The sequence below is a fragment of the Variovorax sp. OK605 genome (assembly GCF_900115445.1).
GTDB lineage: Bacteria > Pseudomonadota > Gammaproteobacteria > Burkholderiales > Burkholderiaceae_C > Variovorax.
Window position 1 is genome coordinate 80,476 of the sequence record NZ_FOWL01000003.1, and the last position, 111,694, is coordinate 192,169.

At 68.6% G+C, this 111,694-nt stretch carries 100 protein-coding genes and 1 pseudogene (2 of these 101 running past the window's edge); 39 read left to right on the top strand and 62 right to left on the bottom strand.

All coding sequences use genetic code 11. The features are described 5' to 3' along the window. From msrP to BM013_RS08650, 4 genes are all read right to left on the bottom strand, one after another. A protein-coding gene (gene msrP, locus BM013_RS08635; protein WP_256220476.1) for a protein-methionine-sulfoxide reductase catalytic subunit MsrP crosses the window boundary here: on the bottom strand, window positions 1-15 show its beginning. Its footprint begins 1,005 nt before the window's first position; the window shows 15 of its 1,020 coding nt (coding positions 1-15); its start codon is at window positions 13-15; its stop codon lies off the left edge, out of view. A gap of 116 nt (window positions 16-131) precedes the next feature. Beyond that, window positions 132-1,448, bottom strand: coding sequence for a c-type cytochrome biogenesis protein CcsB (gene ccsB, locus BM013_RS08640; RefSeq protein WP_093125455.1), 1,317 nt, complete (start codon window positions 1,446-1,448; stop codon window positions 132-134). Window positions 1,449-1,459: 11 nt separating this feature from the next. Further along, complete coding sequence (locus tag BM013_RS08645; RefSeq protein ID WP_093125457.1) at window positions 1,460-3,640, bottom strand: cytochrome c biogenesis protein ResB; 2,181 nt, start codon at window positions 3,638-3,640, stop codon at window positions 1,460-1,462. 131 nt (window positions 3,641-3,771) lie between these two features. Further along, entirely contained in the window at window positions 3,772-4,452 is a 681-nt protein-coding gene (locus tag BM013_RS08650) for a c-type cytochrome (RefSeq protein WP_093125460.1), read from the bottom strand. A 79-nt stretch (window positions 4,453-4,531) separates the two neighbouring features. On the opposite strand from BM013_RS08650, the gene yihA reads away from it, so the two are divergent. Next, entirely contained in the window at window positions 4,532-5,302 is a 771-nt protein-coding gene (gene yihA / locus BM013_RS08655; RefSeq protein ID WP_093125462.1) for a ribosome biogenesis GTP-binding protein YihA/YsxC, read from the top strand. An 85-nt stretch (window positions 5,303-5,387) separates the two neighbouring features. Continuing rightward, complete coding sequence (locus tag BM013_RS08660; protein ID WP_093125464.1) at window positions 5,388-6,302, top strand: alpha/beta fold hydrolase; 915 nt, start codon at window positions 5,388-5,390, stop codon at window positions 6,300-6,302. 39 nt (window positions 6,303-6,341) lie between these two features. Here BM013_RS08660 and BM013_RS08665 read toward each other — a convergent pair whose 3' ends face one another. After that, window positions 6,342-7,226 carry an LpxL/LpxP family acyltransferase gene (locus tag BM013_RS08665; RefSeq protein ID WP_093125466.1) on the bottom strand — a complete coding sequence of 295 codons (885 nt, stop codon included), beginning with the start codon at window positions 7,224-7,226 and terminating at the stop codon, window positions 6,342-6,344. After that, complete coding sequence (locus BM013_RS08670; protein ID WP_093125468.1) at window positions 7,223-8,113, bottom strand: lysophospholipid acyltransferase family protein; 891 nt, start codon at window positions 8,111-8,113, stop codon at window positions 7,223-7,225. The genes BM013_RS08665 and BM013_RS08670 overlap by 4 nt, the downstream gene beginning before the upstream one ends. 220 nt (window positions 8,114-8,333) lie before the next feature. Here BM013_RS08670 and metK point away from each other — a divergent pair, with 220 nt between their 5' ends. Next, complete coding sequence (gene metK / locus BM013_RS08675) at window positions 8,334-9,515, top strand: methionine adenosyltransferase (RefSeq protein ID WP_093125470.1); 1,182 nt, start codon at window positions 8,334-8,336, stop codon at window positions 9,513-9,515. Between the two features lie 3 nt (window positions 9,516-9,518). Here the strand turns inward: metK and BM013_RS08680 are convergent, their stop codons facing one another. Continuing rightward, window positions 9,519-10,949 (bottom strand): sensor histidine kinase, encoded by a 1,431-nt coding sequence (locus tag BM013_RS08680; protein WP_093125472.1) that lies wholly within the window; start codon window positions 10,947-10,949, stop codon window positions 9,519-9,521. A gap of 10 nt (window positions 10,950-10,959) precedes the next feature. Beyond that, a complete protein-coding gene (locus tag BM013_RS08685; RefSeq protein ID WP_093125475.1) occupies window positions 10,960-11,634 on the bottom strand; it encodes a response regulator transcription factor in 675 nt (224 codons plus the stop codon). A 161-nt stretch (window positions 11,635-11,795) separates the two neighbouring features. On the opposite strand from BM013_RS08685, the gene BM013_RS08690 reads away from it, so the two are divergent. Genes BM013_RS08690 through BM013_RS08700 form a run of 3 tightly spaced genes read left to right on the top strand, consistent with a single transcriptional unit; the run spans window position 11,796 to window position 14,574 of the window. Continuing rightward, entirely contained in the window at window positions 11,796-12,833 is a 1,038-nt protein-coding gene (locus BM013_RS08690; RefSeq protein ID WP_093125478.1) for an ABC transporter substrate-binding protein, read from the top strand. A 2-nt stretch (window positions 12,834-12,835) separates the two neighbouring features. Next, window positions 12,836-13,648 (top strand): ABC transporter ATP-binding protein, encoded by an 813-nt coding sequence (locus BM013_RS08695; protein ID WP_093125480.1) that lies wholly within the window; start codon window positions 12,836-12,838, stop codon window positions 13,646-13,648. A 50-nt stretch (window positions 13,649-13,698) separates the two neighbouring features. Continuing rightward, the gene (locus BM013_RS08700; RefSeq protein WP_093125483.1) at window positions 13,699-14,574 is read left to right on the top strand and encodes an ABC transporter permease; all 876 of its coding nucleotides are present in this window, start codon (window positions 13,699-13,701) and stop codon (window positions 14,572-14,574) included. A gap of 75 nt (window positions 14,575-14,649) precedes the next feature. On the opposite strand, the gene BM013_RS08705 is transcribed toward BM013_RS08700, so the two are convergent. From BM013_RS08705 to BM013_RS08720, 4 genes are all read right to left on the bottom strand, one after another. After that, window positions 14,650-16,824 (bottom strand): TonB-dependent receptor, encoded by a 2,175-nt coding sequence (locus BM013_RS08705; protein ID WP_093125487.1) that lies wholly within the window; start codon window positions 16,822-16,824, stop codon window positions 14,650-14,652. A gap of 62 nt (window positions 16,825-16,886) precedes the next feature. Beyond that, on the bottom strand, window positions 16,887-17,075 hold the full coding sequence (locus tag BM013_RS08710; protein ID WP_093125489.1) for a hypothetical protein: 189 nt from the start codon (window positions 17,073-17,075) through the stop codon (window positions 16,887-16,889). After that, entirely contained in the window at window positions 17,072-18,268 is a 1,197-nt protein-coding gene (locus BM013_RS08715; protein ID WP_093125492.1) for a PepSY-associated TM helix domain-containing protein, read from the bottom strand. Before BM013_RS08715 ends, BM013_RS08710 begins: the two co-directional genes overlap by 4 nt. A 33-nt stretch (window positions 18,269-18,301) precedes the next feature. Further along, on the bottom strand, window positions 18,302-20,422 hold the full coding sequence (locus BM013_RS08720; protein ID WP_093125495.1) for a TonB-dependent siderophore receptor: 2,121 nt from the start codon (window positions 20,420-20,422) through the stop codon (window positions 18,302-18,304). A gap of 173 nt (window positions 20,423-20,595) precedes the next feature. On the opposite strand from BM013_RS08720, the gene BM013_RS08725 reads away from it, so the two are divergent. After that, complete coding sequence (locus BM013_RS08725) at window positions 20,596-22,197, top strand: phospholipase D family protein (RefSeq protein ID WP_093125497.1); 1,602 nt, start codon at window positions 20,596-20,598, stop codon at window positions 22,195-22,197. Between the two features lie 19 nt (window positions 22,198-22,216). Here BM013_RS08725 and BM013_RS08730 read toward each other — a convergent pair whose 3' ends face one another. Next, window positions 22,217-22,993 carry a sulfite exporter TauE/SafE family protein gene (locus BM013_RS08730; RefSeq protein ID WP_093125500.1) on the bottom strand — a complete coding sequence of 259 codons (777 nt, stop codon included), beginning with the start codon at window positions 22,991-22,993 and terminating at the stop codon, window positions 22,217-22,219. Continuing rightward, a complete protein-coding gene (gene pyrB / locus BM013_RS08735) occupies window positions 22,987-23,940 on the bottom strand; it encodes an aspartate carbamoyltransferase (protein WP_177225443.1) in 954 nt (317 codons plus the stop codon). Before pyrB ends, BM013_RS08730 begins: the two co-directional genes overlap by 7 nt. 169 nt (window positions 23,941-24,109) lie before the next feature. Here pyrB and BM013_RS08740 point away from each other — a divergent pair, with 169 nt between their 5' ends. Next, window positions 24,110-25,102, top strand: coding sequence for a LysR family transcriptional regulator (locus BM013_RS08740; protein WP_177225444.1), 993 nt, complete (start codon window positions 24,110-24,112; stop codon window positions 25,100-25,102). Here BM013_RS08740 and BM013_RS08745 read toward each other — a convergent pair. Together BM013_RS08745 and BM013_RS08750 are read right to left on the bottom strand one after the other, a co-directional pair. Further along, window positions 25,080-26,339 (bottom strand): Zn-dependent hydrolase, encoded by a 1,260-nt coding sequence (locus tag BM013_RS08745; protein WP_093125508.1) that lies wholly within the window; start codon window positions 26,337-26,339, stop codon window positions 25,080-25,082. The genes BM013_RS08740 and BM013_RS08745 overlap by 23 nt on opposite strands. Then, entirely contained in the window at window positions 26,230-26,880 is a 651-nt protein-coding gene (locus tag BM013_RS08750; RefSeq protein ID WP_143098248.1) for a Rossmann-fold NAD(P)-binding domain-containing protein, read from the bottom strand. The genes BM013_RS08745 and BM013_RS08750 overlap by 110 nt, the downstream gene beginning before the upstream one ends. A gap of 314 nt (window positions 26,881-27,194) precedes the next feature. On the opposite strand from BM013_RS08750, the gene groES reads away from it, so the two are divergent. Both groES and groL read left to right on the top strand, forming a co-directional pair. Beyond that, window positions 27,195-27,485, top strand: a complete 291-nt coding sequence (gene groES / locus BM013_RS08755) for a co-chaperone GroES (RefSeq protein ID WP_093125512.1) — start codon at window positions 27,195-27,197, stop codon at window positions 27,483-27,485. Window positions 27,486-27,539: 54 nt separating this feature from the next. Then, entirely contained in the window at window positions 27,540-29,192 is a 1,653-nt protein-coding gene (gene groL / locus BM013_RS08760; RefSeq protein WP_093125515.1) for a chaperonin GroEL, read from the top strand. 170 nt (window positions 29,193-29,362) lie between these two features. Here groL and BM013_RS08765 read toward each other — a convergent pair whose 3' ends face one another. The 12 genes from BM013_RS08765 to BM013_RS08820 all read right to left on the bottom strand — a co-directional run bounded on the left by BM013_RS08765 (window position 29,363) and on the right by BM013_RS08820 (window position 41,638). Further along, a complete protein-coding gene (locus BM013_RS08765) occupies window positions 29,363-29,719 on the bottom strand; it encodes a hypothetical protein (protein ID WP_093125517.1) in 357 nt (118 codons plus the stop codon). Between the two features lie 131 nt (window positions 29,720-29,850). Next, on the bottom strand, window positions 29,851-31,317 hold the full coding sequence (gene xylB, locus BM013_RS08770) for a xylulokinase (protein WP_093125519.1): 1,467 nt from the start codon (window positions 31,315-31,317) through the stop codon (window positions 29,851-29,853). 19 nt (window positions 31,318-31,336) lie between these two features. Then, complete coding sequence (locus tag BM013_RS08775) at window positions 31,337-32,293, bottom strand: AraC family transcriptional regulator (RefSeq protein ID WP_093125522.1); 957 nt, start codon at window positions 32,291-32,293, stop codon at window positions 31,337-31,339. Window positions 32,294-32,319: 26 nt separating this feature from the next. Continuing rightward, window positions 32,320-33,288: a carbohydrate kinase family protein gene (locus BM013_RS08780; RefSeq protein ID WP_093125524.1), complete on the bottom strand. Its 969-nt coding sequence runs from the start codon at window positions 33,286-33,288 to the stop codon at window positions 32,320-32,322. 17 nt (window positions 33,289-33,305) lie between these two features. Next, window positions 33,306-33,977, bottom strand: a complete 672-nt coding sequence (locus BM013_RS08785) for a transaldolase family protein (protein WP_093125526.1) — start codon at window positions 33,975-33,977, stop codon at window positions 33,306-33,308. Window positions 33,978-34,004: 27 nt separating this feature from the next. After that, window positions 34,005-34,793, bottom strand: a complete 789-nt coding sequence (locus tag BM013_RS08790) for an L-iditol 2-dehydrogenase (protein WP_093125528.1) — start codon at window positions 34,791-34,793, stop codon at window positions 34,005-34,007. Beyond that, window positions 34,790-36,178 (bottom strand): D-arabinitol 4-dehydrogenase, encoded by a 1,389-nt coding sequence (gene dalD / locus BM013_RS08795; protein WP_093126734.1) that lies wholly within the window; start codon window positions 36,176-36,178, stop codon window positions 34,790-34,792. Before dalD ends, BM013_RS08790 begins: the two co-directional genes overlap by 4 nt. A 73-nt stretch (window positions 36,179-36,251) precedes the next feature. Continuing rightward, window positions 36,252-37,298: an ABC transporter ATP-binding protein gene (locus BM013_RS08800; RefSeq protein ID WP_093125531.1), complete on the bottom strand. Its 1,047-nt coding sequence runs from the start codon at window positions 37,296-37,298 to the stop codon at window positions 36,252-36,254. A gap of 17 nt (window positions 37,299-37,315) precedes the next feature. Continuing rightward, window positions 37,316-38,152 carry a carbohydrate ABC transporter permease gene (locus BM013_RS08805; protein WP_093125533.1) on the bottom strand — a complete coding sequence of 279 codons (837 nt, stop codon included), beginning with the start codon at window positions 38,150-38,152 and terminating at the stop codon, window positions 37,316-37,318. Window positions 38,153-38,165: 13 nt separating this feature from the next. After that, the gene (locus tag BM013_RS08810; RefSeq protein ID WP_093125536.1) at window positions 38,166-39,023 is read right to left on the bottom strand and encodes a carbohydrate ABC transporter permease; all 858 of its coding nucleotides are present in this window, start codon (window positions 39,021-39,023) and stop codon (window positions 38,166-38,168) included. A 158-nt stretch (window positions 39,024-39,181) separates the two neighbouring features. Beyond that, entirely contained in the window at window positions 39,182-40,492 is a 1,311-nt protein-coding gene (locus BM013_RS08815) for an ABC transporter substrate-binding protein (protein WP_093125539.1), read from the bottom strand. A 213-nt stretch (window positions 40,493-40,705) separates the two neighbouring features. After that, window positions 40,706-41,638 carry a LysR family transcriptional regulator gene (locus BM013_RS08820; RefSeq protein WP_177206321.1) on the bottom strand — a complete coding sequence of 311 codons (933 nt, stop codon included), beginning with the start codon at window positions 41,636-41,638 and terminating at the stop codon, window positions 40,706-40,708. A gap of 105 nt (window positions 41,639-41,743) precedes the next feature. Between BM013_RS08820 and BM013_RS08825 the strand changes: the two genes are divergently transcribed. Continuing rightward, window positions 41,744-42,718, top strand: coding sequence for a Bug family tripartite tricarboxylate transporter substrate binding protein (locus tag BM013_RS08825; RefSeq protein ID WP_093125542.1), 975 nt, complete (start codon window positions 41,744-41,746; stop codon window positions 42,716-42,718). 43 nt (window positions 42,719-42,761) lie between these two features. Further along, window positions 42,762-43,853 (top strand): 4-hydroxythreonine-4-phosphate dehydrogenase PdxA, encoded by a 1,092-nt coding sequence (locus BM013_RS08830; RefSeq protein ID WP_093125545.1) that lies wholly within the window; start codon window positions 42,762-42,764, stop codon window positions 43,851-43,853. Here BM013_RS08830 and pgi read toward each other — a convergent pair. Beyond that, entirely contained in the window at window positions 43,837-45,396 is a 1,560-nt protein-coding gene (gene pgi / locus BM013_RS08835; RefSeq protein WP_093125547.1) for a glucose-6-phosphate isomerase, read from the bottom strand. The genes BM013_RS08830 and pgi overlap by 17 nt on opposite strands. Window positions 45,397-45,398: 2 nt before the next feature. Further along, window positions 45,399-46,355, bottom strand: a complete 957-nt coding sequence (gene tal, locus BM013_RS08840) for a transaldolase (RefSeq protein ID WP_093125550.1) — start codon at window positions 46,353-46,355, stop codon at window positions 45,399-45,401. A gap of 283 nt (window positions 46,356-46,638) precedes the next feature. Here tal and BM013_RS08845 point away from each other — a divergent pair, with 283 nt between their 5' ends. Continuing rightward, the gene (locus tag BM013_RS08845; protein WP_093125552.1) at window positions 46,639-47,307 is read left to right on the top strand and encodes a lipocalin family protein; all 669 of its coding nucleotides are present in this window, start codon (window positions 46,639-46,641) and stop codon (window positions 47,305-47,307) included. Here BM013_RS08845 and BM013_RS08850 read toward each other — a convergent pair. The 4 genes from BM013_RS08850 to BM013_RS08865 are packed head-to-tail and all read right to left on the bottom strand — an operon-like array spanning window position 47,253 to window position 52,276. Continuing rightward, entirely contained in the window at window positions 47,253-47,915 is a 663-nt protein-coding gene (locus BM013_RS08850; RefSeq protein ID WP_093125555.1) for an HAD family hydrolase, read from the bottom strand. The two genes, BM013_RS08845 and BM013_RS08850, sit on opposite strands and share 55 nt — an antisense overlap. Window positions 47,916-47,927: 12 nt before the next feature. Further along, on the bottom strand, window positions 47,928-48,995 hold the full coding sequence (locus BM013_RS08855) for an ABC transporter ATP-binding protein (protein WP_093125558.1): 1,068 nt from the start codon (window positions 48,993-48,995) through the stop codon (window positions 47,928-47,930). Beyond that, entirely contained in the window at window positions 48,992-51,262 is a 2,271-nt protein-coding gene (locus tag BM013_RS08860) for an ABC transporter permease (RefSeq protein WP_093125560.1), read from the bottom strand. The genes BM013_RS08855 and BM013_RS08860 overlap by 4 nt, the downstream gene beginning before the upstream one ends. After that, on the bottom strand, window positions 51,263-52,276 hold the full coding sequence (locus BM013_RS08865) for an ABC transporter substrate-binding protein (protein ID WP_093125562.1): 1,014 nt from the start codon (window positions 52,274-52,276) through the stop codon (window positions 51,263-51,265). It lies immediately after the preceding gene. 159 nt (window positions 52,277-52,435) lie between these two features. On the opposite strand from BM013_RS08865, the gene zwf reads away from it, so the two are divergent. After that, entirely contained in the window at window positions 52,436-53,908 is a 1,473-nt protein-coding gene (gene zwf / locus BM013_RS08870; RefSeq protein ID WP_093125564.1) for a glucose-6-phosphate dehydrogenase, read from the top strand. Window positions 53,909-53,939: 31 nt separating this feature from the next. Here zwf and ygiD read toward each other — a convergent pair whose 3' ends face one another. The 10 genes from ygiD to BM013_RS08920 form a co-directional block, all read right to left on the bottom strand. Further along, window positions 53,940-54,854, bottom strand: coding sequence for a 4,5-DOPA-extradiol-dioxygenase (ygiD, locus tag BM013_RS08875; protein ID WP_256221431.1), 915 nt, complete (start codon window positions 54,852-54,854; stop codon window positions 53,940-53,942). A 71-nt stretch (window positions 54,855-54,925) separates the two neighbouring features. Beyond that, window positions 54,926-56,431 carry a monocarboxylate uptake permease MctP gene (mctP, locus tag BM013_RS08880; protein ID WP_093126741.1) on the bottom strand — a complete coding sequence of 502 codons (1,506 nt, stop codon included), beginning with the start codon at window positions 56,429-56,431 and terminating at the stop codon, window positions 54,926-54,928. After that, window positions 56,431-56,610, bottom strand: coding sequence for a DUF3311 domain-containing protein (locus tag BM013_RS08885; RefSeq protein WP_093075954.1), 180 nt, complete (start codon window positions 56,608-56,610; stop codon window positions 56,431-56,433). Before BM013_RS08885 ends, mctP begins: the two co-directional genes overlap by 1 nt. 94 nt (window positions 56,611-56,704) lie before the next feature. Further along, window positions 56,705-57,709 (bottom strand): ABC transporter ATP-binding protein, encoded by a 1,005-nt coding sequence (locus tag BM013_RS08890; protein WP_093125567.1) that lies wholly within the window; start codon window positions 57,707-57,709, stop codon window positions 56,705-56,707. After that, complete coding sequence (locus tag BM013_RS08895) at window positions 57,706-58,776, bottom strand: ABC transporter ATP-binding protein (RefSeq protein WP_093125569.1); 1,071 nt, start codon at window positions 58,774-58,776, stop codon at window positions 57,706-57,708. Before BM013_RS08895 ends, BM013_RS08890 begins: the two co-directional genes overlap by 4 nt. Before the next feature lie 22 nt (window positions 58,777-58,798). Continuing rightward, window positions 58,799-59,710: an ABC transporter permease gene (locus tag BM013_RS08900; RefSeq protein ID WP_093125572.1), complete on the bottom strand. Its 912-nt coding sequence runs from the start codon at window positions 59,708-59,710 to the stop codon at window positions 58,799-58,801. A 72-nt stretch (window positions 59,711-59,782) separates the two neighbouring features. Further along, a complete protein-coding gene (locus BM013_RS08905; protein WP_093125574.1) occupies window positions 59,783-61,369 on the bottom strand; it encodes an ABC transporter substrate-binding protein in 1,587 nt (528 codons plus the stop codon). A gap of 31 nt (window positions 61,370-61,400) precedes the next feature. Next, a complete protein-coding gene (locus BM013_RS08910) occupies window positions 61,401-62,672 on the bottom strand; it encodes a M20 aminoacylase family protein (protein WP_093125577.1) in 1,272 nt (423 codons plus the stop codon). Window position 62,673: 1 nt separating this feature from the next. Next, window positions 62,674-63,654, bottom strand: a complete 981-nt coding sequence (locus tag BM013_RS08915; protein WP_093125579.1) for an ABC transporter permease — start codon at window positions 63,652-63,654, stop codon at window positions 62,674-62,676. Window positions 63,655-63,849: 195 nt separating this feature from the next. Then, a complete protein-coding gene (locus tag BM013_RS08920; protein ID WP_093125582.1) occupies window positions 63,850-65,112 on the bottom strand; it encodes a porin in 1,263 nt (420 codons plus the stop codon). Window positions 65,113-65,393: 281 nt separating this feature from the next. Here BM013_RS08920 and coq7 point away from each other — a divergent pair, with 281 nt between their 5' ends. Continuing rightward, window positions 65,394-66,023 (top strand): 2-polyprenyl-3-methyl-6-methoxy-1,4-benzoquinone monooxygenase, encoded by a 630-nt coding sequence (gene coq7 / locus BM013_RS08925; protein WP_093125584.1) that lies wholly within the window; start codon window positions 65,394-65,396, stop codon window positions 66,021-66,023. 17 nt (window positions 66,024-66,040) lie between these two features. Here the strand turns inward: coq7 and BM013_RS08930 are convergent, their stop codons facing one another. After that, on the bottom strand, window positions 66,041-66,490 hold the full coding sequence (locus tag BM013_RS08930) for an OsmC family protein (RefSeq protein ID WP_093125587.1): 450 nt from the start codon (window positions 66,488-66,490) through the stop codon (window positions 66,041-66,043). 291 nt (window positions 66,491-66,781) lie between these two features. Between BM013_RS08930 and ilvA the strand changes: the two genes are divergently transcribed. Beyond that, entirely contained in the window at window positions 66,782-68,416 is a 1,635-nt protein-coding gene (gene ilvA / locus BM013_RS08935) for a threonine ammonia-lyase, biosynthetic (RefSeq protein WP_093125589.1), read from the top strand. Window positions 68,417-68,462: 46 nt separating this feature from the next. Here ilvA and BM013_RS08940 read toward each other — a convergent pair whose 3' ends face one another. Continuing rightward, window positions 68,463-69,098 carry a type II secretion system protein N gene (locus BM013_RS08940; protein ID WP_093125592.1) on the bottom strand — a complete coding sequence of 212 codons (636 nt, stop codon included), beginning with the start codon at window positions 69,096-69,098 and terminating at the stop codon, window positions 68,463-68,465. Between the two features lie 49 nt (window positions 69,099-69,147). On the opposite strand from BM013_RS08940, the gene gspG reads away from it, so the two are divergent. From gspG to BM013_RS09005, 13 genes are all read left to right on the top strand, one after another. Then, window positions 69,148-69,588, top strand: coding sequence for a type II secretion system major pseudopilin GspG (gspG, locus tag BM013_RS08945; protein WP_093125594.1), 441 nt, complete (start codon window positions 69,148-69,150; stop codon window positions 69,586-69,588). Next, on the top strand, window positions 69,563-70,069 hold the full coding sequence (locus BM013_RS08950; protein ID WP_093125596.1) for a prepilin-type N-terminal cleavage/methylation domain-containing protein: 507 nt from the start codon (window positions 69,563-69,565) through the stop codon (window positions 70,067-70,069). The genes gspG and BM013_RS08950 overlap by 26 nt, the downstream gene beginning before the upstream one ends. Next, window positions 70,066-70,452 carry a type II secretion system minor pseudopilin GspI gene (gspI, locus tag BM013_RS08955; protein WP_093125599.1) on the top strand — a complete coding sequence of 129 codons (387 nt, stop codon included), beginning with the start codon at window positions 70,066-70,068 and terminating at the stop codon, window positions 70,450-70,452. The genes BM013_RS08950 and gspI overlap by 4 nt, the downstream gene beginning before the upstream one ends. Continuing rightward, window positions 70,452-71,159 carry a PulJ/GspJ family protein gene (locus BM013_RS08960; RefSeq protein WP_093125601.1) on the top strand — a complete coding sequence of 236 codons (708 nt, stop codon included), beginning with the start codon at window positions 70,452-70,454 and terminating at the stop codon, window positions 71,157-71,159. Before gspI ends, BM013_RS08960 begins: the two co-directional genes overlap by 1 nt. Beyond that, the gene (gspK, locus tag BM013_RS08965) at window positions 71,156-72,151 is read left to right on the top strand and encodes a type II secretion system minor pseudopilin GspK (protein ID WP_093125604.1); all 996 of its coding nucleotides are present in this window, start codon (window positions 71,156-71,158) and stop codon (window positions 72,149-72,151) included. Before BM013_RS08960 ends, gspK begins: the two co-directional genes overlap by 4 nt. Before the next feature lie 128 nt (window positions 72,152-72,279). Next, window positions 72,280-73,497 (top strand): type II secretion system protein GspL, encoded by a 1,218-nt coding sequence (gene gspL / locus BM013_RS08970; protein ID WP_093125607.1) that lies wholly within the window; start codon window positions 72,280-72,282, stop codon window positions 73,495-73,497. Continuing rightward, window positions 73,494-74,066, top strand: a complete 573-nt coding sequence (gene gspM / locus BM013_RS08975; RefSeq protein WP_093125610.1) for a type II secretion system protein GspM — start codon at window positions 73,494-73,496, stop codon at window positions 74,064-74,066. The genes gspL and gspM overlap by 4 nt, the downstream gene beginning before the upstream one ends. Before the next feature lie 24 nt (window positions 74,067-74,090). Beyond that, entirely contained in the window at window positions 74,091-74,891 is an 801-nt protein-coding gene (gspN, locus tag BM013_RS08980) for a type II secretion system protein N (protein ID WP_093125612.1), read from the top strand. 5 nt (window positions 74,892-74,896) lie between these two features. Next, a complete protein-coding gene (gspD, locus tag BM013_RS08985) occupies window positions 74,897-77,197 on the top strand; it encodes a type II secretion system secretin GspD (protein WP_093125615.1) in 2,301 nt (766 codons plus the stop codon). 16 nt (window positions 77,198-77,213) lie between these two features. Then, the gene (locus tag BM013_RS08990) at window positions 77,214-78,605 is read left to right on the top strand and encodes a GspE/PulE family protein (protein WP_093126743.1); all 1,392 of its coding nucleotides are present in this window, start codon (window positions 77,214-77,216) and stop codon (window positions 78,603-78,605) included. 21 nt (window positions 78,606-78,626) lie between these two features. After that, window positions 78,627-79,865, top strand: coding sequence for a type II secretion system inner membrane protein GspF (gspF, locus tag BM013_RS08995; RefSeq protein WP_093125617.1), 1,239 nt, complete (start codon window positions 78,627-78,629; stop codon window positions 79,863-79,865). 28 nt (window positions 79,866-79,893) lie between these two features. Beyond that, window positions 79,894-80,793 (top strand): 5'-nucleotidase, encoded by a 900-nt coding sequence (locus tag BM013_RS09000; protein WP_093125620.1) that lies wholly within the window; start codon window positions 79,894-79,896, stop codon window positions 80,791-80,793. A gap of 59 nt (window positions 80,794-80,852) precedes the next feature. Next, complete coding sequence (locus BM013_RS09005) at window positions 80,853-82,244, top strand: 8-oxoguanine deaminase (protein WP_093125622.1); 1,392 nt, start codon at window positions 80,853-80,855, stop codon at window positions 82,242-82,244. 30 nt (window positions 82,245-82,274) lie between these two features. Here the strand turns inward: BM013_RS09005 and BM013_RS09010 are convergent, their stop codons facing one another. From BM013_RS09010 to BM013_RS09020, 3 genes are read right to left on the bottom strand one after another with little or no spacing between them, the layout of a single operon-like run. Continuing rightward, window positions 82,275-83,558: a c-type cytochrome gene (locus BM013_RS09010; RefSeq protein WP_093125625.1), complete on the bottom strand. Its 1,284-nt coding sequence runs from the start codon at window positions 83,556-83,558 to the stop codon at window positions 82,275-82,277. A gap of 13 nt (window positions 83,559-83,571) precedes the next feature. Beyond that, window positions 83,572-84,318: a c-type cytochrome gene (locus BM013_RS09015; RefSeq protein ID WP_093125627.1), complete on the bottom strand. Its 747-nt coding sequence runs from the start codon at window positions 84,316-84,318 to the stop codon at window positions 83,572-83,574. Continuing rightward, window positions 84,315-84,503 (bottom strand): DUF2970 domain-containing protein, encoded by a 189-nt coding sequence (locus tag BM013_RS09020; RefSeq protein WP_093125630.1) that lies wholly within the window; start codon window positions 84,501-84,503, stop codon window positions 84,315-84,317. Before BM013_RS09020 ends, BM013_RS09015 begins: the two co-directional genes overlap by 4 nt. Before the next feature lie 122 nt (window positions 84,504-84,625). On the opposite strand from BM013_RS09020, the gene BM013_RS09025 reads away from it, so the two are divergent. Beyond that, window positions 84,626-86,044 carry an aminotransferase-like domain-containing protein gene (locus BM013_RS09025; protein ID WP_093126746.1) on the top strand — a complete coding sequence of 473 codons (1,419 nt, stop codon included), beginning with the start codon at window positions 84,626-84,628 and terminating at the stop codon, window positions 86,042-86,044. Here the strand turns inward: BM013_RS09025 and BM013_RS09030 are convergent. The 6 genes from BM013_RS09030 to BM013_RS09050 all read right to left on the bottom strand — a co-directional run bounded on the left by BM013_RS09030 (window position 85,992) and on the right by BM013_RS09050 (window position 92,579). Beyond that, window positions 85,992-87,254 carry an MFS transporter gene (locus BM013_RS09030; RefSeq protein ID WP_093125632.1) on the bottom strand — a complete coding sequence of 421 codons (1,263 nt, stop codon included), beginning with the start codon at window positions 87,252-87,254 and terminating at the stop codon, window positions 85,992-85,994. The two genes, BM013_RS09025 and BM013_RS09030, sit on opposite strands and share 53 nt — an antisense overlap. A gap of 99 nt (window positions 87,255-87,353) precedes the next feature. After that, window positions 87,354-87,479 (bottom strand): hypothetical protein, encoded by a 126-nt coding sequence (locus BM013_RS41735; RefSeq protein WP_256221434.1) that lies wholly within the window; start codon window positions 87,477-87,479, stop codon window positions 87,354-87,356. A gap of 96 nt (window positions 87,480-87,575) precedes the next feature. After that, window positions 87,576-88,718 carry a TIGR03364 family FAD-dependent oxidoreductase gene (locus BM013_RS09035; RefSeq protein WP_093125635.1) on the bottom strand — a complete coding sequence of 381 codons (1,143 nt, stop codon included), beginning with the start codon at window positions 88,716-88,718 and terminating at the stop codon, window positions 87,576-87,578. Continuing rightward, window positions 88,719-90,434 carry a putative 2-aminoethylphosphonate ABC transporter permease subunit gene (locus BM013_RS09040; RefSeq protein ID WP_093125637.1) on the bottom strand — a complete coding sequence of 572 codons (1,716 nt, stop codon included), beginning with the start codon at window positions 90,432-90,434 and terminating at the stop codon, window positions 88,719-88,721. It abuts the gene before it with no gap. Window positions 90,435-90,436: 2 nt separating this feature from the next. Then, window positions 90,437-91,516, bottom strand: coding sequence for an ABC transporter ATP-binding protein (locus BM013_RS09045; RefSeq protein ID WP_093125640.1), 1,080 nt, complete (start codon window positions 91,514-91,516; stop codon window positions 90,437-90,439). A 28-nt stretch (window positions 91,517-91,544) separates the two neighbouring features. Continuing rightward, window positions 91,545-92,579, bottom strand: a complete 1,035-nt coding sequence (locus BM013_RS09050; protein ID WP_093125642.1) for a putative 2-aminoethylphosphonate ABC transporter substrate-binding protein — start codon at window positions 92,577-92,579, stop codon at window positions 91,545-91,547. Window positions 92,580-92,900: 321 nt separating this feature from the next. Between BM013_RS09050 and BM013_RS09055 the strand changes: the two genes are divergently transcribed. Then, window positions 92,901-93,461 (top strand): phosphonate degradation HD-domain oxygenase, encoded by a 561-nt coding sequence (locus BM013_RS09055; protein WP_093125645.1) that lies wholly within the window; start codon window positions 92,901-92,903, stop codon window positions 93,459-93,461. A gap of 120 nt (window positions 93,462-93,581) precedes the next feature. Then, window positions 93,582-95,381: an ABC transporter ATP-binding protein/permease gene (locus tag BM013_RS09060; protein WP_093125648.1), complete on the top strand. Its 1,800-nt coding sequence runs from the start codon at window positions 93,582-93,584 to the stop codon at window positions 95,379-95,381. Window positions 95,382-95,441: 60 nt separating this feature from the next. Here the strand turns inward: BM013_RS09060 and queC are convergent, their stop codons facing one another. Next, window positions 95,442-96,140, bottom strand: coding sequence for a 7-cyano-7-deazaguanine synthase QueC (gene queC / locus BM013_RS09065; protein WP_093126748.1), 699 nt, complete (start codon window positions 96,138-96,140; stop codon window positions 95,442-95,444). Between the two features lie 79 nt (window positions 96,141-96,219). Between queC and BM013_RS09070 the strand changes: the two genes are divergently transcribed. Then, the gene (locus tag BM013_RS09070) at window positions 96,220-96,630 is read left to right on the top strand and encodes a DUF2177 family protein (RefSeq protein ID WP_093125651.1); all 411 of its coding nucleotides are present in this window, start codon (window positions 96,220-96,222) and stop codon (window positions 96,628-96,630) included. Window positions 96,631-96,658: 28 nt separating this feature from the next. On the opposite strand, the gene BM013_RS09075 is transcribed toward BM013_RS09070, so the two are convergent. Together BM013_RS09075 and BM013_RS09080 are read right to left on the bottom strand one after the other, a co-directional pair. Continuing rightward, window positions 96,659-97,183 carry a cyanophycin metabolism-associated DUF1854 family protein gene (locus BM013_RS09075; protein WP_256221435.1) on the bottom strand — a complete coding sequence of 175 codons (525 nt, stop codon included), beginning with the start codon at window positions 97,181-97,183 and terminating at the stop codon, window positions 96,659-96,661. Next, a complete protein-coding gene (locus BM013_RS09080) occupies window positions 97,180-99,468 on the bottom strand; it encodes a cyanophycin metabolism-associated ABC transporter (protein WP_093125653.1) in 2,289 nt (762 codons plus the stop codon). The genes BM013_RS09075 and BM013_RS09080 overlap by 4 nt, the downstream gene beginning before the upstream one ends. A gap of 85 nt (window positions 99,469-99,553) precedes the next feature. Here BM013_RS09080 and cphA (BM013_RS09085) point away from each other — a divergent pair, with 85 nt between their 5' ends. The 5 genes from cphA (BM013_RS09085) (at window position 99,554) to BM013_RS09105 (ending at window position 106,017) form a co-directional block, all read left to right on the top strand. Further along, a complete protein-coding gene (gene cphA / locus BM013_RS09085; protein WP_093125656.1) occupies window positions 99,554-101,845 on the top strand; it encodes a cyanophycin synthetase in 2,292 nt (763 codons plus the stop codon). Between the two features lie 44 nt (window positions 101,846-101,889). Next, a complete protein-coding gene (cphA, locus tag BM013_RS09090; protein ID WP_093125658.1) occupies window positions 101,890-104,457 on the top strand; it encodes a cyanophycin synthetase in 2,568 nt (855 codons plus the stop codon). A 155-nt stretch (window positions 104,458-104,612) separates the two neighbouring features. After that, window positions 104,613-105,017, top strand: a complete 405-nt coding sequence (locus BM013_RS09095) for a hypothetical protein (RefSeq protein WP_093125662.1) — start codon at window positions 104,613-104,615, stop codon at window positions 105,015-105,017. Between the two features lie 68 nt (window positions 105,018-105,085). Beyond that, entirely contained in the window at window positions 105,086-105,592 is a 507-nt protein-coding gene (locus BM013_RS09100) for a hypothetical protein (protein WP_093125663.1), read from the top strand. 170 nt (window positions 105,593-105,762) lie between these two features. Next, window positions 105,763-106,017, top strand: coding sequence for a hypothetical protein (locus BM013_RS09105; protein WP_093125665.1), 255 nt, complete (start codon window positions 105,763-105,765; stop codon window positions 106,015-106,017). Window positions 106,018-106,040: 23 nt separating this feature from the next. Here the strand turns inward: BM013_RS09105 and BM013_RS09110 are convergent, their stop codons facing one another. Continuing rightward, entirely contained in the window at window positions 106,041-106,820 is a 780-nt protein-coding gene (locus BM013_RS09110; protein ID WP_093125666.1) for an SDR family NAD(P)-dependent oxidoreductase, read from the bottom strand. Between the two features lie 120 nt (window positions 106,821-106,940). On the opposite strand from BM013_RS09110, the pseudogene BM013_RS09115 reads away from it, so the two are divergent. Next, window positions 106,941-107,759: pseudogene (locus BM013_RS09115) on the top strand (LysR family transcriptional regulator); the annotation flags it as partial. A gap of 148 nt (window positions 107,760-107,907) precedes the next feature. Here BM013_RS09115 and BM013_RS09120 read toward each other — a convergent pair. The 3 genes in view from BM013_RS09120 to yjfF are tightly spaced (at most 54 nt apart) and all read right to left on the bottom strand, a layout consistent with a single transcriptional unit that may run on beyond the window. Beyond that, window positions 107,908-108,825, bottom strand: coding sequence for a dihydrodipicolinate synthase family protein (locus BM013_RS09120; RefSeq protein WP_093125668.1), 918 nt, complete (start codon window positions 108,823-108,825; stop codon window positions 107,908-107,910). A 20-nt stretch (window positions 108,826-108,845) separates the two neighbouring features. Beyond that, a complete protein-coding gene (locus BM013_RS09125) occupies window positions 108,846-110,606 on the bottom strand; it encodes an IlvD/Edd family dehydratase (RefSeq protein ID WP_093125670.1) in 1,761 nt (586 codons plus the stop codon). A 54-nt stretch (window positions 110,607-110,660) separates the two neighbouring features. Beyond that, window positions 110,661-111,694 carry the 3' portion of a galactofuranose ABC transporter, permease protein YjfF gene (gene yjfF, locus BM013_RS09130; RefSeq protein WP_093125673.1) on the bottom strand. Its footprint extends 13 nt past the window's final position, so only the last 1,034 of its 1,047 coding nucleotides appear in the window; its start codon lies beyond the right edge, outside the window; it ends in the stop codon at window positions 110,661-110,663.

Below are 111,694 nucleotides of genomic sequence, written 5' to 3' on the forward strand. Positions count from 1 at the left end.
GGAATGGAACGACATGACAGGCCTTTCGCGTGAATCGTTGTGCTCAGGGTAGTTCGTGACTGTCCCCGGTTTGGTTACGCGCCTGACCGGCGCGCGGTTTCAATTCTTCGTGAAAGACCGGCGGCCTGCGCTCAGAGCGTGCCGTAGCTGTGCAACCCGCTCAGGAACATGTTCACGCCGAGGAAGGCGAAGGTTGTGACCGCCAGCCCGCCCAGCGCCCACCAGGCCGCCACGGTGCCACGCAGGCCCTTCACGAGCCGCATGTGCAGCCAGGCCGCGTAGTTGAGCCAGACGATCAGCGCCCAGGTTTCCTTCGGGTCCCAGCTCCAGTAGCCGCCCCAGGCATCGGCGGCCCACAGGGCGCCCAGCACGGTGGCGATGGTGAAGAAGGCGAAACCGACGGTGATCGACTTGTACATGACGTCGTCGAGCACCTCGTTGGCCGGCAGCCGCGCCGCGATGCGCTTGCGCCCCAGCAGGATGCCCGCCGCAATCAGCGCCGAGATGCCCGCGTAGACCACCCAGTAGCTGCCACCGGCTTCCTGCACGCGCTGGCGGAACGCCACCGGCACGAAGCACAGCGCCACGCCCAGCAGCCAGATCGGCGTGAGCTTGTACCAGCGCTTCTCCTCGGCCTGCTCCTTGATGAGGTACGCGAAGGCGACCATGGCCGCGAGCGAGAAGGTGCCGTAGCCGATGAAGTTGGCGGGCACGTGCAGCTTCATCCACCAGCTCTGCAGCGCCGGCACCAGCGGCTGGATCTCGTGCGCCTCGCGCACGATCGTGTACCAGAGCAGGAAGCCCACCGCCGCGCTGACCACCAGCATCACGAAGGCGCCGAGCGCGCGCGTGTTGTAGCGCTCCTCGAAGTACAGGTAGAACGCCGCGGTGAGCCAGCAGAACAGCACGAACACTTCGTACAGGTTGCTGACCGGGATGTGGCCGATGTCCGGGCCGAGCTGGTGGCTCTCGTACCAGCGCACCATGGTGCCGATCAGCGCCATCGTCACGGCCGCCCAGGCCAGGCGCGAGCCGATGGCGTCGAAGGTGTCGGACTGCTTGCCGCCGAAGAAGCCGAGCCAATAGAAGATCGTGCTCATGAAGAACAGCACGCTCATCCAGAGAATGGCCGACTGGCTCGACAGGAAGTACTTGAGCCAGAACACCGTGTCGGCGCGCGCCAGATCGCCCTGGTACGACGTGATGGCCAGCAGCGACGCCGCGGCCACCACGATGGCCAGAACGCGCAGCGGCCGCCAGAACCAGCCGATGGAGATCATCGCGATCACCGCCGCGGCGAGGATCGGCTTCTCGTAGTAGTCCATCGACCCCGCATAGCGCGTGAACGCGAACAGGCCGCCGGCCAGCACCAGCGCCGCGAACACCCAGTCGAACAGGTTGCGGCGCGAGAGCCAGCTTTCATTGAGCGTGAGGGTCGTGGTGTTCATCGTGTCTCTGCTTATGTCTTGTCCAGGGCGAGCAGCTTGTGCTTCAGGTGCTCGAATTCGCGGTCGCTGTCGATGGTCTTGCGATTGACCGAGAACGCCATCGTGGCCGTCGTGCCCGCCGCGAAAGCTTCGGGTGCGGTGCCGTCGGGCGCGCCGCCATCCGGCGTCAGCCACACCCAGAGGCGGCGCTCGCGCACGTACAGCATGGCAAAAATCCCGACGATCAGCAACAGGCACCCGAGATAGACGATGTTCTTCCCAGGGGCACGCGCCACCTGGAACACGCTGGCCTGCACCTGCGTGAAGTCGGTCATCATCATCGCGACCGGGGCCGGGTAGAAGTGCGCGTCGCTGATGGCCAGCACCGCCTGCGTGAGGTAGGCCTGCGACTTCTCGTCGTTCGCCAGCGCGGCCAGGCCGGCGCCTTCGCGGCTCAGGTTGAGCACCTCGAACAGCACGTCGTTCAGGATGCGCACCAGCACGCCGCCCGCGCGTTCGCGTTCGGCCTCGGGCACGTTGACTTCCATGAACTCGGCAATCGCCTGCCAGCCGCCCACGGTGGTGGCGTCGGGCCTGGCGCGCTCGCTGCCCGCGAACAGCGCCAGCGCGCGCGTGGCGGACACGCGCAACTGCTCGGCCATTTCCGGGCGCTTGGGGTCGGACGCCTTGGCGATGTAGCGCTCGATGGCGCGCGCGCGCGTGTCGGCGTCGCCGAGCGCGGTGCGCATGCGCACGAAGCCGTCCATCGAGCCTTGCTCGTCGGCCGGCACGCGCAGATAGCGGAACGGGTCCTCGGGCTTCTCGCGCATGCCCAGCAGGAACACCGGCTGGCCGTCGCCGGTGTCGACCGGCACCATGTAGTTCTGGTACTCGCGCGCCTGGCCGGCGGCGTCGCGCAGCTTGTAGCCGATGCTCGGGCCGATGTTGCGCAGCACCTTGGGCTTGTTGACCTTGTTGGCCGCGCCCAGGCGAGACTCGATGCCGTGGCGCAGGTCAACCTTGCGCACGTCGGCGCCGCTGCTCATGGCGCCCGCATCGGCGAAGTTCTCGACGTTGATCACGCGCAGCGCGGCGTACTCGAGCGTGAGCTTGTCCTTGCCGTTGGTGATCTCGGTGCTCGGCCCGCCGATGACGCCTTCCACCTCGAAGGGCTTGGCCGCGGCCGCCATCGGCACGGCCTTGAGCTTCACCTTGGAGCCGCCGTCGTCGAAGCTCGACTGGTAGATCTCCACGCCCTTGTAGCTGGCCGGGTGGTTGACCTCGATGCGCGCGGGCACCTCTTCGCCGGTCTCGCGGTCGTGCAGCACCACCTCGCTCGCGAAGAGCTTGGGCATGCCCGTGGAGTAGTAGTCGACGATGAACTTCTTCAGCTCGATGGAGAACGGCAGCTCCTGCAGCAGCACGCCGTCGGCCTGGTTCAGGATGGCCACGCTGCCCTGCCCGCCTTCGGGCACGAGGATGTTGCCGCGGAAGGTCGGGTTGCTGGCCGACAGGCGGTGCTGCGGCGGCACGTCGGCGATCATGCCGCCGCCCGTGAATACGCTCTTGCCGTTGAACCAGGTCTGCGCGCGCACCACGAGGTCGCCGTCGAACAGGCCGCCGATGCACACCAGCACGATCGCGCTGTGGGCCGCGATGTAGCCCAGCTTGTGGGCGCCGCCGGCGCGCGCCGCGACCATCCAGCCCGCGGCGCTCGGGCGGCTGCCGCCGGTGGCGTCGCGCTGCTGCAGCTTGACCTTCCAGCCGCCGCTCGCCAGCAGCTGCCCGATGCGGTTGGCCGCGGCTTCGGGTGTCTCGCCGAGCCGGGTCTCCGCGCGCTGGCCGAAGGCCTTCAGGCTCTGCGCACGGATGTCTTCCTTGAAGGTCTTCAGGTCGACCATGATGCGCGGCGTGTTGCGCACGATGCACAGCGTGGTGCTGATCACCAGGAACAGCAGGATCAGCAGGAACCACCAGGCGCTGTAGATCGAGTCCAGCCGCGCCGCGCGGAAGAACTCGGCCCAGAACGGCCCGAACTGGTTGATGTAGTTGTTGACGGGCTCGTGCTGCTTGAGCACGGTGCCGATGATCGATGCGATGCAGATGACGGTAAGCAGCGCGATCGCGAAGCGCATCGACGAGAACAGCTCCACCGCAGCGCGAAGCGTTTGCGGGCCGCGATGAACGCGAAGGCCATGGGTGGAGACGGACATCGGGCGAAAGGAGGAACGAGGAAGTGGGGGAAAACAAAAGGGCGGGCCATCCTTCTGGATGGGCCCGCCCTTTGTTTGGGGTTGTTATCGGCGGTTAGTTCACGCTCGTCGCGCGTGATGGCCAGGGGTGGTCAGCGCAGACCGGCAATGTAGTCGGCCACGGCCCTGATTTCACGGTCGTTGAGCTTGGCGGCCACGCCCGTCATGGGCGCGCTGTTCAGGCGTACGTTGTCGCGGAAGGCCGTGAGCTGGGCCACGGTGTACTCGGCGTTCTGGCCGCCCAGGCGCGGGTACTGGGCCGGAAGGCCGGCGCCGTTGGGGCTGTGGCAGCCGGCGCAGGCCGGGACCTGGCGATCGCCGATGCCGCCGCGGTAGATCTTCTCGCCCATCGCGATGGTGTCCTTGTCCTTCGAGAAGCCCGTCTTGACCTTCTTCGAACCGACGAACCAGGCGATGTCGCGCATGTCCTGATCGCTCAGGTGCGAGGCCATCGAGGTCATGACGCTGTTCTTGCGCTTGCCGGACTTGAAGTCCTGCAGCTGCTTGACGATGTACTCGGGGTGTTGTTGCGCCAGCTTCGGGTTGGCCGCGATGCTCGAGTTGCCGTCGGCGTTGTGGCACGAAGCGCAACTCTGGATGGTCGGAGTGCTTGCGCTGAACAGCGTGTCCCCCTTGGCGGGGTCCGGCTTGGCCGGCTTGGCAGGCGCCGCGGCCGCCTCATTCGGAGTTGCCGCGTGTTCATCGGCTGCAAGACTCGCGCTGGATGCAAGGCCCACAAGGGCTGCAAGCAGAATATTGGCAAACAACTTCATATCGGGGGGCTTCGCTTCGAATTTATTGGCGCAAAACCTCACGATTCTACAATGGGGGTCTAGTTTCGAAAGTCCGTAGATGCCCTCCCCGCGCGCCAAGCCCGCTGCCTATCCTCCCCGCGCGGCGCCCGCCGCGGACCCCCAGGTCGCCGAACGCGAACGCGTGGCACTGGGCTGGATGCACACCGCCCACTTCCTCACCAGTGCTCCGCAGCTTGAGCATCTGCCTCCTGTGGACCTGCCCGAGATCGCCTTCGTCGGCCGCTCCAACGCGGGCAAGTCGACCGCCATCAACACGCTGACGCAGCAGACGCGCCTGGCCTTCGCATCGAAGACGCCGGGCCGCACGCAGCACATCAACCTGTTCGGCATCGGCAAGCAGAAGGTCGACGACGCGGTGCTCGCCGACCTGCCCGGCTACGGCTACGCGGCCGTGCCCAAGGAAGCCAAGCTGCGCTGGCAGCGCGTGATGGGCAACTACCTGATGACGCGCGAAAGCCTGCGCGGCGTGGTGCTCATGTGCGACCCGCGCCACGGCCTGACCGAGCTCGACGAGATCCTGCTCGACGTGATCCGCCCGCGCGTGGAGAAAGGCCTGAAGTTCCTCGTGCTGCTGACCAAGTCCGACAAGCTCACGCGCACCGAAGCCGCCAAGGTGCTGTCGATTACGCGACTGAACGCCGGCGGCGGCGAGGTGAAACTGTTCTCGGCGCTGAAGAAGCAAGGCGTCGGCGAGGCCGCCGAGCTGCTGTGGCGGTGGGTGCACCCCGAAGGTGCCACCGCCCCGGCAACGGCACCGGCCGAACCAGCGCAGCCGTCGGAACCGCCGGAGCCACCCGAAGAGGCCTGATATCCGAACAGGCTGCAACGGCCGTCCAGCGTGCGTAGTTCACTATCAAAAGAATAGCGACAGTCAACCCAAGGAGACAACGAGCATGATCGAGACCTTCCAACGCAGCCTGCCCAACGGCACCACCCTGAGTTGCCGCGCGGCCGGCAAGCCGGGCCAGCCGCTGATGGTGTTCCTGCACGGCTTTCCCGAGGCCGCGTTCATCTGGGACGAACTGCTGGCGTACTTCTCGGACCCCGCCCACGGCGGCTACCGCTGCGTGGCGCCCAACCTGCGCGGCTTCGAGAAATCGAGCGCGCCGAGCGACGTGGCGGCCTACAAGCCGCAGCTGCTGATCCAGGACATCCAGCAGCTCGTGGCCACCGAGAGCGCCGACGGCCGCATGGCCGCGCTGGTGGCCCACGACTGGGGCGGCGCCTTCGGCTGGGGCTATGCCAACGCGTTCCCGGCGCAGGTCGGCAAGCTGGTCATCATCAATTCGCCGCACCCGGGCACCTTCACCCGCGAGCTGCGCAACAACCCGGCGCAGCAGCAGGCCAGCGCGTACATGCACTTCCTTGCGCGCCCCGACGCCGAGGCGCTGCTCGCGGCCGACGACTTCAAGCGCATGTGGCCCTTCTTCCTGCTGATGAAGGCCGGCCCCGACGGCTTTGGCTGGCTCACCGAAGAGGTGAAGCAGCAGTACCGCGAGGTCTGGGGCGCGGGCCTCACGGGCGCGTGCAACCTGTACCGCGTGACGCCGATGAAGACGCCGCTGCCGGGCGGGACCATCGACAGCATCCCGGTGCTGCCGCGCGAGCGGCTCACGGTGGACGTGCCGACCTTCGTGTTCTGGGCGCTCGACGACGCGGCACTGCTGCCGGGCCTGCTCGAAGGGCTCGAGGACTACGTGCCCCGGCTCGAGGTCAAGAAGGTGCCGGATGCGACCCACTGGATCGTGCATGAGCAACCGCAGCTGGTCGCCCGCGAGATCGAGGGCTTCCTGCAGCGCGACCTGTAGCGCGCCTGCAGCCGGCAACCTGCCGGCGATCAATCGCAATCAGTAGATGGAAGGCTCGCCCTCCGGGCGGGTCTTGAAACGGCGGTGCACCCAGTAGTACTGGGACGGCATCGTGTCGATGTAGCCCTTCAGGCGCTCGTTCATGAGCGCGGTGTCGGCCTCGACATCGTCCGTGGGAAAGTTCTGCCAGGTCGGCAGCACCTGGATCTCGTAGCCGCCCGGCGTGAGCTTCGACACCACCGGCACCACCTTGGCCTTGCCCAGCCGCGCGAAGCGCGAGAGCGACGGTACGGTGGCCGCCTGCACGCCGTAGAACGGCACGAAGATGGTCTGGTCGCGCCCGAAGTCCATGTCGGGCAGCAGGTACAACAGGCCGCCCTTGCGCAGGCCCTGCAGCACCGGCTTGATGCCGTCGACCCGGTTGAGCGCGGCCACGTCGCCGAAGCGCGTGCGGCCTTCGCGGATCCAGGCGTCGACCATCGGGTCGCGCTGGGTCGTGTAGATGGTGGCCGAGGGGCGCGCCGTGTGCATGGTCAGCGCGGTGGCCGCGGCGTCGAGGCCGTAGAAGTGCGGCGCGAACAGGATCATCGGCGCGTCGCCGTCGGCGATCTCGTGGATCTCGGAAGCCGCGCCCACCACCTTCAGCCGGCTCGCCACCACCTTCTCGGACGCATGCCAGAGCCAGCCGCGGTCGAGCCACGACTGGGCGACGAAGACGAAGGTCTCGCGCGCGATGGCGCGGCGCTCGGCCTCCGATTTCTCGGGGAAGCAGACGGCCAGGTTGGTGTCGACCACGCGCCGCCGCGGCACGGCGACGGTGTGCAGGATGCGGCCGAGAAATGCGCCGAAACCACGCACGAGCGGCAGCGGCAGCGGCGCGATCGCGCGCATGAAGCCGATGCCGAGTCGGGAACCGAAGCTCATGCGACCTCCCCGGTGGCGGCGGCCACGCGCTCGGCGCGCGGCTCCTTGTAGCGGGCGTAGTCCCACACGTACTGGCCGGGCAGGCTGTGAATCAGCCGGCCGATGGCGTCGTTCATGGCGGCGGCGGCGTCCTCGACGGGCGCCGACGCGTCGGTCAGCGCGGTGCCGACGATCGGCTCGAAGCGGATCACGTAGCCCGCGCCGCGCGGCAGCCGTTCGCACACGCTCAGGAAGCAGGCCGCACCGGTTTGTTGGGCAAGGCGGGGAAGCAAGGTCATGGTGTAGGCAGGGCGGCCCAGGAACGGCGCCCAGACGCCTTGTCCGAGGGGCGGCACCTGGTCGGGCAGGATGCCGGTGTAGCCGCCGCCGCGCAGCGTGCGGATCAGGCCGCGCACGCCGGTGTTGTTGGTGGGGAGCGTCTGCAGGCCGGGCCGGTCGCGCGAGCCGGCGGCGATCAGGTCGGCCATCCATTTCTTGCGCGCCGGTCGAAACAGCGCGGTGATGGGCCCGTAGGCCGCCAGGAAGCGCTCGCCGATGGCCTGGCCGCACATTTCCCAGCTGCCGAGGTGCGGCGCCACCAGGATCACGCCCTTCTTCGCCTGCATGGCGGCCTCGAAGGCCTCGACGCCCTCCCAGCGGACCACGCGGTTCAGCACGGTCTCACCGTGGGGCCGAAGCCACAGCCAGGGCAGTTCGGAGGCCATCTTGCCGGCGGCGGAGATGGCGGGGCGGTATCGATCGGGCCCGAAACCCGCGCTCTCGGCATTGGCTTTGAAGCGGCGGCGATAGCCCGGCGCGCTCCACCAGACCAGCCAGCCCAGCATGGCGCCGAACCAATGCATCAACGGCATCGGCACGCGGGCGAGCAGGCGAAACAGGGTGATCATTGAAGCGGGAGGGGGTGGTCAAAAAACGGACGCGCGCGCATGGTATGCGCGGCTCGAATAGAATCCAAATTGTCGCCGAGTTACGGAACAACTTGCAGGGCGACAAACACAAGCGCATGGCGATTGTGCCCCCCGTCGATTCGTCGGCATCTGCTAAAGCGTTCGCCAGGGCTCCGCAGAGTTGGCAACGCGCCAAATCACTTTCAAGGAGTTTGAACAAATGGCGAACGATTTTCTCTTCACTTCCGAATCCGTTTCCGAAGGCCACCCCGACAAGGTTGCCGACCAGATCTCGGATGCCATCCTGGACGCGATCTTCGAGCAGGACCCCCGCAGCCGCGTGGCCGCCGAAACGCTGACCAACACCGGCCTGGTGGTGCTCGCGGGTGAAATCACCACCAACGCGCACGTCGACTACATCCAGGTGGCGCGCGACACCATCAAGCGCATCGGCTACGACAACACCGACTACGGCATCGACTACAAGGGTTGCGCCGTGATGGTCTGCTACGACAAGCAGTCCAACGACATCGCCCAGGGCGTGGACCACGCGTCCGACGACCACCTGAACACCGGCGCCGGCGACCAGGGCCTGATGTTCGGCTACGCCTGCGACGAAACGCCCGAGCTGATGCCCGCGCCCATCTACTACGCGCACCGCCTCGTGGAGCGCCAGGCCCAGCTGCGCAAGGACGGCCGCCTGCCTTTCCTGCGCCCCGACGCCAAGAGCCAGGTCACGATGCGCTACGTGGACGGCAAGCCCCACAGCATCGACACCGTGGTGCTGTCCACGCAGCACCATCCTGACCAGAGCGAGACGCAAACCAAGATGAAGGCCTCGTTCAACGAAGCCATCATCGAAGAGATCATCAAGCCGGTGCTCCCGAAGGAATGGCTGAAGGACACGCGCTTCCTGATCAACCCGACCGGCCGTTTCGTCATCGGCGGCCCGCAAGGCGACTGCGGCCTCACCGGCCGCAAGATCATCGTGGACACCTACGGCGGCGCCTGCCCGCACGGCGGTGGCGCGTTCTCGGGCAAGGACCCGTCGAAGGTCGACCGCTCGGCCGCCTACGCCGCGCGCTACGTGGCCAAGAACATCGTGGCCGCCGGCATCGCACGCCAGTGCCAGATCCAGGTGGCCTACGCGATCGGCGTGGCCGAGCCGATGAACATCACGGTCTACACCGAAGGCACCGGCGTGATCTCCGACGAGAAGATTGCCGAACTCGTGCGCGAGCACTTCGACCTGCGTCCGAAGGGCATCATCCAGATGCTCGACCTGCTGCGCCCGATCTACCAGAAGACCGCCGCCTACGGCCACTTCGGCCGCGAAGAGCCCGAGTTCACCTGGGAAGCGACGACGCAGGCCCCCGCCCTGCGCGCAGCCGCCGGCCTGTAAGGCCTACGCCGCTTTTTCCGCCGGCCCGGCTGGCGGAAAAAGCACCGTGACCAGCAGCCCGCTCGCCTCGCGCGGGTTGGCCGCCAGGTCCACGTTCGCATCGAAGGCCCGCGCGATCTCGCGCACGATGGCCAGGCCCAGCCCCGTCCCCTCGGTGTCCTGGGCCACGCGGTAGAAGCGCTCGAACACACGTTCGCGCACCTCGGGCGCAATGCCCGGGCCGTTGTCTTCCACCGTCAGTTCCACCGCCCCGCCTTCCAGCTCCCGCACGCCGACGGTCACGCGACCGCCTTCCTGCGTGTAGCGCAGCGCGTTGTCCAGCAGGTTGCCGGTGAGCGCGTCGAGCAGCGCGGGCTGCGCCAGCACGACGGCGCACGGCGTTGCTTCCAACCCCAGGTCGATGCGGCGCCGGTCCGCCAGTGCGGCGAGCTGCTCGACGCAGCGCAGCGCCACGGCCGAAAGATCGACCCGTTCGAGCCGCGTGTGCGCGTCGCCGTGCTCGGCCTGCGCGAGCAGCAGCAGCTTGTTGGTCACGTCGACCAGCCGCCGGTTGCTGGTCTGCATGGCCACCCACATCGCGTCCATGTCGGCGCGGCGCGTATCCCACTCGCCGCGGTGCTGGCGCGTGTAGCGCGCGAACTCGATCTGCGAGGCCTGCATTGCAAGCGGCGTGCGCAGCTGGTGCGCGGCGTCGGCTATGAAGCGCCGCTGCGCTTCGGAGTGCGCCTTCAGCTGTCCCACGAAGCGATTGATGGTGTCGGCCACGGGCCGCAACTCGCTGTGCAGCGCGGCCGGGTCCACCACGAGGTCGAGGTGCAGCGGATCGCGCTGCGCGAGCTGCTGGCTCAGCCGAACGATCGGGCGCAGCTCCAGCGTCAACGCCGCCACGGCGAGCGCAATGGCGAGCACCAGCGCGATCAGCAGGTATTCCATCGACGGCCACCACAGCGTGCGCAGCATGTGGTCGCGGCTGCCTTCGGTCTTGCCCACGGCGATGGTGATGTCGCGCGCGCCGCCGGCCTCGTACATCGCGCGCGTGGTGACCACGGCACGCAGCGGCACACCGGCAAAGTGCGTGTCGTACCACTGCGCGCGGTCCACGCCCTCGGGCTTGCGCACGGCGGGCAACGGGAAGTCGGGCGAGCCGGCCAGCAGCTCGCCGTTGGCGCCGGTCACGCCGAGGAACACGCGGTCGCGCTCGGGCGACACGAACAGGCTCAAGGCCGACGGCGGCACGCTGGCCTGCACATCGTCGCCCTCCCAGATCAGGCGGTCCGACAGCACCTTGGCGGAAGAAAGCAGGTCGTGGTCCTGCACGTAGTCGGCCACCTCCGCGGCGTTGCGCCAGTTGAGGTAGCCGCAAATCGCCACGAACACCGACAGCGGCAGCAGCAGCCACAGCGCAAGGCGCAGGCGAAGGCTGGCGCGCTTCATCCGCGCGCCTTCAGTCTTCCTGGCGCGTGCGCAGCAGATACCCCACGCCGCGCAGCGTGATGATCGTCGCCTGGCTCGCCTCGAGCTTCTTGCGCAGCCGGTGAATGTAGATGTCCACCGCATCCGCGCTCGGCTCGTCGTCGAGCCCGAAGATCGCGTCGATCAGCGCCTGCTTGGACACCGTGCTGCCCGCCTTCAGCATCAGCGTCTCCAGCAGCGTGCGCTCGCGCGGGGGCAGCGCCAGCTCTTCGGCGGCCAGCGTGAACTGCCGCGTGCGCAGGTCGTAGCGCAGGTCGCCGCACGCGATGTCGTTGGCCTTGCCCGGCATCTGGCGGCGCACCAGCACCTTGATGCGCGCCACCAGCTCGCGGATCTCGAAGGGCTTCACGAGGTAGTCGTCGGCGCCGATCTCCAGGCACAGCACCTTCTGGTCGAGCGACGCCGTGGCCGTGAGGATGATCACCGGCACCTCGTCGCCGCGCTCGCGCAACCGGCGCAGCACGGCCTTGCCCGGCAGGCCCGGAATGTTGAGGTCGAGCAGCACCACGTCGTAGCTCGCATGCGCCAGCAGCAGGTCGGCCGCCTCGCCGTCGGCCACATGGTCGACCACGAAGTCCTGCTCGCGCAGCAGGCTGGAAAGCCAGTGCGCGAGTTGCGGGTTGTCTTCGATGAGCAGCAGCTTCATGGCGGGGGCGGTGGTGGCCGTGGATTCTAGGAAGCATGACGCACCGCGTGCCGGCCTAGGGATAACCATGACGAATCGCGCGGGCCGCTGAAAGCTGGCCGAAGGATGCCGATTCCTAGACTGGACCTGTCGAACAACCCCTCTCGGAGACACAACCCGCCATGTCCGCCATTTTCGCCACCCGCCGCACCCTGGTCGCCGCAGCCCTGTGCACCGCCTTCGCCGCCACCGCCCCGCTCGCGCAGGCCGCCGACGCGCCCATCACCATCATGGTGGGCGGCATCAACAAGATCATCTACCTGCCGGCCAAGCTCACCGAGGCGCTGGGCTACTTCAAGGACGAGGGCCTGAACGTCGAGCTGCAGTCGCAGCCCGCGGGCGTCGATGCGGAGAACCAGCTGATCGCCGGCGCCGTGCAAGGCGTGGTGGGCTTCTACGACCACACCATCGACCTGCAGAGCAAGGGCAAGGAGATCCAGGCCATCGCCGTGTTCTGCAAGGTGCCGGGCGAGGTGGAAATGGTCTCGACCAAGGCCGCGGCCGCCGGCTTCAAGACCATGGCCGACGCCAAGGGCGGCAAGACGCTGGGCGTGACGGGCCTGGGCTCGTCCACCGACTTCCTCACGCGCTACCTGGCCGACCGCGCCGGCGTGGCTTCCAAGGACTACTCGCTGCTGCCCGTGGGCGCCGGCAACACCTTCATCGCCGCGATGAAGCAGGACCGCATCCAGGCTGGCATGACCACCGAGCCCACCGTGTCGCAGCTGCTCAAGACCGGCGACGCCAAGGTGCTGGTCGACCTGCGCACCGAGCCCGACACGGTGAAGGCGCTCGGCGGCCTGTACCCCGCGGCCAGCCTGTACGTGCAGAACACCTGGGCCGAGTCGCACAAGGCCGAAGCCACCAAGCTGGCCCACGCCTTCGCGCGCACCATGGAATACATCCACACGCACAGCGCGGAAGACATCGCCGAGAAGGTGCCGCGCGACTACTACGGCAGCGACAAGGAACTCTACGTGCAGGCGCTGAAGGCGTCGCTGCCGATGTTCACCACCGACGCCAAGATGCCCGCCGGCGGCCCCGAGACCGTGCTGAAGGTGCTCGCCACCTACAAGCCGCTGGTGAAGAGCAAGAACATCGACCTGTCCAAGACCTACAGCAACGCGTACCTGGCCAACGCGGCCGTGGCGGCGAAGTGACCATGCGCAACGGAACACCTCCCGGCAGCCAGAGTGCCGCCACCTCGGCGATCGACTTCCACGACGTCTCGCTGCGCTTCATCTCGCAGGACGGCAACGCCACCGTGGCGCTGCGCAACTTCAGCATGTCGGTGGCGCGCGGCGAGTTCGTCGCCATCGTCGGGCCCACGGGCTGCGGCAAGTCGACCACGCTGAACATGATCACCGGCCTGCTCAAGCCCACGGTGGGCGACGTGCGCGTGATGGGCCATCCCGTGAACGGCGTGGACCCGCGCATCGGCTTCGTGTTCCAGGCCGATGCGGTGTTCCCGTGGCGCAGCGTGGAAGACAACGTGGCGGCCGGCCCGATCTTTCGCGGCAAGCCGAAGAAGGAAGCGATGGCGCTCGCGCAGGACTGGATCCATCGCGTGGGCCTGTCGAAGTTCGGCAAGCACTACCCGCACCAGCTCTCGGGCGGCATGCGCAAGCGCGTGGCGCTGGCGCAGACCTTCATCAACAACCCCGAGATCCTGCTGATGGACGAGCCCTTCTCCGCGCTCGACATGCAGACCCGCACGCTGATGCAGGACGAGCTGCTGCAGCTGTGGTCGGGCAACGGCGGCAGCGTGGTGTTCGTCACGCACGACCTCGAGGAAGCCATCGCCTTGGCCGACCGCGTGTTCGTGCTGTCGGCGCGCCCCGCCACGCTCAAGCGCGTGTACGAGATCGACCTGCCGCGCCCGCGCGTCATGTCGCAGGTGCGCTACGACAAGCAGTTCATCGAGCTCTCGAAGCACATCTGGGACGACCTGCGCGAGGAAGTGGTCATCCAATGAACGCCGCACCCACGACAGGGACCACAACAGCGACAACAGCCACGAAAACCATGACGCCCTCCTCCACCACCCCTACGGCAGCCGTGCTGCCCTCTTCGCTGAGCGACGCCGCGCTGGCACGCGAATCCGAAGTCGCGCAGGCCGCCATCCGCGGCCGGCGCCGCATGATCATCGCGCTGCGGCTGGTGGTGCTGGTGGTCGCGCTCGGCGGCTGGGAAATCGCGGCGCGCCTGAAGTGGATCGACCCCTTCTTCTACTCGATGCCCTCGATGATCTACGACCAGCTCGTGGAGTGGATGCGCGACGGCACTTCGCAAGGCTCGCTGTGGATGCAGGTCGCGGTGACGCTCGAAGAGACGGTCATCGGCTTTCTGATCGGCTCGATCGCCGGCGTGCTGTGCGGCATCGTGCTGGGCCGCAACAAGCTGCTGTCGGACGTGTTCAGCCTCTACATCCAGATCGCCAACTCGATCCCGCGCGTGGTGCTCGGCTCGATCTTCGTGATCGCGCTGGGCCTGGGCATGGCCTCCAAGGTGGCGCTGGCGGTGGTGATGGTGTTCTTCGTGGTCTTCGGCAACGCCTTCCAGGGCGTGCGCGAAGCCGACAAGTACATGATCGCGAACGCGCAGATCCTCGGTGCCTCGCCGCGGCAGGTGACGATGGCGGTGGTCATTCCGTCGGCCATGTCGTGGATCCTGGCGAGCCTGCACGTGAGCTTCGGCTTCGCGCTGGTCGGTGCGGTGGTGGGCGAGTTCCTGGGCGCCAAGGAAGGCATCGGCCTGCTGATCTCGACGGCGCAAGGCGCCTTCAATGCCAGCGGCGTGTTCGCGGCGATGATCGTGTTGGCTGTGGTTGCGCTGGCAGCGGACTTCCTGCTGAGTTCGCTCGAGAAGCGGCTGCTGAAGTGGCGGCCTGCGGCGTTCTGAGCGCGGCACGACACGATGAGAAACGGCGGGCATTGCCCGCCGTTTTCTTTGATTCGGGCGTGCCCGGATCCTGCCTCAGAACCGATACGCGCCGCTCATTCCCACCGTCCAGTTGCGCCCCTGCGCAGGTTCGTAGTAACGGCCGTTGCCTTCGTTGACGATCACCGAGCCCACATAGCGCCGATCGAACAGGTTGTCGACACGCGCGAAGGCGTTGAACTCCCAGCGCTCCCACTTCTTCAGATAGCCGGCATACACCGCCGCGACCGCATAGCCCGAAGCCACGGCGGTGTTCACGTCGTTGGCCTGGATGCGCCCCAGCGCGCGCATCTCCACACCCGCACGCCAGCCCTCGGGCGGCACCCACCCCAGTGAGGCGAACAGCGACTGCCGCGCGATGCCCGGAATGCGGTTGCCCGCCGCCACCGTGTTCGTGCTGTTGCACGGCGACGGTGAACAGAAGGCATCGCGGTAGGTCGCGTCGAGCCACGTGTAGGCCAGCTGCGTGCGCCAGTGGTTGGCGCTCTCGTGCTGCCAGCCCAGCTCGAAGCCATTGCGCTTCGTGCGCCCGGCGTTCTGGAAGGTCGCGCGCCCGCCGACGTTGGTGTCCGTCACGATCTCGTCGCGCGTGCGGGTCTGGAACAGCGCCGCCGTCAGCAGGCCGCCCGCCAGCCGGGCCTTGGCGCCGACCTCGACGCTGTCGTTCACCGACGGGCGCAATGCGAAGTTGAGGCCGCTGGCGCCGTTCGCGCGGTACGAGAGCTCGTTGAGCGTCGGCGTCTCGAAGCCGCGGCCGATGGAGCCGTACAGCGCCAGGTCGGGCGTGGCCTGGTAGCGCAACGAGGCCACGGGCAGTGTCTTGCTGTAGCGCGCGCTGCCGCTGTCGTCGCGGTTCGTGCCCACGATGTAGCGGTCCTGCGAGTTGAAGTGCACGCTGCTGCGGCGCACGCCGGCTTCCAGCGTCCAGCGCTCGGTGAAGCGCCAGGTGGCCTGGGCATAGGGGTCGAGGTTCCAGACCTCGTTGAGTTCGTTGCGCCGCAGCCGGCCCTGCACGCCCAGCACCGGCGCCGAGACGGGGCCCAGGTAATTCTCGTAGCCGCGGCGTTTCTCGCGCAGGCTGTCGTAGCCCAGGCCCGCCACCACGTCGAAGGGCCGGCCGGCCAGGGTCAGCGCGGCGTTCCAGCGGATGTCGATGCCGCCGTACTGCCGCGACAGGTCGATCACCCCGCCCGCATGCAAAGGGTTCTGCTGCGCCGACGGCGGAATCGACTGGTACTGCGTGGTCTTGCGCTCGCCACCGTAGACCATCAGCCGCAAGCCCTGCCCGGCGTCGATGCGCCGCTCGTAGAGCAGGCCGGCCTGCGTCTGCTCTACCGTCTTGCGCGTGTTGTATTGCGTGGCCAGCGGCGCGTTGCGCGGCGCCAGTGTGTACTGGTCGGCCGTGAGGCCCAGCGGGTCCTGTGCGTCGATGCGCACGCTGTTCATCACCAGCGTGAGCTTGTCGCCGTTGTCCAGCGCAATGCCGAGCTTGCCGTTGGCGATGTCGCGCCGCGCGGCGCTGTGCTCGCGCCAGCCGTCGGTGTGGAAGCGGCTCGCGTCCAGCAGGTAGTCGACCGCGCCCTGCGCGCCGCTGAGCTGCAGCGACTGCCGCCAGGTGCCGAAGCTGCCGCCCGCGAGCGAATACGACAGCCGGGGCCGCCCTTCGCCCGACGCGGTGAAAGCCTGCAGCACGCCGCCCGAGGAGTTGCCGTACAGCGCGGAAAAAGGCCCGCGCAGGATCTCGACACGGTCCACCGAGCCGATGTCGATGTTCGAGGTCTGGCCCTGCCCGTCGGGCAAGGTGGCCGGAATGCCGTCGACATACAGCCGCACGCCGCGCACGCCGAAGGTCGAGCGCGCGCCGAAGCCGCGCACGGACAGCTGCAGGTCCTGCGCGTAGTTCAAGCGGTTCTGCACCTGCAGCCCCGGCACGGCGCCAAGGCTTTCGGAGAGATTGACCTGCAGGCGGCTGTCGCGCATCTCGCTGCCGTCGACGCGGTCGACCGAGCCGGGCACGTTGAAGGGCGTGACGTCGCCGCGCGGCGTGGAGACGGTGATTTCCCGCAGGCGGGGGCTGCCTTCGGCAGGCTCGGCCGGAGACGCTGGTTCAGCCTGTTGGACCTCCTGGGCTTGCACGACAGGCGGTGCGCCCAGCACCAGCAGGCAGGCGGAACCGACGAGGGCGACCGAAGCAGCGGGAGCGAGGTTCATCGCGCCGATTCTGCGTCGGCGCGATGCCGTTCGTGTCGCGATGGCGCGACGCTCAGGGAAAACTAGCGGGCGGGTGCCTTGCGCCAGCCGAACCAGGCGCAGACCGCGACCGGGATGCCCAGCGTGATCCACGCCAGGATGTCGCCCAGCCCGCCGTCGCTGAAGAGCGCGGAGATCAGCCCGAAGGTCGTCAGCAGGCCCAGCGCGATCGGCCAGCCCCACATGCGCCAGAAGCCTTGGTGCTCCTTCATGCCTGCACCTTCATGGCCGGTGCCGGCTCGGGTTGCGAGGCGCCCGGGAGCTGCGGCGCTTCATGCGCCGCGGGCTTGGCCTTGCTGGCCACGGGCACGGTGTTTCCCCGCTTGAGCCACAGGTACAGGCCGCTGCCCAGCACGATGATGGTGGCGACGTCGAGCAGCGCCCAGATGATCTGCATCGGCATGCCGCCGTAGTCGCCGAAGTGCAGCGGCTGCGACACCAGCAGCGCCGTGAGGTACCAGGGCAGCTTGGGCGAGGCCGACACCTGCGCCGTCTTGGCGTCGACCAGCACCGGCTGGAAGAGCTTCGAGGTGAAGGGCTCGCTGCCGCGCACGAAGAAGGTGGTGTGGTGCGGGCTGGAGAACGAGGTGCCGGGGAACGCGATGAACGACAGCTTCATGCCGGGCGCGTGCTGCAGCGCGGCGTCCATCGAGCGCTGCACCGAGGCGCGCTCGTTCACGGCCACCACCGGCTCGTTCTTGTAGGGCGTGAGCAGCGCGCTGAGCTGGTCGTACTGCCAGTACTTGATGAGCAGGTCGGCCCAGGTGTTGATCATGCCGGTCGAACCCACCACGAACAGCCACACCAGCGTGACGACGCCCAGCAGGTTGTGCAGGTCGAGCCACTTCAGGCGCGGACGCTTCTCGCGGCGCACCGTGCCGAAGTCGAGCTTGCGCATGAACGGCGAATACAGCACCACGCCGGAGACGATGGCCACCAGCAGCAGCAGGCCCATGAAGCCGAGGAACAGCTTGCCCGGCAGGCCCGCGAACAGGTCGACGTGCAGCTTGAACATCACGTACATGAAGCCCTCGTCGAACTTGGGCTGCGCGAGGATGGTGCCCGTGCGCGCATCGACCGCGATCGACTTGAAGTCGTCCGTGGGCGCCGGCGTGGGCGTGAGCGTGACGAACCACAGGCCGTCGTCGTCCTCGGGCTGCGAGACGAACTGCACCACGCGCTCGGGGTGCTGCGCCTTCGCGATGTCGAGCACGCGGTCCAGGCTGATGCGCGGCGTGCCGGCCGGCATCTTCGGCGCCTCGACCTCGGTGCCCAGCAGGTGGCCGATCTCGTGATGGAAGATGAGCGGCAGGCCCGTCAGGCACAGCAGCAGCATGAACACCGTGCACACGAGGCTGCTCCACTTGTGCACCCAGGCCCAGGTCTTGATTTTTCGGCTGTTCATGTCGTCGTGGTGGCTTCGGTCGTAGACCTTATTTTAGAAACGGTAGGTGGCGCTCGCCACCACGCTGCGGCGCGCGCCGTACCAGCAGTCGCCGCGCGACAGGCAGGTGCTGAAGTAGGTCTTGTCGGTCGCGTTGTTGATGTTCAGGGCGTAGCGCCACTTGGCCGACTCGTACGCCAGCATCAGGTCCACCAGCGTCACGGAAGGCACGCGCGGACCCGCGCTGGTGCCGTCGACGTCCGTGAAGCCGCTCATGTAGCGCACGCCGGCACCGGCCGAGAAGCCCGGCACGCCGGCGATGGAGAAGCGGTACTTGCCCCACATCGACACCTGGTTGCGCGGCTGCTCGGTGAGCTTGCGATCGACGTCGATGTTGGTGTAGTTGGCGATCAGGTCGACATCGCGCGCCAGCGTGGTCTTGAGCTCGAGCTCGACGCCCTTGTTCTTCGTCGCATCGACCTGGCGGCCGTAGTTCGGGTTGGTACTGTCGGAGACGATGCGGTTCTTTTCCTTGAGCGAGAACACCGAGGCGGTGAAGCTCGTCGCCGAGCCCGCGGGCTGGTACTTGACGCCGGCTTCGACCTGCTCGCCGCGCAACGGCTTGAACAGGTTGCCCTCGGCGTTGGTGCCTGCTTGCGGGGTGAAGGATTCGGTGTAGCTCAGGTACGGCGACCAGCCCGACGGCAGCGTGTACATCACGCCCAGGCGGCGCGAGGTGGCACTGGTCGTCTCCGAGTCGCTGCCCGCCGTGCCGGAGGTGCTGCGGTCGTAGCGCAGGCCGGCCACGAAGATCCAGTTGTCCAGCTTCATCTGGTCCTGCACGTAGACACCTGCGTTGCGCTGGGTGGTGCGGGGCCGGTTGGTGAACTCGGTCACCGGCACGTAGCCGATGCCGTAGACCGGCGCATAGGCGTCGATGGCGCTGTAGGCGGAGCCGTCGATCTTGTCCTGGCGCTGGCGCGAATACTCGGCGCCCACCAGCAGCGTGTGGCGCACCGCGCCGGTCTCGAAGTGGCCCTCGACATGGTTGTCCACGCCGGTCATGCGGGTCCAGGCCAGCGACTTGGAGTTGATGCGGCCGATCAGGCGCTGGCCGACCGGGTCCAGGCCCCAGCCGCCGGGCAGCGAGAAGAAGTCGGCGTAGTGGTAGTGCGAGTCGTTGTACGTGCGCGACGTGCGGAAGTTCTGGCGGAAGGTCCAGTCGTCGTTGAAGCGGTGCTCGAACTGCCAGCCGAAGGTCTTGCGCTCGGTGTCGTAGCCGTCGCCCGGTTCGCCGATGAAGCGGCTGGACGGCAGCCGGCCGTTGACGTTCGCCAGGATGGTGCCCTGCCAGGGCAGGAACTGCGCGGTGCTGCCGGTCTTGTCCTTCTGCCACAGGCCCTGCAGCGTCAGCGAGGTCGCGGCATTGGGGCGCCAGGAAAGCGACGGCATGATGAGCGAGCGGTCGTCGGGCACGTAGTCGACCTGCGTGTCGGACTTGCGCTGCAACGCCACCAGGCGGTAAGACCACGCGCCGTCGGCCGTCAGCGGGCCGGTGAGGTCGGCCTGCACCTGCTTGCGCCCGAACGAGCCAATCTGCACGCCCACCTCGCGGTACGCCTGCTGCTGCGGGCGCTTGCTGACCATGTTGACCACGCCGCCCGCCGTTCCCGCGCCGAACAGCATGCCGGCCGGCCCGCGCAGCACTTCCAGGCGCTCCAGCGTGTAGGGGTCGGGGCGTGCCGTGGCGGTGTAGTAGCCCGAGGAATAGGTCTGCAGTCCGTCGAGGTACACGGACGCGTCACTGCCGCGCACCGAGAAGCCGTCGGAGCGGGAGTCGACACCGTAGGCGTCGGAGCGCACGCCGGCGGCGTAGCTGAGCGCGTCCTGCAGGCTGGTGGCGCCTTGGTCGACCATCTGGTCGCGCGTGACCACCGTCACCGATTGCGGCGTCTCGGCCAAGGGCGTGTCGGTCTTGGTGGCGGTGACCGCGTTCTTCGCGCGGTAGCCAATGACGGCGGAGGTGGCCGTCTCGGCCTCGGCATTGGCGTCCACCCGCACTTCAGGCAGCGAACCGGTGTTCGCCGACTGGGCCAGCACCTGGTGCTGCGCGTAGATTGCCAGGCATCCGACCAGCACCGAAGCGGCCTTGCGCCGCGCCACAAACTTCTTCATAGGAAAACCGACCTCAAACACAATTAAGAACTATTCTCATTGTATTGGGTGAAAGTTAACGATTCACGCAAATTCCAACCTGCGTGAAGGGCGTTGCGTTGTGAAATTACGTCTCTTTTCCAAGGCGAAGCAGCTACGATGCCGCCCGCACGCCCCGTGCGCTGGCCGCCTCCATGTTCAAGCTCATTGCCCTTTTGTTTCCCGCGCTGCGTGGCCCGGCGCTGCGCCTGATGACCCTGGCGGCCGCCTTCGCGCTGACCGCCTGCGCCGGACTTCCGCCGCGCGCGCCCGAAGCGCCGACGCTCGCCATCGCGGCCTCCCAGTCCACCGAACTCGGCCGCGCGGCCACGAGCCTGAACTCGCCGCCCGACGGGCTGTCGAGCATGCGGCCGCTGATCGAGGCGTCGTTCGCGCTCGACGCGCGGCTCGAGCTCATGCGGCGCGCCAGGTCGTCGCTCGACATCCAGACCTACCAGCTCGGCAACGACAAGACCGGCCGCCTGCTGCTGCGCGAAATGCGCAATGCCGCGCGCCGGGGCGTGCGCGTGCGGCTGCTGCTCGACGACTTCTACACGGCCGGCATGGACCGCCTGCTGCTCGGCCTGGCCTCGGAGCCGAATGCCGAGGTGCGGCTGTTCAACCCCTTCGTGAACATGCGCGACCACTCGTCGGGGCGCTGGCTGGAGTTCTTCACCGACTTCCGCCGGCTCAACCACCGCATGCACAACAAGCTGTTCGTGGCCGACGGCGCGATGATGATCGCGGGCGGCCGCAACCTGGCCGACGAGTACTTCCTGCGCGCCGAGAACGCGAACTTCATCGACTTCGAGCTGCTGCTGGCCGGCCCCGTGGTGCCCGAGGCCGCCAACGTCTTCGACACCTACTGGAACAGCGACGTGGTCTACCCGCTCAAGCGGGTGGCCGGCACGAGCCGCACGCCCGCCGAGCTGAAGGCCGACTTCGAAGAAGCGACCTCCCCCGCCCACGCGCCTGCGCCCGACCCGCTGCCCATCACCGACATGCTGGGCGACCTGCCGCTGGGCGCGCAGCTGGCCAACGTGGCCGAGCTGAAATGGATGCGCGCCGAGGCGAACGCCACGGCCGACAGCCCCAACAAGGCGCTCGGCGTCATGGCCACGCCCACCGAATCGCTGGCGCACCGCTTCCACGAGATGCTGGCCACCGCGCGCTCGAACGTGGTGGTGATCTCGCCCTACTTCATTCCGGGCGACGAGGGCATGGAGCGCATCCGCATGGGGCGCGAGCACGGCGTGAACATCACCGTGATCACCAACTCGCTGGCCGACAGCGACGAGCCGCTGGTCAACATCAACTACAACCGCTACCGCGTGGACATGCTCAAGCTGGGCGTGAACCTGTACGAGGTGAGCACCCAGCAGCTGCGGCGCAGCGGCCAGTTCCGCGACCTGCTGAAGAAGGCGCGCGGCCGGCTGCACGCCAAGCTGGCGCTGGTCGACCGGCAATGGGTGCTGCTCGGCTCCATGAACCTCGACCCGCGCTCGGCCCTGCTGAACACCGAGTTCGGCGTGCGCGTGCGCAGCTTCGACCTGACGCAGGCGCTGCTCTTCGCCTACCAGCTCGACGACATCGAAGGCGTGTACCGCGTGACCCTCAAGCCCGACGGCCAGAACGTGGAATGGGTCGGCACCGGCGACGTCACCAACGAGGTGCTCGACAGCGAGCCCGACTCGAGCATGCTGACGCGCCTGCAGCTGCTGCTGTTCTCCTGGTTCGTGCCGACCGACCAGCTTTGACTCAGTTCACGGTGTCGCGCTACGGGCAGACCGACGCCTCCCACAGCAGCTTGATGCCGAGCAGCAGCGTGAAGACCAGGAACGCGGTCTTCATGCGCTTCGGGTCCGCCACGCGCGCCACCCACGCGCCGAGCAGGCCGCCCGCCGCGCACCCGATGAACAGCGGAACGCCCAGGCGAAAGTCGACGGCGCCGCTGGAGACGAAGGTGAGCACCGACGCCCCGACCGCCAGCAGGTTGATGCGGGTCATGGCGCCCGCGCTTTCGCGGAACGTGAGGCCGTAGCAGCGCATCAACGCAAGGATCAGGAAGGTGCCGAAGCCGGCACCGAAGAAGCCCGAGTACACGCACAGCCCGAAGATCACCGCCACGCCCACCGGCGTCGGCGGCAAGCGGGCATTCGCATTTCGCGGGCGCTGCGAGAAGTCGGTGCGGTGCGTGATCCAGAGAATCACGATCATCGACAGCGCGACCACGACCTTGAGCACCCGGTCGGCCACGCCGACCACCAGCAGCGAACCCGAGACCGAGCCCACCACCGCGAGCGGCCACGTCACCCAGGGCAGCCTGACGGGCTTGGCGGCACCGGTACGGGTACCGGTACCGACTGCGCGGTGCGCCAGCGCCCCGGTCACGAAGGAACCGAGCAGCGCGAACTTGACGGTGGCGATGCTCTGCGCGCCCGAATGCCCCAAGAGCAGCAGCAGCGGCACGCCCGCCGTGGCCCCGCCCCCGATCGTCACCGCCACCGTGCCGATGAACAGGCCCAGCCCGGGCAGGACCAGCATGCTCAGCATGGCCTGCTCGCGCCGATCAGCCGGTTGGCCGTGCGGTGGCCCAGCGCGCGGAGCAGCGTCGCGCTTCGCACGGCCACGCCGTGGCGCGCCTGCTGGAAGTACTTGTTCTGCGGCGTCTCGTCGACGTCGGCATCGAGCTCGTCGGTGCGCGGCAGGCAGTGCATGACGATGAGCCCTGCCGAGGCGCGCGAAAGCAGCCCGCGATGCAACCGGCACTTCTGCAATTGGCGCGCATAGGCGGCCGGATCGGTGAATTTCTCCTGCTGCACGCGCACCACGTACACCATGTCGACATGGCCGATCATTTCCTTCATCGACGGATATTCGAGCGGCGCCAAGCCGTTCAATTCGCCCAGCGCCGGCGGAAATGCGCTGCCCTCGTCGGCGTCGTGCGGCGCATCGACCACATGCAGCCGGACATTGCTGAACTTGCGCAAGCCCGCAATCAGCGATTTGGCGGCACGCGAATACCGGATGCCGCCCGCAATGCCGATGTGCAGGTTGTCGATGCCGCCGAAATGCTCGCGCAGCGTGTAAAGGTCGATCAAGGTCTGCGTGGGGTGCTGCGTGCGGCCCTCGCCCGCGTTGATCAGCGGCACGCGGATCGTGTCCTTGATCCGCTGCATGACACGGTCGTCCGCGTGGCGAGCCACCACGGCGTCGCAATAGAAGCCGGCCATGCGCGTGGTGTCGAGCAGGCTCTCGCCCAGTTCCAGCCGGGTGTTGCGCGCGTCCGGAACGCTCAGCACCTGCGCGCCCAGGCGGTGGGCCGCCGCCTCGAAGCTCCAGCGGGTGCGCGTGCTGGGCTCGAAGAAGAGCATGCACACCACCTTGCCGGCCAGCGCCCGGCGAAAGTCGTCGGGCGAGCGCCGTATGTGGTCGATGCTCGAAAAAATATGTTCGATGTCGCCCCGAGAAAGATCCTCGATGGAAATAAGGTCCGGCATGCGATGCTCCCTCTTTGATTTCATTTGAAAACACTCAAGGGGTTTCGCCGTTCAATTGCCAACTTGAATTGACATTTGTTTCGCAATTCATTCGATTGCGTTTCGCTCTTTCCCCCTCCCCTGCACCATTCTTGTATTCCCACATGCATAAAAGAAGCTGGGCATCGTTATGCACTCCATAAAAAACAATTTGGCTTCGTCCATTAATTTCGAGCAATTGCGCACTTTTGCACTTGTTCTTGAAGCAGGCAGCTTTTCCGCCGCGGCCGAGCGCCTCGGATTGACCCAGCCCGCGGTCAGCGTGCAGGTCAAGCAGCTCGAAAGACGCCTCGGCGTCCGGCTGATCGAGCGGGTCGGGCGCCGCATCGGCCCCACGCCGGCCGGCGCGGACCTGCTGGCCGAGCTGCCGCACGTGACGGCGGCGCTGTCCAACGCGATCAACGCCGCCACCTTCCATTCGGCGGGCGTGGCGGGCCGCGTGCGGCTGGGCACGGGCGGCACCAGCTGCCTGTACCTGTTGCCGCCGGTGCTGCGCGACCTGCGCGCGCGCTATCCGCTGCTCAACATCATCGTGAGCACCGGCAACACCGAGAGCTACGTGCGGCGCGTGGAAGACAACTCGGTCGACGCCGCGCTGGTCACGCTGCCGGTGTCGTCGCGCGCGCTGGCGGTCACGCCGATCCTGCGGGACGACTTCGTCGCCATCTGCCAGCGCGGCAGCACCCGGTGGCCGGACACGGTCACCGCGCGCGAGCTGGACGCGCTGCCGCTCGTGAAGTTCGTCTCCGAAGCCAGCGCGCGGGGCATCGTCGACGACTGGCTGCGGCGCGGCGGCCGCACGTCACCGCCGGTCATGGAGTTCGACAGCGTCGAAGCCATCAAGGCGATGGTGGCGGCCGGGCTGGGCGTGGCGATCCTGCCGAAGATGGCGGTCACGGGCCGGGGGCACCATGCCGAGCTCGACCTGCGCCCGCTGCACCCGCCGCTGCACCGCACGCTGGCGCTGATCACCCGCAACGACAAACCGGTGACCAAGGGGCTGCGGCAGGTGATCGATGCGGTGGTGGCGGCCGGCCACGCAGCGGAGGCGGCGGGGGCTGCAGAGGCTGCGGAAGCCTCGAACGCCGCGTGCTGCGCGGCTACCGCGCGTCCAGCACCCTGAGCGTTTCCGCCAGCACCTGCGTGCCGGTGGCCACCTGTGCCTGGCTGGCCCATTCTTCCGGACAGTGGCTGCGCCCGTCGAGGCAGGGGATGAAGATCATCCCCATCGGCCCCGCGGCCGCCATATGCATGGCGTCATGGCCCGCGCCGCTGGGCAGCGCCCGGTGCCGCAGCGCGAGGCCGTCGGCGGCCTGGGCCACGGCCCGCATGACCTCGTCGGAACACTTCACGGGCGGCGTCTGCGTGAGCGGCGCCATGCCGCAGGCGACGCGCAGCCGCTGGAAGTCGTCGCGACACAGCGCCAGCAGGCGCTCCGGAAAATCGTCGAGCACCGACTGCGCATTGCTGCGCACCTCGAGCACCATGTCGACCCGGCCGGGCACGGCGTTGGGCACGTTGGGGCTCATCGCAATGCGCCCGATGGTCGCCACTACGTAGTGCGGCCGGCCGTCCATGGCGTTGGCCTCGCGGTGCGCGGCGTCGATCAGGCGGGCCGCGCCCACCAGCGCGTCGCGGCGGATGTCCATCGGCGTGGTGCCGGCGTGGTCGGGCTGGCCGGTCACGGTGAGCGCCACGCGGCGGATGCCCACGATGTCGGTGACCACGCCGATCGGCAGCCCTTCGCGTTCCAGCACCGGCCCTTGCTCGATGTGCAATTCGACGAATGCAGCCACGCCACCGCGGCCGCCGGTCACGCGGGCGGCCTCGGCCAGCGCGTCGGGACGCGCGCCGATGCGCTGCATGCCCTGCGCGAGGCTCTCGCCGTGTTCATTGCACGACGCCAGCATGGCCTCGTCGAGCGTGCCGGCGAAGGCGCGGCTGCCCACGCAGGAAATGCCGTAGTCGCTGGGCTCCTCGCAGAGAAAGTCGATCACCTCGAGCGGGTGGCGCAGCGCAACGCCGCTTTCGTGCAGCGACTGCGCCACCTCGAGCCCCGCGAGCACGCCCAGGATGCCGTCGAAGCGCCCGCCGCCCACCACCGTGTCGCAGTGCGAGCCCGTGACCAGCGGCGCCAGGCCGGGCTGCGTGCCTTCGCGGCGGCCAATCAGGTTGCCGGCGGCGTCGATGCGGACGGCGAGGCCGGCCTGCTCGAACTCGCCGCGCAGCCAGTGCCTGGCGCGGTCGAATTCATCGGAGAAGGCCCGGCGCGTCCAGGGAACGTCGGGGCGGGTGAAGGAAGACAGGGTTTCGAGGCGTCGCCAGAGGCGGTCCGCCCGGATGGAAAGGGGTGTGCGCATGCCCGTATCTTGGTGCGTGCCGCGCCGCCGGTGAAGCGGGGGCACGTGATGCGAGCCATAAAAGGTTCTTGGGGGATGCGCTGTCCTCGCCGGGCACGCGGTACTGCAGCAGCATGTGATCGGCTTCGAACAGCGCCGTCACCTGGTGGCCGGCCGACTCGAAGCCGACCAGGCGCTCGCCCGCATGGACGACGCCGGCGGGCAGCGCGTTGCGCATCGCGGCGTAGAGCATGTTCCACGAGGTCTGGGTCTGCGGCATGTACGTGCGGTGGAGCACCTGGTCGTCGGCGCCCAGGTAGATGCGGTCGCCCGAGCGCACGCCCAGCGCGTCACCGTGCGGGATGCCGGCGAAACGAAAGGCCGCGAGCACGTCGGGCTGCAGCACGATGCCGCCACCGCGGCTGTCGAGGGCGCCGGACGAGCGCTCGAACAGGGCGACATCCCAGCCGGCGGCCAGCAGCGTGGTCGCGGCAAACAGGCCGCTGAGCGAGCCGCCGGCGATCACGGCACGGGGGCGGGAAGGTGAACGGGCGCTGGTCATGGCGTGTCCTGGACGAGGGGGCGGGGCGGCATGCGGGCTCCCGGTGGGCCAGCCGGAAGCGGCCAGGCAAGAGGCCTACTTTTGCGGGCCGGGGTTTCGGGTGCATGTCGCGCGGCGAGGGCTTTCTTACAAATGCAAGAGTCGCGCCGCGTCCCGGCCGCAAGGCCTCGCCCTTGAAACGTCATCGATTGCCCTTATCATTAGCACTCGCTGCTGATGAGTGCTAACAGCTCTCACTGCCAGTCGAATGGGTGTCCGACCCCGGTCCGGTGCCCGACCACAAACCCGTTTCTTATCCATATCCAGGAGATGCAATGAAACTTCGTCCTTTGGCCGATCGCGTGATCGTCAAGCGTGTTGACAGCGAAACCAAGACCGCCTCCGGCATCGTCATCCCCGACGCAGCCGCTGAAAAGCCCGATCAAGGCGAAGTCCTGGCCGTTGGCCCGGGCAAGCGCACCGACAAGGGCGAACTGACCGCACTGACCGTCAAGGTCGGCGACCGCGTCCTGTTCGGCAAGTACAGCGGCCAGACCGTCAAGGTCGATGGCGACGAACTGCTGGTGATGAAGGAAGACGACCTGTTCGCAGTCGTCGAGAAGTAAGCCTTCTCCTCCTTTCGACCTCATTCAATCAAATCCATTCGGAGTTAATTCATCATGGCAGCAAAAGACGTAGTCTTCGGCGGAGAAGCCCGCGCACGCATGGTCGAGGGTGTGAACATCCTGGCCAACGCAGTCAAGGTCACCCTGGGCCCCAAGGGTCGCAACGTGGTGCTCGAGCGCTCGTTCGGCGCCCCCACCGTGACCAAGGACGGTGTGTCCGTGGCCAAGGAAATCGAACTCAAGGACAAGCTGCAGAACATGGGCGCCCAGCTCGTGAAGGAAGTGGCCTCCAAGACCAGCGACAACGCTGGTGACGGCACCACGACCGCCACGGTCCTGGCACAAGCCATCGTTCGCGAAGGTTTCAAGCTGGTGGCTGCCGGCATGAACCCGATGGACCTGAAGCGCGGCATCGACAAGGCTGTCACGGCCCTGGTCGCCGAGCTGAAGAAGGCTTCCAAGCCCACCACCACCTCCAAGGAAATCGCGCAAGTCGGCTCCATCTCGGCCAACAGCGACGAAACCATCGGCAAGCTCATCGCTGACGCGATGGACAAGGTCGGCAAGGAAGGCGTGATCACCGTGGAAGACGGCAAGTCGCTGGACAGCGAACTCGACGTCGTCGAAGGCATGCAGTTCGACCGCGGCTACCTGTCGCCCTACTTCATCAACAACCCCGAGAAGCAATCGGCGCTGTTGGACAACCCCTTCGTGCTGCTGTTCGACAAGAAGATCAGCAACATCCGTGACCTGCTGCCGGTGCTGGAGCAAGTCGCCAAGGCTGGCCGTCCGCTGCTGATCATTGCCGAAGAAGTCGAAGGCGAAGCCCTGGCTACGCTGGTCGTGAACACGATCCGCGGCATCCTGAAGGTCGTGGCTGTCAAGGCTCCTGGCTTCGGCGACCGCCGCAAGGCCATGCTGGAAGACATCGCCATCCTGACGGGCGGCAAGGTCATCGCTGAAGAAGTGGGCCTGACGCTCGAAAAGGTGACGCTGGCCGACCTGGGTCAAGCCAAGCGCATCGAAGTGGGCAAGGAAAACACGATCATCATCGACGGCGCCGGCGCCGCTGGCGACATCGAAGCCCGCGTGAAGCAAGTGCGCGTGCAGATCGAAGAAGCCACGAGCGACTACGACCGTGAAAAGCTGCAAGAGCGCGTGGCCAAGCTGGCCGGCGGCGTGGCAGTGATCAAGGTCGGCGCTGCCACCGAAGTCGAAATGAAGGAAAAGAAGGCTCGCGTCGAAGACGCCCTGCACGCCACCCGCGCTGCAGTGGAAGAAGGCGTTGTGGCTGGCGGCGGCGTGGCTCTGCTGCGTGCCAAGCAAGCTGTGGGCGACTCGGTCAAGGGCGACAACGCCGACCAGGAAGCCGGCATCAAGCTGGTGCTGAAGGCCATCGAAGCGCCCCTGCGCGAAATCGTGAACAACGCCGGCGGCGAAGCCTCGGTGGTGGTGAACGCTGTGTTGGCCGGTTCGGGCAACTACGGCTTCAACGCTGCGAACGACACGTACGGCGACATGCTCGAACTGGGCATCCTGGACCCGACGAAGGTCACGCGCACCGCACTGCAGAACGCCGCTTCGGTGTCCTCGCTGCTGCTGACGACCGAAGCCATGGTTGCTGACGCACCCAAGGACGAGTCCGGCGCCGGCGGCGGCATGCCCGACATGGGTGGCATGGGCGGCATGGGCGGCATGGGCATGTAATGCCCGGCTGAGCTCTGCTCACCAACAAGAAGGGCCGCGAAAGCGGCCCTTTTTATTGCGCGTTCCGTTCGACGCGAATGGCGAACTGCGGCGGGGTCATCGGGTCTCCGAACGAGACCTCAAACAGCGCCGTCCACCACGCGCCGCCGTCTTCTGCCATTGCGGCACCGCTACGCTCGGAACCAGATCTTGAACGTCACATACACCGCATAGCCAAGGGCAAGCACGGTCCACGTCAGGAAAAACACGTTGGCCCAGTACTCGCCCGCATGGGCCGCCAGGGTGTAAATCTGTCCCTTGCAACCCTTGCCGAGGCATGACACCTCACCCCGAACCAGCGCGCGCAACAAGGCAAACAAGAGGCCGCACGCCAGGACGGCGCTCATGAGAAATCCCACCGGCCCGACAAACCCTTCGGTGCGTTTGCCGTTCTCGTCGCGATACCCCTTCCGGAGCAGGTTCTGCCCGAACTTGTACCAGGCAAATCCGAGCAAGAGCATCAGCACGTAGTAAATGGCGTTGTGCATGTCATCGAATCGTTGTGCTGTGAGGGGGTGGCGGTGCGTTGACGGGATCGTACCCGGGCAACGAGCGCGCATTGGCCGACGAGAACCCAAGCTCATCGCAGGTGCCGACCTGGAATGCCTGTGCGCTTGCGCTACCGGAACTGATCGCGCAGCGCGACGTAGAGCGCCTGGAAGCGCGCATGGCGTGCCATGTGCACATCGACCCCGTCTTTGGCAGGCACCAACTGCCGCTTCACGGGCGGAAGCGCGCAGACCTCGGCCACATCACCGCCATCGGCCAGCCACGCCAAACGCGCCGCGCCCAGCGCGCCACCGGTCTCGCTGCCCGCATAGAGCGTGAGCGGCACCTGGAAGATATCGGCCAGCAACTGCCCCCACCACACGCTGCGTGCGCCGCCGCCCACCAGCGCCACCTCGCGCAGCGGCATGTCGGCCGGCAGGCGCAAGGTGTCGAAGCCGTCGCGCAGCCCGAAGCTCACACCCTCGACCACGGCATACGCGATTTCCGCCGGCCCGTGCGCGTGCGTCAGCCCGAACAGCACGCCTTGCGCTTCGGGGTTGTTGTGCGGCGAGCGCTCGCCCGACAGGTACGGCAGAAACAGCGGGCAGCGCTCGCGCTCCGCCAGCGGGAGCGATGCCGCCGCTTCGAGCAGCGCCGCCTCGTCAACGAACTTGAAGGTCTTCGCAGCCCAGCTCACCGCGCTCGCGGCCGAGAGCATCACCGACATCTGGTGCCAGCGTTTCGGCAGCGCATGGCAGAAGGCATGCATCGCCTGCGCAGGGTTCGGCAGGAAGCGGTCGGTCGACACGAACACCACGCCCGACGTGCCCAGCGACACGAAGCCCTGCCCCGGTTCGACCAGCCCCATGCCGACCGCGCTGGCGGCGTTGTCGCCGGCACCGCCCGCGATCAGCACGTCGTTGCCCAGGCCCCAGCGCACGGCCAGCTCGGGCTTCAGCTGTGCGGAGACTTCGCTGCCCTCGACAAGGCGCGGCATGTGCGCGCGCGTGAGGCCCGTGGCCGCCAGCAGCTCGTCGGACCAGTCGCGCGCGCCCACGTCGAGCCACAGCGTGCCCGCCGCGTCCGACATCTCGCTGACCGCCTCGCCGCTGAGCATGAAGCGCAGCCAGTCCTTGGGCAGCAGCACGCGCGCGACGCGGCCGAACACCTCGGGCTCGTGCTCGCGCACCCACAGCAGCTTGGGTGCGGTGAAGCCGGGCATCGCGAGGTTGCCCGCGATCTCGCCGAGCCGCGGCACGGCGCGCGTGAGCGCCTCGCATTGCGCGCCGCTGCGGCCGTCGTTCCAGAGGATCGCCGGGCGCAGCACCTCGCCCTCCGCGTCGAGCAGCGCGGCGCCGTGCATCTGGCCCGACAGGCCGATGGCACGCACGGCCGCCAGCTCTTCAGGGTGCGACTTGCCCAGCGCCCGCATCACTTCTTCGAGCGCGCTCCACCATTGCGCGGGCGCCTGTTCCGACCACAGCGGATGCGGTCGTTCGACGGTGAGGTGCGCGCGGGCCACGCCCACGATGCGATGGTCGTCCGCGAGCAGCAGCGCCTTGAGCTCGGACGTGCCGAGGTCGAGTCCAAGATACAAGATGAGCCCCTGAAAAGATCTAGGAAGGAATGCCGCTGCCGAAGCGCGTGTCGGCCTGTCTACGGAATTCACTCGGCGTCATGCCCTTGATTTCAAGAAAGCGCCGGTTGAAATTGGCCACGTTGTTGAAGCCCACCTGGTAGCAGATGTCGGTCACGTAGTGGTCGGTCTGCATCAGCAGGTGGCAGGCGCTGTTGATGCGCACGCGGTTCACGAAGTCGGTGAAGCTGTTGCCGGTGGAGCGCCGGAAGAAGCGGCTGAAGCGGCTCTCGCTCATGCCCAGCTCGGCCGCCACGTCCGACATGGAAATCGGCTCGGCCATGTTGTTGGTGATGCGGTTGACGATGCCGTTGATCTGGTCGACCTGCGCGTCGCCGTCCGCCCCCTGCGCGCCCTGCATCTGCACGCTCGACAGCAGCCGGTAGTCGGTGCATTCGGCCAGGTCGGCCAGGAACTCGCAGAACATGCCCAGGCGCCGCACGCCGCGCGCGGCCTTGATGTGGTCCCAGTGCGCCTGCGCCTTCTGCGACATGCCGAAGAACTCGATGCCGTGGCGCGCGCGCTCCAGCAGCTGCATCACCTCGCGCAGTTCCGGAATTTCCGCGGCCGCGCGTTCGATGGGTTCGTGGCGGAACTGGATCACGCGGTCGCGCCCCGCGGCGCCGCCTTCGGGCACGTCGAGCGAGATCCAGTTGTGCGGCAGCCGCGGCCCGCACAGCACCAGGTGGCCGGGCTGGAACGGCCCGATCCAGTCGCCGATGAAGGCCTTGCCCGAGGTCTCGGTGATCAGGTGCAGCTCGTAGTCTTCATGGAAATGCCAGCGCACCAGCGGGCTGGGGAAGCCGTGCGCCAGGCAGCGCACCAGGCCGGTTTCCTCGGGCGCCTCGTAGCCCAGCGAGGGCGAGCGCGCAAAGTCGCGCTCCAGCTCGGGTTGGCGCTGGCGGGGAATCGAACGCTTGCGTGTGGACGTCGTCATGGCAGCAACGGTTCAGGCCGCACGGTTCAGGGCCGCGTGGCCTCAGCGCTATTCTGTTCCTCCGCGAGCGCGGCGTGAACCGCGGCCAGCGTCGGCGGATCGGCACCCTCGCGGGTGCAGTTGAGCGCGGCGGCGGTGGCGGCAAAGCCCATCACCTCGCGCCAGGCTTCGTCGCTCAGCTCGCCGAGCTGTGCCGGTTGCTCGACGCCATGCGCGAGCAGCGAAACCGACAGGCCGGCCGTGAAGGTGTCGCCCGCGCCGATGGTGTCGACCACCTGCACGCGCGGCGCGGCCACGGCCAACGGCGCATGGCCCGCGCGCCACAGCGTGGCGCCGTCGCCGCCGCGCGTGACGATCACCGCGCGCGCACCGGCCTTCAGGCACTCGACGGCCAGCGCATCGGCCGGCTGGCCGGGCGCGAGCAACTCCGCGTCCTCGTCGCTGAGCTTCACCAGGTCGGCCAGCGCGAACCAGCCCGAGACACGCGCGCGGTAGGCGGCCATGTCGCTGATCAGGCTGGGCCGCACGTTGGGGTCGAACATGATCACGCGCTGCCCCTTGTTCGCGGTGACCAGGTCGGCGATGCGCGTGGCGGCCGGGTCCTGCAGCAGCGAGATGGAGCCGAAGTGCAAGAAGCGGCACGCCGCCGGCAGCTGCGGCAGCGGCTCGGGCGCCCAGGTGGCATCGGCGCTGCCGCGCGTGTAGAAGGCGTAGCGGTTGGTCTGCGGCGTGCGCTCGACGAAGGCCAGCGTCGACGGTGCGTTGCTGCGCAGGATGAAGCTGGTGTCCACGCCGTTGTGCTGCAGGAAGCCCATCAGCCGTTCGCCGAACAGGTCGCTCGACAGCTGCGTGAGAAAGCCCGTGGGCTGTCCGAGCCGGGCGCAGGCCACGGCCGTGTTGAGCGGCGAGCCGCCCTCGTGGCCGACGAACGCCAGGGTGCCCGCCTCGCTGGCGGTGAAATCGATCAGGGCTTCGCCCGTGAGTGCTATGCGCATGGTGTCTGGATTCTGGTTCAGGGCAAGGCGCGCGCATCGGCCAGGAAGCCGCTTTCGGCGGCCAGCGTGGCGGGATGGTCGAGCAGTTCGGCAAACAGCCGCGGCGGGACGGTGATGGCGCCCACGCCGAGCCCCAGCAGCGAAAGATACGCCTCGCGCGAGCGGATGCTCGCCACCAGCAAGCGCGTGTTCGACGAAGGACGGCGGGCCACCAGCGACTGCATCTGCGCGATCAGCGCGAGGCCGTCGACGCCCGAGTCTTCGAGCCGCCCGAGGTAAGGCGCCGCATAGGCCGCGCCCAGCTGCGCCGCGAAGTGCGCCTGCTCTGGCGCGTACACGGCCGTCCAGGTGACGGGCACGCCCTGCGCGATGAGCTGCGCGCCGGCATCGAGCCCCTGGCGCGTGGCGGGAATCTTGACGACGAGTTGGCCGCGGTCGAAGGGCGCCAGCAGCGCCCGCGCGTCTTCGAGCATGCCGTCGACCTCGCTCGAATACACCTGCGCCTGCACCTGGCGCGCGCCCAGTTCGACGCAGCGCGCGAGCAGGCCCGGCACGGCCGCGCGGCCCGCGCCCGCGCGCCGCAGCAGCGTCGGGTTGGTCGTCACGCCATGCACCACGGGATGCGGCAGGCAGGCCTGCAGCTCGGCCAGGTCGGCGCTGTCGAGGTACAGGTGGAAATCGTCGTTCATCGCTCTGGAAACTCGCAACAGGAAAGGTCAGCTCATGACGTTGCCGCCGTCGACATTGAGGGTCTGCGCCGTGATGTAGCGCGCCTCGTCGCTGGCCAGGAACACGGCGGCCCCCGCGATGTCGCTCGGCAGGCCCATGCGCCCGAGCGGCACCGCCAGCCCGACCTGGCGCTTCTTCTCGCCCGGCGGCAGGCCTTCGGCCTTGGCGAACAGGCTGTCGACATGGTCCCACATCGGCGTATCGACCACGCCGGGAGAAATGCCGTTCACGCGAATGCCGTGCGGCGCCATGGCCAGCGCGGCGCTCTGCGTGTAGCTGATGACGGCCGCCTTGGTCGCGCAGTAGTGCGACACCAGCGCCTCGCCGCGCCGCCCGGCCTGCGAGGCCATGTTGATGACCGACGCGCCCGGCGTGCCGGCCTCGACCATGTGGCGCAGCACGGCCTGCATCACGAAGAACATGCCCTTCACGTTGACCGCGAAGAGCCGGTCGAACGAAGCCTCGTCGCTGTCGAGCAGCGGCGCCAGGTCGAACACGGCGGCGTTGTTGAACAGCGTGTGGACCAGGCCGAAGGCCACCTGCGCCTCGGCCAGCATGTGCGCGATGGCCTGCGTGTCGGTGACGTCGGCCGCGATGTAGGCGAGATGGTCGGGGTGCGCCAGCTGCAGCACGCGCACGGCCTCGGGCGCGGCGGTGGCGCGGTCGATCACGGTGCAGCGCGCGCCTTCGGCGATGCAGGCCTGCGCCACGGCCAGGCCGATGCCGCCGCCCGCGCCGGTCAGCAGCACATGCCGGTGTTGCAGGCGCCCGCTCATGGCTGGCTTTCCGCAGCGATGAAATGCGCGGCGCGCTCGCCGGCGCGGCGCACGGCATCGGTCAAGCGCGCATCGGCGGCGAGCTCGCCCCACAGGCCCGCGTCCGCGCACAGCGCAGCGACCGGGTCGGCCGCGTCGCAGATGGCGTGCGCCACCGCTTCGTCCATGCCCTGGTCCTGGTACGCATAGGGCAGCGCACCCTGGTGCCAGCGCTGCAGGAACGCGAGGAACAGCGCGGGCAGCATCGCCACGCTGTCGATGCCCTGCCCGGTGGCCAGCCGCTCGCGCACGGTGGGCGCAATGAAGCCGGGAATCTTCGAGAAGCCGTCCGCCGCCACGCGCTGGTTGGTGTCGCGGATGGCCGGATTGCCGAAGCGGTCGAGCACCACGTCGCGGTACGCCGCGAGGTCGATCGGGCTCGGCGTGAGGCAGGGAATGACGTCGTCGGTGACGTAGTCGAACGCCATCTTGCGGATGGCCGCGTTGTGCGTGCCTTCGTGAATGAAGTTCAGCCCCACCAGCGTGCCGGCCCAGGCAATGCAGCTGTGCGTGGCGTTGAGGATGCGGATCTTGGCTTCTTCGTACGGCTGCACCGACGCGACCAGCTCCACGCCCACGCGGCCCCAGTCGGGGCGGCCAGCCGCGAAGTTGTCTTCGATGACCCACTGGATGAAGCTCTCGCCGGTGATGGCGGCCGCGTCGTCGCGCCCCGTGGCGGCCTGCACGCGCGCGCGCAGTTCGGGCGGCGGGCGCGGCGTGATGCGGTCGACCATGGCGTTGGGGCAACGCGTGTTCGCGTTCACCCAGGCCAGCAGGCCGGCGTCGCCCGAGCGCTCGATGAACTCCATCAGGCCCGCATGGAAGCGGTCGCCGTTGTGGCGCAGGTTGTCGCAGTTCAGCAGCGTCACCGCACCTGCGTTCGCGCTCTTGCGCGCGCGCAGGATGGCGCACACCGCGCCGTAGATGGTGACGCCGTCGCCGCCGGTCTCGCCGCGGCGCGCGCGCTCGATGTCGGCCGCCAGGTCGCCGAACGACAGGTCCAGCTTGCCCTTGTCGTCCAGGTAGTAGCCCGCCTCGGTCACGGTGAACGACACGATGCGCGTCGAGGGCGCCGCGCCGCGCGCGATCACGTTGGCCAGCGAGCGCTCCCAGGGCAGCACCTCGCGGATGGCCTCGATCTGCTCGTAGCGGTACTCGCCCGCCGGCGACACGGTTTCGAGCGTGTAGCGTCCGCCCTGCGCCTGCAGCGCCGCGACGACGTCGGCCATGTCCGGGCGGATGTTGGCGCCCGACAGCGACCAGCGGGTGTCGCCCGCGTCGATCAGCCGCTGCAGGTACACCGCCTGGTGCGCGCGATGGAACGAGCCCAGGCCGAGATGGAGCACCGTGAACTCCGTGGGAGCCGGTGGAATTTGCGCGATGGTCACGGGAATGTCCGTTGAAAAGACGTTGGAAGAATCAGGGTCGCGCGCTGACCGAACGGCCTTCGCGGTTGAACAGGTGCAGCACCGACGGATCGAGCTCCACGGCCACGTCGTCGCCGGCCTGCAGCGGCGTGCGGTCGTTCTGCCGCGCGATCAGCGGCACGCCGCCCACGTCGACGTGGATCAGCGTGTCGGCGCCCAGCGCCTCGATGAGCTCGACGCGGCCCTGCACGTCGGACACCGGCGCGCCCTGCTTCGGGTGCACGCGCAGGCCTTCGGGGCGCACGCCCAGGAAGCCGTCGGCGGGCAGCTTGCCGGCGGTGGCGGCCGAGAAGCTGGGAATGGCATTGGCCGCCACCATGTTCATCGACGGCATGCCGATGAACTGCGCGACGAACTGGTTGGCCGGGTGGTCGTACAGATCCAGCGGCGTGCCGACCTGCTCGATGAGCCCGTCCCTGAGCACCACCACGCGGTCGGCCAAGGTCATGGCCTCGACCTGGTCGTGCGTCACGTAGATGGTGGTCGCGCCCAGCGCGCGGTGCAGCTTGTGGATTTCCACGCGCGTGTTGCCGCGCAACGCCGCGTCGAGGTTCGACAGCGGCTCGTCGAACAGGAACACCTTGGGCGCGCGCACGATGGCGCGGCCGATGGCCACGCGCTGGCGCTGGCCGCCCGACAGGTCCTTGGGCGTGCGGTCCAGGTACTGCGTGAGGTTGAGCGTGTTGGCCGCATGCTCGACCTTGGTCTTGATCTCGCTCTTGGACACGCCCGCCAGCTTGAGCGCGAACGACATGTTGTCGTACACGCTCATGTGCGGGTAGAGCGCGTAGCTCTGGAACACCATGGCCAGGTCGCGCTTGCCCGACGGCGCCCAGGTGATGTCCTTGTTGTCCAGCAGCAGGTTGCCGCTGGTGATGGGCTCCAGCCCGGCAATCAGCCGCAGCAGCGTCGACTTGCCGCAGCCCGAAGGCCCGACGAAGACGATGAACTCGCCCTTCTGGATCTGCAGGTCGACACCCTTGATGATGTTGACGTCGCCGAAGCTCTTCTTGATGTTCTTGAGTTCGAGGTAGGCCATGAGATGTCTCCCTTTCTTTACTTGACGGCGCCGAAGGTCAGGCCTTGGACGAGTTGCTTCTGGCTGAACCAGCCGAACACGACGATGGGCGCGATGGCCATCAGCGAGGCCGCCGACAACTTGGCCCAGAACAGGCCTTCGGGGCTGGAGTACGACGCGATGAGCGTGGCCAGCGTGCCGGCCTTGGCCGAGGTGAGGTTGAGCGCCCAGAAGGCCTCGTTCCAGCTCAACACGAGACACAGCAAGCCGGTCGATGCGAGCCCGCCGACGGACAGCGGCAGCACGACATGGCGGAACTCGGTCCACAGGCTCGCGCCGTCCATGCGCGCGGCCTCCAGGATCTCGTTCGGAATGTCCTTGTAGGCGCTGTAGAGCATCCACACCATGATCGGCAGGTTCGACAGCGTGAACACGATGGTCAGCGCGGTGAGCGAGTCCAGCATGCCCGCGGTCTGCGCGATGACGTAGATGGGCACCAGCGCGCCCACGGCCGGCATCATCTTGGTGGAGAGCATCCACATCAGGATGTCGCGCGTCTTCTTCGTGCGGAAGAAGGCCATCGAGTACGCCGCGGGCGCCGCGATCAGCAGGCCCAGGATGGTCGAGCCCAGGCTGGTGATGAGCGAGTTGCGCGCGTACAGCAGGTAGTCGCTTCGGCGCTGCACCTCGCCGAAGTTGTCCAGCGTGGGTTCGAAGATGAACAGCGGCGGCACGTGGATCGCCTGCAGCTCCGTCTTGAAGGCCGTGAGGAACAGCCAGCCGAGCGGGAAGAACAGCACGAGCGTGACGGCCCACGCACCCACGGTGCGGATGGCCTGCGGCAGGAAGTTGCTGGGGGGTTGTTGTTGTTGCATGGCTTGCTGCTCCTCAGTCGAGGTTCTTGCCGATGATGCGGATGAGGAACACGGCCACGATGTTGGCCAGCACCACCGCGAACAGCGCACCGGCCGACGCCACGCCCACGTCGAAGTTCATGAGCGACTGCTTGAAGATCATGTAGGTCATGTTCGTGCTCTCGTTGCCCGGGCCGCCGTTGGTGGTGATGGCGATCTCGGCGAACACGCTGAGCAAAAAGATCATCTCGATCATGATCACCACCGCCATGGGGCGGCCCAGGTGCGGAACGGTGAGATAGAAGAAGCGCTGGAACGCGCTCGCGCCGTCCATGCGCGCGGCTTCCATCTGCTCGCGGTCGAGCGACTGCAGCGAGGTGATGAAGATCAGGCAGGCGAACGGCAGCCACTGCCAGGCCACCATGATGATCACGGACAGCAGCGGCACGTCGGTGAGCCAGTCGACCGGCTGCGCGCCGAAGAAGCGCCACAGGTCGGCCAGCACGCCGTAGATGGGGTTCATCATCATGTGCTTCCACAGCAGCGCGTTGACCGCGGGCATGACGAAGAACGGCGAGATCAGCAGCACGCGCACGATGCCGCGCCCCGGGAACGGCTCGTTCACCAGCAGCGCGAGCAGCACGCCGAACACCACCGTGATGACGATCACGCTGCCGATCAGCAGCAGCGTGTTCCACGTGGCCGGCCAGAAGTCGGGGTCGGTGATGAAGTAGTGAAAGTTCTCGATGCCCGCGAAGGTGCGTTCGCCGGGCTGCATGAGGTTGTAGTTCACCAGCGAGAAGTACAACGTCATCACGAGCGGCACGATCATCCAGAGGAAGAGCGTGAGCACCGCGGGCGCCATGAGGGCGCGGGGCAGGAGTCTTTTCATCGTGTGTTCCTCACTGGAGGCTGTTGCTCCCTCTCCCGCCCCGTGAAAGAGCCTGGAGAGGGTTGGAGCGAGGGCATGCGACGCCGGCTGCGGACGCGCGGCTGCCCCCTCACCCCGGCCCTATCCCTGTCCCCGAGGGGAGAGGGATAGGAAACGGCTTACTTGTAGTAGCCGCCCTTTTTCATCTCGCGCTCGGCCGCCGTCTGCGAGGTCTTCAGCGCCTGGTCGACCGTGACCTTGCCCGACAGGGCCGCGCTCATCTGCTGGCCCACCGCCACGCCGATGGCCTGGAACTCGGGAATGGCCGCGTACTGCACGCCGACGTACGGCGACTTGGGCAGCGTGCTGTCGGTGAGGTTGGCGCTGTCGATGGCCTTCTTCTCGGCTTCGGCGAACTTGGCCACCTTCTGGAACTCGGGGTTCGCGTAGGTCGACTTGCGCGTGCCGGTCGGCACCGAGGCCCAGCCGGTTTCCTTGGCCACCAGGTTGATGTAGTCCTTGGACGTGGCCCACTTGATGAACTTCTGCGCCGCCTCGTCCTTCGTCGAGCTGGCCGGAATGGCGAGGTTCCACGACCACAGCCAGTTGGCGCCCTTGGGCGTGGAGGCGGTCGGTGCCTGCGCGAAGGCCACCTTGTCGGCCACCTTCGACTGCTTCGGGTCGCTGATGAACGAGGCCGCGATGGTCGCATCGACCCAGGCCGCGCACTTGCCTTCGTTGAACAGCGCCAGGTTCTCGTTGAAGCTGTTGGCCGAGGCACCCGGGGGGCCGTCCTTCTTCATCATGTCGACGTAGAAGGTGATCGCGTCCTTCCAGGCCTTGGTGTCGATCTGCGGCTTCCACTGCATGTCGAACCACTGGCCGCCGTTGGTGTTCACCAGCGTGGTCAGGAAGGCCATGTTGTCGCCCCAGCCCGGCTTGCCGCGCAGGCACATGCCGTACACGCCGGCCTTCGGGTCGTTGACCTTGTCGGCGAACTCCTTCACCTGCGCCCAGGTCGGCTGGTCGGGGAACTTGATGCCCACCTTGTCGGCCAGGTCCTTGCGGTACATGAGCATCGAGCTCTCGCCGTAGAACGGCGCGGCGAACAGCTTGCCGTCGGTCGACAGGCCGCTGCGGATGGCGGGCAGCAGGTCGTCCACGTCATAGGCCGCGTCGGTGGCGATGGGCTTGAGCCAGCCCTTCTTCGACCAGATGGGGGTTTCGTACAGGCCGATGGTCATCACGTCGAACTGGCCGCCCTTGGTGGCGATGTCGGTGGTCACGCGCTGGCGCAGCGTGCCTTCTTCCAGCGTGACCCACTTGAGCTTGATGTCGGGGTTGGCTTTTTCGAAGAAGGGGGTGAGCTTCTGCATCTCGATCATGTGGCCGTTGTTCACGGTCGCGATCACGAGTTCGGTGGCGGCCTGGGACACGACGCCCGTGCCGATGAGTGCGAGGACGAGGCCCGCTTTCAGAAAACGCTTCATGTTGTCTCCTAGAGGTGAGCGACGCCCTCTTTGCTGTCGGGTCGCCGTGCCGGGAATTCTGAAGAAACGCGCTTGCGATTTTGGTACTTCGATTGTCCACACCAGTACTTTCATGCACCAGTTGACTGGGAGATTCCCTAGTTAACGCAATACAGCATGGATTTTGCGCAATCCAAAGGCCTCAGGTGCGGATTCGCGTGGATTCGCGCCGGTTCAGCCCCGCTCGCCCAGCAACTGGCGGCGAAACTGCGCGGCCGCCGGCGACAACGCCCGGTCCTCGCGGGTGATGAGGCAGATCGGCGGCACGCGCACCGGCAGCTCGATCGGCACGGTGCGCAGCACGCCCAGCCGGGCGTAGTGGCTGGCCTGCGAGGCGGGCATGACGGCCGCCATGTCGGAGTTTTCGAGCAAGGCCGTGATGGCGATCGGCGATGCCGTTTCGATGATGTCCAGCCGCGCCTGGATGCCGGCCTCGCGCATCGCCGCCTCGAAGCGCCCGCGCTGCGGCGAGCCCGGCGGCTGCAGCACCCACGACCAGTTCGCCATGTCGGCCAGCGTGACGCTCGCGCGCTCGAACACCGGGTGCGCGGTGCGCACCACCACCACCTGCGACTCGCCCAGCAGCGGCACGCTCGCGTACTTGGCATCGTCGTGGCCGTCGGTGAGGCGGCCCAGCACGAGGTCGACGTCGCCCTGCTCCAGCTGCGCCTGGATCACGTCGCTGGTCTCCACCACCACCGACACGGCCACCTGCGGATGGCGCCGGTGGTACTCGACCAGCGCGGGCGCCAGCAGCTCGGGCACCGCGCCCGGCACCGTGCCCACGCGCAGCGCGCCGCTCAGGCCCGAGCGCAGCGCCAGCATTTCCTCGCGCGCGCTGCCGAAGTCGCTGAGCACGCGGCGGGCGTAGCGGATCAGGATCTCGCCGTAGGGCGTGGGCTCCATGCCGCGCGCCAGCCGCTCGAAGAGCCGTTCGCCCAGCGAGTCTTCCAGCTGCTGCAGCAGCTTGGTGGCCGCGGGCTGGCTGATGTTCATGGCCTCGGCCGCGCGGCCCAGGTGGCGGTGGGTGTCGAGCCGGGCCAGCAGGAGCAGCTGGCGCGGGCGCACGTGAAGCATCAGCGAGGCGTCGGTCAGGCCAGTGGTCATGCCGCCGATCATGCACAAAAGTATATGAAGCCTCCGGCTTTTTCGATTGGATCGGAATGGCGAAGCTCCGTACGCTCGGCCCCATAACAAGCTGGAGACAACCCGATGAAGCTTTCCTTCCTGGCCCGCGCGGCAGGGCTCGCCGTGGCGCTGCTGGCAGCGGCGGCGGCCGGCGCCCAGTCGAGCTACCCCGACAAGCCGATGCGCATCATGGTGGGCGCCTCGCCCGGCGGCGGCACAGACATCCTGGCGCGCGTGCTGGCCGACAAGTTCTCGCCCTCGCTGAAGCAGACGGTGGTGGTCGAGAACCGGCCCGGCGCGTCCAACACCATCGCGGGCGAACTCACGGCCCGCGCGCCGGCCGACGGCGCCACGCTGCTGCTGGCCACCAACACGGCGCAGGCGGTGGCGCCGCACATCCTCAAGCTCAAGTACGACCCGCTGAAAGACCTGCAGCCCGTGGGCCTGGTGGCCGTGATGCCCAACGTGCTGGTGGTGTCGGCCAACTCGCCCTACAAGTCGGTGAAGGACCTGGTGGCCGCCATGGCGGCCAAGCCCGGCGGCTTCAAGTACGCCTCGTCGGGCATCGGCAGCACGCAGCACGTGGGCGGCGAGGCCTTCAACCTGGCCACGGGCATGAAGTCGATCCACGTGCCCTACAAGGGCAGCTCGCAGGCGCACGTCGACATCATGTCGGGCGAGGTCGACATGATGTTCGACAGCACCTCCTCGGCCATGGGCCAGATCAAGGCCGGCAAGTTCCGCGCGCTGGCCGTGACCTCTCCGCAGCGCTCGCCCGAGCTGCCCGACGTGCCCACGCTGGCCGAGCAGGGCGTCAAGGGCGCCGACGTGTCCACCTGGTACGGCCTGTACGTGACGGCCGGCACGCCGCGCTCCGCCGTGGAGCGGCTCAGCGCCGAACTCACCCGCACGCTGAAGCTGGCCGACGTGCAGACGCGCATCAAGGCCCTGGGCGGCGAGCCCGGCGGCCTGACCGGCGAACCCTTCGCGGCCATGAACAAGCAGGAGTTCGACCACTACGGCCAGCTCGTGCGCGACGCCAACATCAAGGCCGAATGACGCGGCCTTCTTCCTCCTCCTCTTTCAACTGAACCCCACCGACATGCCCACCCCATCGACACCCCCGAGCGTGACCTCCGCCAAGCCCCGCCTCGCCGTGCTGCTCGGCGACCCCAGCGGCGTCGGCCCCGAAATGGCCGTGAAGCTGCTCGCGCGCCGGCGCAACCTGGACGCCGCGCGCGTGCTGCTGATCGCCGACCCGGTGGTGCTGGCCGCTGGCGAGCGCGTGGCGGGCCTGAAGCTCGACGCGCTGCGCGTCGACAGCCTGGACGCCGTGCGCTTCGAGGACGGCCGCCCCACCCTGCTCGCGCACGACTGGATGGGCGGGCAAGAGGCGGCGCTGGGCGAATCGAACGAACAGTCGGGCCGGGCCTCTTTCGAGGCGCTGGAGCTGGCCACGCTGGCGGTGCGCCGCGGGCAGGCCGAGGGCATTCTTTTCGCGCCGCTCAACAAGCACTCGCTGCGCCTGGGGGGTCTCGTGCACGAGGACGAGCTGCGCTACATGCAGGAGCGGTTCGCGGTGACGGGCTTCGTGTGCGAGTTCAACCTCACGGGCGCGCTGTGGACCTCGCGCGTGACCTCGCACATTCCGCTGAAGGACGTGGCGAGCCACATCACGGCCGACGGCGTGCGCGACGCGGTGAAGATCATTGCCGCCGCGCTGCGCCGCGCGGGCGTGGCGCAGCCGCGCATCGCGGTGACGGGGCTCAACCCGCATGCGGGCGACGGCGGCTCCATCGGCATGGAAGAAATCGAGATCATCGCGCCGGCCATCGCACAGCTGCGCGCCGAAGGCTACGACGCGCGCGGCCCGTTCTCGCCCGACACGGTGTTCATCGGCGCGCGGCGCGGCGATGTCGATGCGGTGGTGTCGATGTACCACGACCAGGGCCAGATCGCGATGAAGCTCATGGGCTTCGAGCAGGGCGTGACGCTGCACGGCGGCCTGCCGGTGCCGGTGGCCACGTCGGCCAGCGGCAGCGCCTTCGACATCGCGGGCCGGGGCATCGCGACCATCGAAGGCCTGCAGCAGGCCTTCGACCTGTGCGTGCGCATGGCAGGCGGCGCGCCGGTGCCGGCGCGCGCTGCCGAGGCCACTACTACTACTGCGACGACGGCTACGGCTGCTGGCTGAGGCGCTGCAGCAGGCCCGCGGTGGAGGCGTCGAGCCCCGTGATGTCGCCCGAGGCGAGACGCGGCTCGATGTCCCTTGCGAGCACCTTGCCGAGCTCCACGCCCCACTGGTCGAAGCTGTTGATGCCCCACAGCGCGCCGCTGGTGAACACGCGGTGCTCGTACAGCGCGAGGAACGCGCCCAGCGATTCGGGCGTGAGCTTCTCGAACACGAAGAAGCTGCTCGGCCGGTTGCCCGGAAAGTTCTTGTGGCCGCCCGCGTCGAGCTTGCCCACCATCAGCGCCTGCGCCTGCGCGAGCGCGTTGGCCAGCAGCTTGGGGTGGTGGCCTTCGAGGTCGTGCGCAGCGTCGCGCACCGCCACGAACTCCAGCGGCGTCACGTCGGTGCCCTGGTGTAGCATCTGGAAGTAGGCGTGCTGGCCGTTGGTGCCGGGTTCGCCCCACAACACCGGCGACGTGCCGAACGCCACGGACTTGCCGCTGGCATCGACCTGCTTTCCGTTGCTTTCCATCTCGAGCTGCTGCAGGTAGGCCGGCACGCGCTTCAAGGCGGCGTGGTACGGCGCGATGCTGCGGCTCGTGAACTTGTGGAAGTTGCGGTACCAGACGTCGAGCAGGCCCAGGCGCACCGGCAGGTTCTGCGCGAGCGGCGCGGTGCGAAAGTGCTCGTCCATCGCATGCGCGCCCGCCAGCAGCCGGCGGAAACCGTCGGCGCCGATGGCCAGCGCAATCGGCAGGCCGATGGCCGACCACAGCGAATAGCGCCCGCCCACCCAGTCCCAGAAACCGAAGGTGGTGTCGATGCCGAACTTCTTCGCCGCTTCCACGTTGGTGGTCAGTGCCGCGAAGTGGCCCGCGATGTCGGTGCCGCCCGATTGCTCGTACCAGCGCTTCGCCGACTGCGCGTTGGTCATCGTCTCGGCCGTGGTGAAGGTCTTCGAGGCGATGAGGAACAGCGTGTGCTCCGGCGCCAGGCCCTTCAGCACGCCCGCCAGCTCGTGGCCGTCGACGTTCGACACGAAGTGAAAGCGCTTGCCCGGCGCGGCGAATTCCGCCAGCGCCAGCACGGCCATCTGCGGGCCGAGGTCGGAGCCGCCGATGCCAATGTTGACCACGTCGGTGATCGTGTGGTCGCCGCGCACCTTCTCGGCATAGGCCAGCATGGCGTCGAGCGTGGCGTGCACCTCGCGCAGTTCCGCAGCGGTCTTCGCTCCGGTGGGCGCGTCGGCCGGCGCGCGCAGCAGCGTGTGCAGCACGGCGCGGTCTTCGGTGTTGTTGATGTGCTCGCCCGCGAACATGGCGTCGCGATGCGCCTCCAGGCCGCACTCGCGCGCCAGCGTGAGCAGCAGCTCTTCGGTGCGCGCGTCGATCAGGTTCTTCGACAGGTCGGCGAAGACGTGGGGCGCCTCCTGGCTGAAGCGGGCGAAGCGGCCCGCGTCGTCCACGAAGGCATGGCGCACGTCGAACTGGCGGCCCGCCGTTTCAAAGTAGGACTGCAGCTGCGCCCAGGCCGGTGCGCGGTCGCAGCGAAGCGTCATGGCCATGTTTACTTGCCGCTTTCCTGCATGAGCTTCTCGAGCTTCACGGCGTCGGCCGCGAAGGCGCGGATGCCCTCGGCAAGCTTCTCGGTGGCCATGGCGTCTTCGTTGAGCGCAAAGCGGAAACCAGCCTCGTCGTAGCTGACCTTGGCCACATCGCCCTTGGCCGCGGCCTTGGCGTCGAGCGCGTGTTCGAGCGGCTCGTTGCTCGCGGCCAGCTCGGCCAGCAGCTCGGGGCTGATGGTCAGCAGGTCGCAACCGGCCAGCGCCTGGATCTGTCCCACATTGCGGAAGCTCGCGCCCATCACCTCGGTCTTGATGCCGTGCTGCTTGTAGTACTCGAAGATCTGGCGCACCGACTTCACGCCGGGGTCGTTGGCACCCGCGCTGGCGGCTTCGTCCCACTTGGCGCCGGCCGACTTCTTGTACCAGTCGTAGATGCGGCCCACGAAGGGCGAGATGAGCTGCACGCCGGCCGCGCCGCAGGCCACGGCCTGCGCGAACGAGAACAGCAGCGTGAGGTTGGTGCGGATGCCGCGCTTTTGCAGTTCGCGTGCGGCCTCGATGCCTTCCCAGGTGGAAGCGACCTTGATCAGCAGGCGCTTCTCGGTGTCGATGCCTTCGGCCTTGTAGAGCGCCACGATGCGCTCGCCGCGGGCAATGGTGGCGGCCGTGTCGAACGACAGGCGCGCATCGACTTCGGTGGACACGCGGCCCGGAATGATCTGCAGGATCTCGGTGCCGAAATTCACCAGCAGGCGGTCGATGACCTCGTCGAGCGGCTTGCCGGCGTGCTTCTTCACGGTTTCGTCGAGCAGCGGCCGGTATTCGGGCTTCTGCACGGCCTTGAGGATGAGCGACGGGTTGGTGGTCGCGTCCTGCGGCTTGGAAACGCTGAGCTGCTTGAAGTCACCGGTGTCTGCGACGACGGTGGTCCACTGGCGGAGGGCATCGAGTTGGTTCATGAAATCATTATCCTGTGCGGGTTATGACAAGTCCTGCACGCAGTTGCGCGTCGGCCGATGTTTTCATGCGCACCGTAGCACGGGTTTTCAAGCGGCTCCATCAGCCTGATGCCCGTGGGGTTGTACGGCCGGCAGCGCGCGATTTCCAACCTCCCCGCCCTACACCCGCTGTGGTCCGTGACTGACGGCCAGGTGCCCCGGCCCGGGGCTAACGTGAGGGGGACGCCGAACGCTTCACTTTTCGGGAAGCGTTCCCCCATCCCCCCCATTCAGGAGTGCCCCCATGACCCAACGCCATCGCCCCGCCGCGCCCGCCGTCCGGCCTTTCGACGACCGCCGCACCAGCCAGGCGATCGGCGCGATGGCCACGGCCTTCGTCGTCGGCGGGGTGGCCACCTGGCTGGCGCTGGGTGCCGCGCGCACGGCGCGCGCGCAGCCCGCGGGCCCGGCCGACGGCGCGCCGCTGATGCGCGCCCCGCTGCAGGTGGTGGCGCCGGTCGACCTGCAACGCTACGCCGGCATCTGGCATGAGCAGGCCCGCCTGCCCAACCGGTTCCAGAAGGAATGCGGCGGCCCGGTGACGGCCGAGTACACGCCCCAGCCCGACGGCACCGTCCAGGTGCTCAACCGCTGCGTGCGCGGCGACGGCAATTTCGACGAAGCCGTCGGCTCCGCCCGCGTGGTGCCCGTGGCGGGCCAGCCCGGCGCGGGCCGGCTCGAGGTGCGCTTCGCCCCGGCATGGCTCAGCTGGCTGCCGCTGGTGTGGGGCGACTACTGGATCCTGAAGCTGGACCGCGAATACCAGGTCTCGCTGGTCGGCACGCCGAACCGAGAGTACCTCTGGGTGCTGTCGCGCGCGCCGCGCCTGGACGACGCGGCGCTGCAGGCCGAACTGGCCTACGCCCGCAGCCTGGGGTTCGACACCGACAAGGTGGTGCTGACCGGCAGGTAACGCTGCAGCTGCGACGGCAGCGCGGCCGGCGAGGTGCAATGGATGGCGTGCCAGCCAAAGGCGCGGGCCATCTCGACGTTGGCGGCGGAATCGTCGATGAACACGGTCTGCTCGGGGTCCAGGCCGTAGCGCATGGCCAGCACCTCGTAGATCTCGCGCTCGGGCTTGAGGAATTTCACGTCGCCCGAGAACACCCCGCCGTCGAAGCGCCGCATGAACGCGTGCCGGCGCTCGAGGGCGCGGGCGTACGGTGCGGGCATGTTCGACAGGTAGTACAGGCGCAGCGGCTGACCGGCCTCGCGGTGGTCGATCAGCCGTTCGAGCATCTCGACCGTCACGCCGATGGGCTCGAGCCGCTCGCCCAGCCCTTGCAGCATGGCGTGCAGCGGCTCGGCCGGCAACCCCAGCCGGGCCGCCATGCGGGCGATGGCGTCGTCCAGCGTGCGGGTGCCGCAGTCGAAGCCGGTCCAGTCGTCGTGATGGAAAAGCGCCCGTCCCATGGCGGCCGCCGCGGCCTCATTGGGCGCGTGCGGCGCGAGATGGGTCTGTACCAGGCGGGTGGGCTCCCATGCGAACAGCACGGCACCCAGATCGAAAACCACGTTCATGCCGCCATTGTTTCATGGGCCGGGCACCACGCTCACGCCATGGGCTCCCAGCGAGAGCGTGGCCTGCGCGCCGGCCGCCAGCGGCCGGGACAGGTCGGTCGACACCACGAAGACCGGCCCCAGGGTGGTGTCGAAGCCGTATTCGTAGAAGCTGCCGAGGTAGGCGGCCTTGCGCAGCGTGGCCGGCAGCCCGTCGCCGGCACCCGCCTCCGCGTCTGCACCCGCCGCGCCGATCCGCCAGGCCTCGGGGCGCACCGCCACCTTCACCGAGCCGGGGGCCACCGCATGGCGCGGCTGCAGGCGCAGCGGGCCGAGCGCCACGCTGCCGTCGGCCTGCGCCACGGCCGGGAACACGGTCGCCTCGCCCATGAAGCCGGCCACGAACTCGCTCTCGGGCCGCCCGTAGAGTTGCTCGGGCGTGCCGCGCTGGGCGATCACGCCGTGGTCCATCACGATGATCTGGTCGCTCACGGCCAGCGCCTCGCTCTGGTCGTGCGTGACGTAGGCCACCGTGAGCTTCAGCCGCTGCTGCAGCGCGCGAATTTCCTCGCGCATCTCGCGCCGCAGACGGGCGTCGAGGTTGGACAGCGGCTCGTCGAACAGCAGCACCGCCGGCTCCAGCACCAGCGCGCGCGCCAGCGCCACGCGCTGCTGCTGGCCGCCGGAGAGCTCGCTGGGCAAGCGCTCGTCGAAGCCGACCAGGCCCACGCCGCGCAGCGCCTCGCGCGCACGGGCGGTGGCCTCGTCCTTCTTCACGCCGCTCATGCGCAGGCCGTAGCCCACGTTCTCGATCACGTTCATGTGCGGGAACAGCGCATAGCTCTGGAACATCATGCTGACGTTGCGCTCGGCCGGCCCCAGCGTGGTGACGTCGCGCCCGCCCATGAAGATCGAGCCCGAGGTGGGCGACTCGAGCCCCGCGATCATGCGCAGCGTGGTCGTCTTGCCGCAGCCCGAAGGTCCCAGGATGGTGGTGAGCGTGCCCGCGGGCACCTCGAAGCTGATGCCCTTGACGGCCAGCGGCGCGTTCTTGTCGGCGCCGTAGCGCTTGGTGACGTTGCGGAATTCGATGCCGTTCATGCGAGCCCCTCCATCTTGTGATGCCCTTGATGCTGCGGCGCGGCCCCTCGCCGCCCCAGCTTGCGCTCGCCCACCACCCACTGCACCAGCGCGATGGCCAGCGACATCAGGACCATGAGCACCGTGCAGTACGCCAGCGCAATGCCGTAGTCGCCGTTGCCGACGCGCCCGATGATGTAGGTGGTGGCCAGTTCGTTCTCGGCCGTGACCAGGAAGATCACCGCGCTCACGGTGGTCATGGCGCGCACGAAGCTGTAGACCAGCGCGGCCACCAGCGCCGGCTTCAACAGCGGCAGCACCACCTTGAAGAGCGTCTGCGAGGTCGAGGCGCGCAGCATCAGCGAGGCCTCGTCGAGCGAACGGTCGAGCTGCTTGAAGGCCGCCGTGCCGGCGCGCACGCCCACAGGCAGGTTACGGAACATGAAGCACAGCACGATGATCAGCCCCGTGCCCGTGAGCTCGAACGGCGGCACGTTGAAGGCCAGGATGTAGCTCACGCCCAGCACCGTGCCCGGAATGGCGAAGGCCAGCAGCGCGCCAAACTCGAAGAGCCCCTGCCCCTTGAACTCGTTGCGCGCCAAGAGCCATGCAATGAGCAGCCCCAGCGCCGCGGTGATGGGCGCGGAGATGCCCGCCAGCTTGAGCGTGGTGATCAGCGAGTTCCACGCCGTGCCCGCCCACACCAGCCCGAACTGCCCCCACTCGAGCGCGAACGCGTTCTTGAAGTGGTTCAGCGTGAAGGTGTAGTCGCGCCCCCAGGTCTGCACGAAGCCGCCCGCGAACGCGAACAGGTAGACCACCGCGGTGAACGCGATCCACGGCAGGGCGATGCAGTAGATGGTGCGGCGCACGCCGTCGGGCAGCGCCATGGCGATGCCGGCGTCGCCTTTGCCGCTCACGGTGGTGTAGTTCTGCTTGCCCAGCAGGCCGCGCTGCAGCGCGAACACGCCCAGCGCGAAGAGCGTGAGCACCCAGGCCAGCGAGGCCGCGCGGCCCTGGTCGTACTGCGCGCCGACGATGGCAAAGAAGATGTCGGTCGAGAGCACCGAGAACTGCCCGCCCACCACCACCGGGTTGCCGAAGTCGGCAATGCTCTCGATGAAGCCCACCAGGAAGGCGTTGGCCAACCCCGGCTTGAGCAGCGGCAGCGTCACGGTGAGGAAGGTGCGGCGCCGGTCGGCGCGCAGCATCTGCGCGGCCTCCTCGAGGCTGGGCGCAATGCCCTGCACCACGCCGCGCATGATCATGAAGGCAATGGGCGTGAAGGCGAACAGCTGCGCCACCAGCACGCCCGGCATGCCGTAGAACCAGCGCGTGGGCTCGATGCCGAACATGCCCTCCAGCAGCTGGTTGACGACGCCGGCGCGGCCGAACAGCAGGATCAGGCCCAGGCCGACCACGAAGGGCGGCGTGATGATCGGCAGCAGCGCAAGCACCCGCAGCGCGCCCTGCCCGCGCTTGCTGCCGCGCTCGGCCATCAACGCCATCAGCGTGCCCAGGAAGGTGGTACCGGCGGCCGTGAGCAGCGCCAGCACCAGCGTGTTCCAGGCCACGCCGCAACGCACGCCGCCGCTCAGGCAACCCACGCCCCAGATGCGCTCGGTGAACACGCGGGCGACGAAGGCGGTGATCGACCACTGCCCGTCTTCGTCGAAGAACGCGCCGGCCAGCGCCTTGCTGACCGGATAGGCGATGAACAGCGCCATCAGCACGCCGCAGCCGACGACCGCGGCGGACACGAACAGGTCGCCCTTGAAGAGCCCGAGCCGTGCCATGCCGAAGGCCGCCAGCAGCACCAGCGCGGTGAGCGCCACGAAGCCGCCCGCGCCAATGCCGAACTGGTTGACGGCCAGTTCGCCGAATTGCATGTTCAGCGCCGCGAAGCTCCAGCCCTTGGCGCCGATGGTGAAGCCGGCGACCGCCAGCCCGATGGCACCGGCGGCACCGCCCGCCAGCAGCCAGCGCCCCTGCGCCTTGCCCGCCGGCAGCCATGCGCCCACGGCGCACAGCAGCAGCCCCGCCAGCCCGATGAAGAGCCAGCCGCGCCCCTGCGTGGCGGCCTGCATCAGGCCGTTGGCGCCCTCCGCCCGGCCGAAGACCTGCGGAACGGCTTCGTACCAGGTCGCGTCCTGGATCGCGTACCAGGGCAGCAGCACATACGCCGCCAGGCCCAGCACGACCCACGCCCGGATCCAGCGCTGCGAGCGCCGGGCCGCGGCCAGCGACGCCGGGTTGACCGGCGCGCCTTCGTTGAAGCGCGCTTCCACTTAGCGCGGCAGCGAATTGACGTCTTTTTCCCAGCGCGCGATCAGGCGGCGGCGCTCGGCGCTGGCACCGTACTTGGCGTAGTCGTAGTCGATGAACTTGATCTTCTTGAAGTCGGGAATGCGCGGGTCGAGCTTGGCGTTCACGTTGCTCGGCAGCTGGAACTGCTTGTTGGCCGCGCCCAGTTCCTGCGCGCCGGGCGTGAGCGCCCATTCGTAGAACTTCTTGGCGGCCTCGAGGTTGCGCGCGCCCTTGATGATGCTCATGGAGCCGATCTCGGCACCGGTGCCGTCGCTCGGCGTGATGGTCTCCACCGGGAAGCCCTGCATCTTCTCGCCGGGGCCGTCATGCACGAAGCTGATGGACACGGCCGTTTCGCCGCGCGCCACCGCCTTGATCGGGCCGGTGCCCGAGCGGGTGTACTGGCCGACATTCTTGTGCAGCGCCTTGAGGTAGTCGAAGGCCTTGTCCTCGCCCATCATCTGAACCAGCGTGGCGATCATGGTGTAGGCCGTGCCGCTCGATGCGGGGTTGGCCACCTGGATGTCGCCCTTGTACTCGGGCTTGAGCAGGTCGCCCCAGGTCTTGGGCACGGGCAGCTTCTTCTTGGCGAGCAGCTCGGGGTTGTAGCCGAAGCCCAGCGGGCCCGAATAGATGCCGACGGTCTTGTAGCCCGACTGTTTGGCCTGCTGCTGCGCCCAGGGGTGCAGCTGCGACAGCGTGGGCGACTTGTATTCGAGCGTGAGGCCCTGCTCGGCCGCCTGCAGGTGCGGGTCGCCGGTGCCGCCGAACCACACGTCGGTCTTGGGGTTGTCCTTCTCGGCGATCAACTGGGCCAGCGCCTCGCCGGACCCCTTGAGCGACATGTTGATGCGAACGCCGGTGGTGCGCGCGTAGACGGTGGAGATCACGTTGCACCACTCGGCCTGCACCGAGCAGATCACGTTGACGGTCTGGGCCGAGGCCGCGGCCGACAGGCCGAGCAGCGCGGCTGCGGTAAAAATCTTGCTCTTCATTGTGTATCTCCGCCTCGGGAATAAAAAAAGGCCTTGCGGCCTCATGGCAGCGTAGCTTTAGTACAGGTCTGCCGAATCGGTACAAGTACCATCGCGGCTGGCGTATGCCGCACCTGTGGCGTAGGGCCTGCTCGCACTCAGACAAAGGAAAGTTTTCTCATGAGCTTCGATCTCGTTCTGTTCGGCGGTACTGGCGACCTCGCGTGGCGCAAGCTGATGCCCGCGCTGTTCCAGGCATTCCGGCACGGCAGCCTCCCGCAAGACGGTCGCATCATCGGGGTGGCACGGGACGATCACTCCGACGACCAGTACCGCGAGCTCATCCAGTCGCGCTTCAGCGCAGTCGAGGGTTCCAAGCGGCCCTCGCCGGAAGAGTTCAAGAAGTTCGCCTCCATGCTGCACTACCTGCGCATGGACCTGTCCAAGCCCGACGACTACGCCCGGCTGTCCGAGCTGCTCAAGCAGCGCGACGCCAAGACCGTGGTGATGTACGTGGCGACCGCGCCCGCGCTCTTCACGCAGGTGGTCGAGCAGATCGCCGCGGCCGGCCTGAACGGGCCGAGCACGCGCATCGTGCTGGAAAAACCGCTGGGCCACGACCTGGCCTCCAACCGCGCCATCAATGCGGCCGTGAGCAAGGTGCTCGAAGAGAAGCAGGTCTTTCGCATCGACCACTACCTGGGCAAGCCTTCGGTGCAGAACCTGTTCGCCATGCGCTTCGGCAATGCGCTGTTCGAACCCATCTGGCGCCGCGAGCACATCGCCAACATCCAGATCACCATCGCCGAAGACCTCGGCGTGGAAAAACGCGGCGCCTTCTACGACCAGACCGGCGCGCTGCGCGACATGGTGCAGAACCACGCGCTGCAACTGCTGTGCGCGGTGGCCATGGAGCCGCCGATCAACGCGCACGCGGACGCCATCCGCGACGAAAAGCTCAAGGTGCTGCGCGCGCTGAAGCCCTGGACGGCGGAAAGCCTGAGCCTGCATGCGGTGCGCGGCCAGTACACGGCCGGCACGGCCTACGGCGAGCGCGTGCCGGGCTACCGCGACGAGGCCGGCGTGCCGCCAGACAGCCGCACCGAGACCTTCGTGGCGCTGCGCACCGAAATCGCCAACTGGCGCTGGGCCGGCGTGCCCTTCTACATCCGCACCGGCAAGCGGCTGGCCTCGCGCGACGCGCGCATCGAGGTCAACTTCAGGCCGACGCCGCATGCCATCTACCGCGCGCCGGCCGGCAACGTCAACAAGCTGGTGATCAACCTGCAACCCAAGGACGGCCTGGAGCTGCACATGCTCGCGCAGGCACAGGACAACCGCCAGCGCTCCAACGGCACGCAGAGCGCGGCTACGCAACTGGCACCCGTGCAGCTCGACCTGGACTTCGACAAGCGCTTCGGCTCGGAACGCGTGGGCGCCTACGAGCGCTTGCTGCTCGACGTGATCGACGGGCGCCTCAACCTGTTCGTGCGCAGCGACGAGCAGGAAGAGGCATGGCGCTGGGTGGAGCCGCTGATCGACAGCTGGGAATCGGACGGCGGCCCGCGTCCCTATGCGGCGGGCACCTGGGGCCCGAGCGCGTCGAGCGCGATGATTGCGCGCGACGGCTTCGCCTGGGGCGAGGAGCAGTAAGCGTGGCAGGGCCGCCGTTCAGCGAGGCCGTTCAGCCGAACTGGAGGCAACGCATGCTGAGCGTGCCCGACTGGAAGCCTTCGTAGACCGTCTTCGCGCGCTCGCCGCTGCCGGCGGCGCCGAGGGCATAGAGGAACGGGTAGTAATGGTCGGGCATCGCCACCGCGGTGGCCGCCCCTTCCAGCTTGGTGTAGTCGACCAGCGCCCGGTCGTCGCGCCCCGCCAGCGCGGACTTCACCGCATCGTCGAAGGACTGCGCCCACGGCCGGCTCGCGCTCGGCCCGTCGGGCGTGCCGCGGTCGGTGGCGCGCAGGTTGTGCACCACATTCCCGCTGCCCATCACCAGCACGCCCTTGTCGCGCAACGCGGCCAGGTCGCGCCCCACGGCGTAGTGGAAGGCGGCGGGCTTGTCGTAGTCGATGCTGAGCTGGAACACCGGCACGTCGGCCTTGGGGTAGAGGTGCTTGAGCACCGACCACGTGCCATGGTCGAGGCCCCACTGGTCGGTGGCGATCACGGGCGATTGCTTCACCGCACCCACGGTTTCGCGGGCCAGCGCCGGGTGGCCGGGCACGGGGTATTCGACGTCGAACAGCGCCTGCGGGAAGCCGCCGAAATCGTGGATGGTCTTCGGGTTCGGCTGCACGCCGACGCCGGTGGCGCCCCGGCTGAGCCAGTGCGCCGACACGCTGAGGATGGCCGTGGGCCGCGGCAGCTCGCGGCCCCAGGCGGAGAGCCGGCGGGTGAAGGCGTTGTCGCTGATGGCGTTCATCGGCGTGCCGTGGCCGATGAAGACGACCGGCATGCGCCGCGAACCTCCGGCCGTTGCCGCACCGGCGGTCTGCACCGTACAGGCCAGCGAAGCAAGCACCGCGGTCGCGCCCAGGGCGGTGCCCATCAGGAAGCCGCGGCGGCCCAGTTCGGAAGTGGCGAGAGTGGTCGTCATTGGCATGGCGGCACTCTGCAACAGTTTTCAGCGCAAGGCGGTGCCTTTGCGCACACTTTTTCAGAAGTGGCTCATTTCCTCGCGAACACCGGCGCCTCGCGCAGCGGACCGCCCTTGACCACCAGCTGCACCAGCACCGCCACCACGATGTTGAGCACCAGCGCGGTCAGCCCGGTGTAGAGCGTGTAGCTGTCGCCGCCGATCACGAAGGTGTGCACCGGCTTGATGCCGTCCGAGAACGCCAGCCAACTGCCGCCGACCAGCCCCACGGCCCAGCCCGTGAGCAGCGCGGGCGCGCGGAACCAGCCGAAGAACAGGCCGAACACCACCGACGGGAAGGTCTGCAGGATCCACAGGCCGCCCAGCAGCTGCAGGTCGAGCGCGAACTGCGTGGGCAGGAACAGGATGAACACCAGCGCCCCCAGCTTGACCACCAGCGACACGATCTTCGCGACCTTGGCCTCGCCCGCGGGCGTGACGTCGGGCTTCACGTAGGCCTTCCAGAAGTTGCGCGTGAACAGGTTGGCCGCGCCGATCGACATCACCGCCGCCGGCACCAGCGCGCCGATGGCGATGGCCGCGAACGCGAAGCCCGCGAACCACGAGGGGAACAGTGCGTTGAACAGCGCCGGCACCACGTCGTTGTTGCTCTTCACCGTGAGCTTGGCGGCGTAGGCCATGTAGCCCAGCAGCGCGATGAGCCCCAGCAGCACCGTGTAGGCCGGCAGGAAGACGGCGTTCTTGCGGATGGTGTTGGCGCTCCTGGCCGCGAAGATGCCGGTGAGCGTGTGCGGGTACATGAAGGCCGCGAGCGCCGAGCCCAGCGCCAGGCTGGCGTACGGCAGGTACTGCGCCGGCTTGAGCGTGAGCCCGGTGGCGCCGCCCTTGGCCGCGAAGGCATCGCCGGCCGCATGGAACACGCTGGCGTAGCCGCCCAGCTTCATGGGCACCAGCACCACCGCCACCAGCACCACGATGTAGATCATCAGGTCCTTCACGAACGCAATGAGCGCCGGGGCGCGCAGGCCCGCCGAGTAGGTGTACAGCGCCAAAATCACGAAGGCCGCCGCCAGCGGCAGCTCTCCCGTGAGCCCCAGCGCCTTGATGACCACCTCCATGCCCACCAGCTGCAGCGCGATGTACGGCATGGTGGCGACCACGCCCGTCACCGCGATGGCCAGCTCCAGCGCGCGTGAGCCGTAGCGCCCGTACACCACGTCGGCCGCCGTCACGTGCCCGGCCTTGTGGGCCGCGTGCCAGAGCTTGGGCATGATGATGAAGACGATCGGGTACACGAGGATGGTGTACGGCAGCGCGAAGAAGCCGTAGGCGCCCACGGCGTACACCAGCGCGGGCACGGCGATCACCGTGTAGGCGGTGTAGAAGTCGCCGCCCACCAGGAACCAGGTGATCCAGGTGCCGAAGTTGCGCCCGCCCAGGCCCCATTCGTCGAGGTGGGCGCCCTTGCTCTGCGCGCCGCCGCTTTGCCAGCGCGAGGCCCAGAAGCCCATCACGGTGACCAGCAGGAAGAAGAAGACGAAGACCGACAGCGCGGTCCAGTTGATCTGGCCGGCCATCATTCGTCTCCCTCTTCATACCCGCTGCGGTAGACGATCCAGATCAGCAGTGCCGTGATCGGGACCCACAGGAGCTGGTACCAATAGAAGAACGGGAAGCCGAACAGCTCGGGCAACGGGCTGTTGTAGAACGGCAGCCACAGAAGCCCGATGAAGGGCAACAAGAGCAAGGCCCACATGTGCTGTTCTCCTTGGTGTGATTTTGCGAAAGCACCAAGGGGTTATAGACCTGAAGCCGAACACGCGGCGCCGACCCGGAAATAGGGTGCGGTGCTAGATGCGGCCCTCCTCGGCCGCGTGGCAGGCCACCTGCACGCCCTTGATGCTCAGCAGCTTCGGGCGTTCCGCCGAGCAGCGCGCATTGGCATGCGGGCAGCGCGGGTGGAAGGCGCAGCCCGTGGGCGGGTTCAGCGGGTTGGGCACCTCGCCCTGCACCGGCGTGCGCGCACGGCCGGTGTGCTTCATCTGCGGAATGGCGTCCAGCAGCATGCGCGTGTACGGGTGCTGCGGCTCGGCGAACAGCTTCTGCTTGTCCGCCACCTCGACCAGGCGGCCCAGGTACATCACGCCGACCTGGTCGGCCACATGGCGCACCACCGCGAGGTTGTGCGAGATGAAGAGATAGGTCAGGCCCTGCTCGCGCTGCAGGTCCTTCATGATGTTGAGCACCTGCGCCTGCACGCTCACGTCGAGCGCCGAGGTGGGCTCGTCGCACACCAGGAACTCGGGCTGCGTGGCGAGCGCGCGCGCAATGGAGATGCGCTGGCGCTGGCCGCCCGAGAACTGGTGCGGGTACTTGCTCATGTCCAGCGGCGAGAGGCCGACCGACTTCAGCAGCTCGCCCACGCGCTCGCGCAGCGCGGCCTTGTCGCTCAGGATGTCGTGCTCGCGCAGCGGCTCGCCGATGATGTCTTCCACGATCCAGCGCGGGTTCAGGCTCGCGTACGGGTCCTGGAAGATCATCTGGATGCGCCGGCGCAGCTTGCGGCCTTCAGGCGTCTTGAACGCGGCGTGCGCGTCCTGCCCGTCGAACTGCAGGCCGCCGCGCGTGGGCGCATACAGGCCCACCAGCAGCCGCGCCACGGTGCTCTTGCCGCAGCCCGATTCGCCCACCAGCGCCAGCGTCTTGCCGCGCTCGATGGAAAAGCTCACGCCGTCGACCGCATGCAGCAGCACGCGCGGCTTGCGTTCGAGCACGCGGTTGAGCCAGGGCGGCGACACGTCGAAAGTGCGCGCGAGGTCGTGCGCGACGACAAGGGGTTCGATCGCGGCGCTCATCGCGTCACCTCGCTCAGGGGTTCGGCCGCTTCGGGCGTTGCGCGTTCACCGGCGGCGAGCGCGTCGTGGTGCCTGGCGGCGATCTCGGCCTGGCCGAGGTGCGGATCGGCGGCGTCGTGCAGCCAGCAGGCCGCGCGCGTGGCGCCGGCATGCATGAGCTCGGGCCGCTCGCTCAGGCAGCGCGCGAAGGTGCGCGGGCAGCGCGGGTTGTAGGCGCAGCCGGGCGGAATGGCGTTCAGCCGGGGCATGGCGCCGTCGATCTGGTTGAGCTGCTCGCGGTCGACCGTCATGTCGGGTATGGAGGCCATCAGGCCCGACGTGTAGGGGTGCGCGGGCTGGTGGATCACCTCGTGCACCGGGCCGATCTCGGCGATGCGGCCCGCGTACATCACGGCCACGCGGTCGCAGGTCTCGGCGATCACGCCCATGTCGTGCGTGATGAGCATCACCGCCGCGCCGCGCTCCTTGCAGATGCGCTTGAGCAGCTGGATGATCTGCGCCTGGATCGACACGTCGAGCGCGGTGGTCGGCTCGTCGGCCACGATGAGCTTGGGCTCCGCCGCCAGCGCCAGCGCGATCACCACGCGCTGGCGCATGCCGCCGGAGAACTGGTGCGGGAAGTGGTCGATGCGCTGCTCGGCGGCCGGAATGCCGGTGTCCTGCAGCAGGCCGATGGCGCGCTTGCGCGCCTGCGAATCGGTCACCGGCAGGTGCGTGCGGATGGTCTCCACCAGCTGCTGGCCGACGGTGTAGAGCGGGTTCAGCGAGGTCAGCGGATCCTGGAAGATCGCGCCGATCTTGCGACCGCGAATGGGCCGCATCGCCTCGAAGCCGAGGTTGTCGATGCGCTGGCCGTCGAGCACGATCTCGCCGCTGGCCACGCGGCCCGGCGGTTCGAGCAGGCCGATGATGGCCGCGCCCGTGAGCGACTTGCCGGCGCCCGACTCGCCCACCACGCCGAGGATTTCCCCGGGCGCGATGTCGAACGAGATGCGGTCGAGCGCACGCAGCGTGCCGCGGCGGTGCGGAAACTCGACGACGAGGTCCTTGACCTGGAGCAGCGTCATGGTGGCGTTCTCCTTTTTCTCTTCAGCGCAGGCGCGGGTTGAGCGCGTCGCGCAGCCAGTCGCCGAGCAGGTTCACGCTGAGTGCGATCAGCACCAGCATCAGGCCCGGGAACACCGTGATCCACCATTCGCCCGAGAACAGGTACTGGTTGCCGATACTGATGAGCGTGCCCAGCGAGGGCGACGTGGGCGGCACGCCGACACCGAGGAACGACAGCGTGGCCTCGGTGATGATGGCCGTGGCCACCTGGATCGTGGCCAGCACCATCACCGGCCCCATCACGTTGGGCAGCACGTGGCGCAGCATGATGCGCATCGGCGCCACGCCGGTGACGCGCGCGGCCTGCACGTATTCCTTGTTGCGCTCCACCAGCGTGGAGCCGCGCACCGTGCGTGCGTACTGCACCCAGCCGGTCAGCGAGATGGAGATGATCAGCACGCCGAAGGCCAGCGACTCGTGCGCGCCCGGGAACAGCGCGCGGCCGACGCCGGAGATCAGCAGCGCCACCAGGATGGGCGGGAACGACAGCATCACGTCGCACACGCGCATGAGGAACGAGTCGAGCCAGCCGCCGAAGAAGCCGGCCAGCAGGCCCAGCACCACGCCGACGGCGAGCGACAGCGCCACCGACACGAGGCCGACGATCAGCGAGATGCGCGCGCCGTAGATCACGGCCGAGAGAATGTCGCGGCCCTGGTCGTCGGTGCCCAGCAGGTATTTGGAAGTGCCTTCGGCGGTCCATGCCGGCGGCAGCCGCGCGTCGTTCAGTTCGAGCGCCGCGAGGTCGAAGGGATTGTGCGGAGAGACCCAGCCGGCGAACAGCGCGCAGACCACGCAGACCAGCGCGATGAGCGCCGCCGCGATGGCCACGGGCGAGGTTCGGAAGCTGTAGCCGACATCGCTGTCGAGCCAACGGGCTAGTGTTTTTTTCATCGTGAGGCAAAAAGGAATGGGCCCGCAAGAAGCGGGCCCATGGTCAGGCCGCCGCGCGAGCGGCCCGCTGTCTTACGGCTTGATGCTCATCCACTTGAAGGGCATGTAGTTGTCGGCCATCTGCGTGAGCGACACCTTCTTGCTGACGCCCCAGGCCAGCGTCTGCTGGTGCAACGGCAGGTGGCCGATGTCGGCGGTGTGGAGGTCGAAGGCTTCCTTGATCATCGCGTCGCGCTTGGGCTTGTCGGTTTCCGACTGGATCTTCTTGGTCAGCTCGTCGACCTTCGGATTGCAGTACGCGCCCAGGTTGAACTGGCCGGCGCCGGTCTTGTCGTCCGGGCAGGCCATCAGCGCGGTCAGCGCGTTGTGCGAGTCGTAGGTGGTCGGGGTCCAGCCCAGCATGTAGAAGCTGGTGTCGCGGCGCAGCACCTTCGGGAAGTAGGTGCCCTTGGTCTCGGCCGCGAGGTTGATCTTGACGCCGATCTTCGCCAGGTTCGACGCAACGCTCTGGCAGATCTGGCCGTCGTTCACGTAGCGGTCGTTCGGACAGTTCATGGTGACTTCGAAGCCGTTCGGGTAGCCGGCGTCGGCCAGCAGCTTCTTGGCGCCTTCGACGTCCAGCGGCAGGCGCTTGTCCTGCGCTTCGTTCCAGCCGTTGATGCCGGGGCCGACCATCAGCGCGGTCGGGCGCGAGGCGCCGCGCATCACGGTGCGCTGGATGCCGACGATGTCGATGGCCTGGTAGAAGGCCTGGCGCACGCGCTTGTCCTTGAACGGGTTCTTGCCCTTCACGCTGGAGTAGAGCAGCTCGTCGCGCTTCTGGTCCATGCCCAGGAAGATGGTGCGCAGCTCGGGGCCGGCGATGACGCGGGCCGTGGGGCTGGCGTTGACGCGCGCGATGTCCTGCACCGGCACGGGTTCCATCACGTCGACTTCGCCCGAGATCAGCGCGGCGACGCGCGTGGCGGGGTTGGCGATGGGCGTGAAGATGATCTCCTGCGCGTTGCCTTCGATCTTGCCCCAGTAGGTCGGGTTGCGCGTGAACACGGTGCGCACGTTCGGCTGGCGCTCGCGCACGCGGTACGGGCCGGTGCCGTTGGCCTTGAACGAGGCGGTGTTCTCGATGCCCTTGCGGCGGTCCACGGGAGTGACGGCCTTGTTTTCCTCGCACCACTTCTTGCTCATGATCATGAGCTGCGTGATCACGTCGGGCAGGATCGGGAACGGACCCTTGGTCTCGATCTCGATGGTGTGCGAGTCGACCTTGCGCACTTCCTTGATGTCGGTGGTGTTCGACTTCATGTCCGAGCCTTCGCCCGAGGCACGCGCGAAGCTGAAGAGAACGTCGTCGGCCGTGAACGGCGTGCCGTCGTGGAACTGCACGTTCTTGCGCAGCTCGAAGCGCCACACCGTGGGCGAGGTCTGCTTCCAGCTGGTGGCCAGCAGCGGCGCGACGCTCAGGTCCTTGTTGCGCCCGACCAGGGTTTCATACACGTTGGCGGTGGTGCTCAGCTGCAGCGACTCGTTGAGCGAGTGCGGGTCGAGCGACAGCGCATCCCCCTGGTTCGCAACGCGGATGGTCTGCGCGCCGGCAACCATGCTGATGGCGCTCAATGCGCACAAAACGGCGGCCGCAGCCACATTCTTCTGGAAACTCATGGGAACACTCCTCGGGTTGGAATCGAACAAATCACATCGCCGCGGTGGCGGCTGCTTTCCCTGGCTGCGCACCGCGGGTAGCGGCAAGCGGCATGCCCTGCTCGACCAGGCCGGCATGCAGCGCGGCGCCGAGCGGCAGGATCTCGTCGTTGAAGTCGTAGCGGCTGTTGTGCAAGTAGGCGCCGTTGTGCACGTTCTGGCCGATGCGCAGGTAGGCACCGGCCTTCTTCTGCAGCATGAAGGAGAAGTCTTCCGCGCCCATGCTGGGCTCCATGCTGCGGTCGACGTTCTTCGCACCCACCAGCGATTCGGCCACGTCGGCCGCGAACATGGCCTCGGGCGCGGTGTTGATGGTGGCGGGGTAGATGCGCTCGTAGTGGATGCTGGCGGTGGCGCCGAAACCCGAGGCGATGGCCGCGCACAGCTCGTTCAGCCGCTGCTCGACCTGCGCCTGCACGCGCGCGCTGAAGGTGCGCACGGTGCCGACCAGCGTGGCCTCGCCGGGGATCACGCTCATCGCGCCGAGGTCGCCGGCCTGCATCGCGCAGATGCTGATGACGGCCGCGTCGATCGGGCGCACGTTGCGTGAGACGATGGTCTGCACGGCGGTGATGATGTGCGCCGCGACGATCACGGGGTCGACGGTCTGGTACGCGTGCGCGCCGTGGCCGCCCTTGCCCTTGATGTGGATCGTGATGCGGTCGGCCGCGGCCATCATGGCGCCGCGGTTGATGCCCACGGTGCCGGCCGGCATGGCGGGCCAGTTGTGCATGGCGTAGACCGACTGCACCGGGAAGCGGTCGAAGAGGCCGTCCTCGATCATCACGCGCGCGCCGGCGAAGCCTTCTTCGCCGGGCTGGAAGATCAGCACCGCGGTGCCGTCGAAGTCACGGGTTTCGGCCAGGTAGCGCGCGGCGCCCACCAGCATGGCGGTGTGGCCGTCGTGGCCGCAGCCGTGCATGAGGCCGTCGCTGGCGGAGCGCCAGCCGAAGTCGTTGTCCTCGCGCATGGGCAGCGCGTCCATGTCGGCGCGCAGGCCGATCATGCGGCCGCTGGCCACCGACCTGCCGCGGATCACGCCGACCACGCCGGTCTTGCCGATGCCTTCATGGATCTCGTCCACGCCGCAGGCGCGCAGCGCTTCGCGCACGCGCGAGGAGGTGTACACCTCCTCGAAGCCGAGCTCGGGGTGCGCGTGCAGGTCGCGGCGGAAGGCCTCGATCTCCGGATAGAAGCCGGCGATGTGCGCGAACGCGCGGCCGGACGCCTTGAGGCGTGGCGCCTCGGATGTCGTCGCCATCATGTCAATGCCCTCCCGCCTTGCCCACGCGAAGACGCGGATCGACCACGAAGTACAGCAGGTCGACCACGAGGTTGATCACCACGAAGATCAAGGCAATGAGGCACAGGTAGGCGGCCATCACCGGGATGTCGGCGAAGGTCACGGCCTGGATGAACAGCAGGCCCATGCCGGGCCACTGGAACACCGACTCGGTGATGATGGCAAAGGCGATCAGGCCGCCGAGCTGCAGGCCGGTGATCGTCATCACGGGCACCAGCGTGTTCTTGAGCGCGTGGCCGAAATGGATCGCGCGGTTCGACAGGCCGCGTGCGCGCGCGAACTTGATGTAGTCGGTGCGCAGCACCTCGAGCATCTCGGCACGCACCAGCCGCATGATGAGCGTGAGCTGGAAGATCGCCAGCGTCACCGCCGGCAGCACGATGTGGTGCCAGCCGTCGACGCGGAACAGCCCGCTGCTCCACCAGCCGAGCTGCACCGTTTCGCCGCGCCCGAAGCTCGGGAACCAGCCCAGCAGCACGGCGAAGATCAGGATCAGCAAGATGCCGATCAGGAAGGTCGGCAGCGACACGCCGAGCAACGACACAGTCATGAACACCTGGCTCATGAAGGTGCCGCGGCGCAGCGCGGTGTACACGCCCATCGGGATGCCGATGAACAGCGCCAGCGCGGCAGCCACGAGCGCGAGTTCGAGCGTGGCGGGGAAGCGCTCGCCGATCAGCCGCGACACCTTGGCACCCTGGCGCAGGCTCAATCCGAACTCACCTTGTGCGGCATTCACCAGGAAGTGCCAGAACTGCACGAAGAAGGGTTGGTCGAGCCCCAATGAGGCGCGCAGTTCGCGGATCTGCTCGGGCTTGGCGTCCTGCCCCAGCAGGAACACGACCGGGTCACCGACGTATTGGAAAAGGAGGAAGGCGATGAACGCAACCGCGACCATCACGATCACGGCCTGGATCAGGCGGCGCAGTACAAAGGCAATCATTCAGCGACAAAAGTGAACGGTCATGCTAGCAGTGCAAGGTACGTGCCTGCACGGGGGTTCCCCGGGGGTGCACACGGTTGGTGCTCTTTGCCAACACTGCAGAAGACGGCTGCGCCAGAACGAAAAAAAGCCACTCGACTTTCGTCGAGTGGCTTTCGAGCTTTTGATTCGAAGCTGGCTTACGCCAGCGTCAAATTAGAAAGCGTGACGGATGCCGAAGTCGTAGCCGGTGGAGCTCTTCGGGGTGAAGGCGCCAGCTGCGTTGTTGTAGAAAGCCGGGCCGCCAACAGTCAGGCCAGCGCCGTTCTTGTTGGAGATACGAGCGATCGTTGCGTACAGAGCCGTGCGCTTCGACAGGTTGTGCACGTAGCCCAGAGCGATCTTGTTAGCCTTGGGATCCGGCGTGTTCACAGCGAACAGCGTTGCAGGCGTGTTGGTGTCGTACTTGACGTGCGACCACGAAGCGCGGATCAGGCCAGCACCGACCGGCACGGTCACGCCGAGCAGGTAACCGGTCAGGTCGACGTCAGGACGGCCGCCCAGAACCGGCGTCACTTCGTAGTCGATCTTGTTCTTGGCCTTCGACAGTTCACCGAACAGCTTCACGGGACCGAAGTCATACGAAGCGCCGAGGTTCAGCGTGTTGACCTTGGTGGTCGTGCCAGCGTAGTAGTCGTCGCCAACGGTGCTGCTGCCATAAGCCAGCGCAACGTCCAGAGGACCGTTGGCGTAGCCGAAGCGACCACCGATGTAACGGCCTTGACGCTGCGTGTTAGCCGTAGCAGGCGTGAAGATGCCGTTGTCGTACTTGGTCTTCTCAGCCATGCCGTACTGGAACTGGCCGTAGAAGCCGCCCAGGTTCGGCGGCAGGAAGTAGCCGATGGTGTTGCTGGCGCGAACGTAGTTGCTGGAGCCAACGTTGGTGAAAGCGCCGGTCGAAGCTGCGGGGGTACCGAAGCCGCCGAAGCCGGTGTTAGCCGTCGAGATCAGGTTGGTGCCAACGCCGTTGGTGCCGAACGGATCGAACACGGTGTCGTTCCAGAACGTCGGGGTGTAGTCACGACCCAGGCGGACTTCACCGAAACCACCCGACAGGCTCACGGTCGAACGACGAGCGAACGTCGCGATACCTTGTTGGCCGTCGTCGTTGGAGATCGGGGCTTCGAGCCAGAAGCTGGCAGCCAGGCCACCACCGAGGTCTTCCGTACCACGGAAGCCCAGGCGGCTCGAGTTGTAACCCGAGTTAGCCAGTTCGCGACGGCTGGTCTTCACCGAACCTTGGTTCAGGTACGTGGGGATACCGAAAGCGTTGGGGAACACGGTCGCGCGGTTGTCGCGGGCGGTGTTCGAGTAGCCGCTGATCGACGCGTCGACCACACCAAACAGAGTGACGGACGACTGAGCCGAGGCAACACCGGCAACTGCCAGGGTAGCCAGAGCAACTAGAGATTTTTTCATTGCAAGTTTCTCCAAGGTTAAACATAGGGCTCCGGTGCGAAGGGCTCACTGTGACTGGCACTTAGTGCTCCCACCGGACCCCGGGCCAACCTCCTTTTGGGAAGTTGTTGCTATTGCACCAGAGCCGCTGCGGCAGGGCAAAACAAATCGCCCGAAAAGTTGGCTGGCCTGCGCGTTTCGTTGCACGTCTGCAACAAAGGTCTTGGACCGTCCTTTTTGCCGCCATGTGAAATATGACGCTTCTCAAGCAGGTCATTTCGCGTGTGCGTTCAAATAGACGGATGACGTCCTTGTTCGACCCTGTCCTGACCGCAGCGGACTCAGCCCTGCGCACGCTTTTTGCCCGTCCTCACGCAACCCGCGCGATGCCGCCGCCCTCGCAGGCCCCTGGCGAGATGAGCGAAACGGAGCGCCGCGAGGCTGGCGCCTTGATGCGTGTGAACCATGTCGGCGAGGTATGCGCCCAGGCGCTTTACACGGCCCAGGCCGCCGTCACGCGGGATCCGTCGCTGCGGGCGCACTTCATCGAGGCTGCGCATGAGGAAACGGACCATCTGGCCTGGACCCGCCAGCGACTCGACGAGTTGGGCGCTCGGCCGTCGGTGCTGAATCCGCTCTGGTATGCCGGCGCCTTCGGCCTCGGCCTGGTTGCGGGACGGCTCGGCGACCCGCTGAGCCTGGGCTTCGTGGCCGAGACCGAGCGCCAGGTGGAGGCTCATCTGGAAAGCCATCTGGACCGCCTGCCGCCCGCGGACAGCGCTTCCAGGGCCGTGGTCGAGCAGATGAAGCTCGACGAGGCGCGCCATGCGTCCCAGGCCGTCGACGCCGGCGCCGCGGAGTTGCCCGCCCCCGCAAAGGCTTTGATGCGCGTGGCCTCCCGTGTCATGACGACGGTGGCGCACCGCATCTAGGCGCTCAAATTACCTCTTCAGGTCTCGATCAGCTCGAAACTGGTCGTGATCTCCGCCGTTTTTGCCAGCATGATGCTCGCGGAGCAGTAGGTTTCGTGGCTCAGCGCGACGGCGCGCTCCACTGCGGACGCGGGGATGCCCTTGCCGGCCACCGTGAAGTGCATGTGGATCTTCGTGAAGACCTTGGGATCCTTCTCGGCGCGCTCGCTGGTCAGCTTGACGCTGCAACGCTCCACGCGATGGCGCCCGCGTTTCAATATGAGCACCACGTCATAGGCCGTGCAGCCGCCGGTGCCCGCCAGAACGGTTTCCATCGGCCGCGCCGCCAGGTTCTGGCCGCCGTTCTCGGGCTTGGCGGCGTCGGGGGCGCCGTCCATCATCAGGACATGGCCGCTGCCGGTCTCGGCAACGAAGCCCATGGCCGATCGGGTGCCGGCGTCGCCGGTCCAACTTACTGTGCATTCCATGGTTTTTCGGGGTTCCAGTGAGGGATGCCGGGCAAAAATGCACGCCAACATCCGTTTGTGTGTGGGAAAAGCATCACTTGCTTGTTGCATCGCAACAAACAGTCGATATACTTTATTTCATTGCGCGCTTCACTGGGCGCACCCAGTTGTCTCCTCCACCCTTCCAATTGGTGGATTTAGCCCCGAGCTGCAAAGCTCGGGGCTTTTTTCTTTCCGCCGGCCCGCAGCGCCGTGCCAAACGCCCCGCGGGAATGCCGAACCGGGCTGCCTCGTATCATCGAAGGCTGGCAAATGGACACTCCCTTGGAAAAAATCGTGCGCGATGCACCCTCCTCTTCGGCGTCCGCGGCGCTGACACCCGCCGACTACCTCCGAAAAATCCTCAACGCCCGTGTCTACGACGTGGCCGTCGAGTCCGCGCTGGAAAAGGCGCGCGCGCTCAGCGAGCGGCTCGGCAACACCGTTCTGCTCAAGCGCGAAGACCAGCAACCGGTGTTCAGCTTCAAGCTGCGCGGCGCCTACAACAAGATGGCGCACCTGAGCGCGGCGCAATTGGCGTGCGGCGTGATTTGCGCTTCGGCCGGCAATCACGCGCAAGGCGTTGCATTGGGCGCGCGCAAGCTCGGCACGCGCGCGGTCATCGTGATGCCGGTGACCACGCCCAGGCTGAAGATCGATGCGGTGCGCGGTTTCGGCGGCGAGATCGTGCTGCACGGTGAAAGCTATTCCGACGCCTACCTGCATGCGCTCGAACTGCAGACGCAGCAGAACCTGACCTTCGTGCATCCGTTCGACGATCCCGACGTCATCGCGGGCCAGGGCACCATCGCGATGGAAATCCTGCGCCAGCACCAGGGCCCGCTCGACGCCGTGTTCGTGGCCATCGGCGGCGGCGGCCTGATCTCCGGCGTGGCCAACTACATCAAGGCCGTGCGCCCCGAGATCAAGGTGATCGGCGTGCAGATGAACGACTCCGACGCGATGATGCAATCGGTCGCGGCCCACCAGCGCGTGAACCTGCCCGACGTCGGCCTGTTCTCGGACGGCACCGCAGTCAAGCTCGTCGGCGAGGAAACCTTCCGCATCGCCAGCGACCTGGTCGACGACTACATCGCCGTCGACACCGACGCGGTGTGCGCGGCCATCAAGGACATCTTCGTGGACACGCGCGGCATCGTCGAGCCGGCCGGCGCGCTGGCGGTGGCGGCCATCAAGGCCTACGTCGCGCAGCACGGCCGCCAGGGCGAGACCTACGCGGCGATCCTGTGCGGCGCCAACATGAACTTCGACCGGCTGCGCTTCGTGGCCGAGCGCGCCGAGGTCGGCGAAGAGCGCGAAGCGCTGTTCGCGGTGACGATTCCCGAGGAGCGCGGCAGCTTCCGGCGTTTCTGCGAACTGGTCAGCGAGATGCCGGCACGCGATGCCGGAACGCCTGAGGCGCCCGGCGCGGCCGGTGGCGCACCGCGCAACGTGACGGAGTTCAACTACCGCATCAGCGACGCGGCCAAGGCCCATGTGTTCGTCGGCCTCACGACCTCGGAGCGCGGCGAGTCGGCCGCCATTGCGCAGACCTTCAACGACCACGGCTTCGACGCGCTCGACCTCACGCACGACGAACTGGCCAAGGAGCACCTGCGCCATCTCGTGGGCGGACGCACCGGCCTCGCGCACGACGAGCGCCTGCTGCGTTTCGTGTTCCCCGAGCGTCCGGGCGCGCTGTTGAAATTCCTGAGCCTGATGCGGCCGAACTGGAACATCAGCCTGTTCCACTACCGCAACCAGGGCGCCGACTACGGCCGCATCCTGGTCGGGCTGCAGGTGCCTTCGGGCGAGTCGAAGGAATTCGACGCCTTCCTCCAGACGCTGGGCTATCCCTACGTCGAGGAAACGGCCAACCCGGCGTACCGGTTGTTCCTGCAGGCCTGAGAACAGACCGACAGACCGCAGGCTGGCGGTCGACGCGCCAGACCCGTTACTGCGCGGGTGCCTGCGGCGGCGCAGACATCGCCGCGGGCTGCTGCTGCATCGGCGGCGGGGCCATCACACCCGGCATCGTCGCCGGGGGCGGCGCGGTCATGGTCATGCCCATCGGCACGGACGGCGGCGATGCCACCGTCGGCAAGCCAGGCGCCACGCCGGACACGCTCGACACACTGATCGGCGCACGCACCGGCAACTGCAGCGTGAACGCCGCGGGCCCGTCGGCCTGCGCACCCAGCGTGGCCGAGCGCAGCCCCACCGACTGCAGCACGTAGTTGTCGCCAACCTTCGAGCCGACGCGGAACGGCCGCGGCGCCTTGCCGTCGATGGAGATCAGCGCAGCCCCCTGCTTCGACGGATCGGCCACCACGCCCGACAGCGCGAAGCGGCTGGCGGCCTCGGGCGCCACCGGCGCCGTGCTCGACGTGGGCAGCACGCCCAGCAGCCGCGCCACCGCATCCGTGTCGGCCGACAGCGACGGCCGCGGCATCGTCGCGGCGGCGGCCACCGCGTCCGCGGGCGACGCCAGGCGCAGCGCCCAGAACACCGCGGCGCCTGCGGCCAACGCCCAAAGCCCCGTCGTTGCAAGTGGGGCATGCCAGCGGGCGGCGGAGTAAGGACTTGTCATGGCCGCGGATTATCATGCAGCGCGCTTTCCGAATCATGTCCGTCCAACTATGAACAAATTCCTTCGTGCCGCCACCCGCACCGCCCAACGCGGCTTCACGCTGATCGAACTGATGGTGGTGCTGGTCATCATCGGCGTGCTGGCGGCGCTGATCGTTCCGAACGTGATCGAGCGCGCCGACGACGCCCGCGTGACGGCCGCGCGCACCGACATCAACAACCTGATGCAGGCGCTCAAGCTCTACCGCCTGGACAACCAGCGCTACCCCACCTCCGAGCAGGGCCTGCAGGCGCTGCTGACCCGCCCGACCTCCGGCCCGGCCGCGCCCAACTGGAAGCCCTACGTCGAGAAGATGCCGAACGACCCGTGGGGCCACCCCTACCAGTACCTGAACCCGGGCATCAAGGGCGAGATCGACGTGCTCTCGTTCGGCGCCGACGGCCAGAGCGGCGGCGAAGGCAAGAATGCCGACATCGGCAGCTGGCAGTAACGGCCCAGGCGCGCCGCGCCGCAACCGGCATCCCCGTTCCCAGGCAGCCCGCGGCTTCACGCTGCTGGAGCTGATCGTGGTGATCGCCATCATCGCGATCGCCACCGCCGCCGTGAGCTTCGCCATGCGCGACACCACCGCCGCCAAGCTCGACCGCGAAGCCGACCGCCTTGCCGCGCTGCTCGAATCGGCCCGCGCCCAGTCGCGCGCCAGCGGCGTGCCGGTGCGCTGGCGCCCGGTGGAAGGCGGCTTCGCGTTCGACGGACTGCCGCCCGAGGCGCTGCCCAGCGGCTGGGCGTCCGACGGCATCACGGCCCAGGCCTCGCTGGCCAACGGCACGCTGGTGCCCGCGCTGCAACTCGGCCCCGACCCGATCATCGCGGCGCAGCAGGTCATGCTGCATTCCGCCGGCCCGCCCGAGCGCGTGCTGCGCATCGCCACCGACGGCCTGCGGCCCTTCACCGTCTCGGCCGTGCAATGAGCAGGAGCAGGCGGCGCCCGTTCTCCGCGCGCATCGGCGGCTTCACGCTGATCGAGGTGCTGATCGCGCTCGGCATCGTCGCGCTGGCGCTGGCCGCCGGCTCGCAGGCCACGATGTCGCTCACCCGCAATGCGCAGCGCCAGTCCGACCTGGTGCTGGCCGACCTGTGCGCCGAGAACGAACTCGCCAAGGCGCGCCTGTCGCGCCAGATGCCGGCCGTGGGCGACGCGGGCTCGATCTGCCTGCAGGCCGGCACCAGCTACAACGTGACGACCTCGGTCATTGCCACGCTGAACCCGAATTTCCGGCGCGTCGACGTACAGGTGCGCGACGAGACCGACGCGCCGATCCTGCGCATTTCCACGGTCGTGGGGCGCTACTGATGCCGCGCGTCACCCACGCCGCCGCGCGCGGCTTCACGCTCATCGAGCTGCTGGTCGCCATCTCGGTGATGGCGCTGCTGTCGCTCGTGAGCTGGCGCGGGCTGGAGAGCATGTCGCGCGCCACCACGCAGAACCAGCAGCGCGCCGATGCCGTCCTCACGCTGCAGGCCACGCTCGCTCAATGGGGCGCCGACCTCGACGCCGTGACCACGCTGGCGCAGACCCGCCCGATCGACTGGGACGGCCGCGTGCTGCGGCTCACGCGGCGCGGCAGCGATGCGTCCGCGCCGTCGGTGCTTGTCGTGGCCTGGACGCTCAAGCCGGGCCCCGACGGCGTGCGCTGGCGGCGCTGGCAGTCGGCGCCGTTCAGCACGCGCGGCGACTGGCAGCAGGCGTGGAACACGGCCGCGGCGTGGGCACAGGACGGCAGCGGCGCGAACAGCACGAGCAACGGCCCGGGCGGGGCCAGCGACGTCTCGCTCGTGCCCGTCAACAGCTGGCAGCTCTATTACTTCCGCGAGAACGCCTGGGTGCCGGCCGGCCAGTTGCCCACGGTCGCGGCCAACCCCAACAACCCGTCGGGCCCGATCGTCGCCATGCCCGACGGCGTGCGCCTGGTCGTCACCCTGCCGCCGGGCGACGGGCTCTCCGGCACGCTCACGCGCGACTGGGTCCGCCCGACCGTCGGCGCGCCGAAATCGTCATGACGAAGTCCCGCCGCATGACGCAGACCCGAACCCGCCAGGCCGGCGCCGCCCTGCTCGCCGCCATGCTGACGGTGATGCTGGTGGCCACCTTCTCCGCCGCCGCGCTCTGGCAGCAATGGCGCGCCACCGAGGTCGAGGCCGCCGAGCGCGCGCGCGTGCAGGCTGCCTGGGTGCTGATCGGCGCGCTCGACTGGTCGCGCCTGATCCTGGGCGAGGACGGCCGCACCGGCGGCCCCGACCACCTGGCCGAGCCCTGGGCGGTGCCGCTCGAGGAGGCGCGCCTCACCAGCTTCCTGTCGGCCGAGAAGAACGTGTCGAGCGACAACCTCGACGGCCTGCCCGACGCCTTCCTGTCGGGCCGCATCGTCGATGCGCAGTCCAAGCTCAACGTGCTGTCGCTGGTCGACGCCGGCAAGCCGGTGCCCGCGAGCGTGGCCACCTTCACGCGGCTGTTCAACCTGCTGGGGCTGCCGGTGAGCGAACTCAGCCGCATGACCGCCGGCCTCGCCAGCGCGCTCGCGGCCTCCGGCAGCGAGGGCGACGCCGATGCCAGCGCCGCGCCGCTCATGCCCCAGGAGGTTTCGCAACTGGTGTGGCTGGGCCTCTCGCCCTCGACCGCCGCGGCGCTCGAGCCGTACGCCACCATCCTGCCGGTGCGCACCACGCTCAACCTGAACACCGCGAGCGCCGAGGCCATCAGCGCCAGCATGGAGTCGCTCAACATCGCCAGCGCGCGACAGCTGGTGGAGCGCCGGCGCACCGCCTTCTTCAAGGACATCGCCGCCGCCAACGCCACCCTGCCCAGCGGCAGCGCGCCCTTCAACGCGGCGCAGCACGGCGTGGGCACGCAGTTCTTCGAGGTCTACGGCCGGCTGCGGCTGGACCGCACCTATGTCGAGGAGCACTCGCTTCTACAGCGCAACGGTGTCACGGTGACGACGATCTGGCGCACCCGCGGCGCCGGCGCAACGAACACTCCGGTCAAACCCTGATTTCGTGCCACTTTTCTTAATCAAAAAGCCTTCTGACGCGCGTCACAGCTACGCGGTACGCTATCGAAATTAGAGCGCTCGACTGTCAGACGCGCACCTACAATCCACCGGTTTTTTCCAACATCGACATGACTCCCCTGCTGCTCATTGCCCCCCTCCCTCCGGCCGATGCCGGGGGCGAGTTCGACTGGGCCCAGGCAGGCGACGACGGCATTGCGTTGCGCAACCAAGGCCGCGCGCTGCTGGCGCTCCTGCCCTCGAGCGCCGAGGTCATGCTCGGCATTCCTTCCGCCGCGCTGTCGTGGCACCGCGTCACGCTGCCCAAGGGCAGCACCGGCAGCGCCTCGAAGCTGCGCGCCGTGCTCGACGGCCTGCTCGAGGAGCACCTGCTCGACGAACCCGAGGCGCTGCACTTCGCGCTCGAACCCGACGCCAAGGCCGGCGCGCCCGTGTGGGTGGCGGCCTGCAACCGCATCTGGCTGCGCAGCCTGGTGCAGGGCCTCGAGGCGGCCGGCCGGCGCGTGGTGCGCATCGTTCCCGAATACGCGCCGCAGCCGGCCGACGGCCCGCCGATGCTGCTGGTCACGGGCGAGCCCGAGGCGCCACGGCTCACCGTGTGCGACGCCGACGGCGTGGTCTCGCTGCCGCTGGCCGGCGCGGGGCTGGCGCTGTCGGGCGGCCTGCCGCTGGACACCGCCGTCATCACCACCGAACCCGCCGTGGCCGAGGCCGCCGAGCACCTGCTGGAGCGCCGCGTGCCCATCGTGCAGGCGCCGCAGCGCTGGCTGCAGGCCACGCGCTCGCCGTGGGAGCTGGCGCAGTTCGACCTGGCCGCCACCGGCCGCGCGCGCGCCGGCAAGAAGTTCGCGTCGGTGCTGCAGACGCTGCGCTACGCCCCCGAATGGCGCGCCGCGCGCTGGGGCGTGGTGGCGCTGCTGCTCACGCAGCTCATCGGACTGAACGCCTGGGCCTGGAAAGAGCGCAACGCGCTCGACGCCAAGCGCCAGGTCGCCAGGACCATGCTGACGCAGACCTTCCCCGCGGTGAAGCTGGTGATCGACGCGCCGGTACAGATGCAACGCGAAGTCGCGGCGCTGCAGCAGGCCGTGGGCGACGTGGCCGGCAGCGACTTCGAACCCATGGTCGGCGCGCTCGCCGCCAACCTCCCGCCCGGCAAGGTGCCGAGCGCCGTCGACTACAGCGCCGGCCAGCTGCGCCTGCGCGGCCTGGGGCTGCAGCCCTCGGAGGTGTCGCAGATCACCAATGCCATGGCGCCGCGCGGCTACAACGTGCGCACCGAAGGCGACCTGCTGCTCGTGCAGGCACAGACCGAGACCGCCCGATGAACTTCATCGAACAACTCAAGGCCCGCTGGGGCGCCCTGGAAGCGCGCGAGCGCCGCATGGTCGCGGCGGCCGTCGCGCTGGTGGCACTGGCCTTGCTCTGGTGGATCGCGCTCGCACCCGCGTTGCGCACGCTGGCCGCGGCTCCGGCCGAACACGCGAAGCTCGACGCGCAGATCCAGCAGATGGCCACCTTGCAGAACCGCGCGACGGCGCTGCAATCGCAACCGCGGCTGAACCGCGACGACGCGCTGCGCGCGCTCGAGACCTCCGTGCGCGACGGCCTGGGCACCAGCAACGCGCAGCTCATGACCTCCGGCGGCGACGGCGCCGCCACCGTCTCGCTGCGCGCCGCGCCCGCGGCCACGGTCGCCCAGTGGCTCGGCCAGGCCCGCGGCAACGCCCATGCGGTGCCGCGCGAAGTGCACCTGACCCGCGCGCCCTCCGGCAACACGGCCAACACGGCTGCAGCGTCCACGTCGTCTGCCGCGGCCGCCGCCAGGGACACGCCCAGGACCCCGCAGGTCCGCTGGGACGGCACCGTCGTCATGGCGCTGCCCGCCGCGCGATGAGCCAGGCAACCGCACGGTGACGGCATGGTGACCCGCGCCCCCCTTTCCGAACCCCGGCCGCGCCGCGGCTGGCGCTGGGCCCTGCTCGGCGTGCTGGCCGGCGCGCTGCTGGCGGTGGTGCTGTTCGCGCCGGCGCGCTGGCTGTCGGCGGCGCTGTCGAGTTGGAGCCAGGGCCGGCTGGTGCTGGCCAACCCGCGCGGCACCGTCTGGAACGGCACGGCCGCGGTGGTGTTCGCCAGCGGCGCGGGCGGCACGCAGGCCGTGTCGCTGCCTGGCGTGCTGCACTGGCGCATGCGCCCGGGCTGGGGCAGCATCTTCGCGAGCCTCGACCTCCCCTGCTGCGCCGCGCAGCCGCTCGAACTCAAGGCCAGCCCGCGCGCCGGCGGCCTGCTGCTCACCTGGCAGGACAGCCGCTCGCGCTGGCCCGCCACCATGCTCACCGGCCTGGGCGCGCCCTGGAACACGCTCAAGCTCGACGGTGCGCTCGACCTCAGCACCAAGGCCTTCGCCATGCAGTGGGACGGCCCCGCGCTGCGCATCGCGGGCCAGGCCACGCTCGACGCCACCGACGTTTCTTCCAGCCTGTCGACCCTGCGGCCGATGGGCAGCTACCGGCTCACGCTCGAAGGCGGCACCCGCCCCACGCTGCTGCTGAGCACGCGCGAGGGCAGCCTCGAGCTCAACGGCAGCGGCAGCTGGAACGGCACCTCCTTCCGCTTCAACGGCGAAGCCAGTGCCGCGCCCGGCCGCGAAGACGCACTTTCCAATTTGTTGAACATCATCGGACGGCGCGACAACGCGCGTTCGATCATCACCCTGGGTTGATCCTCATGATGAAGCCATTGTTTTCGACCGGCACCGTCGCACTCGCCGTGCGCGTGCTGATCGCCGCCACCTTCCTGCAGGCCGCGCCCGCCGTGTTCGCGCAGACCGGCGACGCACCGCGCCGCGGCGAGCCGATCACGCTGAACTTCGCCAACGCCGACATCGAGGCCGTGGCCCGCACCATGGCGGTGGTCACCGGACGCGACGTGGTGGTCGACCCGCGCGTGAAGGGCACCATGAACCTGGTGACCGACCGCGCCATCCAGCCGGCCGCCGCGTTCAACCAGTTCGCCTCGGCGCTGCGCCTGCAGGGCTTCGCCGTGGTGGAGGCCGACGGCCTGTACAAGGTGGTGCCCGAGGCCGACGCCAAGCTGCAGAGCAGCACCGTCAACACCTCCGTGGGCGCCGTGTCCTCCAGCGGCAGCAACCAGATCGTCACGCAGATCTTCCGGCTGAACTACGAGTCGCCCAACAGCCTGCTGCCGGTGCTGCGTCCGCTCATTCCGCCCAACAACACCATCAACGTGAACCCGGGCAACAACTCGCTCGTGATCACCGACTACGCCGACAACATGCGCCGGCTGGCGCGCATCATCGCGTCGCTCGACGTGCCCAACGCGTCCGACATCGAGGTGATCCAGCTCAAGCACTCGATCGCCACCGACATGGTGCCGCTGGTGCAGCGCCTGATCGACGGCGGCGGCTCCGGCGCGCCGGGTTCGCCTGTGGCCGCGGGCGCGGCCGATGCCTCGTTCCGCACCACGCTGATGGCCGACCCGCGCAGCAACTCGCTGATTCTTCGCGCGGCCAACCCGGCGCGCGTGAGCCTGGTGCGCTCGCTGGTCGACAAGCTCGACCGCCCCGCCGCCGAGAGCAGCAACGGCGCGGCCGGCAACATCTACGTGGTCTACCTGAAGAACGCCGACGCGGTGCGCCTGGCGGCCACGCTGCGCGCCGCCATGGCGGCCAACCAGATCAGCACCACCCCGGGCGCCACGGGCGCGGCCGGCGGCAGCGCGGCGCAACCGCAGGCACAGAACGCCTTCGCGCAGCAGACGGCCTTCGGCGGCGGCCAGAGCGGCGGCAGCAGCTCGCCGCAGGCCTCGGCGCCGCTGAACAACGCCAACCAGCCTTCCACCGGCGGCCAGATCCAGGCCGACCCGAGCACCAACTCGCTGATCATCACCGCGCCCGAGCCGCAGTACCGCCAGATGCGCGCCGTGATCGACCGGCTCGACGGGCGCCGCGCGCAGGTCATGATCGAGGCGCTGATCGTCGAGGTGAACGCCACCAAGGCCGCGAACTTCGGCGTGCAGTGGCAAAGCGCGCTGGGCAACAACGCGGTCATCGGCACCAACTCGTCGCTGAGCGGCGCGAACATCCTGGCGCTGACGCAGGCCATCGCGACCCGCAACGCGGCCGGCATCGTGCCCAGCTCGGGGCTCAACCTGGGCATTGCCGGCAAGGTCGGCGGCCAGTACATCCTGGGCGCCATCGCCAACTTCTTCAGCAGCGACAACGACGCCAACGTGCTGTCCACGCCCAACCTGCTGACGCTGGACAACGAGGAGGCCAAGATCGTCATCGGCCAGAACGTGCCCTTCCCCACGGGCTCGTACGCCAGCACCTCGGGCTCGGTGGGCATCAACCCCTTCACCACCGTCGAGCGCAAGGACGTGGGCCTCACGCTGCGCGTGCGCCCGACCATCAACGAGAACGGCACCGTGAAGATGCAGATCTTCCAGGAGATCTCCAACGTCGCGCCCGGCACCACCACCGACCCCAACGGCCCGACCACCAACAAGCGCTCGCTGGAGTCCAGCGTGCTTGTGGAAGACGGCGGCCTGGTCATGCTGGGCGGCCTGCTGTCGGACACCTACGGCAACGCCGTCGAGAAGGTCCCGCTGGCCGGCGACATCCCGGTGCTGGGCAACCTGTTCAAGAACGAGACCCGCAAGCGCGAGAAGAACAACCTGATGATGTTCCTGCGCCCGGTGGTCATGCGCGACGCCAACTCGACCGAGGCCTTCGCCTACGACCGCTACGACCAGATCCGCGGCCTGCAGCAGGTGGCGCAGCCCAACACCGACAACGTGATGCTGCGCAACGTCAGCGCCGCCCCCATCCTGCCCGCTTCGCCACCGCTGGGCGCCGCCAGCAACCGCACCGGCGGCCTGCGCGACGAAGGCACGCAGCTGATTCCGCCGCCCGCGCTCCCCGCCGACAACCGCAAGCTGGCCCCGAGCCCGCTGCGCGGCGCGCTGCCTCCCACCGCCGACCCTGTCAGCGCACGCGAACTGCCTTGATACTCACCTGATGTCCATGCGCTACCCCCTGCCCTACGCATTCGCACGCAGCCAGCAACTCCTGCTCGAAGCGACCGACGACGGCCGCTACACGCTGTGGATGTCGTCGAGCCCCGTGCGCAGCGCCGTCGGCGAGGTGGCGCGCAAGTACGGCGTGCAGGCCTTCGAGGTGCTGGGCGACGGCGCGCTGGCGCAGCGCATCAGCGCGGCCTACGCGCAGGGCGAGTCGAGCGCCGCCGCGGTGGTGAGCGAGGTGCAGAACGAAGCCGACCTCTCGCGCATGATGCAGGAGCTGCCGGCGGTCGAAGACCTTTTGGCCAGCGCGGGCGACGCGCCCATCATCCGCATGCTGAACGCGCTGCTCACGCAGGCCGCGCGCGACGGCGCCAGCGACATCCACATCGAACCCTACGAGCGCACCTCTTCCGTGCGCTTTCGCATCGACGGCACGCTGCGCGAAGTGGTGCAGCCCAACCGCGCGCTGCACGCCGCGCTGATCTCGCGGCTGAAGATCATGGCCGACCTCGACATCTCCGAGAAGCGGCTGCCGCAGGACGGGCGCATCAGCCTGCGCATCGGCACGCGCGCGGTCGACGTGCGGGTGTCGACGCTGCCCAGCGCGCACGGCGAACGCGCCGTGCTGCGCCTGCTGGACAAGAGCGAATCGAAGCTCACGCTCGAGTCGGTGGGCATGCAGGGCGACACGCTGGACCGCTTCGAGAAGCTCATCGCGCAGCCGCACGGCATCATCCTGGTGACCGGGCCCACGGGCTCGGGCAAGACCACCACGCTGTACGCCGCGCTGGCGCGCCTGGACGCGAGCCGCAGCAACATCATGACGGTGGAAGACCCGATCGAGTACGAGCTGCCGGGCGTGGGCCAGACGCAGATCAACGCGAAGATCGAACTCACCTTCGCCAAGGCCCTGCGCGCCATCCTGCGGCAGGACCCCGACGTGATCATGATCGGCGAGATCCGCGACTTCGAGACCGCGCAGATCGCCATCCAGGCCTCGCTCACCGGTCACCTGGTGCTGGCCACGCTGCACACCAACGATTCCGTGAGCGCCGTCACGCGCCTGACCGACATGGGCGTGGAGCCCTTCCTGCTGAGCTCGTCGCTGCTGGGCGTGCTCGCGCAGCGCCTCGTGCGCAAGGTGTGCACGGTGTGCGCCGGCGCGGGTTGCGACGTGTGCGGCCAGACCGGCTACCAGGGCCGCACCGGCATCTTCGAGCTGCTGGTGGCCGACGAGACCGTGCAGGGCCTGATCCACGGCAAGGCGGCCGAAAGCGAACTGCTGCAGGCCGGCGCGCGCGGTGGCCTGCGACTGATGCGCGAAGACGGCGAACGCTTGGTTCAGGCCGGTGTCACCTCGCGCGCCGAACTGCTGCGCGTCACGCGTGACTAGCGCGCACAGCGCAACACCGCCATGCCCGCCTATTCCTTCGAAGCCATCGATGCCAGCGGCCAGTCGCGCGAAGGCGTGCTGGAGGCCGACACCGCCCGCAGCGCGCGCAGCCTGCTGCGCGCGCAGGCGCTCATTCCGCTGTCGGTCAAGCCGGTCGGCAACGACCACATCAACGGCACCGGCCAGCGCAGCGGCCTCGGCCGCTGGCTGGGCGGCGGCAAGCGCGTCTTCAACTCCACCGGCCTGGCCGTGTGGACGCGCCAGCTGGCCGGCCTCGTGTCGTCCGGCCTGCCGCTCGAACGCGCGCTCACCGCGCTCACCGACGAGGCCGAATCGGAGCCGCAACGCAACCTCGTCGCCTCGCTGCGCGCCGAGGTCAACGCGGGCTCGCCGTTTGCGCGTGCGCTGTCGGCGCACTCGCGCGAGTTCTCGCCCATCTACACGGCCGTGATCGGCGCCGGCGAGCAGAGCGGCAACCTCGGCCTGGTGCTCGACCGCCTGGCCGACGACCTGGAAGAACGCCAGGCGCTGCAGCAGAAGCTGATCGGCGCGGCGCTGTACCCGGCCATCGTCACGCTGGTGGCGATCGTGATCGTGATCTTCCTCGTGAGCTACGTGGTGCCGCAGGTGGCGCAGGTGTTCGCGGGCACCAAGCGCTCGCTGCCCTTCCTCACCACGGTGATGCTGTCGCTCAGCGCGGGCGTGCGCAGCTACGGCTGGTGGATGCTGGGCGCCGTGGTGCTCGCGGCCGCCGGTGTGCGGCTGGCGCTGGCGCAGGAAGCCTTCCGCCTCAAGTTCGACGCCGCCTGGCTCAAGCTGCCGCTGGTCGGCAAGCTCGCGCGCGGCTACAACGCGGCGCGTTTCGCCAGCACGCTGGCCATGCTGGCCACGGCCGGCGTGCCCATCCTGCGAGCGCTGCAGGCGGCTTCCGAGACGCTGGGCAACCGCGCGATGCGCGCCGATGCGCTCGACGCGCTGGTGCTGGTGCGCGAAGGCGCGCCGCTGGCCTCCGCGCTGGCGCAGAAGAAACGCTTTCCGGGCCTGGTCTCGATGTTCGCGCGCCTGGGCGAGCAGACCGGCACGCTGCCGCTGATGCTGCAGCGCGCGGCCAACCAGCTCGGCGCCGAAGTGCAGCGCCGCGCGATGCACCTGGCCACCATCCTGGAGCCGCTGCTGATCGTGGCCATGGGCGGCGTCGTGATGCTGATCGTGCTGGCCGTGATGCTGCCGATCATCCAGTTGAACCAGTTCGTCAAGTGACGGCAACGGCCCGCCGGCAGGACACACCATGCCCGTAACGCTCGAAGACAAGCTCGTGGTCGCGATCTCCTCGCGCGCCCTGTTCAACCTCGAAGAAGAAAACAAGGTCTTCGACGCCGGCGACAACGAGGGCTACATGAAGTTGCAGCTCGATCGCATCGACGTGCCGGCCGCGCCGGGCATCGCCTACTCGCTGATCCGCAAGCTGCTGCGCTTCAACGAAGACGGCGTGCAGCGCGTGGAGGTGGTGATCCTCTCGCGCAACGACCCGGTGTCGGGCATGCGCATCTTCAAGTCGAGCGCCGCGGCCGACATCAAGCTGCAGCGCGGCGTGTTCACGCAAGGCCGGCCGCCCTTCGGCTACCTGCGCCCGCTGCGCGCGCACCTGTTCCTGTCGGTCAATGCGCAGGACGTGCGCGAGGCGCTGGTGGCGGGCTTCCCGGCCGCGCGCGTGCTGGTCGAATCGGTGAAGGCCAGCGACGCCTGGCCCAACGAAGTGCGCATTGCCTTCGACGGCGACGCGGTGCTCTTCAGCGACGAGGCCGAGCGCGTGTTCCAGGCCGAGGGCCTCGACGCCTTCCAGGCCCACGAACTCAGCAAGGCCGACCTGCCCCTGCCCGAAGGCCCGTTCAAGCCGCTGCTGATGGCGCTGCACCGCCTGCAGATGGCCGGCAACGCGCAGATGCGCATCCGCACCGCGCTCGTCACCGCGCGCAGCGCACCGGCGCACGAGCGCGCCATCCGCACGCTGATGAAGTGGAACATCCGCGTCGACGAGGCCATGTTCCTCGGCGGCCTGCCCAAGGGCGAGTTCCTGCGCGAGTTCGAGCCCGACTTCTTCTTCGACGACCAGACCGGCCACGTCGATGCGGCCTCGCGGCATGTGCCCGCGGGGCACGTCAGCAGCGGCATCAGCAACGAGCCCTGAACCCCGCGGAACCCCGCGATGGGCTTGCCCGCTCCCTGAGCGCGCGCAAGAATGCCGGCATGCTGATCCTTCGACATGCCGACGTTCTGGTCACCATGGACGCCGCGCGGCGCGAAATCGCCGACGGCGCCGTGGTGTGCGACGGGCCCGCCGTGGCCTGGACGGGGCCCACGGCCGAGCTGCCCGCCGCGTACCTCGACGCGCTGCGCAACGGCCAGGCCGAGGCGCTCGATATGCAGGGCCACGTGGTGATGCCGGGGCTGGTCAACACGCACCACCACATGTACCAGAGCCTCACGCGCGCGGTGCCCGAGGCGCAGGACGCGGAGCTGTTCGGCTGGCTCACGAACCTGTACCTGCTGTGGGCGCGCCTCACGCCCGAGATGATCCGCGTGTCGACGCAGACCGCCATGGCCGAGCTGATGCTCTCGGGCTGCACCACCACCAGCGACCACCTCTACCTGTTTCCCAACGGTTCGAGGCTCGACGATTCCATCGAGGCGGCCGACGCGATGGGCATGCGCTTTCATGCGGCGCGCGGCAGCATGAGCGTGGGCCGCAGCGCCGGCGGCCTGCCGCCCGACGAGGTGGTGGAAACCGAAGACGCCATCCTGCGCGACAGCGAGCGCCTCATCGGCCGCTGGCACGACGCGTCGCGCCACTCGATGCGCCGCATCGTGCTGGCGCCGTGCTCGCCGTTCTCGGTGTCGCGCGACCTGATGCGCCTGTCGGCCGAACTGGCGCGCGAGCGCGGCGTGTCGCTGCACACGCACCTGGCCGAGAACGACAACGACGTGGCGTACTCGCGCGAGAAGTTCGGCATGACGCCGGCCGAGTACGCGCAGGACCTGGGCTGGGTCGGCCCCGACGTGTGGCACGCGCACTGCGTGAAGCTCGACGAGGCCGGCATCGCGCTGTTCGGGCGCACCGGCACCGGCGTGGCGCACTGCCCCTGCTCCAACATGCGGCTGGCCTCGGGCATCGCGCCCATCGGCGCCATGCGCCGGGCGGGCGTGCCCGTGGGGCTGGGCGTGGACGGCAGCGCGTCGAACGACGGCGCGCACATGCTGGGCGAGGCGCGCCAGGCCCTGCTGCTGCAGCGCGTGGGCCACGGCCCGGCCGCCATGACGGCGCGCGAGGCGCTGGAGATCGCCACGCTGGGCGGCGCGCGCGTGCTCGGGCGCGACGACATCGGCGCGCTGGCGCCGGGCATGTCGGCGGACATCGTGGCCTTCGACCTGCGCGGCGTGGCGCATGCGGGCGCGGGGCACGACCCGGTGGCGGCGCTGGTGTTCTGCACGCCGGGCACGGTGTCGCTGAGCGTGATCGACGGCGCGGTGCGCGTGCGCGACGGCCGCTTCACCGGGCTGGAGCTCGCGCCGCTGCTGGCGCGGCACCGCGACCTGGCACGCACGCTGTACGACGGCGCGCGCCACCCGCACACGGCCTGAAGCCGGCGGCCGGCGGCCGGTGCCCGGACCTCAGCGCCGCATGGTGTCGAGTTGCGTGACCGGCGCGCTGTCGTTGCCCCACGAACCGCGCACATAGGTCAGCACGGCCGCCACGTCGGCCGCGTCGAGCACCTGCCCGAACGGCGGCATGCCATAGGGGCGCGGGTTGCCCGCGGTCGTGGGCAGGAAGCCGCCGTGCGAGACCACCTGGATCAGGTTGGTGGGCTGCGCCATGTTGACGGCGCGGTTGCCCGCGAGCGGCGGGTAGGCGCCGGCCGCGCCCTGCCCCTGGTCGCCGTGGCAGTAGGCGCAGCGCTGGTCGTAGATCTTCGCGCCGCGCGCCATGGTGCCGGCGTCGCGGCGGATGGGCGCCCTGGTTGCCGTTGCCACTTCGACTGCCTCGGCCTTGGGCAGGTCCTTGAGGTAGCTCGCCATCGCGCCCAGGTCGGCCTCGCTCAGGTACTGCGTGCTGCGGAACACCACGTCGGCCATCGGCCCCATGACGGAGCCGCGCGGCGAGACGCCGTTCTTCAGCAGCGCCACCACGTCGGCCGCGGGCCAGTCGGCCACGCCGGCCTGGTGCGGGTCGGTGAGCGACGGCGCATACCAGTTCTCCACCGCGATGAGGCCGCCGGAGAGGCCCAGGCTGGTGTCCGTCGCGCCCAGCGAATTGCGCGGGCCGTGGCAGGCGATGCAATGGCCCAGGCCGTTGACCAGGTACGCCCCGCGGTTCCATTCGGCGGGCTTTCCCGCGCTGGCCACGAAGGGCTCGGGCTTGAACGACAACGCGCGCCACACCGCGAGCGCCGCCTGCGTGTCGTACGGAAAGCGCAGCCGGTGCGGCCGGTTTTCCTGCACCGCGGCCGGCACGCTGCGCAGGTAGGCGTAGATGGCGTCGGCGTCGTCGCGCGTCACCTGCGTGAAGTTGGGGTACGGGAACGCGGGGTACAGCAGCCGGCCGTCCTTGCCGCGGCCGTTGTGCATGGCGCGCCAGAAGTGCGCACTGCTCCAGCTGCCGATGCCGGTGCCGTCGTCGGGCGTGAGGTTGCTCGCGTAGATGGTGCCGAAGGGCGTGTCGATCGGCACGCCACCCGCATAGGGCCGGCCGCCGCGCGTGGTGTGGCAACCGGCGCAGTTGCCGGCCAGCGCGAGGTAGCGCCCGCGCTCGACGAGCTGCGGCGTGGCCTGGAAGGCTTCGGCTTTCTCGGGCAATGGGCCTTCGCCGCGCAGGTTCAGCGCGACGACGATGCCGGCGGCCACGGCCACCAGCACGAAGAGGCTCAGCAGCGTCCAGCCGACATTGCGAAGTTTCATGAACGTGGCCCTGTCACTTGCTCGCTCCGGTGGTGCTGGTCGTGCCGGTGGTGCCGCCGCAAGCGATGGGCATCGGCGCGGGCAGCGACGCGGCGGGTTTCGCATCGGCCGGCACCGGCTGCGTGGCCAGCCAGCTGGCGACGGCGTTCACGTCGGAGGTCCACATGCGGCGGCCGACCTCGGCCATGCAATCGGGCGCCTGCGCGTGCCGCTCGTTGGTGAGCCACGCGCCCAGCTGCGAGGCCAGGTACAGGCGCGGCAGGCCCAGCAGCCCCGGCGTGGCGGGCTGCACGCCCGTGAGCGCGGCGCCGTGGCATTGCACGCACGCGGGCAGCTTGCGCGCCGGGTCGCCCTGCAGCGCGAGCATGCGGCCGCGCGCGAGCACCTCGGGCGTGGCGTCGCTCGCGGGCGAGACCGGCGGGTACGGCAGGTCGAGCCCCGCGAAGTAGTCGGCAATCTCGTGCAGATAGTCGTCTGACATGTGCTGCACCATGTACGCCATGTCGGTGTTGAAGCGGCGCCCGTCGCGAAAGCTCACGAGCTGGTTGAACAGGTAGCCGGCCGGCTTGCCCGCCAGGCGCGGAAAGTAGCCCGCGTTGCTGGTCGCGCCCTCGCGGCCGTGGCAGGCGATGCAGGCGGCCACGCGCTGCTCGATGGTGTCGGGCACAGGGGCGGGCGTGGGCGTGGGCGTGGCCGCGCCCGCCAGGGCCTGCCAGGCGAGCACCCCCCCGAGCGCGAGAAACCGCAGCCCGCGCTTCATGCGCCGGCGACGTAGTGCGCCAGTGCCATCAGCCCGGCGATCAGCAGCAGCACCAACACCAGTGCCACGCCGATCAGCGGCAGGATGCCGACCTGCGAGGTCCGCTTGTCGGCGTCGGCGCGGCGGCCGCCCAGCCCGATGAAGCTCCAGAGAACGGCGCGCACGGCGCCCATGAGATTGGACATGGCATCAAGTGTGGACCCAACGGGCCATAAAAAACAGATGCAGATTCACTCCAATTGACCAGTGCAGATCGGCCGGTGCAGATAAAGTCCTGCCGCATGGACCCCACCCCGCGATGGGCGCGATGAAGCGCTACGAAGCCTTGGCTGCCGACATCGAGGCCTCGATCCGCAACGGCACGCTGAAGACCGGTGACCGCCTGCCCTCGGTGCGCCTCACCGGCGAAAGCCGCGGCGTCAGCGCTTCGACCGTGTTCCAGGCCTATTACCTGCTGGAGGCGCGCGGGCTGGTGCGCGCACGCGACCGCTCGGGCTACTACGTGACCGGCGGCGGCCTGCGCGATGCGCCGCCCGAGTCCACCCACACCTCGCGCCCGGCCGGCGGGCCGCTGTCGCTGGACGTGAGCGGCCAGGTGTTCGACATCCTCGAAGCCAGCATGTCGCGCAAGGTGGTGCCCTTCGGCTCGGCCTTTCCGAGCCCGCTGCTGTTCCCGCTGGCGCGGCTCGGCCAGTTCATGGCCGCCAGCGCCAAGTCGCTCGACCCGTGGAGCACGGTGGACGACCTCACGCCCGGCAGCGCGGCGCTGCGCCGGCAGATCGCGCTGCGCTACCTGGCCGAAGGCATCCAGTCGCCGGCCGAGGAGATCGTGGTGACCAACGGCGCGCTCGAGGCGCTCAACCTGTGCCTGGCGGCGGTCACCCGGCCGGGCGACGCGGTGATCGTCGAGTCGCCCACCTTCTATGCCGCGCTGCAGGCGCTGGAGCGCCGCGGCCTGCGCGCCATCGAGGTGCCGACGCATCCGGGCGAAGGCATCGACCTGGGCGCGCTCGAAGCGGCCATCGCGGCCCACAAGCCCACCGCCTGCTGGCTCATGACGACCTTCCAGAACCCGCTGGGCAGCCTGATGCCCGACGCGAAGAAGAAGGCGCTGGTCGAGCTGCTGGCGCGGCACCAACTGCCGCTGATCGAGGACGACGTGTACGCCGAGCTCTACTTCGGCGAGCGGCGTCCCGCGCCGGCCAAGGCCTTCGACACGCAGGGGCTGGTGCTGCACTGCTCATCGTTCTCCAAGTGCCTGGCGCCGGGCTACCGCATCGGCTGGGCGTCGGCCGGGCGCTTCGCGCACCAGGTCGCGCGCGAGAAGCTCACGACCACGCTGGCCACCTCGGTGCCGTCGCAGCTCGCGCTGGCGGGCTACCTGGAAAAGGGCGGGCTCGACAAGCACCTGCGCAAGCTGCGGCAGACGCTGGCGTTGCAGCAGGCCACCTTCGCGCAGGCCGTGGGCCATTACTTTCCGGCGGGCACGCGCGCCACGCGGCCGCTGGGCGGCTACTTCCTGTGGGTCGAGCTGCCGGCGCAGGCGAACGCGCTGGAAATCCACCGCAAGGCGCTGGAGCGGGGCATCAGCGTGGCGCCGGGGCCGATCTTCTCGGCCACGCGCGCCTTCACCCACTGCCTGCGGCTCAACTACGGCCACCCCTGGGATTCGCTCAGCGAGCAGGCGATGCAGACACTAGGCCGCCTGGCCGGCGAAGCGTCCTGAACAGCAGGAACGCCGCGATGCTCACGTTCACGAGGTTGAACGCAATGCCGTTCAGGAAGGCCGCGTGGTAGCTGCCCGTGAGGTCGAACACCTTGCCCGACATCCACCCGCCCAGCGCCATGCCGAACAGCGTGAACATCAGCACCGTGCCCACGCGCGCACCGGCTTCCTTCGGCGGAAAGTGCTCGCGGATGATGATGGCGTAAGAGGGCACGATGCCGCCCTGGAACAGCCCGAACAGCGCCGAGATCACGTACAGCGGCACCAGCCCGTCGAACGGCAGGAACAGCAGCAGCGCCACGCACTGGAGCAGGCCGCCGAGCAGCAAGGTGCGCAGCCCGCCGATGCGGTCGCAGATGGCGCCCGACACCAGCCGGCTCACGATGCCGAAGCCCAGCATCAGCGACAGCATCATCGCGCCCTGCGCCGGCCCGTAGCCCAGGTCACCGCAGTACGCCACGATGTGCACCTGCGGCATCGCCATGGCCACGCAGCAGGCCACGCCGGCCACGCACAGCAGGCCCTGCGCGGAGCCCATGCTCAGGCCGAAGGGCCGCGTCATGTCGCGCGCGACGCCGGTGCGCGATGCGCTGGCCGCAGGCGCATCGGCCACCGCCGGCGGCCGGGCACGGAAGCACAGCGCCAGCAGCGCCATCGTCACGCCGCAGAAGATGCCCATGCCGATGTAGGTCTGGCGCCAGCCCACGGTTTCGACGAAGTGCTGCGCAATGGGCGGCCACACCGCGCCAGCCAGGTAGTTGCCGCTGGCGCACACCGCCACCGCGATGCCGCGCCGCTTGACGAACCACAGCGAGGTGTCGGCCACCAGCGGCGCAAAGGCCACCGAGCTGCCGAGCAGGCCCACCAGCAAGGCCTGCGCAACGGTGAACGACACGATGCCGCCCGACAGGCCGGTGGCGACGTACCCCACGCCCAGGAAGGCCGAGCCCATGAGCAGTGGCCACATCACGCCGACGCGGTCGGCCAGCTTGCCCATGAGCACGCCGCCGAAGCCGAAGCCCAGCATCAGCATCGTGTAGGGCAGCGAGGCATCGGCGCGCGCCACGCCGAACTCGGCCTGCACCGCGGGCAACATCACCGACACCACATACATGCCGCTGCTGCCGACCGTCATGATCAGCAGCGTGAGGCCCAGGCGCACCATGGCGTAGCGTGAATCCGCCTGATGGGCGGTTGTCTCTTTGGTCATTGTTTTTCTCCGAGGCGAGGATACCCCGCGGCACGGAAAAGCGTGGAGCGCGCCCACGTGGCAACCCAAGGTTGCCGCGCAGCCGGATGCGGCGGCCGATCAGCGCGTGGGCGCCACGACAGTCGCCAGCGCCTTGGGCATCGGCCCGCCGGGCTTCGGCTTGTCGTCGCACGCGGCCGTCAGCAGGCCGAGGCAGAAGAGAAAGACAAATGCTGTGCTTCGCATGGGGCGGATGCTATGTTCGCGCACGCCACCGTCAAGTCGGACGCCGCGCCGTGCAGCGCGAGGCAGCCGCCGTCACCCCGTCACCACATCACCGCATCACCAGGCGTTGAACACGTCGTGCGCAATGCCGAAGCCCGTGCTCGCGCCGCTGCCGCTGGTCACCAGCACCACGCGCGTGGCGTCGTCGGGCGCGTCGATCACGCAGGGCGCGGTCTTCGACGACGGGTACACGCCGGTCCAGCGCTCGGTGATCTGCGCGGTCTCCAGGTTCAGCGTGCTGCGCAGGTGGCGCAGGATGAGCTGGTCGACCTCTTCCATCGCGAAGGGCTCGGGCGCGTCGCCGTAGTGGTGCGAGTCGCCCACCACCAGCGAGCCGTCGGCGCTCTGCACCACGATCAGGTGAATGCCGTGCGCGAGCGAGGCCGCCTCTTCCCGCTGCAGCCGCGCACGCAGCGCGGCGGCCTCGGGCAGGGTGCTGTAGCCCTCGTAGCGCACCAGGCTCAGGTCCATCATCACCGAGCCCGGCAGGCGAAAGCCCGCTTCGGGCTTCACGCGCAGCATCTGCAGGCGGCACAGCGTGAGCTCGTGCGCGGCAATGCGCTCGGCGAACAGGCCGTGCAGGTCGGTGTTGGTGCACACGGCCACGCGCTCGGCGTGAAGTGTGCCGCGCGAGGTGCGCACGCGCGGCGCGGCCACCTCGAGCACGGATTCGCCGAAACGGAAGGTCACGCCGTGCACCTCGGCCAGCCAGTTCGCGAGCAGGCCGATGGCGGTGCGCGACTCCACGCGCAACTCGTGCGGGCTGAACAGCACCGACTGCGCGTCGGCCAGGCTCAGCGCGGGCGCCTTGGCCTGCGCGTCGGCCGCGTCGAGCAGCTCGCAGGCCTCGCCCATCGGGGTGCGCATGAAGGCCTCGAGCACGTCGTGCGCCTCGGGGCGGTAGGCCGCGAGCCAGAGGTGGCGGTGCACGATGTCGATGCCCGCGTACGGCGCGATCTGCTGCCACACCTCGCGCGCATGCATGGCGCGGCGCCAGGTGTCGCCCGGCGCCTGGCCGGTGATGGTGATGAAGCCGAAGTTGCGGATCGACGCGCCGATGCAGGCCGCGTCGCGTTCAACCACGCACACCTTCAGGCCGCGCTGCGCGGCGGTGTAGGCATGGGCCAGGCCGACGATGCCGGCGCCGACCACGAGGAGGTCGAAATGGTCAGGGTGGTGAGCTTGTCGGGTGCCGGTCATTTACCGGTGTCTCCAGGTTTGGGTGCGCTTGAGCGCCCAGTGCCCAGCCAGCGCGAACACGCCCCGGCCGGCGGCGGCCGTGAGCATGATCAGCGAGGCCATGGCCGCTGCGGGCGCGACGTCGCCGGCGTCGTCCATGTTGAGCACGGCAACGGCGGCCAGCGAGGTCTGCGGCGAATAGAGGAACACGACGGCCGACACGGTCGTCATCGCGTTGACGAAAAAGTAGCCGCCCACGTTGAGCACCGTGGGCAGCGCCACCGGCAGGTGCACCAGCCACAGCGTGCGCCAGAACGGCACGCCCATCGACTCGGAGACCAGCTCGTACTCGCGGTCGAGCTGGCGCAAGGCCGTGAGCGAGGTGAGGTGCGCCACCGAGAAGAAGTGCGCCACCGTGCAGACCACCAGGATGGTCATGCTGCCGTAGATGGCGCGCAGCGGGTTCGAGGGCGAGATGAAGAAGAAGATGTAGCCCACGCCCAGCACCAGGCCCGGCACCGCCAGCGGCAGGTTGGCCAGCAGGTTGAGCAGCTCGCGCAGCAGGCCGAAGTGGCGCGGCTTCTCCACCAGGTAGGCCGACACGAAGGTGGCGAGCGCGCCCGCCACCGCCGCGCACACGGCCAGCCGCAGCGAGTTGAGGTAGCTGCCCCAGCCGCCGCCGTCCATGTTGCTGAAGTCGTAGTTCTTCAGCGACGGCGTGAGCTTGTAGGGCCAGTAGGTGGCCAGCGACGCGAACACGGCCATGCCGATCATCACGAGGATGGCCAGCGCCGTGAGCACGCAGAACGCCAGCAGCGCGCGGTCGCGCGCGCGCACCGGCTCGGGCTGGTACGGCGTGGCGCGCGCCGAGAGCGCCGCGGCCTGCTTGCTGCGCACGCGCCGCTCCACCAGGAACGACAGCACCGCCGGTATCAGCAGCACCAGGCCGACCACCGCGCCCATCTGGAAGTTCTGCTGCCCCACCACCTGCTTGTAGATGTCGGTGGCCAGCACGCCGGTCTGGCCGCCCACCACCTTGGGCACGCCGAAGTCGGTGATGACCAGCACGAACACCACCATCGCGGCCACGATGAGGCCGTAGCGCGACGACGGCAGCGTCACCGTGCGGAAGATGCGCCAGCGCGAAGCGCCCAGCGTCTGCGCGGCCTCGTACAGCCGGCCGTCGGAGGTGGCCATGGCGGTGGTGAGGATCAGTAGCGCATGCGGCAGCGTCCAGAACACCGAGCCCAGCACGATGCCCAGCGGCCCGTAGATCGACACCTCGCCCAGCAGCCCCTTGAACAGGCCCTGGTTGCCGAACAGGTACACCAGGCTGATGGCCGGCAGCAGCGACGGCGCGAGCAGCGGCACCAGCGCCACCGCGCGCAGCACGCCCTTGGCCGGCATGCACGACAGCGTGAGGCCGTAGGCGTACACGTAGGCGATGCCCGTGCAGATGACGGCGCTGACGGCGGCCAGCCCGAGGCTGTTGAAGGCCGACTGCACCAGCGCCGGGTTGTCGAGGTAGCGCGCGAAGTTGGCGAGGCCCACGAAGGCCCCCGCGCGGTCGAAGAAGCTCTGGCCGACCAGCGCGCCGACCGGCAGCGCGACGATCACGACCAGCAGCAGCACCATCAGGGCGACGGCTGCGCCGGTCAGCCAGCGCTCGCGGTCGAATGCGCTGCTGCGCGGCGCCATCGCCGGGGCGACGGCGGTGGCGTCGGGGGAACTGCTCATGCTCAGTGCGCCAGGACCGACAGCGCGTTCAACGGCAACTGGATGTGGACCATGCTGCTGGGCACCAGCGGCTCGCCGCCGCCGCCGCGCGCATCGGCGGGCAGCTCGGCCTCGATCTCGATGCCCAGCGGCTCGCAGGCCAGCCGCGCCGACGTGCGGTTGCCGAAGAACTCGGTGTCGAGCAGGCGCGCCGCGAAGCTGTTGGCGCCGAGCTCGGTGCCGTAGCGCTTGACCACCACATGCTCGGGGCGGATGCCCACGGTGGCTTGCGAGCCCACGCTGAGGTTGCCGGGCGCGCAGAACAGCTCGCTGTCGCGCACGCGCACCTTGCCGTCGGCCAGCACGGTGGCGGGCAGCATGTTCATGCGGCCCACGAAGCCGGCCACGAAGCGGGTGCGCGGCTGGCGGTAGAGCTCGTCGGGCGTGCCGGCCTGCTCGATGCGGCCGTTGTGCATGAGCACCACGCGGTCGGCCATCGACAGGGCTTCTTCCTGGTCGTGCGTGACCATGATGGTGACGATGCCCAGGCGCTTCTGCAGCGCGCGGATTTCGCTGCGCAGACTGGCACGCACCTGCGCGTCGAGCGCGGAGAGCGGCTCGTCGAGCAGCAGCATGCGCGGGTTGGGCGCCAATGCCCGCGCCAGGGCGATGCGCTGCTGCTGGCCGCCCGAGAGCTGCACCGGGTACTTGTCGGCGTGCGCGGTGAGCCCGACCAGGTCGAGCATCTCGCGCGAACGCTTGGCCATCTCGCGCGCCAGTGCGCCGGTGGGATGCAGCCCGTAGGCGATGTTCTGCGCCGCCGTGAGGTTGGGAAACAGCGCATACGACTGGAACACCACGCCGAAGCCGCGCGCCGCGGGCGGCAGGCCCGCGATGTCCTGGCCGCCCAGCAGGATCTGGCCGCTGTCGGCGCGCTCGATGCCGCAGACGATGCGCAGCAGCGTGGTCTTGCCGCAGCCCGAGGGGCCGAGCAGGCACACGAACTCGCCGGGCTCGATGTCCAGATCGATGCCGTCGAGCACGCGTGTGGCGCCAAAGGACTTGCCGATGCCGCGAAGGGAAAGAAAGCTGCTGCTCGTCATGGCCGGGTACCGATTTGCTTCAGGGAGATCAGAGCGGCTTCTTTTCCGACTTCGACTCGTAGCGCTTGGACCACTCCGTCAGGATGCGGTCGCGGTTGGCGGCAGCCCAGGTGAAGTCGTTCTTGGCCAGCAGCTTCTCGACGTCGCCCGGCACGAACTCGAGCTTTTCCTGGATGCCCGGCAGCGCGAGCACGGCGAAGTTCTTCGCGTACAGCTCGTTGGCCTGCTTGGTGACGGCCCAGTCGGCCAGCGCCTTGGCGGCGTCCTGCTTCTTGCTGGTCTTGATGATGCCGGTGGCTTCCATGTCCCAGCCCAGGCCTTCCTTGGGCAGCACGATGTCGATGGGGGCGCCGTCGCGCTTGGTCTTGTTGGCGCGGTATTCGAAGGACATGCCGAGCGCGAACTCGCCGGCGCCGGCCTGGCGGCAGGGCTTGCTGCCCGACTGGCTGTAGATGCCGATGTTCTGGTGCAGCGCGTCCATGTACTTCCACGCGTTGTCTTCACCCATCATCTGGATCCAGCCCGACACCATCAGGTAGCCCGTGCCGGAAGCGGCGGGGTTGGGCATGGTGATCTGGCCCTTGTAGACCGGGTTGGTCAGGTCGGCCCAGCTGGTGGGCTTGGGCAGGTTCTTCTTCGTCGCCTCGGCGGTGTTGAAGCAGATGGCCGACGACCACACGTCCATGCCGACCCACTTGGGCGGGTTGGCCGGGTCGCGCATGGTCGGCTTGATGGCGTCCAGGCCCTTGGGGGCGTACGGCTGGAGCATGCCTTCCTTGTCGAGCAGCATCAGCGAGGTGGCGGCCAGGCCCCACACCACGTCGGCCTGCGGGTTGGCCTTCTCGGCCAGCAGCTTGGCGGTGACGATGCCGGTGGAGTCGCGCACGAACTTCAGCTCGATGCTCGGGTTCTCCTTTTCGAAGGCGGCCTTGTAGGCCTGCACCTGGTCGGCCTCGAGCGCGGTGTAGACCAGCAGCTCGGTGCGGCCCTGGGCCGATGCGGCGAAAGCCAGCGAGAACAGGGCGGCCGGCACGAAGGCCCAGCGGAGTTGACGGTGCAGCATGGTGAGGTTCCCTCTGGAGAAAGTGAAGAACGTAGAGAAAGGAAAGGACGCGGTGCGGGACGCACGCACAGGCAAGCGAAAGTACGCAAGTCCTGCGCGGCGACGAATGGGGGCGATGCTGGCAGCGGCATATGACAGGGATTTGTCAGATGCCTCAAAAAAACACAAATACCCAAAACGGCGCCCCAAGGACGGCAGGCTGCGATGGCTTCGCGGTGGCTGCGTCATCCGCATGTCACTGCGCCCGGGCAAGCTTGCGGAGTTATTGCCGTGCTTTCGCCCAGCTTGCTCCGTTCGCTCCGTTCGCCCCGCTCCACTTTCATGACACTCGACCTCGCCGAGATCGCCCGCCTGTTCGCCGAACGGGGCGGGGTGGCCTACGCGGGCGAGCCGGTGTCGCAGCTGGAGCACGCGTTGCAATGCGCATGGCTCGCCGAGCAGGCCGGCGCCGGCGACGCGCTGGTGACGGCCGCGCTGCTGCACGACCTCGGCCACCTGCTGATCGCCGAGCACCAGACCCTGTCGCACTCGCCCACCGAGCTGGGCATCGACGACCGGCACCAGTACATCGCCCTGCCCTTGCTGCGCGGCGCGTTCGACGTCGAGGTGCGCGAGCCGATCCGGCTGCACGTGGACGCCAAGCGCTACCTGTGCGCCACGCGGCCGGACTACTTCTCCAGGCTCTCGCCCGATTCGGTGCGCAGCCTCGCGCTGCAGGGCGGCGTGATGGACGATGCGGCGGCAAAACGCTTTGCCGCGCTCGAATGGGCCGGTGACGCGGTGCGGCTGCGGCTGTGGGACGAAGAGGCCAAGGCCGAGGGGCTGCAGACGCCGCCGCTGGCGCATTTCCTCGCGACCGCGGCGCGGGTCATGCGGCGCTGACAGGTCTTTTTTCTGCCGCGCAGCCGGGTTTGGCCGCCGCTTCAGCCCGGTTTAAGAAACATTTGTCTACTATGGTTTCCTCACGATGAATGGCGCTCGAGCGCCTGCGAGGAAATCTGCATGTCTTCCACCGTTACCGCGCGTGCCGCCACGTTCGCCCAGGTCTTGCGCCGCGTCTTCCGGCTCGCGGCGCCCTACTTCCGGTCCGAGGAGAAATGGCGCGCCCGCGCGATGCTGCTGGGCATCGTGACGCTGAACCTTCTGTATGTGTACGTGGCCGTGCTGGGCAACCAGTGGTACGGGCGCTTCTACGACGCGCTGCAGAACAAGGACGCGGCCATCTTCTGGCGCGAGGTGGGCGTGTTCGGCTGGATCGCCTTCTTCAACATCGCGGTGCAGGTGCTCAAGTTCTACGTGACGCAGCTGCTGCAGCTGCGCTGGCGCTCCTGGATGACGCGCGACTACCTGACGCGCTGGATGGCCGAGCGCACCTTCTATCACCTCGAACTCGCGCGTTACGCCAACAACGACGGCCACGCCCCGGACAATCCCGACCAGCGGATCCAGGAGGACATGCAGCTGTTCACCGACTACACGATGACGCTGTCGATGGGCCTGCTGAACGCCGTGGTCACGCTGGCGAGCTTCGTCGGCATCCTGTGGACGCTGTCGGGCAGTTTCTCGTTCTCGATGGGCGGCAGCACCTACCAGATCGCGGGCGCCATGGTCTGGCTGGCGGTGGCCTACTGCGTGGTCGGCACGGTCATCACGCACTTCATCGGCCGGCCGCTGATCGGCATCAACTTCCGCCAGCAGCGCTACGAAGCCGACTTCCGGCACCATCTGGTGCGCGTGCGCGAATACAGCGAGGCCATTGCGCTGGACAAGGGCGAGAAGGTCGAGCACGGCCAGCTCGACCTGCGCTTCGGCAGCGTGCTGCGCAACTACCTGCAGCTCATCAAGCAGCAGAAGAACCTGATCACCTTCACCTCGTTCTTCGGGCAGGCCGCGGTGATCTTCCCGTTCATCGTGTCGGCGCCGCGCTTTTTCAGCGGCGCGATCCACCTGGGGCAGCTGATGCAGATCACCTCGGCCTTCGGCAAGGTGCAGGACTCGCTGAGCTGGTTCGTCGACAACTACGACCGCGTGGCCGTCTGGCGCGCCACCACCGACCGCCTGACCAGTTTCGACGACGCCATGCGCGCCCATGCCAGGCAGTCGATGCCGATGGCCCGCGACGCGGCGCCGGAGTTGCGCACCGACGACCTCTGGGTGGCGCTGCCCAACGGCACGGCCTTGCTCGACGGTGCCGCGCTGGCGGTGAAGCCCGGCGACAGCGTGCTGCTGCAAGGCCCCTCGGGCAGCGGCAAGTCGACGCTGTTCCGCTCGTTCGCCGGCATCTGGCCCTTCGCTCGCGGCCATGTGAAGGTGCCGGACGACGCCATGTTCATGCCCCAGCGCCCCTACGTGCCCGACGGCAAGTTGCGCGATGCGCTGACCTACCCCAACCCGGCCGCGAACTTCAGCGACGACCAGCTGCGCCAGGCCCTGAACGACGCCCTGCTGCCCGACCTGGCGAGCCGCCTGGACGACAGCGACGCCTGGAGCCAGAAGCTCTCGGGCGGCGAGCAGCAGCGCCTGGCCATCGCGCGCGTGCTGCTGAAGAAACCGGCGTGGCTCTTCGCCGACGAGATCACCAGCGCGCTCGACGCGCAGGCCGAAGGCGTGCTGTACAAGCGCCTCGCGGCCACGGTGCAGGCCGCCGGGGGCGCGATGGTGTCGATCGCGCACCGCGCGGCGGTGGGCGACTTCCACAACCAGCGATGGACGCTGGTGCCGCAGCCGGAAGGAACGCAAGGAACGACGGGCGGCGCACGCTACCGCCTGGACACCTCGGCCGTTCAGCCCGCCGCGGCTTAGCGGCTTAGCGGCTTAGCGGCTTAGCGGCTTGGCGGCTTGGCGGCTCAGCGGCTCAGCGGCTCAGCCCTTGTAGCGCTCCCAGCCCTTCTTGCGCAGGTCGCAGGCGGGGCACTCGCCGCAGCCGTAGCCCCAGGCCTGGCGGTGCTCGCGGTCGCCGAGGTAGCAGGTGTGGGTCTCTTCCACGATCAGCTCGACCAGCGGCTCGCCGCCCAGGCGGTGGGCCATGGCCCAGGTCTCGGCCTTGTCGATCCACATCAGCGGCGTCTCGATGACCAGGCGGCGCTCCAGCCCGAGCGACAGCGCCAGCTGCATGGCCTTCATGGTGTCGTCGCGGCAGTCGGGGTAGCCCGAGAAGTCGGTCTCGCACACGCCGGTCACGATCACCTGCAGCCCGCGCCGGTACGCCAGCGCGCCGGCCAGCGTGAGGAACAGCAGGTTGCGCCCGGGCACGAAGGTGTTGGGCAGGCCGTCGGCCTGCATGGCGAAGGCCACCTCTTCGGTGAGCGAGGAGCCGCCCAGCTGCGCCAGCGCGGCGAGCGTGAGCACGTGGTCTTCGCCCAGGCGCGGCGCCCAGTCGGGGAAGTCCTCGCGCATCTTCGCGAGGATGGTGCCGCGCACGTCGAGCTCGACGCGGTGGCGCTGCCCGTAGTCGAAGCCCAGGGTTTCGACGCGCTGGTACCTGGAGAGCGCATCGGCGAGGCAGGTGGTCGAGTCCTGGCCGCCGGAGAACAGAACGAGGGCGGTGGTGTGCAGGGGCATATCCGTCAGCGGCGCGGCGCTGTAGTCCAAAGGCGCAATTTTCGCAGGCTGCGGGGTGCGCGCAGATACGATCCCGCGCATGAGTACCAAACACCTGGTTGCATGGGCCGTCACCTTCGTGGTGCTGCTGGTGATCGACATGATCTGGCTCGGCGTCGTCGCCAAGGGCATGTACCAGGAGGCCATGGGCGACCTGATGTCGCCGAACCCGCGGCTGGGCTTCGCGGCCGTGTTCTACCTGGCCTACCCGATCGGCCTGCTGGTGTTCGCGATCGTGCCCGGGCTCGACCAGCAAGGCGTGCTGCGGGCCGCGCTGCTGGGCGCCCTGTTCGGCCTGTTCTGCTACGCCACCTACGACCTGACCAACCTGGCCGTGATCCGCAACTGGCCGCTGGCGCTGTCGTTCATCGACATCGCCTGGGGTGCGCTGGTGAGCGGCGTGGCGGCCGCGGCCGGCGCGGCGGCGTTGCGCTGGTTCGCCGCGCGCTGACTGCGCAGCGGCAGCCCTGCTGCCTTCTTTAAAGGAAACGCTCGAGCAGCTTGCGCGACGCGCGGTCCAGGTCCTTCACATCGGGAATCCTGAACTGCACGCCGTGCGCGCTGGCGATGAGCAGCGCGCCGCCCTCGAGGCGGCGGATGTCTTCCTCGGCCTTGAGCACGAAGGTGGTGTCGCCACGGTCGGTGCTCACGGTCCAGGTGCTGGGCACGCCGAAGCTCGACACGCCGTGCAGCCGCACCAGCGTGGGCGCGAAGTCGCGCACCGCGAGCTCTTCCTCGAGCAGCGCCTTGGTGGGCGCCGGCAGCTGCGCGACGTTGTCGACCCACACCAGCTCGCGTCCCTCGCTGCCGACCAGCGACACGCCGTGGTCGGGCGCGCTCAGCGGAAAGGCCCGCACGGGCGTGATGCCCACGTGGCGCTCGCCTTGGGCGTCGGTCAGCACGAGGCGGCCGAAGGCGTCTCGTGCGAGGCTGAAGCCGTTGCTGTCGGTGCCGGTGCCGGTGGCGGCTTTGTCGTCGTTGATGCTGTTGATGTCGTTGTTCATGCGTCCCCCGCCGGATGGGCTGCGTGGGTGATGGCAACGGGCGCCTGCGCCCCGGCGCGCTCGTCGGCCGCGCCTTCGCTCGCATCGTCGTCGCCCTGGCGCAGCTGCGCCTGGTACAGCCGCCAGTAGGCGCCCTGCTTCGCCATCAAGGCGTCGTGCGGTCCCACCTCGACCACCTCGCCGCGGTCCATGACCACGAGCCGGTCGGCCTTGCGCAGCGTCGACAGGCGGTGCGCGATGGCGATGGTGGTGCGGCCCTGCACGAGGTTGTCCAGCGCCTTCTGGATTTCCTTCTCGGTCTCGGTGTCCACCGCCGAGGTGGCTTCGTCGAGGATCAGGATGCGCGGGTCGATCAGCAGCGCGCGCGCAATGCTGATGCGCTGGCGCTCGCCGCCCGACAGGCCCTGCCCGCGCTCGCCCACCAGCGAGTCGTAGCCATGCGGCAGCCGCAGGATGAAGTCGTGCGCGTGGGCCGCGCGCGCCGCGGCAACCACTTCCTCGCGCGTGGCGTCGGGCTTGCCGTAGGCGATGTTCTGCGCGATGGTGCCGAAGAACAAAAACGGCTCCTGCAGCACCAGCCCCACGTGGCGGCGGTAGTCGGCCACGGCGAAGCGGCGGATGTCGGTGCCGTCGACCTTGATGGCGCCGTCGGTCACGTCGTAGAAGCGGCAGATCAGGTTGACCAGCGTGCTCTTGCCCGAGCCGCTGTGGCCCACCAGGCCGATCATCTCGCCGGGCTCGATCACCAGGTCCAGGTCGTGGATGACGGCGCGCGAGCCGTAGCGGAACCCCAGGCTGCTCATCTCGATGCGGCCCTGCACGCGCTCCACCTTCACCGGGTTGGCCGGTTCGGGCACGTTGCTCACGTGGTCGAGGATGTCGAAGATGCGCTTGGCGCCGGCCGCGGCCTTCTGCGTGACCGAGACGATGCGGCTCATGGAGTCGAGCCGGGTGTAGAAGCGGCCGATGTACGCGATGAACGCGGTGAGCACACCCACCGTGATGCTGCCGCGCGCCACCTGCCAGATGCCGAAGGCCCAGACCACCAGCAGGCCGATTTCGGTGAGCAGCGACACGGTCGGCGTGAACAGCGACCAGGTGCGGTTGAGCTTGTCGTTCACCTGCAGGTTGTAGGCGTTGGCCACGCGGAAGCGCTCGGCTTCGCGGCGTTCCTGGGCGAAGGCCTTGACCACGCGGATGCCGGGAATGGTGTCGGCCAGCACGTTGGTCACCTCGGACCAGACGCGGTCGATCTTCTCGAAGCCGGTGCGCAGGCGGTCGCGCACCACGTGGATCATCCAGGCGATGAACGGCAGCGGCACCAGCGTGACCACGGCCAGCAGCGGGTTGATGGAGAACAGGATGACCGCGGTCATCACGATCATCAGCACGTCGTTGGCGAAATCCAGTGCGTGCAGCGACAGGAAGACGTTGATGCGGTCGGTTTCCGAGCCGATGCGCGACATCAGGTCGCCCGTGCGCTTGCCGCCGAAATAGTCCAGCGGCAGGGTCAGCAGGTGCTCGTAGGTGGTGGTGCGCAGGTCGGCGCCGATGCGCTCGGACACCAGCGCCAGCAGGTAGGTGCGCGCCCAGCCCAGCCCCCAGCCGACCAGCGCCGCGATCAGCAGGCCGCCCAGGTACAGGCCCACGCGCATGGTGTCGATCTTCTGGCCGTTCTGGAACGGGATCAGGATGTCGTCCATCAGCGGGATGGTCAGGTACGGCGGCACCAGGGTGGCGGCGGTGGAAATCAGGGTCAGAACAAACCCGAGGATCAGCTGCTTGCGGTACGGACCGGCAAATCGGCCCAGGCGCAGCAGCACCCAGGTGGACGGCGGGGTCTGGATTTCGGTGTCGATCGCGCTGTCTTCGCCGTCGGCCGCGTCGATGGCGGCCGGAGTCTCCTTGGCGACACCTGCCGTTCGCTGTCCGAACAACTTGAGCAGACGCAGTGCCGCCACCTGCCCGCCGAGCGTGTAGCGCCAGCGGCCCAAACGGCCCGCGGGACCCGTCAAATCAAGGGTTCCGACGCCGGAATGATCGGAAAGGCGCAGTTCCAGCGTCGAATCGGTCAGCGGCCACTCACGCCATTCGCCGCCCGGTTCGAGCGCAATCAGCCTGCGGTCAGTCAGCGCCACCAGGCCGCTGGCGAAGCGAAGTTGGTCGTCGAGGTCAACCGTCAGTGTTACCAGAACGTTTTCCGCGACTGCGAGACGGTTTTTCAGCAGTGCTGAAGCCGCCTCGGTTTCGCCCTCCCGGGTGCCGACTGGATCGTGATGTTGCATTGTGTTTCTTTGACTCTTGCCCGTCGCGGGCCGCATGGACCGCGTGATGGCGCCCTTCGTCGGGCGCCGATTCTGACCGATCATCATGGGCGCGCTTGAAGGCGCCGTGGTGCTCGGCCAAAGCACATCGAACGTTTGCATGACCCGTTTCGACGACATCCAATTGCTGCGCATCAACTATTTGCGCGGTCCCAACCTCTGGACCTACCGTCCGGTGCTCGAAGTCTGGCTCGACCTGGGCCTGCTGGAAGACTTCCCCTCCAACAAGATCGACGGTTTCACCGACCGCCTGACCGGCCTGCTGCCGGCGCTCATCGAGCACCACTGCGGCGTGGGCGAGCGCGGCGGCTTCATCCAGCGCCTGACCGAAGGCACCTGGTCGGGGCACGTGCTGGAACACGTGGTCATCGAGCTGCTGAACCTGGCCGGCATGCCCACGGGCTTCGGGCAAACCCGCAGCACCTCGGAGCACGGCGTCTACCGCATGGTGTTCCGCGCGCGTGACGAGCAGGTCGCCCGGGTGGCGCTGGCCGAAGGCCACCGCCTGCTGATGGCGGCCATCAACAACGACCCGTTCAGCGCCGCCGAGGTGCAGAAGGCCGTGGACGCGGTCAAGGCCAAGGTGGAAGACTGCTACCTCGGCCCGAGCACCGCGGCCATCGTGGCCGCCGCCACCGACCGCGGCATTCCGCACATGCGCCTGAACAGCGGCAACCTGGTGCAGCTGGGCTACGGCGCCAACCAGCAACGCATCTGGACGGCCGAGACCGACTACACCAGCGCCATCGGCGAATCGATTGCCAGCGACAAGGAACTGACCAAGTCCCTGCTGGCCAGCTGCGGCGTGCCGGTGCCCGAAGGCCAGATCGTCGAAAGCGCCGAAGAGGCCTGGGAAGCCGCCGAGGACATCGGCCTGCCGGTGGTGGTGAAACCCTCGGACGCCAACCACGGCCGCGGTGTGTCGCTGGAGCTGACCACGCGCGAGGAAGTCATGGCCGCCTATGCGGTGGCCGAGCCCGAAGGCAGCGACGTGATGGTCGAGCGCTTCATTCGCGGCCACGAACACCGCCTGCTGGTGGTGGGCGGCGAAGTGGTGGCGGCCGCGCGCGGCGAGATCATCACCGTGACCGGCGACGGCCAGGCCAGCGTGCGCGAGCTGATCGACAAGCAGCTCAACAGCGACCCGCGCCGCGGCGCCGAGGAAGAATTCCCGCTCGACGTGATCGTGCTGGACACCGACGCCAAGCTGCAGCTCGAACTCAAGCGCCAGGAACTGGACGGCAACGCCGTGCCGGCCGCCGGGCGCGTGGTGACGATCCAGCGCAACGGCAACATGGCCAACGACTGCACCGACCAGGTCCACCCCGAAGTCGCGCACGCCGCCGTGCTGGCCGCGCGCGTGGTGGGCCTCGACATCGCCGGCATCGACCTGGTGGCGATGGACATCTCCAAGCCCCTGGGCCCGCAGCGCGGCGCCATCGTCGAGGTGAATGCCGGCCCCGGCCTGCTGATGCACCTGAAGCCGGCCGTCGGTTCGCCGCGCCCGGTGGGCCGCGCGATTTGCGACCACCTGTTCCCCAACGACGCACCCGGGCGCATTCCCGTGGTCGGCGTGGCCGGCTCGCGCGACGCCGCCGTGCTGGCGCGCCTGGTGGCCTGGCTGATCAACCTCGGCGGGCGCCACACCGGTCTGGCCTGCCGCGACGGGCTGTTCCTGGAACGCCGCCGCGTCGACGCGCGCAACAGCGCCAACTGGGACGCCGGCCACCGCCTGCTCGTGAACCGCGCCGTGCAGGCCGTGGTGATCGAGAACGGCGCCGAGACCATCCTGCGCGACGGCCTGTCCTACGACCGCTGCGAAGTCGGCATCGTGACCGACCTCGACGGCTTCGAAGCCCTCGCCGACTACGACATCACCGAGAGCGACCAGATGGTCAAGGTGCTGCGCACGCAGGTCGACGTGGTGCTGTCCGAAGGCACGGCCGTGTTGAACGCGGCCGACCCGCGCGTGGCCGGCCTCGCGCCGCTGTGCGACGGCGCCGTGATCCTGTATGCGGCCGACCCGCAGGCCGCCGCGCTCACCGCGCACCAGTCCGCCGGCGGCAAGGCCGTGCTGGTGCGGCAGGACCGCGTGGTGCTGGCCAACGGCAGCAGCGAGTCTTTCCTGCCCGGCCTGGGCCGGCTGACCGTGTGGCGCGCCACCCATGCCGGCGTGAGCCTGGAAAGCCTGCTGGCCGCCGTGGCGGCCGCCTGGGCCCTGGGCATTCCGCTGAACCTGATCGGCGCCGGCGTCGAGGCCTTCGAGGCCGACCTGCAGGCCGCCCTCGCGTCGCTGCAGCTGTCGCAGACCCAGCCCCTCCAACCCCAACTGGCCTGAGGCGTGGCCTCGCCAGACCGTAGCACTCGTAGCCCCCGCAGCCCATGAAAGTCACCCGCATCCGAGCCCTTCGCGGGCCCAACCTCTGGAGCCGCCACACCGCCATCGAGGCGGTCGTGGCCTGCGAAGGCGATGAAAACGCCATCAGCAAGCTGGCCGGTTTCGAAGCCCGCCTGCGCGCGCGCTTCCCCACCATCGGCGAGCTGCACCCCATGGTGCTGGGCCAGCCGCTGGCCCTGGCCCACGTGCTGGAAAACACCGCCGTGGCGCTGCAGGCCCAGGCCGGCTGCGCCGTGAACTTCGGCCACACCTCGCAGACGCTGGAAGAAGGCGTCTACCAGGTCGTGTTCCAGTACAGCGAGGAGGCCGTGGGCCGCCGCGCCATCGAACTGGCCGAGCAACTCATCGCCGCCGCGCAGGCCGACACCCCGTTCGACGCCGACGCCGCCATCACCGAGCTGCGCGACCTCGACGAATCCGAGCGTCTGGGCCCGAGCACCGGCTCCATCGTCGATGCGGCCGTGGCACGCGGCATTCCGTACCGCCGCCTCACGAGCGGCAGCCTGGTGCAGTTCGGCTGGGGTTCGAAGCAGCGCCGCATCCAGGCCGCCGAAGTCGACAGCACCAGCGGCGTGGCCGAGTCGATCGCGCAGGACAAGGAACTCACCAAGCAGCTGCTCAACGCCGCCGGCGTGCCGGTGCCGCTGGGCCGCCCCGTGAGCGACGCCGAAGACGGCTGGGCCGCGGCGCATGAAATCGGCCTGCCGGTCGTGGTGAAGCCGCAGGACGGCAACCAGGGCAAGGGCGTCACCGTCAACATCACCACGCGCGACGAACTGTTCGCGGCCTACGCCTCGGCCGCGGCCTACGGCGAGGTGATGGTCGAGAAATTCCTGCCCGGCTTCGACTTCCGCCTGCTGGTGGTGGGCGACCGCCTGGTGGCCGCCGCGCGGCGCGACCCGCCGCAGGTGATCGGCGACGGCAACCTGAGCGTGCGCCAGCTGGTGGACACCGTGAACCTCGACCCGCGCCGCGGCGAGGGCCACGCCACCTCGCTCACAAAGATCCGCCTGGACGACATCGCCATCGGCCGGCTCGAGTCGCAAGGCCTCACGCCCGACAGCGTGCCCGCGCTCGGCCAGCGCGTGGTGCTGCGCAACAACGCGAACCTGTCCACCGGCGGCACCGCCACCGACGTGACCGACACCGTGCACCCCGAAGTGGCGGCACGCGCCGTCGACGCGGCGCAGATGGTCGGCCTGCACATCTGCGGCGTCGACATGGTCTGCGAGAACGTGCTGCGTCCGCTGGAAGAACAGCACGGCGGCGTGGTCGAAGTGAACGCCGCGCCCGGCCTGCGCATGCACATCTCGCCCTCGTTCGGCCGCGGCCGCGCCGTGGGCGAAGCGGTGATGGACACCCTGTTCGCGCACGGCGACGACGGCCGCATTCCGGTGGTCGCCGTCACCGGCACCAACGGCAAGACCACCACCGCGCGCCTGATCAACCACCTGCTGGCATCCAGCGGCCTGCGCACCGGCATGACCAACACCGACGGCGTGTACGTCGACGGCCGGCAGACCGACAGCGGCGACTGCAGCGGCCCGAAGAGCGCGCGCAACGTGCTGATGCACCCCGACGTGGATGCGGCCGTGTTCGAAGTGGCCCGCGGCGGCGTGCTGCGCGAAGGCCTCGGCTTCGACCGCTGCCAGGTGGCCGTGGTCACCAACATCGGCAGCGGCGACCACCTGGGACTGAACTACATCACCACGGTGGAAGACCTCGCGGTGTTGAAGCGCGTGATCGTGCGCAACGTGGCCGCCGACGGCTACGCGGTGCTCAACGCCGCCGACCCGAACGTCGCCGCCATGGCCGCGGGCTGCCCCGGCCACGTGATCTTCTTCACCGCCGACCGCATGCACCCGGTGATGGCCACGCACCGCGCGCAAGGCAAGCGCACCGTGTACGTCGACCAGGACACGCTGGTGGCCGCCGAAGGCTCGTGGCGCGAACGCATCGCGCTGCGCGACGTGCCCATCACGCGCGGCGGCACCATCGGCTTCCAGGTCGACAACGTGATGGCCTCGGTGGCCGCGGCCTGGGCCGTGGGCCTCGACTGGGACACCATTCGCAGCGGCCTCGCGAGCTTCATGAACGACGCGGCCGGCGTGCCGGGCCGCTTCAATGTGATGGACTACCGCGGCGCCACCGTCATTGCCGACTACGGCCACAACACCGACGCCATGCGCGCGCTGGTGTCGGCCGTGGACACGATGCCGGCGAAGAAGCGCTCGGTGGTCATCAGCGGCGCGGGCGACCGCCGCGACTCCGACATCCGCGACCAGACCGCCATCCTCGGCGAAGCCTTCGACGACGTGATCCTGTACCAGGACGCGGCGCAGCGCGGGCGTGCCGACGGCGAGGTGATGGCGCTGCTGCGCCAGGGCCTGCAGGGCGCGGCGCGCACGCGCTACATCGACGAGATCCGCGGCGAGTTCGTGGCCATCGACACGGCGCTGGCGCGGCTGCAGCCCGGCGACCTGTCGCTGATCCTGGTCGACCAGGTCGAGGAAGCGCTCGCTCACCTGGCGCAGCGCATCGCAGCGGGCTGAGCCCCGCTTGCCGGACACGTCCCACATGCAGGGGCGCGTCCGGCCCGGCATCGGGGTGCGGCTGTCCCACAGACCCGCAGCCCCGGCCGGCACCACACTGTGGCTCCAGTCGCGCACCTCGGAGGGCGCGGCGTCTCACCAGACCAGGAGCCCGCATGACAACAACAGTTCGTTCCCTTCTTTCCGCCACGGCCCTCTTCGCGGCCAGCGGCTTCATCGTGTTCGGCGCCCAGACCGCCGGCGCGCAGGCCCCGGGCTCCGACGCCCGCATGCAGAAGGAACGCGCCACCTGCGACGGCGTGCAGCAAGACCGCGCCGCCTGCCTGCGCGAAGCCGGCGCCGCCCGCCAGGAAGCCGGCCGCAGCGGCCTCACCACGCCGAGCCCGGCGCGCGGCCAGGTCAATTCGCTGGCCCGTTGCAGCGAGCAGCCCGGCCCCGACCAGGCCGACTGCGAAGCCCGCATCAAGGGCGGCGCCCGCACCACCACCGAGGGCAGCGTGATGGGCGGCGGCGTGATCCGCGAGACCGTCACGCCCCTGCCGGCACAGCCCGCGCGCTGAGCCGGTTCATTGAATTTTCTTTCCCCGCGTTCTTCTCCGCGTTCTCCGGTCACTCCAAGGAGCCAACCATGAAAAGCCAGACCCGTTCGATGATCTTCGCCCTGCTTGCCATCGGCAGCGTGGCCAGCGCCACGGTCGCATCCGCCGCGGGCCCGCGCCGCGGCGACGGCGGTGGCAACGGCATCTACCAGCAGGAACTCTCGGTCTGCGGCCACAACCAGCAAGACCGTGCCGCCTGCATCCGCGAAGCCGGCGCCGCCCGCCAGGAAGCCGCGCGCGGCGGCCTCACCGGTGCGCCCGACTACCGCGCCAACGCGCTCGCGCGCTGCGGCCTGCAGCAGCCGGCCGACCGCGCCGATTGCGAAGCCCGCGTGCTCGGCGGCGCGGGCAACACCCGCGCGGCCGTGGACGGCAGCGTGATGGGCGGCGGCGTGATCCGCGAGTCGGTCACCACCACCGTGATGCCCGCGCCGGTCGTGATGCCTGGCCCCGCCGTGATGCCGGCCCCGATGCCCCGCCCGATGGAGCGTGCGCCCGCACCGATGATCGCGCCGATGCCCGCGCCCATGCGCTGAGGCAGGGCACCCGGCATCCGGGCACCCGAAGCGGGCCATTCCTGCCACACCTTCCCCGGGGCTTGCCCCTGGGTGGAGGCGATGTCCTTCGTTGTCACACGACTGTCATAAAAGGCATGGGCGTGCTAGCTATAGTTCTCGGTCCCTGCCTACCGAGGAAACACTTCCCCATGAATGCCATCAAGGTCGCTCGCCGATTCATTGAAACGGACCCGGCCAACGAATCGGCCAAGATCCTGGCCCAGCTCGTGTTGGCGCTCGAGTCCGAACGCAGCTTCGAACTGGTCACGCTGTACAGCCTCGACTACAAGAGCTTCCAACTCGCCATGGACATCCTGAAGGAATGGCGGCTCGACCGCTACTACGCCAGCAAGTCCAAGCTGTTCGACCTGTCGCTGCAGGTCACCGAACTCGAGAAGAGCTGAACACCCGCTGGGCACGCACGTGCTCAGACCAGCATCCCGCCGGACACCTCGATGCGCTGGGCATTCACCCAGCGATTCCCCTCTCCCAGCACGCTGGCGATCGCACCGCCCACATCGTCGGGCAGGCCCGCGCGTCCCAGCGCGGTGAAGCCGGCCACCATGGCGTTGACCTGCGGGTTGTCGCGCACCATGCCTCCGCTGAAGTCGGTCTCGATCGCGCCCGGCGCGATCGTGTTCACCGCGATGCCGCGCGCGCCGAGTTCCTTGGCGAGGTAGCGCGTCAGCGTTTCCACGCCGCCCTTCATCGCGGCGTACGCCGAAGCGCCGGCCATGGCGAAGCGCGTCAGCCCCGACGACAGGTTCACGATGCGTCCGCCGTCGTTGATCAGCGGCAGCAGCTTCTGCGTGAGGAAGTAGGTGCCCTTGAAGTGGATGTTGAAGAGCATGTCGAACTGCGCTTCGGTCGTCTCCTCGAAGCTCGCATGCAGGCCGACACCGGCGTTGTTCACCAGGAAGTCGAAGCGCTCGCGCTGCCACGTGGCCGCCAGCGCCGCCTTCACCGCCTCGGCGAAGGCGGGGAAGGTCTTGCTGTCGCCGACGTCGAGCCGCAGCGCAACGGCGCGCCGGCCCTTCGCCTCGATCTCGGACACCACCGCCTGAGCGCCGGCTTCGTTCGACACGTAGGTCAGGATCACGTCGACGCCGTCGGCCGCGAGTGCCAGTGCGGCACTGCGCCCGAGGCCGCGGCTGCCGCCGGTGATGAGTGCGATGCGGGAAGCGCCGGAGCGGGGGGAAGCGGTCATTTCAAAGTCCTCGGTGGGTGGATCGGCAGGTCGATGAGCGGACTTTAAGAATTACCGCCAGCCAGATAAATCCCGCGAAACAGTGCACACCGTTATCCGAAGAGATAACAATCGGGCGCCATGAACGCCGACGAACTGCGCATCTTCTCCAGGGTCGCCGAGCTCGCGAGCTTCAGCCGCGCCGCCGACCAGCTCGGGCTGACCCGCGCGCGCGTGTCGGTGGCCGTGCAGCAGCTCGAGGAGCGGCTCGGCACGCGGCTGCTGCAGCGCACCACGCGCAGCGTGCGTCTCACCGAAGACGGCCAGCGCTTTCTGGCGCGCTGCAAGGAGTACCTGTCCGAAGGCGAGCAACTGGCCGCCATGTTCTGCCCACACGCCAGCGGCCTGACCGGGCGGCTGCGCATCGACCTGCCGAACGTGGTGGCGCGCGACTTCGTCATTCCGCGGCTGCCCGAGTTCCTGGCGCGGCATCCGGCGCTGGAGGTCGGCATCAGCACCACCGACCGCCATGTCGACCTCGTGCATGAAGGCTTCGACTGCGTGCTGCGCATGGGCGTGCTCGGCGATGCGGACTTCGTCGCGCGGCCGATCGGCTTCATGCGCATGGCCAATGCCGCGAGCCCGGCCTACCTGCAGGCGCATGGCACGCCGCGCACGCTGGCCGACCTGGCGCAGCACCGCATCGTTCACTTCGCGCAGACGCTGGCGTCGAACGACGCGGGCTGGGAATACCTCGACCCCGCCGACGGGCTCTACAAGGTGCAGCCGATGCGCGCCACCGTCACGGTGAACGGCACCGATGCCTACCAGGCGGCCGCGCTGGCCGGCCTGGGCTTCATCCAGGCGCCGGCCGTGGGGCTGGAGGCCAGCGCCGCGAACGGCGCGCTGGTGCTGGTGATGCCGGAGTTCAGCGCGCGGCCGATGCCGGTGTCGCTGCTGTATGCCAACCGCCGCCAGCTCGCGCCGCGCGTGCAGGCCATGATGGACTGGCTGACGGAGATCCTGTCGCCCTACTTCGCGGATGAGCGCAACGCCAGCGGCATCAGCAACGTCAGCAACGTCAGCGACATCAGCGGCATCGAAGGCATCAACGCCCCCAGCGCAGCACCATCGGATCGAGCCGCTTCGCCGTCTCGATCAGCCCGGCGCGCGTCTCGGGGTGCATCGCCGGCAGCGGGTGCCGCGGCGCCTCGCAAGCGATCACGCCGCCCTCCTTCATGAGCGACTTGCAGGCCAGCAGGCCCGCTTGCCGGTTCTCGTAGTTGATCAGCGGCAGCCACTGCTGGTACAGCGCAAAGGCCTTGTCGCGGTCGCCCGCGCGGTGCGCCTCGATGATCGGGCGAATGCCGTCGGGGTAGCCGCCGCCCGTCATCGAACCGGTGGCACCGGCATCGAGGTCGGGCATCAGCGTGATGGCCTCCTCGCCGTCCCACGGCCCTTCGATGGCGTCGCCGCCCAGGCGGATCAGCTCGCGCAGCTTGGCGGCCGCGCCGGGCGTCTCGATCTTGAAGTACGCCACCTGCTCGATCTCCTTGGCCATGCGCGCAAGAAACGGCGCCGACAGCACCGTGCCGCTGGCCGGTGCGTCCTGGACCATGACGGGAATGCCCACCGCGTCCGACAGCCGCGCATAGAACTCGAAGATCTGCGGCTCGGGCACGCGGAAGGTCGCGCCGTGGTACGGCGGCATCACCATCAGCATGGCCGCGCCCATGTCCTGCGCGCGCCGGCTGCGCTCCGCGCACACCTTGGTGCTGTAGTGCGTGGTGGTCACGATCACCGGCACGCGGCCCTTCACGTGTTCGAGCACCGTGCGCGTGAGCACTTCGCGCTCTTCGTCGGACAGCACGAACTGTTCGGAGAAATTCGCCAGGATGCACAGGCCGTCGGAGCCCGCGTCGATCATGAAGTCGACGCAGCGCTTCTGGCTCTCGATGTCGAGTGCGCCCTGTTCGGTGAAGGTGGTGGGCACCACCGGGAAGATGCCGCGGTATCTGGGGTTCATGGTGTCTGTCTTCTGTGGATTCAATGCGAATGGCGGGGCACGGCGGAGCCTCTGCAGCCCACCAGAAAGTCGAAGTCGCAGCCTTCGTCGGCCTGCAGCACGTGGTTGACGTACAGCTTCTGGTAGCCGCCGCCGCGCGTGCTCATCGGCTGCGCGTCTGCGGCCGACAGCGACGCGAGCCGCGCGGCCAGCTCTTCGTCGCTGATGTCCAGGTGCAGGCGCCCCGCATCGCAGTCGAGCTCGATCCAGTCGCCGTCGCGCACCGCCGCCAGCGGCCCGCCGTCCGCCGCCTCGGGCGCCACGTGCAGCACCACGGTGCCGTAGGCCGTGCCGCTCATGCGCGCGTCCGAGATGCGCACCATGTCCTTCACGCCCTGGCGCAGCAGCTTGGGCGGCAGGCCCATGTTGCCGACCTCGGCCATGCCGGGGTAGCCCTTGGGGCCGCAGTTCTTCAGCACCATCACGCAGCTGGCGTCGATGTCGAGGTCTTCGTCGACGATGCGCTCCTTGTAGTGCTCCAGGTTCTCGAACACCACCGCGCGGCCGCGGTGCTTCAGCAGCTCCGGCGATGCGGCCGAGGGCTTGAGCACCGCGCCGCGCGGCGACAGGTTGCCGCGCAGGATGCGGATGCCGCCGTCGGCAATGAGCGGCTTGTCCAGCGGGCGGATCACCTCGTCGTCGAAGCTCGGCGCCTCGCGCACGTTGTCCCAGATCGACTGGCCGTTGACCGTGAGCGCGCCCGGGTGCGGCAGCAGCCCGTTCTCGCCCAGCCGGCGCAGCACGGCGGGCAGGCCGCCGGCGTAATAGAACTCCTCCATGAGGAAGCGGCCCGAGGGCATCAGGTCGACGATGGTCGGCGTGTGGCTGCCGATGCGCGTCCAGTCTTCCAGCTCCAGCTCGACGCCGATGCGCCCCGCGATCGCCTTCAGGTGGATCACCGCGTTGGTCGATCCGCCGATGGCCGCGTTCACGCGGATGGCGTTCTCGAAGGCCTCGCGCGTGAGGATCTTCGACAGCGTGAGCCCGTCCTTCGCCATCTGCACCGCGCGCATGCCCGACATCTGCGCGAGCACGTAGCGCCGCGCATCCACCGCCGGAATGGCCGCGTTGTGCGGCAGCGAAGTGCCCAGCGCCTCAGCCATGCAGGCCATGGTGGAGGCCGTGCCCATCGTGTTGCAGGTGCCCGCCGAACGCGACATGCCGCCTTCGGCCGACAGGAACTGGTGCAGGTTGATCTCGCCCGCCTTCAGCGACTCGTGCAGCTGCCACACGGCCGTGCCCGAACCGATGTTCTTGCCTTCGAGCTTGCCGTTGAGCATCGGCCCGCCCGTGACCACGATGGCCGGGATGTCGCAGCTCGCCGCGCCCATCAGCAGCGCGGGCGTGGTCTTGTCGCAGCCCGTGAGCAGCACCACCGCATCGACCGGGTTGCCGCGAATGGCTTCCTCCACGTCCATGCTCGCGAGGTTGCGCGTGAGCATGGCCGTGGGCCGCAGGTTCGACTCGCCGTTGGAGAACACCGGGAACTCCACCGGAAAACCGCCCGCCTCCGAGATGCCGCGCTTCACGTGCTCGGCGATCTTGCGGAAGTGCGCGTTGCACGGCGTCAGCTCCGACCAGGTGTTGCAGATGCCGATGATCGGGCGGCCATCGAACTCGTGGTCCGGAATGCCCTGGTTCTTCATCCAGCTGCGGTACATGAAGCCGTTCTTGTCGGCCGACCCGAACCATTCGGTGGAGCGCAGCTTCTTCGGGGGGTTCTTGGAGGTGGGGTCCGGCATGCGGAAGTGTCCTGAGTGCGAGAGAAGAAAGAGAAAAAGGAGGCAGGAAGGCCGTCAGCGCCGCGGGGCGCGCGAGGTGAAGAAGCGCTGCAGCAGGCAGAACACGAACAGCAGCGCGCCCACCACGATGCGGGTCCACCACGAACTCAGCGTGCCATCGAAGGAGATCAGCGTCTGGATGATCCCGAGCATCAGCACGCCGAACAGCGTGCCCGCCACGTAGCCCACGCCGCCGGTGAGCAGCGTGCCGCCGATCACCACCGCCGCGATGGCGTCGAGCTCCAGCCCCACCGCATGCAGGCCGTAGCCCGAGAGCATGTAGAAGGTGAAGATCACGCCGGCCAGCGCCGAGCAGAAGCCCGAGAGCGTGTACACGCCGATGAGCGTGCGGCGCACCGGCAGGCCCATCAGCATGGCCGAATGCTCGCTGCCGCCGATGGCGTACACCGCGCGGCCGAAGGGCGTGCAGTGCGCCACGAACACCGCCGCCAGCAGCACCGCCACCGCGATCACCGCGCTGATCGACACCGAGGCCTCGCCCCAGATCGGAATGCGGATCTGCGAGACCTCGGAATAGAACTCGTTGGTGATGCTGATCGAGTCGATGCTGATCAGGTAGCACAGCCCGCGCGCCAGGAACATGCCGGCCAGCGTGACGATGAAGGGCTGCAGCCGGTAGCGTTCGATCAGCAGGCCCATGAACGCGCCGAAGGCCGTGCCCATTGCCAGCACCAGCGGAATCACGATGCCGGGGCTCCAGCCGTGCTTCTCGACCAGCGAGGCCGACACCATGGTGGTGAGCGCGATCACCGAGCCCACCGACAGGTCGATGCCGCCCGAGAGAATCACGAAGGTCATGCCCACGGCCACGACGATCAGGAAGGCGTTGTCGATCAGCAGGTTGAGGAACACCTGCGCCGAGAAGAAGCCGTCGTAGAACACCGACCCCAGCGTGGCCACCAGCACGAACAGCGAAATGGTCGCCGCCAGCGGCAGGTACTTCGGGTTGAGCCCTCCCCTTCGCTTGCCCTGGGTCTTGCCCCCTCTCCCGCTTGCGGGAGAGGGCTGGGGTGAGGGTGCCGAATCGA

What these genes read in the sequence shown, in the direction of transcription:
- ccsB (WP_093125455.1), bottom strand. Translation starts at nt 1,448, where the DNA reads ATGAACACCACGACCCTCACGCTCAATGAAAGCTGGCTCTCGCGCCGC.
- BM013_RS08645 (WP_093125457.1), bottom strand. Translation starts at nt 3,640, where the DNA reads ATGTCCGTCTCCACCCATGGCCTTCGCGTTCATCGCGGCCCGCAAACG.
- BM013_RS08650 (WP_093125460.1), bottom strand. Translation starts at nt 4,452, where the DNA reads ATGAAGTTGTTTGCCAATATTCTGCTTGCAGCCCTTGTGGGCCTTGCA.
- yihA (WP_093125462.1), top strand. Translation starts at nt 4,532, where the DNA reads ATGCCCTCCCCGCGCGCCAAGCCCGCTGCCTATCCTCCCCGCGCGGCG.
- BM013_RS08660 (WP_093125464.1), top strand. Translation starts at nt 5,388, where the DNA reads ATGATCGAGACCTTCCAACGCAGCCTGCCCAACGGCACCACCCTGAGT.
- BM013_RS08665 (WP_093125466.1), bottom strand. Translation starts at nt 7,226, where the DNA reads ATGAGCTTCGGTTCCCGACTCGGCATCGGCTTCATGCGCGCGATCGCG.
- BM013_RS08670 (WP_093125468.1), bottom strand. Translation starts at nt 8,113, where the DNA reads ATGATCACCCTGTTTCGCCTGCTCGCCCGCGTGCCGATGCCGTTGATG.
- metK (WP_093125470.1), top strand. Translation starts at nt 8,334, where the DNA reads ATGGCGAACGATTTTCTCTTCACTTCCGAATCCGTTTCCGAAGGCCAC.
- BM013_RS08680 (WP_093125472.1), bottom strand. Translation starts at nt 10,949, where the DNA reads ATGAAGCGCGCCAGCCTTCGCCTGCGCCTTGCGCTGTGGCTGCTGCTG.
- BM013_RS08685 (WP_093125475.1), bottom strand. Translation starts at nt 11,634, where the DNA reads ATGAAGCTGCTGCTCATCGAAGACAACCCGCAACTCGCGCACTGGCTT.
- BM013_RS08690 (WP_093125478.1), top strand. Translation starts at nt 11,796, where the DNA reads ATGTCCGCCATTTTCGCCACCCGCCGCACCCTGGTCGCCGCAGCCCTG.
- BM013_RS08695 (WP_093125480.1), top strand. Translation starts at nt 12,836, where the DNA reads ATGCGCAACGGAACACCTCCCGGCAGCCAGAGTGCCGCCACCTCGGCG.
- BM013_RS08700 (WP_093125483.1), top strand. Translation starts at nt 13,699, where the DNA reads ATGACGCCCTCCTCCACCACCCCTACGGCAGCCGTGCTGCCCTCTTCG.
- BM013_RS08705 (WP_093125487.1), bottom strand. Translation starts at nt 16,824, where the DNA reads ATGAACCTCGCTCCCGCTGCTTCGGTCGCCCTCGTCGGTTCCGCCTGC.
- BM013_RS08710 (WP_093125489.1), bottom strand. Translation starts at nt 17,075, where the DNA reads ATGAAGGAGCACCAAGGCTTCTGGCGCATGTGGGGCTGGCCGATCGCG.
- BM013_RS08715 (WP_093125492.1), bottom strand. Translation starts at nt 18,268, where the DNA reads ATGAACAGCCGAAAAATCAAGACCTGGGCCTGGGTGCACAAGTGGAGC.
- BM013_RS08720 (WP_093125495.1), bottom strand. Translation starts at nt 20,422, where the DNA reads ATGAAGAAGTTTGTGGCGCGGCGCAAGGCCGCTTCGGTGCTGGTCGGA.
- BM013_RS08725 (WP_093125497.1), top strand. Translation starts at nt 20,596, where the DNA reads ATGTTCAAGCTCATTGCCCTTTTGTTTCCCGCGCTGCGTGGCCCGGCG.
- BM013_RS08730 (WP_093125500.1), bottom strand. Translation starts at nt 22,993, where the DNA reads ATGCTGAGCATGCTGGTCCTGCCCGGGCTGGGCCTGTTCATCGGCACG.
- pyrB (WP_177225443.1), bottom strand. Translation starts at nt 23,940, where the DNA reads ATGCCGGACCTTATTTCCATCGAGGATCTTTCTCGGGGCGACATCGAA.
- BM013_RS08740 (WP_177225444.1), top strand. Translation starts at nt 24,110, where the DNA reads ATGCACTCCATAAAAAACAATTTGGCTTCGTCCATTAATTTCGAGCAA.
- BM013_RS08745 (WP_093125508.1), bottom strand. Translation starts at nt 26,339, where the DNA reads ATGCGCACACCCCTTTCCATCCGGGCGGACCGCCTCTGGCGACGCCTC.
- BM013_RS08750 (WP_143098248.1), bottom strand. Translation starts at nt 26,880, where the DNA reads ATGACCAGCGCCCGTTCACCTTCCCGCCCCCGTGCCGTGATCGCCGGC.
- groES (WP_093125512.1), top strand. Translation starts at nt 27,195, where the DNA reads ATGAAACTTCGTCCTTTGGCCGATCGCGTGATCGTCAAGCGTGTTGAC.
- groL (WP_093125515.1), top strand. Translation starts at nt 27,540, where the DNA reads ATGGCAGCAAAAGACGTAGTCTTCGGCGGAGAAGCCCGCGCACGCATG.
- BM013_RS08765 (WP_093125517.1), bottom strand. Translation starts at nt 29,719, where the DNA reads ATGCACAACGCCATTTACTACGTGCTGATGCTCTTGCTCGGATTTGCC.
- BM013_RS08775 (WP_093125522.1), bottom strand. Translation starts at nt 32,293, where the DNA reads ATGACGACGTCCACACGCAAGCGTTCGATTCCCCGCCAGCGCCAACCC.
- BM013_RS08780 (WP_093125524.1), bottom strand. Translation starts at nt 33,288, where the DNA reads ATGCGCATAGCACTCACGGGCGAAGCCCTGATCGATTTCACCGCCAGC.
- BM013_RS08785 (WP_093125526.1), bottom strand. Translation starts at nt 33,977, where the DNA reads ATGAACGACGATTTCCACCTGTACCTCGACAGCGCCGACCTGGCCGAG.
- BM013_RS08790 (WP_093125528.1), bottom strand. Translation starts at nt 34,793, where the DNA reads ATGAGCGGGCGCCTGCAACACCGGCATGTGCTGCTGACCGGCGCGGGC.
- BM013_RS08800 (WP_093125531.1), bottom strand. Translation starts at nt 37,298, where the DNA reads ATGGCCTACCTCGAACTCAAGAACATCAAGAAGAGCTTCGGCGACGTC.
- BM013_RS08805 (WP_093125533.1), bottom strand. Translation starts at nt 38,152, where the DNA reads ATGCAACAACAACAACCCCCCAGCAACTTCCTGCCGCAGGCCATCCGC.
- BM013_RS08810 (WP_093125536.1), bottom strand. Translation starts at nt 39,023, where the DNA reads ATGAAAAGACTCCTGCCCCGCGCCCTCATGGCGCCCGCGGTGCTCACG.
- BM013_RS08815 (WP_093125539.1), bottom strand. Translation starts at nt 40,492, where the DNA reads ATGAAGCGTTTTCTGAAAGCGGGCCTCGTCCTCGCACTCATCGGCACG.
- BM013_RS08820 (WP_177206321.1), bottom strand. Translation starts at nt 41,638, where the DNA reads ATGACCACTGGCCTGACCGACGCCTCGCTGATGCTTCACGTGCGCCCG.
- BM013_RS08825 (WP_093125542.1), top strand. Translation starts at nt 41,744, where the DNA reads ATGAAGCTTTCCTTCCTGGCCCGCGCGGCAGGGCTCGCCGTGGCGCTG.
- BM013_RS08830 (WP_093125545.1), top strand. Translation starts at nt 42,762, where the DNA reads ATGCCCACCCCATCGACACCCCCGAGCGTGACCTCCGCCAAGCCCCGC.
- pgi (WP_093125547.1), bottom strand. Translation starts at nt 45,396, where the DNA reads ATGGCCATGACGCTTCGCTGCGACCGCGCACCGGCCTGGGCGCAGCTG.
- tal (WP_093125550.1), bottom strand. Translation starts at nt 46,355, where the DNA reads ATGAACCAACTCGATGCCCTCCGCCAGTGGACCACCGTCGTCGCAGAC.
- BM013_RS08845 (WP_093125552.1), top strand. Translation starts at nt 46,639, where the DNA reads ATGACCCAACGCCATCGCCCCGCCGCGCCCGCCGTCCGGCCTTTCGAC.
- BM013_RS08850 (WP_093125555.1), bottom strand. Translation starts at nt 47,915, where the DNA reads ATGAACGTGGTTTTCGATCTGGGTGCCGTGCTGTTCGCATGGGAGCCC.
- BM013_RS08855 (WP_093125558.1), bottom strand. Translation starts at nt 48,995, where the DNA reads ATGAACGGCATCGAATTCCGCAACGTCACCAAGCGCTACGGCGCCGAC.
- BM013_RS08865 (WP_093125562.1), bottom strand. Translation starts at nt 52,276, where the DNA reads ATGAAGAGCAAGATTTTTACCGCAGCCGCGCTGCTCGGCCTGTCGGCC.
- zwf (WP_093125564.1), top strand. Translation starts at nt 52,436, where the DNA reads ATGAGCTTCGATCTCGTTCTGTTCGGCGGTACTGGCGACCTCGCGTGG.
- ygiD (WP_256221431.1), bottom strand. Translation starts at nt 54,854, where the DNA reads ATGACGACCACTCTCGCCACTTCCGAACTGGGCCGCCGCGGCTTCCTG.
- mctP (WP_093126741.1), bottom strand. Translation starts at nt 56,431, where the DNA reads ATGGCCGGCCAGATCAACTGGACCGCGCTGTCGGTCTTCGTCTTCTTC.
- BM013_RS08885 (WP_093075954.1), bottom strand. Translation starts at nt 56,610, where the DNA reads ATGTGGGCCTTGCTCTTGTTGCCCTTCATCGGGCTTCTGTGGCTGCCG.
- BM013_RS08890 (WP_093125567.1), bottom strand. Translation starts at nt 57,709, where the DNA reads ATGAGCGCCGCGATCGAACCCCTTGTCGTCGCGCACGACCTCGCGCGC.
- BM013_RS08895 (WP_093125569.1), bottom strand. Translation starts at nt 58,776, where the DNA reads ATGACGCTGCTCCAGGTCAAGGACCTCGTCGTCGAGTTTCCGCACCGC.
- BM013_RS08900 (WP_093125572.1), bottom strand. Translation starts at nt 59,710, where the DNA reads ATGAAAAAAACACTAGCCCGTTGGCTCGACAGCGATGTCGGCTACAGC.
- BM013_RS08905 (WP_093125574.1), bottom strand. Translation starts at nt 61,369, where the DNA reads ATGAGTTTCCAGAAGAATGTGGCTGCGGCCGCCGTTTTGTGCGCATTG.
- BM013_RS08910 (WP_093125577.1), bottom strand. Translation starts at nt 62,672, where the DNA reads ATGATGGCGACGACATCCGAGGCGCCACGCCTCAAGGCGTCCGGCCGC.
- BM013_RS08915 (WP_093125579.1), bottom strand. Translation starts at nt 63,654, where the DNA reads ATGATTGCCTTTGTACTGCGCCGCCTGATCCAGGCCGTGATCGTGATG.
- BM013_RS08920 (WP_093125582.1), bottom strand. Translation starts at nt 65,112, where the DNA reads ATGAAAAAATCTCTAGTTGCTCTGGCTACCCTGGCAGTTGCCGGTGTT.
- coq7 (WP_093125584.1), top strand. Translation starts at nt 65,394, where the DNA reads ATGACGTCCTTGTTCGACCCTGTCCTGACCGCAGCGGACTCAGCCCTG.
- BM013_RS08930 (WP_093125587.1), bottom strand. Translation starts at nt 66,490, where the DNA reads ATGGAATGCACAGTAAGTTGGACCGGCGACGCCGGCACCCGATCGGCC.
- ilvA (WP_093125589.1), top strand. Translation starts at nt 66,782, where the DNA reads ATGGACACTCCCTTGGAAAAAATCGTGCGCGATGCACCCTCCTCTTCG.
- BM013_RS08940 (WP_093125592.1), bottom strand. Translation starts at nt 69,098, where the DNA reads ATGACAAGTCCTTACTCCGCCGCCCGCTGGCATGCCCCACTTGCAACG.
- gspG (WP_093125594.1), top strand. Translation starts at nt 69,148, where the DNA reads ATGAACAAATTCCTTCGTGCCGCCACCCGCACCGCCCAACGCGGCTTC.
- BM013_RS08950 (WP_093125596.1), top strand. Translation starts at nt 69,563, where the DNA reads ATGCCGACATCGGCAGCTGGCAGTAACGGCCCAGGCGCGCCGCGCCGC.
- gspI (WP_093125599.1), top strand. Translation starts at nt 70,066, where the DNA reads ATGAGCAGGAGCAGGCGGCGCCCGTTCTCCGCGCGCATCGGCGGCTTC.
- BM013_RS08960 (WP_093125601.1), top strand. Translation starts at nt 70,452, where the DNA reads ATGCCGCGCGTCACCCACGCCGCCGCGCGCGGCTTCACGCTCATCGAG.
- gspK (WP_093125604.1), top strand. Translation starts at nt 71,156, where the DNA reads ATGACGAAGTCCCGCCGCATGACGCAGACCCGAACCCGCCAGGCCGGC.
- gspL (WP_093125607.1), top strand. Translation starts at nt 72,280, where the DNA reads ATGACTCCCCTGCTGCTCATTGCCCCCCTCCCTCCGGCCGATGCCGGG.
- gspM (WP_093125610.1), top strand. Translation starts at nt 73,494, where the DNA reads ATGAACTTCATCGAACAACTCAAGGCCCGCTGGGGCGCCCTGGAAGCG.
- gspN (WP_093125612.1), top strand. Translation starts at nt 74,091, where the DNA reads ATGGTGACCCGCGCCCCCCTTTCCGAACCCCGGCCGCGCCGCGGCTGG.
- gspD (WP_093125615.1), top strand. Translation starts at nt 74,897, where the DNA reads ATGATGAAGCCATTGTTTTCGACCGGCACCGTCGCACTCGCCGTGCGC.
- BM013_RS08990 (WP_093126743.1), top strand. Translation starts at nt 77,214, where the DNA reads ATGCGCTACCCCCTGCCCTACGCATTCGCACGCAGCCAGCAACTCCTG.
- gspF (WP_093125617.1), top strand. Translation starts at nt 78,627, where the DNA reads ATGCCCGCCTATTCCTTCGAAGCCATCGATGCCAGCGGCCAGTCGCGC.
- BM013_RS09000 (WP_093125620.1), top strand. Translation starts at nt 79,894, where the DNA reads ATGCCCGTAACGCTCGAAGACAAGCTCGTGGTCGCGATCTCCTCGCGC.
- BM013_RS09005 (WP_093125622.1), top strand. Translation starts at nt 80,853, where the DNA reads ATGCTGATCCTTCGACATGCCGACGTTCTGGTCACCATGGACGCCGCG.
- BM013_RS09010 (WP_093125625.1), bottom strand. Translation starts at nt 83,558, where the DNA reads ATGAAACTTCGCAATGTCGGCTGGACGCTGCTGAGCCTCTTCGTGCTG.
- BM013_RS09015 (WP_093125627.1), bottom strand. Translation starts at nt 84,318, where the DNA reads ATGAAGCGCGGGCTGCGGTTTCTCGCGCTCGGGGGGGTGCTCGCCTGG.
- BM013_RS09020 (WP_093125630.1), bottom strand. Translation starts at nt 84,503, where the DNA reads ATGTCCAATCTCATGGGCGCCGTGCGCGCCGTTCTCTGGAGCTTCATC.
- BM013_RS09025 (WP_093126746.1), top strand. Translation starts at nt 84,626, where the DNA reads ATGAAGCGCTACGAAGCCTTGGCTGCCGACATCGAGGCCTCGATCCGC.
- BM013_RS09030 (WP_093125632.1), bottom strand. Translation starts at nt 87,254, where the DNA reads ATGACCAAAGAGACAACCGCCCATCAGGCGGATTCACGCTACGCCATG.
- BM013_RS41735 (WP_256221434.1), bottom strand. Translation starts at nt 87,479, where the DNA reads ATGCGAAGCACAGCATTTGTCTTTCTCTTCTGCCTCGGCCTGCTGACG.
- BM013_RS09035 (WP_093125635.1), bottom strand. Translation starts at nt 88,718, where the DNA reads ATGACCGGCACCCGACAAGCTCACCACCCTGACCATTTCGACCTCCTC.
- BM013_RS09040 (WP_093125637.1), bottom strand. Translation starts at nt 90,434, where the DNA reads ATGAGCAGTTCCCCCGACGCCACCGCCGTCGCCCCGGCGATGGCGCCG.
- BM013_RS09045 (WP_093125640.1), bottom strand. Translation starts at nt 91,516, where the DNA reads ATGACGAGCAGCAGCTTTCTTTCCCTTCGCGGCATCGGCAAGTCCTTT.
- BM013_RS09050 (WP_093125642.1), bottom strand. Translation starts at nt 92,579, where the DNA reads ATGCTGCACCGTCAACTCCGCTGGGCCTTCGTGCCGGCCGCCCTGTTC.
- BM013_RS09055 (WP_093125645.1), top strand. Translation starts at nt 92,901, where the DNA reads ATGACACTCGACCTCGCCGAGATCGCCCGCCTGTTCGCCGAACGGGGC.
- BM013_RS09060 (WP_093125648.1), top strand. Translation starts at nt 93,582, where the DNA reads ATGTCTTCCACCGTTACCGCGCGTGCCGCCACGTTCGCCCAGGTCTTG.
- queC (WP_093126748.1), bottom strand. Translation starts at nt 96,140, where the DNA reads ATGCCCCTGCACACCACCGCCCTCGTTCTGTTCTCCGGCGGCCAGGAC.
- BM013_RS09070 (WP_093125651.1), top strand. Translation starts at nt 96,220, where the DNA reads ATGAGTACCAAACACCTGGTTGCATGGGCCGTCACCTTCGTGGTGCTG.
- BM013_RS09075 (WP_256221435.1), bottom strand. Translation starts at nt 97,183, where the DNA reads ATGAACAACGACATCAACAGCATCAACGACGACAAAGCCGCCACCGGC.
- BM013_RS09080 (WP_093125653.1), bottom strand. Translation starts at nt 99,468, where the DNA reads ATGCAACATCACGATCCAGTCGGCACCCGGGAGGGCGAAACCGAGGCG.
- cphA (WP_093125656.1), top strand. Translation starts at nt 99,554, where the DNA reads ATGGGCGCGCTTGAAGGCGCCGTGGTGCTCGGCCAAAGCACATCGAAC.
- cphA (WP_093125658.1), top strand. Translation starts at nt 101,890, where the DNA reads ATGAAAGTCACCCGCATCCGAGCCCTTCGCGGGCCCAACCTCTGGAGC.
- BM013_RS09095 (WP_093125662.1), top strand. Translation starts at nt 104,613, where the DNA reads ATGACAACAACAGTTCGTTCCCTTCTTTCCGCCACGGCCCTCTTCGCG.
- BM013_RS09100 (WP_093125663.1), top strand. Translation starts at nt 105,086, where the DNA reads ATGAAAAGCCAGACCCGTTCGATGATCTTCGCCCTGCTTGCCATCGGC.
- BM013_RS09105 (WP_093125665.1), top strand. Translation starts at nt 105,763, where the DNA reads ATGAATGCCATCAAGGTCGCTCGCCGATTCATTGAAACGGACCCGGCC.
- BM013_RS09110 (WP_093125666.1), bottom strand. Translation starts at nt 106,820, where the DNA reads ATGACCGCTTCCCCCCGCTCCGGCGCTTCCCGCATCGCACTCATCACC.
- BM013_RS09120 (WP_093125668.1), bottom strand. Translation starts at nt 108,825, where the DNA reads ATGAACCCCAGATACCGCGGCATCTTCCCGGTGGTGCCCACCACCTTC.
- BM013_RS09125 (WP_093125670.1), bottom strand. Translation starts at nt 110,606, where the DNA reads ATGCCGGACCCCACCTCCAAGAACCCCCCGAAGAAGCTGCGCTCCACC.